Origin of the sequence: Nocardioides campestrisoli, from assembly GCF_013624435.2 — a bacterium.
Taxonomy (GTDB): Bacteria; Actinomycetota; Actinomycetes; order Propionibacteriales; family Nocardioidaceae; genus Nocardioides; species Nocardioides campestrisoli.
In genome coordinates this window covers 112369-222771 of sequence record NZ_CP061768.1, presented here as the reverse complement: position 1 = coordinate 222771, position 110403 = coordinate 112369, and the positions used below count along the sequence as shown (strand labels likewise).

The 110403-nt window shown below is 72.0% G+C and carries 117 protein-coding genes and 1 pseudogene (2 of these 118 cut by a window edge); 73 read left to right on the top strand and 45 right to left on the bottom strand.

Annotation, left to right across the window (positions count from 1 at the left end; all coding sequences use genetic code 11):
* A protein-coding gene (locus H8838_RS01120) for an NADPH-dependent 2,4-dienoyl-CoA reductase (RefSeq protein ID WP_185995413.1) crosses the window boundary here: on the top strand, positions 1–396 show its 3' portion. 1626 nt of this gene lie to the left of the window's left edge; only the last 396 of its 2022 coding nucleotides appear in the window; its start codon lies off the left edge, out of view; the stop codon is at positions 394–396.
* A 16-nt stretch (positions 397–412) separates the two neighbouring features.
* Here H8838_RS01120 and H8838_RS01115 read toward each other — a convergent pair whose 3' ends face one another.
* Together H8838_RS01115 and H8838_RS20155 are read right to left on the bottom strand one after the other, a co-directional pair.
* A complete protein-coding gene (locus H8838_RS01115) occupies positions 413–979 on the bottom strand; it encodes a hypothetical protein (protein WP_185995414.1) in 567 nt (188 codons plus the stop codon).
* The gene (locus tag H8838_RS20155) at positions 976–1101 is read right to left on the bottom strand and encodes a hypothetical protein (RefSeq protein ID WP_258236280.1); all 126 of its coding nucleotides are present in this window, start codon (positions 1099–1101) and stop codon (positions 976–978) included. Before H8838_RS20155 ends, H8838_RS01115 begins: the two co-directional genes overlap by 4 nt.
* Before the next feature lie 130 nt (positions 1102–1231).
* Here H8838_RS20155 and H8838_RS01110 point away from each other — a divergent pair, with 130 nt between their 5' ends.
* Positions 1232–2386, top strand: a complete 1155-nt coding sequence (locus H8838_RS01110) for a nucleotide sugar dehydrogenase (RefSeq protein WP_397182204.1) — start codon at positions 1232–1234, stop codon at positions 2384–2386.
* 5 nt (positions 2387–2391) lie between these two features.
* Here the strand turns inward: H8838_RS01110 and H8838_RS01105 are convergent, their stop codons facing one another.
* A complete protein-coding gene (locus tag H8838_RS01105) occupies positions 2392–3129 on the bottom strand; it encodes an N-acetyltransferase (protein ID WP_185995415.1) in 738 nt (245 codons plus the stop codon).
* Between the two features lie 151 nt (positions 3130–3280).
* Between H8838_RS01105 and H8838_RS01100 the strand changes: the two genes are divergently transcribed.
* The 7 genes from H8838_RS01100 to H8838_RS01070 all read left to right on the top strand — a co-directional run bounded on the left by H8838_RS01100 (position 3281) and on the right by H8838_RS01070 (position 8296).
* Complete coding sequence (locus H8838_RS01100; protein ID WP_185995416.1) at positions 3281–4786, top strand: hypothetical protein; 1506 nt, start codon at positions 3281–3283, stop codon at positions 4784–4786.
* A 36-nt stretch (positions 4787–4822) separates the two neighbouring features.
* Positions 4823–5086 (top strand): hypothetical protein, encoded by a 264-nt coding sequence (locus tag H8838_RS01095; protein ID WP_181309927.1) that lies wholly within the window; start codon positions 4823–4825, stop codon positions 5084–5086.
* Positions 5087–5095: 9 nt separating this feature from the next.
* Positions 5096–5956 (top strand): SCO6745 family protein, encoded by an 861-nt coding sequence (locus tag H8838_RS01090; protein WP_185995417.1) that lies wholly within the window; start codon positions 5096–5098, stop codon positions 5954–5956.
* 84 nt (positions 5957–6040) lie between these two features.
* The gene (locus H8838_RS01085; RefSeq protein ID WP_181309929.1) at positions 6041–6577 is read left to right on the top strand and encodes a DUF2231 domain-containing protein; all 537 of its coding nucleotides are present in this window, start codon (positions 6041–6043) and stop codon (positions 6575–6577) included.
* Between the two features lie 41 nt (positions 6578–6618).
* Entirely contained in the window at positions 6619–6756 is a 138-nt protein-coding gene (locus tag H8838_RS01080) for a hypothetical protein (RefSeq protein ID WP_181309930.1), read from the top strand.
* Between the two features lie 6 nt (positions 6757–6762).
* The gene (locus H8838_RS01075; RefSeq protein WP_185995418.1) at positions 6763–7482 is read left to right on the top strand and encodes a GAF and ANTAR domain-containing protein; all 720 of its coding nucleotides are present in this window, start codon (positions 6763–6765) and stop codon (positions 7480–7482) included.
* Positions 7483–7489: 7 nt separating this feature from the next.
* Entirely contained in the window at positions 7490–8296 is an 807-nt protein-coding gene (locus tag H8838_RS01070; protein ID WP_185995419.1) for an endonuclease/exonuclease/phosphatase family protein, read from the top strand.
* An 18-nt stretch (positions 8297–8314) separates the two neighbouring features.
* On the opposite strand, the gene H8838_RS01065 is transcribed toward H8838_RS01070, so the two are convergent.
* From H8838_RS01065 to H8838_RS01045, 5 genes are read right to left on the bottom strand one after another with little or no spacing between them, the layout of a single operon-like run.
* On the bottom strand, positions 8315–9928 hold the full coding sequence (locus H8838_RS01065) for a glycosyltransferase (protein WP_185995420.1): 1614 nt from the start codon (positions 9926–9928) through the stop codon (positions 8315–8317).
* Positions 9928–11754: a glycosyltransferase gene (locus tag H8838_RS01060; protein ID WP_185995421.1), complete on the bottom strand. Its 1827-nt coding sequence runs from the start codon at positions 11752–11754 to the stop codon at positions 9928–9930. The genes H8838_RS01065 and H8838_RS01060 overlap by 1 nt, the downstream gene beginning before the upstream one ends.
* The gene (locus H8838_RS01055; RefSeq protein ID WP_181309935.1) at positions 11751–12698 is read right to left on the bottom strand and encodes a glycosyltransferase family protein; all 948 of its coding nucleotides are present in this window, start codon (positions 12696–12698) and stop codon (positions 11751–11753) included. The genes H8838_RS01060 and H8838_RS01055 overlap by 4 nt, the downstream gene beginning before the upstream one ends.
* Before the next feature lie 13 nt (positions 12699–12711).
* The gene (locus H8838_RS01050; RefSeq protein WP_185995422.1) at positions 12712–13752 is read right to left on the bottom strand and encodes a sulfotransferase family protein; all 1041 of its coding nucleotides are present in this window, start codon (positions 13750–13752) and stop codon (positions 12712–12714) included.
* 43 nt (positions 13753–13795) lie between these two features.
* The gene (locus H8838_RS01045; RefSeq protein ID WP_224766308.1) at positions 13796–15163 is read right to left on the bottom strand and encodes a GH1 family beta-glucosidase; all 1368 of its coding nucleotides are present in this window, start codon (positions 15161–15163) and stop codon (positions 13796–13798) included.
* A gap of 17 nt (positions 15164–15180) precedes the next feature.
* Here H8838_RS01045 and H8838_RS01040 point away from each other — a divergent pair, with 17 nt between their 5' ends.
* Together H8838_RS01040 and H8838_RS01035 are read left to right on the top strand one after the other, a co-directional pair.
* Positions 15181–15894, top strand: a complete 714-nt coding sequence (locus H8838_RS01040) for a pirin family protein (RefSeq protein WP_181309937.1) — start codon at positions 15181–15183, stop codon at positions 15892–15894.
* A gap of 156 nt (positions 15895–16050) precedes the next feature.
* A complete protein-coding gene (locus H8838_RS01035; RefSeq protein WP_181309938.1) occupies positions 16051–16689 on the top strand; it encodes a TetR/AcrR family transcriptional regulator in 639 nt (212 codons plus the stop codon).
* On the opposite strand, the gene H8838_RS01030 is transcribed toward H8838_RS01035, so the two are convergent.
* The 3 genes from H8838_RS01030 to H8838_RS01020 form a co-directional block, all read right to left on the bottom strand.
* Entirely contained in the window at positions 16668–18134 is a 1467-nt protein-coding gene (locus tag H8838_RS01030; protein ID WP_185995423.1) for an NAD-dependent succinate-semialdehyde dehydrogenase, read from the bottom strand. The genes H8838_RS01035 and H8838_RS01030 overlap by 22 nt on opposite strands.
* Positions 18135–18402: 268 nt before the next feature.
* Positions 18403–20208: a glutamine--fructose-6-phosphate transaminase (isomerizing) gene (gene glmS, locus H8838_RS01025; protein WP_185995424.1), complete on the bottom strand. Its 1806-nt coding sequence runs from the start codon at positions 20206–20208 to the stop codon at positions 18403–18405.
* Between the two features lie 21 nt (positions 20209–20229).
* Positions 20230–20508: a hypothetical protein gene (locus H8838_RS01020; RefSeq protein WP_224766307.1), complete on the bottom strand. Its 279-nt coding sequence runs from the start codon at positions 20506–20508 to the stop codon at positions 20230–20232.
* Between the two features lie 166 nt (positions 20509–20674).
* Here H8838_RS01020 and H8838_RS01015 point away from each other — a divergent pair, with 166 nt between their 5' ends.
* Together H8838_RS01015 and H8838_RS01010 are read left to right on the top strand one after the other, a co-directional pair.
* The gene (locus H8838_RS01015; RefSeq protein WP_181309941.1) at positions 20675–21268 is read left to right on the top strand and encodes a YceI family protein; all 594 of its coding nucleotides are present in this window, start codon (positions 20675–20677) and stop codon (positions 21266–21268) included.
* 271 nt (positions 21269–21539) lie between these two features.
* On the top strand, positions 21540–24113 hold the full coding sequence (locus H8838_RS01010) for an amidase (RefSeq protein ID WP_224766306.1): 2574 nt from the start codon (positions 21540–21542) through the stop codon (positions 24111–24113).
* A 111-nt stretch (positions 24114–24224) separates the two neighbouring features.
* Here H8838_RS01010 and H8838_RS01005 read toward each other — a convergent pair whose 3' ends face one another.
* Both H8838_RS01005 and H8838_RS01000 read right to left on the bottom strand, forming a co-directional pair.
* A complete protein-coding gene (locus H8838_RS01005) occupies positions 24225–24929 on the bottom strand; it encodes a hypothetical protein (RefSeq protein WP_185995425.1) in 705 nt (234 codons plus the stop codon).
* 133 nt (positions 24930–25062) lie between these two features.
* On the bottom strand, positions 25063–26847 hold the full coding sequence (locus tag H8838_RS01000; protein WP_181309943.1) for a DEAD/DEAH box helicase: 1785 nt from the start codon (positions 26845–26847) through the stop codon (positions 25063–25065).
* A gap of 126 nt (positions 26848–26973) precedes the next feature.
* On the opposite strand from H8838_RS01000, the gene H8838_RS00995 reads away from it, so the two are divergent.
* Both H8838_RS00995 and H8838_RS00990 read left to right on the top strand, forming a co-directional pair.
* Complete coding sequence (locus tag H8838_RS00995) at positions 26974–27912, top strand: GNAT family N-acetyltransferase (RefSeq protein WP_185995426.1); 939 nt, start codon at positions 26974–26976, stop codon at positions 27910–27912.
* Between the two features lie 88 nt (positions 27913–28000).
* The gene (locus H8838_RS00990; protein ID WP_185995427.1) at positions 28001–29815 is read left to right on the top strand and encodes an FUSC family protein; all 1815 of its coding nucleotides are present in this window, start codon (positions 28001–28003) and stop codon (positions 29813–29815) included.
* 18 nt (positions 29816–29833) lie between these two features.
* Here the strand turns inward: H8838_RS00990 and H8838_RS00985 are convergent, their stop codons facing one another.
* Positions 29834–31060, bottom strand: coding sequence for a sulfite oxidase (locus tag H8838_RS00985; protein ID WP_185995428.1), 1227 nt, complete (start codon positions 31058–31060; stop codon positions 29834–29836).
* Between the two features lie 126 nt (positions 31061–31186).
* Here H8838_RS00985 and H8838_RS00980 point away from each other — a divergent pair, with 126 nt between their 5' ends.
* The 5 genes from H8838_RS00980 to H8838_RS00960 all read left to right on the top strand — a co-directional run bounded on the left by H8838_RS00980 (position 31187) and on the right by H8838_RS00960 (position 36196).
* Complete coding sequence (locus H8838_RS00980) at positions 31187–31732, top strand: DUF1697 domain-containing protein (RefSeq protein ID WP_185995429.1); 546 nt, start codon at positions 31187–31189, stop codon at positions 31730–31732.
* 71 nt (positions 31733–31803) lie between these two features.
* On the top strand, positions 31804–32010 hold the full coding sequence (locus H8838_RS00975; protein WP_181309948.1) for a hypothetical protein: 207 nt from the start codon (positions 31804–31806) through the stop codon (positions 32008–32010).
* 57 nt (positions 32011–32067) lie between these two features.
* A complete protein-coding gene (locus H8838_RS00970; RefSeq protein WP_185995430.1) occupies positions 32068–33084 on the top strand; it encodes an NAD-dependent epimerase/dehydratase family protein in 1017 nt (338 codons plus the stop codon).
* A 63-nt stretch (positions 33085–33147) separates the two neighbouring features.
* A complete protein-coding gene (locus tag H8838_RS00965; protein ID WP_185995431.1) occupies positions 33148–35604 on the top strand; it encodes an excinuclease ABC subunit UvrA in 2457 nt (818 codons plus the stop codon).
* Between the two features lie 40 nt (positions 35605–35644).
* Positions 35645–36196, top strand: a complete 552-nt coding sequence (locus H8838_RS00960) for a hypothetical protein (RefSeq protein WP_185995432.1) — start codon at positions 35645–35647, stop codon at positions 36194–36196.
* Positions 36197–36442: 246 nt separating this feature from the next.
* Here the strand turns inward: H8838_RS00960 and H8838_RS00955 are convergent, their stop codons facing one another.
* A complete protein-coding gene (locus tag H8838_RS00955; protein ID WP_185995433.1) occupies positions 36443–38743 on the bottom strand; it encodes an NACHT domain-containing protein in 2301 nt (766 codons plus the stop codon).
* Entirely contained in the window at positions 38658–39164 is a 507-nt protein-coding gene (locus tag H8838_RS00950) for a hypothetical protein (RefSeq protein WP_185995434.1), read from the bottom strand. Before H8838_RS00950 ends, H8838_RS00955 begins: the two co-directional genes overlap by 86 nt.
* 445 nt (positions 39165–39609) lie before the next feature.
* Here H8838_RS00950 and H8838_RS00945 point away from each other — a divergent pair, with 445 nt between their 5' ends.
* Both H8838_RS00945 and H8838_RS00940 read left to right on the top strand, forming a co-directional pair.
* A complete protein-coding gene (locus H8838_RS00945; RefSeq protein WP_185995435.1) occupies positions 39610–40386 on the top strand; it encodes a DnaB-like helicase C-terminal domain-containing protein in 777 nt (258 codons plus the stop codon).
* Positions 40387–40472: 86 nt separating this feature from the next.
* Positions 40473–41105 carry a DUF6308 family protein gene (locus tag H8838_RS00940; RefSeq protein WP_185995436.1) on the top strand — a complete coding sequence of 211 codons (633 nt, stop codon included), beginning with the start codon at positions 40473–40475 and terminating at the stop codon, positions 41103–41105.
* A gap of 24 nt (positions 41106–41129) precedes the next feature.
* On the opposite strand, the gene H8838_RS00935 is transcribed toward H8838_RS00940, so the two are convergent.
* Together H8838_RS00935 and H8838_RS00930 are read right to left on the bottom strand one after the other, a co-directional pair.
* Entirely contained in the window at positions 41130–41909 is a 780-nt protein-coding gene (locus tag H8838_RS00935) for a hypothetical protein (protein ID WP_185995437.1), read from the bottom strand.
* A gap of 37 nt (positions 41910–41946) precedes the next feature.
* Positions 41947–42774: a nuclease-related domain-containing protein gene (locus tag H8838_RS00930; protein WP_224766305.1), complete on the bottom strand. Its 828-nt coding sequence runs from the start codon at positions 42772–42774 to the stop codon at positions 41947–41949.
* A gap of 134 nt (positions 42775–42908) precedes the next feature.
* Here H8838_RS00930 and H8838_RS00925 point away from each other — a divergent pair, with 134 nt between their 5' ends.
* Positions 42909–43487: a DUF7255 family protein gene (locus tag H8838_RS00925; RefSeq protein ID WP_224766304.1), complete on the top strand. Its 579-nt coding sequence runs from the start codon at positions 42909–42911 to the stop codon at positions 43485–43487.
* 45 nt (positions 43488–43532) lie between these two features.
* Positions 43533–44021, top strand: a complete 489-nt coding sequence (locus tag H8838_RS00920; protein ID WP_185995606.1) for a GNAT family N-acetyltransferase — start codon at positions 43533–43535, stop codon at positions 44019–44021.
* Between the two features lie 38 nt (positions 44022–44059).
* Here the strand turns inward: H8838_RS00920 and H8838_RS00915 are convergent, their stop codons facing one another.
* Positions 44060–44605 carry a hypothetical protein gene (locus H8838_RS00915; protein ID WP_185995438.1) on the bottom strand — a complete coding sequence of 182 codons (546 nt, stop codon included), beginning with the start codon at positions 44603–44605 and terminating at the stop codon, positions 44060–44062.
* 122 nt (positions 44606–44727) lie between these two features.
* Positions 44728–45093, bottom strand: coding sequence for a DoxX family protein (locus tag H8838_RS00910; RefSeq protein WP_185995439.1), 366 nt, complete (start codon positions 45091–45093; stop codon positions 44728–44730).
* 101 nt (positions 45094–45194) lie between these two features.
* On the opposite strand from H8838_RS00910, the gene H8838_RS00905 reads away from it, so the two are divergent.
* Positions 45195–45572 carry a winged helix-turn-helix transcriptional regulator gene (locus tag H8838_RS00905; protein ID WP_181309956.1) on the top strand — a complete coding sequence of 126 codons (378 nt, stop codon included), beginning with the start codon at positions 45195–45197 and terminating at the stop codon, positions 45570–45572.
* Between the two features lie 43 nt (positions 45573–45615).
* Here H8838_RS00905 and H8838_RS00900 read toward each other — a convergent pair whose 3' ends face one another.
* Both H8838_RS00900 and H8838_RS00895 read right to left on the bottom strand, forming a co-directional pair.
* The gene (locus tag H8838_RS00900; protein ID WP_224766303.1) at positions 45616–46035 is read right to left on the bottom strand and encodes an SRPBCC family protein; all 420 of its coding nucleotides are present in this window, start codon (positions 46033–46035) and stop codon (positions 45616–45618) included.
* 125 nt (positions 46036–46160) lie between these two features.
* On the bottom strand, positions 46161–46598 hold the full coding sequence (locus tag H8838_RS00895; protein WP_185995440.1) for a hypothetical protein: 438 nt from the start codon (positions 46596–46598) through the stop codon (positions 46161–46163).
* 190 nt (positions 46599–46788) lie between these two features.
* Between H8838_RS00895 and H8838_RS00890 the strand changes: the two genes are divergently transcribed.
* Positions 46789–47796 (top strand): SGNH/GDSL hydrolase family protein, encoded by a 1008-nt coding sequence (locus H8838_RS00890; RefSeq protein WP_185995441.1) that lies wholly within the window; start codon positions 46789–46791, stop codon positions 47794–47796.
* A gap of 119 nt (positions 47797–47915) precedes the next feature.
* Here the strand turns inward: H8838_RS00890 and H8838_RS00885 are convergent, their stop codons facing one another.
* Positions 47916–48104: a hypothetical protein gene (locus tag H8838_RS00885; protein ID WP_185995442.1), complete on the bottom strand. Its 189-nt coding sequence runs from the start codon at positions 48102–48104 to the stop codon at positions 47916–47918.
* A 38-nt stretch (positions 48105–48142) separates the two neighbouring features.
* Here H8838_RS00885 and H8838_RS00880 point away from each other — a divergent pair, with 38 nt between their 5' ends.
* The gene (locus H8838_RS00880) at positions 48143–48811 is read left to right on the top strand and encodes a hypothetical protein (protein ID WP_224766302.1); all 669 of its coding nucleotides are present in this window, start codon (positions 48143–48145) and stop codon (positions 48809–48811) included.
* Positions 48812–48815: 4 nt separating this feature from the next.
* Positions 48816–49103 carry a DUF1330 domain-containing protein gene (locus H8838_RS00875; protein ID WP_185995444.1) on the top strand — a complete coding sequence of 96 codons (288 nt, stop codon included), beginning with the start codon at positions 48816–48818 and terminating at the stop codon, positions 49101–49103.
* Between the two features lie 19 nt (positions 49104–49122).
* Here the strand turns inward: H8838_RS00875 and H8838_RS00870 are convergent, their stop codons facing one another.
* The gene (locus H8838_RS00870) at positions 49123–50070 is read right to left on the bottom strand and encodes a class II glutamine amidotransferase (protein ID WP_185995445.1); all 948 of its coding nucleotides are present in this window, start codon (positions 50068–50070) and stop codon (positions 49123–49125) included.
* A gap of 199 nt (positions 50071–50269) precedes the next feature.
* Here H8838_RS00870 and H8838_RS00865 point away from each other — a divergent pair, with 199 nt between their 5' ends.
* Positions 50270–50545: a Fe-S cluster assembly protein HesB gene (locus tag H8838_RS00865; RefSeq protein ID WP_181309962.1), complete on the top strand. Its 276-nt coding sequence runs from the start codon at positions 50270–50272 to the stop codon at positions 50543–50545.
* A 113-nt stretch (positions 50546–50658) separates the two neighbouring features.
* Here the strand turns inward: H8838_RS00865 and H8838_RS00860 are convergent, their stop codons facing one another.
* From H8838_RS00860 to H8838_RS00845, 4 genes are all read right to left on the bottom strand, one after another.
* Positions 50659–51576: a GNAT family N-acetyltransferase gene (locus H8838_RS00860; protein ID WP_185995446.1), complete on the bottom strand. Its 918-nt coding sequence runs from the start codon at positions 51574–51576 to the stop codon at positions 50659–50661.
* Positions 51577–51606: 30 nt separating this feature from the next.
* Positions 51607–52179 (bottom strand): hypothetical protein, encoded by a 573-nt coding sequence (locus H8838_RS00855; RefSeq protein ID WP_181309964.1) that lies wholly within the window; start codon positions 52177–52179, stop codon positions 51607–51609.
* Positions 52180–52189: 10 nt separating this feature from the next.
* Positions 52190–52741 carry a hypothetical protein gene (locus H8838_RS00850; protein WP_185995447.1) on the bottom strand — a complete coding sequence of 184 codons (552 nt, stop codon included), beginning with the start codon at positions 52739–52741 and terminating at the stop codon, positions 52190–52192.
* Positions 52742–52866: 125 nt separating this feature from the next.
* Positions 52867–53028, bottom strand: coding sequence for a hypothetical protein (locus tag H8838_RS00845; RefSeq protein WP_185995448.1), 162 nt, complete (start codon positions 53026–53028; stop codon positions 52867–52869).
* Between the two features lie 144 nt (positions 53029–53172).
* On the opposite strand from H8838_RS00845, the gene H8838_RS00840 reads away from it, so the two are divergent.
* Genes H8838_RS00840 through H8838_RS00830 form a run of 3 tightly spaced genes read left to right on the top strand, consistent with a single transcriptional unit; the run spans position 53173 to position 55283 of the window.
* Positions 53173–54132: a coiled-coil domain-containing protein gene (locus H8838_RS00840; RefSeq protein ID WP_185995449.1), complete on the top strand. Its 960-nt coding sequence runs from the start codon at positions 53173–53175 to the stop codon at positions 54130–54132.
* Positions 54125–54745: a M23 family metallopeptidase gene (locus H8838_RS00835; RefSeq protein WP_185995450.1), complete on the top strand. Its 621-nt coding sequence runs from the start codon at positions 54125–54127 to the stop codon at positions 54743–54745. Before H8838_RS00840 ends, H8838_RS00835 begins: the two co-directional genes overlap by 8 nt.
* A gap of 31 nt (positions 54746–54776) precedes the next feature.
* Entirely contained in the window at positions 54777–55283 is a 507-nt protein-coding gene (locus H8838_RS00830; RefSeq protein ID WP_185995451.1) for an alpha/beta fold hydrolase, read from the top strand.
* Positions 55284–55305: 22 nt separating this feature from the next.
* On the opposite strand, the gene H8838_RS00825 is transcribed toward H8838_RS00830, so the two are convergent.
* Entirely contained in the window at positions 55306–56010 is a 705-nt protein-coding gene (locus H8838_RS00825) for a 4a-hydroxytetrahydrobiopterin dehydratase (RefSeq protein WP_185995452.1), read from the bottom strand.
* A gap of 137 nt (positions 56011–56147) precedes the next feature.
* Here H8838_RS00825 and H8838_RS00820 point away from each other — a divergent pair, with 137 nt between their 5' ends.
* On the top strand, positions 56148–56804 hold the full coding sequence (locus H8838_RS00820) for a dihydrofolate reductase family protein (RefSeq protein WP_181309971.1): 657 nt from the start codon (positions 56148–56150) through the stop codon (positions 56802–56804).
* A 10-nt stretch (positions 56805–56814) separates the two neighbouring features.
* Here the strand turns inward: H8838_RS00820 and H8838_RS20370 are convergent, their stop codons facing one another.
* The 3 genes and pseudogenes from H8838_RS20370 to H8838_RS00810 form a co-directional block, all read right to left on the bottom strand.
* Entirely contained in the window at positions 56815–56967 is a 153-nt protein-coding gene (locus H8838_RS20370) for an excalibur calcium-binding domain-containing protein (protein WP_224766550.1), read from the bottom strand.
* Between the two features lie 27 nt (positions 56968–56994).
* Positions 56995–57723: pseudogene (locus tag H8838_RS20255) on the bottom strand (HNH endonuclease family protein); the annotation flags it as partial.
* A 78-nt stretch (positions 57724–57801) separates the two neighbouring features.
* Positions 57802–58317, bottom strand: a complete 516-nt coding sequence (locus tag H8838_RS00810) for a hypothetical protein (RefSeq protein ID WP_185995454.1) — start codon at positions 58315–58317, stop codon at positions 57802–57804.
* A gap of 123 nt (positions 58318–58440) precedes the next feature.
* Here H8838_RS00810 and H8838_RS00805 point away from each other — a divergent pair, with 123 nt between their 5' ends.
* The 5 genes from H8838_RS00805 to H8838_RS00785 are packed head-to-tail and all read left to right on the top strand — an operon-like array spanning position 58441 to position 62146.
* Complete coding sequence (locus H8838_RS00805) at positions 58441–58917, top strand: carboxypeptidase-like regulatory domain-containing protein (RefSeq protein ID WP_185995455.1); 477 nt, start codon at positions 58441–58443, stop codon at positions 58915–58917.
* Positions 58918–58950: 33 nt separating this feature from the next.
* Complete coding sequence (locus tag H8838_RS00800) at positions 58951–59310, top strand: PadR family transcriptional regulator (RefSeq protein ID WP_185995456.1); 360 nt, start codon at positions 58951–58953, stop codon at positions 59308–59310.
* Positions 59307–60311 carry a hypothetical protein gene (locus H8838_RS00795; protein WP_185995457.1) on the top strand — a complete coding sequence of 335 codons (1005 nt, stop codon included), beginning with the start codon at positions 59307–59309 and terminating at the stop codon, positions 60309–60311. The genes H8838_RS00800 and H8838_RS00795 overlap by 4 nt, the downstream gene beginning before the upstream one ends.
* A 32-nt stretch (positions 60312–60343) precedes the next feature.
* A complete protein-coding gene (locus tag H8838_RS00790; protein ID WP_181309977.1) occupies positions 60344–60937 on the top strand; it encodes an MOSC domain-containing protein in 594 nt (197 codons plus the stop codon).
* 3 nt (positions 60938–60940) lie between these two features.
* A complete protein-coding gene (locus H8838_RS00785) occupies positions 60941–62146 on the top strand; it encodes a cysteine desulfurase family protein (protein ID WP_181309978.1) in 1206 nt (401 codons plus the stop codon).
* On the opposite strand, the gene H8838_RS00780 is transcribed toward H8838_RS00785, so the two are convergent.
* Positions 62124–62633 carry a DinB family protein gene (locus H8838_RS00780; protein WP_185995458.1) on the bottom strand — a complete coding sequence of 170 codons (510 nt, stop codon included), beginning with the start codon at positions 62631–62633 and terminating at the stop codon, positions 62124–62126. The two genes, H8838_RS00785 and H8838_RS00780, sit on opposite strands and share 23 nt — an antisense overlap.
* 85 nt (positions 62634–62718) lie before the next feature.
* Here H8838_RS00780 and H8838_RS00775 point away from each other — a divergent pair, with 85 nt between their 5' ends.
* From H8838_RS00775 to H8838_RS00755, 5 genes are all read left to right on the top strand, one after another.
* The gene (locus H8838_RS00775; protein WP_185995459.1) at positions 62719–63339 is read left to right on the top strand and encodes an ArsR/SmtB family transcription factor; all 621 of its coding nucleotides are present in this window, start codon (positions 62719–62721) and stop codon (positions 63337–63339) included.
* The gene (locus H8838_RS00770; protein ID WP_185995460.1) at positions 63336–64148 is read left to right on the top strand and encodes an SRPBCC family protein; all 813 of its coding nucleotides are present in this window, start codon (positions 63336–63338) and stop codon (positions 64146–64148) included. The genes H8838_RS00775 and H8838_RS00770 overlap by 4 nt, the downstream gene beginning before the upstream one ends.
* A 119-nt stretch (positions 64149–64267) precedes the next feature.
* Positions 64268–65602, top strand: coding sequence for an alpha/beta fold hydrolase (locus tag H8838_RS00765; protein ID WP_185995461.1), 1335 nt, complete (start codon positions 64268–64270; stop codon positions 65600–65602).
* A 96-nt stretch (positions 65603–65698) separates the two neighbouring features.
* Positions 65699–66010, top strand: a complete 312-nt coding sequence (locus tag H8838_RS00760; RefSeq protein ID WP_185995462.1) for a hypothetical protein — start codon at positions 65699–65701, stop codon at positions 66008–66010.
* A gap of 130 nt (positions 66011–66140) precedes the next feature.
* The gene (locus H8838_RS00755) at positions 66141–67883 is read left to right on the top strand and encodes a M28 family metallopeptidase (protein WP_185995463.1); all 1743 of its coding nucleotides are present in this window, start codon (positions 66141–66143) and stop codon (positions 67881–67883) included.
* Between the two features lie 58 nt (positions 67884–67941).
* Here the strand turns inward: H8838_RS00755 and H8838_RS00750 are convergent, their stop codons facing one another.
* Complete coding sequence (locus H8838_RS00750) at positions 67942–68388, bottom strand: VOC family protein (RefSeq protein ID WP_185995464.1); 447 nt, start codon at positions 68386–68388, stop codon at positions 67942–67944.
* A 102-nt stretch (positions 68389–68490) separates the two neighbouring features.
* Between H8838_RS00750 and H8838_RS00745 the strand changes: the two genes are divergently transcribed.
* Together H8838_RS00745 and H8838_RS00740 are read left to right on the top strand one after the other, a co-directional pair.
* A complete protein-coding gene (locus H8838_RS00745) occupies positions 68491–69465 on the top strand; it encodes a helix-turn-helix transcriptional regulator (protein WP_185995465.1) in 975 nt (324 codons plus the stop codon).
* Between the two features lie 81 nt (positions 69466–69546).
* Positions 69547–70341, top strand: a complete 795-nt coding sequence (locus H8838_RS00740; RefSeq protein ID WP_185995466.1) for a DUF2510 domain-containing protein — start codon at positions 69547–69549, stop codon at positions 70339–70341.
* A 9-nt stretch (positions 70342–70350) separates the two neighbouring features.
* Here the strand turns inward: H8838_RS00740 and H8838_RS00735 are convergent, their stop codons facing one another.
* A complete protein-coding gene (locus H8838_RS00735) occupies positions 70351–71205 on the bottom strand; it encodes a hypothetical protein (protein WP_185995467.1) in 855 nt (284 codons plus the stop codon).
* Positions 71206–71323: 118 nt separating this feature from the next.
* Between H8838_RS00735 and H8838_RS00730 the strand changes: the two genes are divergently transcribed.
* On the top strand, positions 71324–71662 hold the full coding sequence (locus tag H8838_RS00730) for a cupin domain-containing protein (RefSeq protein ID WP_185995468.1): 339 nt from the start codon (positions 71324–71326) through the stop codon (positions 71660–71662).
* 27 nt (positions 71663–71689) lie between these two features.
* Here H8838_RS00730 and H8838_RS00725 read toward each other — a convergent pair whose 3' ends face one another.
* Together H8838_RS00725 and H8838_RS00720 are read right to left on the bottom strand one after the other, a co-directional pair.
* On the bottom strand, positions 71690–72517 hold the full coding sequence (locus tag H8838_RS00725; protein ID WP_185995469.1) for a hypothetical protein: 828 nt from the start codon (positions 72515–72517) through the stop codon (positions 71690–71692).
* 212 nt (positions 72518–72729) lie between these two features.
* The gene (locus H8838_RS00720; RefSeq protein ID WP_181309991.1) at positions 72730–73041 is read right to left on the bottom strand and encodes a hypothetical protein; all 312 of its coding nucleotides are present in this window, start codon (positions 73039–73041) and stop codon (positions 72730–72732) included.
* A gap of 345 nt (positions 73042–73386) precedes the next feature.
* Between H8838_RS00720 and H8838_RS00715 the strand changes: the two genes are divergently transcribed.
* A complete protein-coding gene (locus H8838_RS00715; protein WP_185995470.1) occupies positions 73387–74919 on the top strand; it encodes a S8 family peptidase in 1533 nt (510 codons plus the stop codon).
* Positions 74920–75003: 84 nt separating this feature from the next.
* On the opposite strand, the gene H8838_RS00710 is transcribed toward H8838_RS00715, so the two are convergent.
* From H8838_RS00710 to H8838_RS00700, 3 genes are all read right to left on the bottom strand, one after another.
* Complete coding sequence (locus H8838_RS00710; RefSeq protein ID WP_185995471.1) at positions 75004–76308, bottom strand: FlgD immunoglobulin-like domain containing protein; 1305 nt, start codon at positions 76306–76308, stop codon at positions 75004–75006.
* 9 nt (positions 76309–76317) lie between these two features.
* The gene (locus H8838_RS00705; protein ID WP_185995472.1) at positions 76318–77235 is read right to left on the bottom strand and encodes an alpha/beta fold hydrolase; all 918 of its coding nucleotides are present in this window, start codon (positions 77233–77235) and stop codon (positions 76318–76320) included.
* 80 nt (positions 77236–77315) lie between these two features.
* On the bottom strand, positions 77316–77768 hold the full coding sequence (locus tag H8838_RS00700) for a hypothetical protein (protein ID WP_185995473.1): 453 nt from the start codon (positions 77766–77768) through the stop codon (positions 77316–77318).
* Between the two features lie 62 nt (positions 77769–77830).
* Here H8838_RS00700 and H8838_RS00695 point away from each other — a divergent pair, with 62 nt between their 5' ends.
* From H8838_RS00695 to H8838_RS00680, 4 genes are all read left to right on the top strand, one after another.
* Positions 77831–78289, top strand: a complete 459-nt coding sequence (locus H8838_RS00695) for a GNAT family N-acetyltransferase (RefSeq protein WP_224766301.1) — start codon at positions 77831–77833, stop codon at positions 78287–78289.
* 119 nt (positions 78290–78408) lie between these two features.
* Positions 78409–78771: a YciI family protein gene (locus tag H8838_RS00690; protein WP_258236340.1), complete on the top strand. Its 363-nt coding sequence runs from the start codon at positions 78409–78411 to the stop codon at positions 78769–78771.
* 33 nt (positions 78772–78804) lie between these two features.
* Complete coding sequence (locus H8838_RS00685) at positions 78805–80097, top strand: RNA polymerase sigma factor (protein WP_185995474.1); 1293 nt, start codon at positions 78805–78807, stop codon at positions 80095–80097.
* A gap of 127 nt (positions 80098–80224) precedes the next feature.
* The gene (locus H8838_RS00680; RefSeq protein ID WP_185995475.1) at positions 80225–81565 is read left to right on the top strand and encodes a dipeptidase; all 1341 of its coding nucleotides are present in this window, start codon (positions 80225–80227) and stop codon (positions 81563–81565) included.
* Positions 81566–81589: 24 nt separating this feature from the next.
* Here the strand turns inward: H8838_RS00680 and H8838_RS00675 are convergent, their stop codons facing one another.
* On the bottom strand, positions 81590–82579 hold the full coding sequence (locus tag H8838_RS00675) for an LLM class flavin-dependent oxidoreductase (protein ID WP_185995476.1): 990 nt from the start codon (positions 82577–82579) through the stop codon (positions 81590–81592).
* Positions 82580–82683: 104 nt separating this feature from the next.
* Between H8838_RS00675 and H8838_RS00670 the strand changes: the two genes are divergently transcribed.
* Both H8838_RS00670 and H8838_RS00665 read left to right on the top strand, forming a co-directional pair.
* Positions 82684–84399 carry a S8 family serine peptidase gene (locus H8838_RS00670; protein ID WP_224766300.1) on the top strand — a complete coding sequence of 572 codons (1716 nt, stop codon included), beginning with the start codon at positions 82684–82686 and terminating at the stop codon, positions 84397–84399.
* Positions 84400–84529: 130 nt separating this feature from the next.
* On the top strand, positions 84530–86509 hold the full coding sequence (locus tag H8838_RS00665; protein WP_185995477.1) for a GAF domain-containing sensor histidine kinase: 1980 nt from the start codon (positions 84530–84532) through the stop codon (positions 86507–86509).
* Between the two features lie 60 nt (positions 86510–86569).
* On the opposite strand, the gene H8838_RS00660 is transcribed toward H8838_RS00665, so the two are convergent.
* Positions 86570–87772 (bottom strand): zinc metalloprotease, encoded by a 1203-nt coding sequence (locus tag H8838_RS00660; protein WP_185995478.1) that lies wholly within the window; start codon positions 87770–87772, stop codon positions 86570–86572.
* Between the two features lie 115 nt (positions 87773–87887).
* Here H8838_RS00660 and H8838_RS00655 point away from each other — a divergent pair, with 115 nt between their 5' ends.
* From H8838_RS00655 to H8838_RS00610, 10 genes are all read left to right on the top strand, one after another.
* Positions 87888–88550 (top strand): Type 1 glutamine amidotransferase-like domain-containing protein, encoded by a 663-nt coding sequence (locus H8838_RS00655; protein ID WP_185995479.1) that lies wholly within the window; start codon positions 87888–87890, stop codon positions 88548–88550.
* Positions 88551–88755: 205 nt separating this feature from the next.
* On the top strand, positions 88756–90441 hold the full coding sequence (locus H8838_RS00650) for a rhodanese-like domain-containing protein (protein ID WP_185995480.1): 1686 nt from the start codon (positions 88756–88758) through the stop codon (positions 90439–90441).
* Positions 90438–91343, top strand: coding sequence for an ABC transporter permease (locus tag H8838_RS00645; RefSeq protein WP_185995481.1), 906 nt, complete (start codon positions 90438–90440; stop codon positions 91341–91343). Before H8838_RS00650 ends, H8838_RS00645 begins: the two co-directional genes overlap by 4 nt.
* Positions 91330–92160 carry an ABC transporter ATP-binding protein gene (locus H8838_RS00640; protein WP_185995482.1) on the top strand — a complete coding sequence of 277 codons (831 nt, stop codon included), beginning with the start codon at positions 91330–91332 and terminating at the stop codon, positions 92158–92160. The genes H8838_RS00645 and H8838_RS00640 overlap by 14 nt, the downstream gene beginning before the upstream one ends.
* On the top strand, positions 92157–93194 hold the full coding sequence (locus H8838_RS00635; protein ID WP_185995483.1) for an ABC transporter substrate-binding protein: 1038 nt from the start codon (positions 92157–92159) through the stop codon (positions 93192–93194). The genes H8838_RS00640 and H8838_RS00635 overlap by 4 nt, the downstream gene beginning before the upstream one ends.
* Entirely contained in the window at positions 93191–94480 is a 1290-nt protein-coding gene (locus H8838_RS00630) for an acyl-CoA dehydrogenase family protein (protein ID WP_224766299.1), read from the top strand. Before H8838_RS00635 ends, H8838_RS00630 begins: the two co-directional genes overlap by 4 nt.
* Entirely contained in the window at positions 94470–95657 is a 1188-nt protein-coding gene (locus H8838_RS00625; RefSeq protein ID WP_185995484.1) for an acyl-CoA dehydrogenase family protein, read from the top strand. Before H8838_RS00630 ends, H8838_RS00625 begins: the two co-directional genes overlap by 11 nt.
* Complete coding sequence (locus H8838_RS00620; protein ID WP_185995485.1) at positions 95657–97000, top strand: NtaA/DmoA family FMN-dependent monooxygenase; 1344 nt, start codon at positions 95657–95659, stop codon at positions 96998–97000. Before H8838_RS00625 ends, H8838_RS00620 begins: the two co-directional genes overlap by 1 nt.
* Complete coding sequence (locus H8838_RS00615; RefSeq protein WP_185995486.1) at positions 96997–98352, top strand: LLM class flavin-dependent oxidoreductase; 1356 nt, start codon at positions 96997–96999, stop codon at positions 98350–98352. The genes H8838_RS00620 and H8838_RS00615 overlap by 4 nt, the downstream gene beginning before the upstream one ends.
* A gap of 89 nt (positions 98353–98441) precedes the next feature.
* The gene (locus H8838_RS00610) at positions 98442–99932 is read left to right on the top strand and encodes a SulP family inorganic anion transporter (protein WP_185995487.1); all 1491 of its coding nucleotides are present in this window, start codon (positions 98442–98444) and stop codon (positions 99930–99932) included.
* Here the strand turns inward: H8838_RS00610 and H8838_RS00605 are convergent.
* Positions 99916–100173 carry a PspC domain-containing protein gene (locus H8838_RS00605; protein ID WP_185995488.1) on the bottom strand — a complete coding sequence of 86 codons (258 nt, stop codon included), beginning with the start codon at positions 100171–100173 and terminating at the stop codon, positions 99916–99918. The two genes, H8838_RS00610 and H8838_RS00605, sit on opposite strands and share 17 nt — an antisense overlap.
* A 164-nt stretch (positions 100174–100337) precedes the next feature.
* On the bottom strand, positions 100338–100793 hold the full coding sequence (locus tag H8838_RS00600; protein ID WP_224766298.1) for a hypothetical protein: 456 nt from the start codon (positions 100791–100793) through the stop codon (positions 100338–100340).
* A 103-nt stretch (positions 100794–100896) separates the two neighbouring features.
* Between H8838_RS00600 and H8838_RS00595 the strand changes: the two genes are divergently transcribed.
* The 5 genes from H8838_RS00595 to H8838_RS00575 are packed head-to-tail and all read left to right on the top strand — an operon-like array spanning position 100897 to position 105845.
* Positions 100897–102270: an APC family permease gene (locus H8838_RS00595; protein ID WP_185995489.1), complete on the top strand. Its 1374-nt coding sequence runs from the start codon at positions 100897–100899 to the stop codon at positions 102268–102270.
* A complete protein-coding gene (locus H8838_RS00590) occupies positions 102267–102659 on the top strand; it encodes a hypothetical protein (protein ID WP_224766297.1) in 393 nt (130 codons plus the stop codon). The genes H8838_RS00595 and H8838_RS00590 overlap by 4 nt, the downstream gene beginning before the upstream one ends.
* A 52-nt stretch (positions 102660–102711) precedes the next feature.
* Entirely contained in the window at positions 102712–103170 is a 459-nt protein-coding gene (locus H8838_RS00585) for a DUF350 domain-containing protein (protein WP_185995490.1), read from the top strand.
* Positions 103170–104444 carry a glutathionylspermidine synthase family protein gene (locus H8838_RS00580; RefSeq protein ID WP_181310007.1) on the top strand — a complete coding sequence of 425 codons (1275 nt, stop codon included), beginning with the start codon at positions 103170–103172 and terminating at the stop codon, positions 104442–104444. The genes H8838_RS00585 and H8838_RS00580 overlap by 1 nt, the downstream gene beginning before the upstream one ends.
* 54 nt (positions 104445–104498) lie before the next feature.
* On the top strand, positions 104499–105845 hold the full coding sequence (locus H8838_RS00575) for a hypothetical protein (protein WP_185995491.1): 1347 nt from the start codon (positions 104499–104501) through the stop codon (positions 105843–105845).
* 19 nt (positions 105846–105864) lie between these two features.
* On the opposite strand, the gene H8838_RS00570 is transcribed toward H8838_RS00575, so the two are convergent.
* Positions 105865–106269: a VOC family protein gene (locus H8838_RS00570; RefSeq protein WP_185995492.1), complete on the bottom strand. Its 405-nt coding sequence runs from the start codon at positions 106267–106269 to the stop codon at positions 105865–105867.
* A 110-nt stretch (positions 106270–106379) separates the two neighbouring features.
* On the opposite strand from H8838_RS00570, the gene H8838_RS00565 reads away from it, so the two are divergent.
* From H8838_RS00565 to H8838_RS00545, 5 genes are all read left to right on the top strand, one after another.
* Positions 106380–106964, top strand: coding sequence for a TIGR03086 family metal-binding protein (locus tag H8838_RS00565; RefSeq protein WP_185995493.1), 585 nt, complete (start codon positions 106380–106382; stop codon positions 106962–106964).
* A gap of 88 nt (positions 106965–107052) precedes the next feature.
* Positions 107053–108393, top strand: a complete 1341-nt coding sequence (locus tag H8838_RS00560; protein ID WP_185995494.1) for an HNH endonuclease signature motif containing protein — start codon at positions 107053–107055, stop codon at positions 108391–108393.
* Positions 108394–108402: 9 nt separating this feature from the next.
* On the top strand, positions 108403–108936 hold the full coding sequence (locus H8838_RS00555) for a metallophosphoesterase family protein (RefSeq protein ID WP_185995495.1): 534 nt from the start codon (positions 108403–108405) through the stop codon (positions 108934–108936).
* 239 nt (positions 108937–109175) lie between these two features.
* Entirely contained in the window at positions 109176–109652 is a 477-nt protein-coding gene (locus tag H8838_RS00550) for a DUF305 domain-containing protein (RefSeq protein ID WP_181310013.1), read from the top strand.
* A 142-nt stretch (positions 109653–109794) separates the two neighbouring features.
* On the top strand, positions 109795–110403 hold the 5' portion of the coding sequence (locus H8838_RS00545) for an S-(hydroxymethyl)mycothiol dehydrogenase (protein WP_185995496.1). 504 nt of this gene lie beyond the right edge of the window; the window shows 609 of its 1113 coding nt (coding positions 1–609); the start codon lies at positions 109795–109797; its stop codon lies beyond the right edge, outside the window.

Sequence of the window (110403 nt, the reverse complement as noted above, 5' to 3'; positions counted from 1 at the left end):
GAGCGGAAGCCCCGGTCGGTGGTGCGCGAGGTGACGCTGGTCCAGCGCAAGGAGACCCCGATCGGGATCGGCCTGGGCAAGACCTCGGGCTGGGCGCACCGCGCGGTGCTCAAGCAGTCCGGCGTGCGCCAGGTCAGCGGGGCGACGTACGACCGGATCGACGACGCCGGCCTGCACCTGACCGTCGGCGGCGAGCCGCAGCTGCTCGAGGTGGACCACGTGGTGGTCTGCGCCGGGCAGGAGTCGGTGCGCGACCTGTACGACGCACTGGAGGGCCCGGCCCACCTGGTCGGCGGAGCCACGGTGCACCTGGTCGGCGGAGCCGACGTGGCCGCCGAGCTCGACGCCAAGCGCGCGATCAAGCAGGGCACGGAGGTCGCCGCCGCCCTGGGTTGACCAGCGCCTGGGTTGATCAGCGGCGAGAGAGCTCGGCGGTGACGTAGTCGTCGTTGCAGGGCTGGACCTCGCCGCCGATGATCGGGCAGTGCGGCCCCTCCTGGGCGCCCTTGGTGACGGTGTAGACGTCGAGCCGCGCCCGGCGGTTGAACGGCTTCGGGTCGTCCGCGCCGGCCACGGTGATCGTCACCTTGTTCTTGGCCAGGTCCCACTGGGCGACGGCGGGCAGGGGGACGCCCTCCTCCTGACCCGCGCGGGTGAAGGTGCCACGGGTGACGAGCTTGCCCGAGCGGTACTGGGTGCGCACCTTCACCGAGCTGCCGTCGGGGTAGTAGACGCTGCCGAAGACCCGGGTCTTGGTGCGGTTGAGCCGCTCGACCCGCGCCACGAAGACGGTGCGGGAGGGCTCGTACGTCATCCGTCCCTTGACCAGCTCGTTGGGCCGGTCCTGGAGGCGCGAACCCTTCTCGTCGACGACCGTGACCGTCTCGGCGGAGGCCGCCGGTCCCACCGCGAGCAGGCCCGCCGCCAGCACGCCCGCGAGGGCGCCCCCGCGCAGCCGCCGGACGGTGCCCGCGTTCACCGTCGGCCCGATCGCCTGGCCTTGGCCTTCTCCACTGCTGACCTGATCTTGGCCTGGTTGTGGGGCTTGCGCGCCTCGTCGTAGACCTTCTTGGCCACGCCGGCCATAGCCAGCTTCCGCATGATCTTCATGGGAGTCCGGTACCCCGTCTCCTGCCCCGAGCATGCGCGCGTCCTTCTAGACTCACCCTCCGTGACCCCGGACTCGAGCAGCCTCGCCCCCCGTCCCGACGCCGACCAGCCCCGGATCGTGGTGGTCGGCCTGGGGTACGTCGGGCTCTCGATCGCGGTGCTGCTGGCCCAGCACTGCCGGGTCACCGGGGTCGAGGTGGACCCCGCCAAGGTCGCGCTGCTGGAGGACAAGAAGTCCCCCATCCACGACACCGAGATCGAGCACTACCTGGCCACCCGCGACCTCGACCTCGCCTTCACCCTCGACGGCACCTCGGCCTACGCCGACGCCGAGTACGTCGTGATCGCCACCCCCACCGACTACGACCCGGCCACCAACTACTTCGACACCTCCAGCGTCGAGGCGGTGATCACCCAGGTGCACGCGGCCAACCCCGACGCCGTGATGGTGATCAAGTCGACCATCCCGGTCGGCTACGTCGCCGAGACCCGCGCCCGGCTGGGCACCGACAACCTGATCTTCTCCCCCGAGTTCCTCCGCGAGGGCAAGGCACTGCTCGACAACCTGCACCCCTCGCGGATCATCGTCGGCGAGCGCTCGGAGCGGGCGCGGCGGTTCGCCGACCTGCTGCTCGCCGGGTCGCTGGAGACCGACGTCCCGGTGCTGCTCACCGACCCCACCGAGGCCGAGGCGATCAAGCTGTTCGCCAACACCTACCTGGCGATGCGGGTGGCCTACTTCAACGAGCTCGACTCCTTCGCCCTCAGCCACGGCCTCGACACCCGGGCGATCATCGACGGCGTGGGCCTCGACCCGCGGATCGGCACCCACTACAACAACCCGTCCTTCGGGTACGGCGGCTACTGCCTGCCCAAGGACACCAAGCAGCTCCTGGCCAACTACTCCGAGGTGCCGCAGACGCTGATCTCGGCGATCGTGGAGGCCAACCGCACCCGCAAGGACTTCATCGCCTTCGAGATCATCGACCGCAAGCCCGAGGTCGTCGGCATCCACCGGCTGATCATGAAGGCCGGCTCGGACAACTTCCGCTCCTCCTCGGTGCAGGGGATCATGAAGCGGATCAAGGCCAAGGGCATCGAGGTCGTCGTCTACGAGCCCGAGCTGCCCGAGGACACGTTCTTCGGCTCCCGCGTGGTCCGCGACCTCGAGGCGTTCAAGGCCGAGGCCGACCTGATCGTGGCCAACCGCCTCACCGACGACATCAAGGACGTCGCCGACCGCGTCTACACCCGGGACCTCTTCGGCTCCGACTGAGGCGCTCAGGCACCCGTGCGGTGCCGCACCCAGACGTTCGGCTCGACGTAGACAGCCGTCCCGTTCTCCACGTCGCAGTGGACGGGCGTGAGCGCGCCGGGCACCTTCACCTGGCCGGTCCGGTCGAAGGCCAGGCCCGTCCAGGCGCGCCACTCCTCGAGCGTCCCGGGGATCACCATCGAGCGTGACGCCACACCGTCGATCCGCCCGCCCGCACGCACGTGCACCCGCAGCCAGGGGTCGACGGGCAGCCCGTCGGCGCGGACGGCGAAGGCGTGCTCGGTCATCGGCTGGCGCGGGTCGGCCTTGCCGTTCGGGCGCACCGGCGCCACCAGCTCGGCGTACCCGAGGCGCGCGGCGTTGTCGCGCAAGGCCGCCAGGACCTGAGCGGACAGGCCGCGACCCTGCAGGTCGGGGCGGACGGCGATCTCCACCGCCGAGACCGCGTTCGCCGCCGGGCCGCCGGGGAGCCTGGTCGCCAGTCCCCGGCGGATCACCCCGTCCCAGCCGTCGGCAGGCAGCTCGTCGCCGTCGAGGTGGAAGGGCACCGAGAACGCCTTGGCGACGACGTCGCCGGCCTCGTCGAAGCAGACGAGCACGTACTCGGCGAACTCGTCGAGTGCAGCGTAGTAGCCGTTGCCGATGGGGTCGTGGAGCATGAACTCGGGCCACGAGCTGGGCATCGCCCACATGGCCCCCTCCAGCGAGGGGTCGTCGGCCAGGACCACGCAGCGCAGGTTCACCGGGCCATTCTGGGCCACGGCTCCGCGGAGAGGAGCGCCGCGTCGCCTGCGTGGAGCGCACTGGGTCATTACTGAATCACTCCCGGTCGCTCCCGGGCCACCCTGTGGACAAGCCCTGTCATGCGAACACCTGTTCGAGTAGAGTCATGGCATGACGACCACCGGACAGGGCACGAGCGCGACCGACGTCGCCGCGCTCGACGCGGCGGGAGTGCTGGAGCACGTCCAGGTCGCACTGCTCTCCCGGCGGGCGGCGGAGGTCGACGACCTCCGACTGGTCGCCCACTGGGCACTGCTGCATGGCAGCGACCCGCGCGACGACCCTACGGCGTCGGGGTGGGACCGGCTGGTCGAGCTCGGCGGGGAGGGCACGCCCCGGGTGCGCGACCTCTGCCTGGCCGAGCTCGCGGTGGTCCGGCGCACCCACGTGCTCGCGGTCCGCTCGGCGATGGCGGACGTGCTCGACCTGCGGCACCGGTTGCCCCGGACCTGGGCGGCGGTGGAGTCCCTGGAGGGCGAGGCGTGGGTGGCGCGCCGGGTCGCCGCGATGAGCCGCCGGCTCTCTCTGCTCGACGTCGGCGTGGTCGACGCCGCCGTCTCCGTCTGCCTGGCGGGCGAGGCGCCGTCGCGAGTGCTGGAGATCGCGGAGGCGAAGGTGATCGAGGCCGACCCGGCCGCGCACGCGGCGCGGGTGGAACAAGAACGGATGAGGCGCTACGTCTCCCTCTCGCGCACCGACGAGCACGGCCTGCGGCACGTGGTGGCGCGGGTCGAGGCCGGCGACGCGGTCTACGTCGACGCGATGGTCACCCGGGTCGCGGAGATCCTGGCGACCCAGGTGCCCGACGACGTGCCGGCGGACCAGCGGCCGACCCTGGACCAGCTCCGCGCCGACGCGCTGGGCTGGCTCGCGCGTCCCGCCGAGCTGCTCACGCTGCTCCTCGAGCACGCCGACGACGCACGCACCACAGAGGCGCCGGCCGACGAGGCACCGGCTCAGGACGCGCACACCGACCCCACCCGGCCCGCTCCCTCCCGTGCCCTCGCCTTCCCGGCCGACCTGCTGGCCGCCCTGCGCGCCGTCGACCCCGCCCGGCTCCGGCCGAGGGCGACCCTCGTCCTCCACCTCACCGACCAGGGCATGGCCGACCCCACCCGCTCGGTGGCCCGGGTCGAGGAGTGCGGTCCGGTGCTGGCCGCCCAGGCTGCCGAGTGGCTCCGGCACTCCCACGTCACCGTGCGGCCGGTCCTCGACTTGGCCGACCGGGTGGCCGCGGCGGGCTACGAGCACCCCGAGGGCCTGAAGGAGCGGGTCTGGCTGATCACCGGGGGCCGGGACATGTTCCCGTGGGCGCCCGGGCGGTCCCGCCGGGTGGACTACGACCATCCCGACCCCTACGTCCGGGGCGGGCCACGCGGCCAGACCGGCACCCACAACTCCCAGCCGCTCTCGCGCCGACACCACCGCTACAAGACCCACGCCGGGTTCGCGGTGCGCCAGGTCGCCCCGGGGTCGTACGTGTGGCGGAGCCGCCACGGGCACTGCTTCGCGGTCGGACCGCACGGCACCACGCCGGTGAGCCCGGAGGTCGTGGCGCCCTGGTTCGCCGACTGCACGCCCGGCGCGGTCCCGCCCCGGGCACCGCTCGCCGGCTGAGGGTTTCAAGCCGTGCCGAAGGGACAGGATCCGCGCATGTCGACACCCGACGAGCAGGACTCGAACAAGCAGTACTCCAACGGCCTGGTGGGCCCCTTCGCCCTGAGCACGGAGAAGGTGGGGATGGTCTTCTCCGCGGTCCTCCTGATCGTCCTGCTGGTCGTGCTCGCCGTCCTGGATCCCAAGGACCCGACCAGCCTCTACCTCACCCTGCCTCTTCCCGTCTTCATGTTCGCGATGAGCGCCTACCGGCTGCGCCGCATGCGGCGAGAGGACGAGCAGGAGCCGGGCGGTCGCTAGAGTCGCCGCATGACCGACCCCGGGGACGACCTCGAGCTGACCAAGACGTCCCGCAAGGCCTGGGGAGCGCTGGAGACGGTCCACGTGCTGGCCCACTTCGCGCCGCCGGTGACCCAGGCCTACGTCGACCTGGGCTTCCGGCCCCGCCTCTCCTACTTCGCCGCGCGCTCGGCCCCGTACGGCGCGGTCGGACCCGAGGTGCCTGCCGCGACCTTCTACGCCTTCGCCCCCTGGCTCTTCACCAAGACCCTGCCGTCGTCGTGGGAGATCGCCTCCCCCGAGCAGGTGGTCGAGGCCCAGCGCGACTCGATCGCCGGGGTGATGGCGCAGGTGCTGGCCGAGATCGACGACGCCCACGTCACCGAGCTGCTCGGGCTGCTGCGCACGGTCTGCGCAGGGCTCACCGCGCCCGGCCGCCCCCTGTACGCCGCGTACGCCGGCCTCCCCTGGCCCGAGGACCAGGGCGCGGCGCTGTGGCACGCGGCGACGCTGATCCGCGAGCACCGGGGAGACGGGCACCTCGCCCTGCTCGTCGCCGCCGAGCTCGACCCGGTCGAGGCGGTCGTCCTGAACGGTCTCTACGCCGGCACGATGGAGTTCATGCGGGCCACCCGAGGCTGGACCGACGAGGAGTACGCCGCGGGCGCCGAGCGGCTCGCCGCCCGCGGCCTGGTCGCCGACGGCGGGCTGACCGAGGACGGCCTCGCCTTCCGCAAGCAGCTCGAGCGGGAGACCGACCGGCTGGCGCTGGCGGGGTGGCGCCACCTGGGGCTGGACGGGACCCGGCGGGTGCTCGAGCTGGCCCTGCCGGTCCGGGACGGCGCGCTCGCCGGCGGGATGCTGCCGGAGTGGATGAGCGGCGGCCGCTGAGCCGGTCCGTGCGGGGTGGGCCGAGTAGGAGCTCTCCCGACGGGGTACGTCTCGGTCCCCTGCTGCGACCGTGAAGGAGAGCCCGTGAACCCGCTCGTCCGCCTGACCCGCACGCTCGAGGAGTCCACCGCGCTGGACCGACCCGTCCGCGCCATCCGCCCGCTCGCCTCCGGCCTGGCGACCGGCAAGCGCGGCCGACTGCTGCGCGGGGAGTGGCTCGGGCACGCGCTGCACCCGCTGCTGACCGACGCGGTGATCGGCACCTGGACGTCGGCCACCCTGCTCGACCTGATCGGTGGACGCGACGACCAGGACGCCGCGCGCCGCCTGGTCGGGATCGGGCTGCTTGCCGGCGTGCCCACCGCCCTCACGGGCTGGGCGGAGTGGACGGCCGCCGACGACCGCAACCAGCGGGTGGGCTTGGTGCACGCGCTGAGCAACGGGATCGCCGGCTCCGCCTACGGCGCCTCCTACCTGGCCCGCCGGCGCGGACAGCACGCCACGGGCGTCAAGCTCGCCCTGCTCGGCTTCTCGGTGGCCGGCCTCGGCGGCTACCTGGGCGGCCACCTGGCGTCCGCCCGCAAGGTCGGCACCCGGCACGAGGAGTTCGCCCGCAGCTGAGCCCGAGGCGTGCGCGCCCCGTCCGTGGGGTACGGACCTCCATGACCACCACACCCACCGAGCCCTCACCCGACCCCGACGTCGTCCCCAGCGGGGACCCCGCGCCGATCCCCACGCCCATGCCGGGCGAGGACCCGGGCGTCCCCGAGCAGCCGGAGCCGCTGCCCGGTGAAGCCTGAGACTTCGTGACCTCCGAGAGCGGTGGCAGCACGGAGAGCTCCCACTTCGCTGCGGCGCTGAGCGCCGTCAGCCGTTCCCTCCATGCCGCGCAGAGCGTCGAGGAGAGCCTGGACCTGATCGTGGAGACGGTGCTGCTGGCGCTGCCCGACTTCGAGCACGCCGGCGTCTCCATCCGGCACCGCGACGGCCGGATCGAGACCCGGTCCAGCAGCAGCGACCTGGTCCGCGAGCTCGACGCCCTGCAGTACGAGCTGGGCGAGGGCCCGTGCGTGGACGCGATCCTCAGCGACCCGGTGATGCTGGTCGAGGACGCCGCCACCGACCCCCGGTGGCCGCGCTACCTGCCGCAGGCCGTCGCGCGCGGGATCAGGTCCCAGCTCGGGCTGCAGCTCTACACCGACGAGGAGACGCTCGGCGCCCTCAACCTCTACTCCACCAGTCCCGGGGTCTCACCCGACTCCGTGCACCTGGCCGAGCTCTTCGCCACCCAGGCGGCGCTCGCCCTGGGCCGGGCCCGCCAGGAGGACAACTTCAACCGGGCGATGGCCACCCGCAAGGTGATCGGGCAGGCCATGGGCATCATCTCCGAGCGCTACCAGCTGCCCGAGGAGCGGGCCTTCCAGTTCCTGGTCCGGGTCTCCCAGGCCAGCAACGTCAAGCTGCACACGATCGCCGCGGAGCTGGTCGCGAGCACCAACGAGAAGTACGCCGGCACCGAGGAGTAGCCCGCCCGTGCTCCGGATCGCGACCGCCAACGCGGCCTCGGGCCGCTCTCCCTCACCCGCGTCCGGCCACGCCAAGGACCCGGGCGACTGGGCGCTGGACGACTGGGCCCACGACGCCGCCGCGCTCGACCTCGACCTGCTCGCCGTGCAGGAGGTGGACCACCTGCTCCCCCGGTCCGGCCACGCCGACCAGACGGCGACGGTCGCCCACGCCCTCGCGGCGGGAGGCGACCCCTGGCACGCCCGGTTCGCCGCCGCAGTGCACGGCACCCCCGGCAACGCGGCCACGATGCGGCCGGCCCCGGCGACCGTGGGGGAAGAGCCGTCGTACGGCGTGGCGCTGCTGAGCCGGCACCCCGTCGAGCAGTGGGACGAGCACCGGATGGCCCCCTCGGCCGTCCGGATCCCGGTGCGCAACCCCTCCTGGACCGACGAGGAGCGGGTGGTGGTCGCCGACGAGCAACGCGTCGCGCTGGCCGCCCGGGTGCTGGCGCCGGGCGGTCCGGTCACGGTGGTGACCACCCACCTGTCGTTCGTGCCGTGGCGGGCGGGCGCCCAGCTGCGCGGGCTGGTGGCGTGGGCGCGGGCGCTGCCGCGTCCGCTGGTGCTGCTCGGCGACCTCAACCTGCCGGCCTCGGTGGCCTCCCGACTGACCGGGTGGACGCGCGTGCCCACGGGTCCGACGTACCCGGCGCAGCGCCCGGTCGCCCGGCTCGACCACGTGCTCCTCGACGGCTGCACGGCCGAGGAGGCCGGCACCGTCCGGCTCGCCGGAGCCGATCATCTGGCGGTGCGGGCCACGGTGCGCTGGTGACGCCGCGCTCGGGGCGGTTCAGTGCCCTGGGCGGCGCCACCGGAACCGACGGCCGCTCTCCTCGCCGCTGACCGGCTCGGAGACGGGGGCGTCGGAGACAGGGGTCTCGGACGCGGGAGTGCCGAGCAGCAGGGCCCGCGACTCCTCCGGGCTCATCGCCGGCTTCGGCTTGAGCACGAACCGGGGCAGGTCGCGCTCCTCGGTGGGCACGAAGCCCACCTCCTTGGCGGCGTACGAGCCCGTCCCGAAGGCCTCCTCCATCAGCTCGTCGCGGTCGTCGCCGACCTGGGCGACCCGCTCGACCCGGGCGAGCGCGGCGATCCGCTCCAGCCTGGCCTCGGCGCCGTCGGGGTAGGTGATCGTCCGGCGGCCGTGGTGGGTGCGCTCGAGGTCGTCGAGCAGCCGCTGCAGGGCCTGCGGCAGCGGGGCGTGGGAGGTGTCGGGCAGGGTCAGCCGGAACTCGGCGTCCGTCGACTCAGGGCAGTGCCCGGGCGCGGACTCCACCAGGCTCACCCGCGGCTCGCCGCGGTAGGAGCGGTGCACGATCCGCAGCTCGAGCGCCGGGTCCTCGACCGGCTGGATCCGCTCCTCGTGCACCCGGCCCCACGGTCCCACCAGCAGCACCCGCAGGTCGGAGAAGTCGGCGTCCAGCAGCGCGTCGACGCAGGCCACGACCTCGTCGGCCCCCTGCGCGATCTCGGGGTCGGTGAGCCGGTCGGCGACCGGCACCACGACCTCGACGTACGGCACCTCGTAGCTGCGGCCGTGCTTGCGCCGCTTGGGCCGCATCGCCGGCACCAGGTTGGCCAGGTAGGGGTCGTTGTAGCGGTTGACCTGCTCGGCCCGGCGCAGCACCTGGGAGCGGCCCAGGTGCCAGGAGCGCGCCTCCCGCTCGACCACGAAGACGCCGCCGACCTGGGCCAGCTCGTGGCCCAGGGCCATGTCCTCACCGAGCCGGAGCTGGGGGTCGAAGCCGCGCGAGGCGCGGTAGAGGTCGCGGGTCACCGAGCCGGTCATGCCGATGTGCACCCGCTGGGCCCGCGGCCCGGCCAGGGTGAGGTCGTCGGTGCGGCGCCAGTAGCCCTCCACCCACTTGTGCTCCTCGTGCGGCACGCCGGGGAAGAAGTCCCCCGCCTCGCCGGCCGCGACCCGGTCCCGCACCTCGGCGGGGTCGAGGCCGAAGAGCCAGTCGGGGTCCACGAACCGCTTGTCGCCGCCGGGCACCGCGTAGTCGACGAGGTGGTGCCAGCGCATGTGCGCCTCCACCTCCTCGCGGTAGGGCAGCATGTCGGCGTCGTACCAGTGCAGGACGTCGCCGTCGCTGGCCTGGGCGCCCAGGTGGCAGGCGTTCGCCCGGCCCCACCCGGACTCGACCCGGAGGATGCGGGTGTTCTCCGGCCGCACCTCCGGCAGCTCCAGCGGCGGGGTGGACTGGTCGTCGACCACGACCACCTCGAGCAGGTGCGCGGGATAGCTCTGCCCGGCCAGCCCGGCGAGCACGTAGGGCAGCGTCCGGTGGTAGTTGTACGCCGGCACCACCATCGAGACCGACAGGCGCGGATCCCACTCACCCAGCGCCGGCGGCGTCAGCGAGCGGTAGTCGTTGTGCCGGACCACCGGCTGGCGTGGCATCAGCCGCTCGCCCCCTCCACGGTGGCGCCGAGCTCGCTGCTGGGGTGGAAGCCCGGCCACTCGGTGTCGACGATGTCGGGACGTCGGAACTCCTCGTCGTCCATCGCCCAGGTGTGGCCCTCGCCCGTGCGCCGCAGCACGTAGCCCAGGCCGTGGGTCCGGTAGATCCGGCCGCCGGCGGCCTCCACCCCGCTGAGCAGCTGGGTGTCGACGAACCGCCGGACCCGGCGGAACCCGCCGAGCGCGTCGAGCAGCTCGCGGCCCAGCAGCGTGGTGCCGCCCGCGACGAACCGGTTGAACAGCTCGGAGGGGTGGTTGCGGCGGACCGTGACGTCGGGCCCCTGCAGGTAGACGAACTCGCTGGGCATCCCGACCACGTCGGCGCCGGAGTAGCGCCGGGCCATCAGCAGGTCGTGCACGGCGTACGGCGAGTACCAGTCGTCGTCGTCGATCTTGAGCAGCAGGTCGCTCGTCGCGGCGTGGGCCGCGGCGTTGAGGACGTCGCCGAAGAACGTCTCCTGGCCGATCTCGAGCACCGTCGCCGGCACATCGCCGAGCGTCTTGGTCACCAGGTCGGGGTCGGGGGTGAAGCCGTGGGCGGCGAGCACCAGCTCGACCTCGACCCCGCGCTGCCGGGCCACCTGCTCCAGCGCGAACTCCAGCTGGTGGGGACGCCGGGTGGCGAGCAGGATGCTGACCGGGGGCAGGCCGGGCACCCGGCCGCGCTCACCGCCGGCCGGCAGCGGGCGCACCCCGGCGGCGTCGGCCAGGCCGGCCCGCCAGACCAGGGTGGAGTGGGCGTCGAAGGCGGCACGGCGCACCCGCAGCGAGTGCTCCTCGCGGGCCAGCGGGTCGCCGAGGTCGCCGGCGCCGTCCATCGTGGCCCGCAGCACCGGGTCCACCCGCGGCCCGTCGCCGGACTGCTGGCCGGTGACCACCAGCGGGACGCCGGCCATCGCCAGCCGCAGCACCTGCACCGGGTCGTGCCGGGTCAGGTCGACGCGGACCCCCTGGTGGGCGCGGGCCTTGCGGACCACCGCCTCGGTCACCCCGGACGGGCCGGGGGCCAGCTCGAGCAGGCCGATCAGCGGGAGCTCCCACTGCTTGCGCCAGCCCATCGGGTTGAAGACCAGCTCGTCGACCGGCTCCATCCCCCGACCGCGGACCACCGTGGGCGCCCGGTCGATCACGTGGTGGCTCGCCGGAGCGGCGCCGGCCGCGGTCCGCTCGCCGGTCAGCACCACGTCCGGCGGCACGTCCCGCTCGGGGTCGCCGGCCTCGGCCGGGTCGCCCAGGTGCAGCGCGCGGGCGTCGAGACCCTCGGCGGCCGGGCGACCGGCGTACGCCACGACCAGGCCCTGGTGGGCGGTGTCCGCGCCGGGGACGGCCTGGCGGGCCAGCTCGGCGAGCACCAGGTGCGCGCCGACGGGCTCGGCGAACCGGGCCACGGTGAGGAACCCGGCCGCCTCCTGCTCGCCCTTGGGGCCGTGCAGCGGGCGGGCGTGCAGGCTGGTCATCAGCGGCCACTCCCCGCGGGGAGTGAGGACCAGCGGCGCGGTGCCCTCGGTGAGCCAGACGCCGACCGTGCGGCACTGCCCCAGCCGCGGCACCATCGACGCGGCCCGGCGCAGCGCGGCCCGGTCGGAGGCGACCAGCAGCACCGTCTTCCAGCCGCGCTTGACCGGCTCGCCGGGGTCGACCTGGGAGAGCGCCAGCAGGGACCCCTGGAACCCGATCGGCAGCGCGGCCACCACGGGGTCGTCGCCGGCCACCACCAGCACGGGGGCCGGGGAGTTCGCGAAGAAGGAGTCGAGGGGGTGGGTCAACGCGGGGTCCTCTCACGCAGCGACGCGGGCAGGCTGTGCTTGACCAGCGGCCTGGGTGCCTGCCGCAACCAAGTGTCGGTCACGTGGTCGATGATGTGCACGCCGGGCGGGGCGTCGACCCGGGTCAGTCCGCCGAGCTCCTCGGCGCGGCCCTCGCGGATGGCCTGGTCGACCTCGAACTCGCGCAGCTTGCGGTAGAGCCGGGTGTTCGTGAAGTCGACGCCCTCGGTGCGCCAGTGGGCGAACTCGTCGGCGTCCAGCCACTTGACCTCGACCACCAGCCCCTGCGGCAGCACCACCCGTTCGACGCCCGGCGGGAACTCGCGCAGCTCCCAGTCGAAGGCCTTGACGAAGGTGAACTCCGGGCCCATCGGGTAGACCCAGGGCTCGAGGAACCGCAGGCTCAGGTCGAGCCAGCCGGTGGACTCGTCGACCACGGTCAGCGGGTGCCGCGGCATCGCCACGATCGCCTCGGTGGCCTGGAGCTGCCAGGAGAGGTCGCGCAGGATGCTGGACCCCTCGCCGGTGAGCACCATGTCGCCGTCCCACTTCATCGAGTAGGCCGTGCGGACGTGGCTGAAGGACCAGTTGTAGAAGTGGGTCAGCGAGTGCACCGAGGTGGCCGGGGTGGCCAGGTGCTCGCCGCCCGCGCGGCTCACCCGGTGGGGGTAGTCGAGCACGGTCAGCCGGTCGCCGGCGCCCGCCTCGTCGGCGACCCGCCGGGCCACGTCGGCGGTGCCGTCGTCGGAGCCGTTGTCGACGAGCAGCACGTGGTCGACCGCCGCGAGGACCGGCGGCAGCACCCACGGGAGGTTGCGCGCCTCGTTGCGCACCCGGAAGACACAGGTCAGCCCCGGGGCGAGCGGCTCCCCGGCCGTCCACGGCCAGGTCACGTCGAAGTCGGACAGCCCCTCGAGGCAGGCGATGTCCACGGGCGCTGGCATGGCGGCAGCCTACTCAGCGCTCGCGGCCCAGCGCCTTGCGGAGGGTGCGGCGCGCGGTGGGCGGAACCATGGCGCGGACCCGGTGCGGCACCCGGTCCAGCGCGCCGCCGGACGGCTGCTGGGCCTCGGCCCGGCCCTGGCGGACGCCCTCGCGCCGCGCGGCCAGCACGCTGGAGGCGGCGAACGCCTCGGCCTCGTCGTACATCTCGCCGTAGGCCTCGCGCAGCTGGTCGCAGACGGCGTGCGCCTCGGGAGTGTCGCCGCCCGGCTCGGCCAGCCCGTCGAGCGCCTGCCAGGTCTCCTCGGCCAGCTCGCGGAGCGCGGTCGGCACCTGCACGTCGTCCCAGGTCAGGGTGACCCGGCGCAGCGAGGGGTCGATGAACCGGTGCACCGCCGCGATGTCGACCGCCATCGCCGTCTTGACCGCGTGCAGGTCGAAGCTCTCGCCCAGCGCGAAGACCGGCACGGTCCAGTCGGCCAGCATGTCGGCGTACCGGACGAAGGCGCGCTGCTCCCCGCGGGTGGCGCGCTCGGTGCCGAGCATCATGTTGATCCAGGCCGCGGTGCGGGTGACCCCGCCCTGACGGGCGTCGTAGTACTTCTGCTTGGAGCCGACCACCTCGGTGACCGGGCGCAGCATCGTCACGTACGACGTGGTGGCGCCGTTGCGCTCGGCCGCGGCGCGCCACAGCCCGAGGAACCAGGCGGCCCGCGGGTCCTTGAGCACCAGCTCGTCGGCCTGCCCGAGCTGGTCGGCGAGCCAGTCGCTCACCCGCTCGCGCACCGCGTGGTCGGCGCTGACCTTGCCGGCGTCCAGCCAGGCGCGGGGCCGGGCGTCGGAGACCTGCACGCCGGAGCGCTTGAGCAGGTCGTCGTGGGTGTCGACCAGCCACTGCGGCTCGCCGAACCCCTTGGGGTTGGTGGCGTCGGCGGCGACCTCGGGCTGGGGGACGTGCAGCCCCAGGGTGCGCAGGGTGCCGGCCATCGTGCTGGTGCCGCTGCGGCCGGACCCGACGACGAGGACGACGCGGCGGGGCTCGGCGGGTTCGCTCATGCGCGCAGCCTAGTGGCTGGCCCCGAGGAGCCGGGCCGCCCGCTCAGCGGTCGACGGGCTGGGAGGCGACCATCGCGGCGAACCACTCGTAGGAGCGCTTCGGCGTACGCCGCTGGGTCTCGAAGTCGACGTGCACCAGCCCGAACCGGTGCTCCAGGCCCTTGGCCCACTCGAAGCAGTCGAGCAGCGACCAGGCGTAGAAGGCACGCACGTCGACCCCGCGGTTGACCGCCTCGGAGACCGCGCGCAGGTGCGCGTCGTAGAAGTCGATCCGCGGCTGGTCGTCGACGACGCCGTGCTCGTCGGGCCCGGTGTTGTACGCCGCACCGCACTCGGTGATGAAGATCGGCGGCAGGGCCGCCCGGTAGCGGGCGCGGAAGATGATGAGGAACTCCCGCAGCGCGTCCGGCACCACCGGCGAGCCCGCGTCGGTCTGCGGGTGGCCGAGCACCTCGACGAACTGGAACGGGTTCTCCTCCTCCTCGGGCGCCGCGGCGATCCGGGCCGGGTAGTAGTAGTTGATCCCGTAGAAGTCGAGCGGCTGGCGGATGGTGGCCATGTCGCCGGGGGCCACGACGTCCTCCATCAACGGGGCCAGGTCGACCGGGTAGCGGCCGAGCAGCATCGGCTCGAGGAAGAGACCGTTCCACATCTGGTCGAAGACCTTGCTGACCCCGGTGTCGGCCTCGTCCTCGCTGGCCGGCCAGATCGGCGCGTGGTTGTTGGCGCAGCCGACGCTGGCAGCCCCGGCGGCCCGGAGCGCCTGGGCGGCGCGCCCGTGCGCGAGCAGCAGGTGGTGCGCCACCGGCAGGCAGTCGAAGAGCAGCGCCTTGCCCGGCGCGTGCCGGCCCTCGCCGTAGCCGAACATCGTGACCACGCTGGGGTCGTTGACCGGCACCCAGTGGGCGACCCGGTCGGCGAGCCGCTCGCCGACGATGCCGGCGTACTCGGCGAACCGGTCGGCGGTGGCCCGGTTGAGCCAGCCGCCGTCGTCCTCAAGGCCCTGGGGCAGGTCGTAGTGGAACAGGGTGGCCATCGGCGCGAGGCCGTGCTCGAGCAGCGAGTCGACGAGCCGGTCGTAGAAGTCCAGCCCGGCCGCGTTGACCTGGCCCGAGCCCGTGGGGAGCACCCGGGGCCAGGAGATGGAGAAGCGGTAGCCGGGGGCGCCCAGGCCCGCCAGCAGGGCCACGTCCTCCTCGACCCGGTGGTAGTGGTCGCTGGCGACCTCGCCGGTGCTGCCGTCGGCCACGTGGCCGGGCACGGCGCTCCAGGTGTCCCAGACGCTCGGCCCGCGGCCGTCCTGGGCCGCCGCGCCCTCCACCTGGTAGGCGGCCGTCGCGGTGCCGAACTGGAAGCCGGCCGGGAGGAGGGGGAACTCTCCCACCCCCCGGTGCGTGCTGGGGAAGGTCACCCAGAGACGATATCCGGATGCAGATGAGCGTGTACGCCGGATCCGAAAGGTTTGCCTCCCGGCACCCGGACCGCGTCACGCACCACTCGTTCTCGTTCGGGGAGTTCTACGACCCGGAGAACGTCTCGTTCGGTCCGCTGATCGCCCACGACGACCACCACCTCGCGTGGGGCGCCGGCTTCTCCGACCACACCCACGCCGACGTCGAGCTGGTCACCTGGGTGCTGCGCGGCCAGCTGGTGCACACCGACTCCCTGGGGGCGCGCTCGCTGCTCCCGCCGGGCACCGTGCAGGTGCAGTCGGCCGGCTCGGGCATCACCCACGCCGAGATCGCCGACACCTCGGCCCAGCCGACCCGGTTCGTGCAGTCGTGGCTGCGCCCCGACGAGCTCGGCGAGCCGCCGGCCCGGTTCACCGCCTCCGGCCTGGCCGGCCCCGGCCTGGTCCCGGTCGCCGGCGAGGGCGCCGAGCTGCCGGTCGGCACCGCGGGCGCCACGCTGTGGATCGGCACCCTGGCCGCCGGCAGCACCGTCCCGCTGCCGGTCAGCCCGCGGCACCACCTGTTCGCCGCCTCCGGCACGGTGCGGCTGCGGCTGCCCGACGCGGGCGCGACCCCGGTGCTGGTCGAGCCCGGCGACGCCGTCCGGCTGTGGGAGGCCGAGGACGCCGGCGACCTGGCGCTCGAGGCGGTCACCGACACTGAGCTGCTGCTCTGGACCTTGCCTGTCTGAGCGCCCCGTTCGAGGGCCGGACGCCTGGGCGCGTCGCCCAACCTCTGCACGAGACTGCGCTCCGGACCGTCCAGAAAACTCTGGGCGGCAGGGCGCACGACGTGGTTGGCTGTGTGTGACACACCATCGCACTACGTCACTCTCGGGGGGGGAACGATGGAGCACGACGGAGCCCAGCGGCTGGAAGCCCGGCTCGCGCGAGCCGCGGGGCTGGACCCGCGCAAGGACCCGTACCTGGACGCGGCGCACGCCTGCATCCTCGACGTCGGGTGGCGGCGTACGACGCTGACCGAGGTGGCGCGCCGGGCGGGCGTGAGCCGGATGACGATCTACCGCGCCTGGCCCGACATGGGCGCGCTGATGGGCGACCTGATGGCCCGGGAGTGGGGCGCGGTCGTGGCCACCTCGACGCTCACCGGCTCCATCGCCGACGGCGCCGTCGCGGTGGTCGAGCACCTGCGGCGCAACCCGCTGTTCCGCCGGATCGTCGAGCTCGACCCCGAGCTCCTGCTGCCCTACCTGCTGGCCCGCCGCGGCCGCAGCCAGCAGGCCATCCTCGAGGCGCTCACCGACCGGATCGCCGAGCACCAGGCCCGCGGCGCGGTCCGCGACGGCGACCCGGCGGCCATCGCCCGCGCCATGCTGCTGCTCGGGCACGGCTTCGTGCTCAGCCTGCACACGATGGTCGACGAGCAGGTCGCCGAGGAGGCGCTGATGATCGAGCTGCACGAGCTGGTCGAGCGCCACCTGGCCCCGGTGGCGCTCGACCCGGCTCAGAGCGGGATCGCCACGTAGGTGGTGTCGAGGTACTCCTCGATCCCCTCGAAGCCGCCCTCCCGGCCGAACCCGCTGGCCTTGACCCCGCCGAACGGGGCCGCGGCGTTGGAGACGATGCCCGTGTTGAGCCCGACCATGCCGAAGGCCAGCGCCTCGCTGACCCGCAGCGACCGGGTCAGGTCGCGGGTGTAGGCGTAGGCGACCAGTCCGTACTCGCTGGAGTTGGCGGCGGCGACCGCCTCCTCCTCGGTGCTGAAGGTGGTGATCGGGGCGACCGGCCCGAAGATCTCGTGCCGGTTGATCGTCGCCTCGGCGGGGACGTCGACCAGCACGGTCGGCGGGAAGAACCACCCCGGCCCCTCGGCGGGCTTGCCGCCGACCAGCACCCGGGCGCCCTCCTCGACCGCCTCGGAGACCAGCGCGCCGACGGACTCGACGGCCTCGGCGTTGATCAGCGGACCGACGTCGACGCCGTCGTCCTGGCCCCGGCCCACGGTCAGCCCGGACATCCGCTCGGCGAGCCGGCGGCCGAACTCCTCGGCGACCGACTCGTGCACCAGGAACCGGTTGGCGGCGGTGCAGGCCTCGCCCATGTTGCGCATCTTCGCCACCATCGCGCCCTCGACGGCGGCGTCCAGGTCGGCGTCCTCGAAGACCAGGAACGGCGCGTTGCCGCCGAGCTCCATGGAGATCCGCTGCAGGTGCTCGGCCGACTGGCCGATCAGGCCGCGGCCGACCTCGGTGGAGCCGGTGAAGCTGACCTTGCGCAGCCGGGGGTCGGCCATCAGCGCGGCGCCCACCTCGCGGGAGGAGCTGGTGGTCACCACGTTGACCACACCGGCGGGCACGCCGACCTCCTCGAGCACCTGGGCGAGCAGCAGCATCGTCAGCGGGGTCTGGCTGGCCGGCTTGATCACCACCGTGCAGCCGGCGGCCAGCGCGGGCCCGATCTTGCGGGTGCCCATCGCCAGCGGGAAGTTCCACGGGGTGATGAACAGGCACGGCCCGACCGGCTTCTTCATGGTGAGCATCCGGCTGCCGCCGACCGGGTTCTCCATCCACCGGCCGTGCACCCGCACCGCCTCCTCGGAGAACCAGCGGAGGAACTCGTTGCCGTAGGTGACCTCGCCCTTGGCCTCGGCCAAGGGCTTGCCCATCTCCAGGCTGATCACCCGGGCGAACTGGTCGGCGCGCTGGGCCACCAGCTCGTACGCCGCGCGCAGCAGCTCGCCGCGCTCGCGCGGGGGCGTGGCGGACCAGGCCGCCTGCGCGTCCGCCGCCGCGTCCAGTGCCGCCATCGCGTCGGCGGTGCCGCCGTCGGCGACCGAGGCGAGCACCGAGCCGTCGGCCGGGTCGAGCACGTCGATCGTGCCGGCGTCGTCCGCGTCGCGCCACGTCCCGCCGATGAAGAGGCGGGTCTCCACGCCCTCCAAGCCGTCCCTGGTTCCGCTCGCCTGCGTCATCGACTCTCCCTCTCCACGACGTGGTCCATACACATGGGTAAAACCTTGCCTACCACCCGCGTGGGCACCGACCCGTTCGGTAGAATTTCGCCCAGACCCCTTGCTGACCCCATGCAGCAAGGGGTCTTCTACGTCCCGGCCACGTGCCCAGGCGGGTCGGGCGCGGGTCACCCCGCCCGGGCAGCCTAGGCGCAGATCCGCCGCCGGTCCTCGGGCGCGGCGCCCAACGTGCCTGGGCGCCGCGGCCGGGCCGAGGGCGTCCGGCGACTCACTCCACGGTGACGGACTTGGCCAGGTTGCGGGGCTTGTCGATGTCGTGGCCCAGCGCCAGCGCCGCCCGGTAGGCGAGCAGCTGCAACGGGATGGTGAGCAGGATCGGCGCCAGCTCGACCTCGCTGGCCGGGACGTCGATCCGGGTCACCTGCACCCCGCCCAGGTCGACCCCGGGCTGGGTGATCACCACCAGCGGACCGCCCCGGGCGGCGATCTCCTCCAGCGCGCCGACGTTGCGGCTGGCCAGGTCGTCGTCCGGCACGATCACCACCGTGGGCATCGTCGGGCTGATCAGCGCCAACGGGCCGTGCTTGAGCTCGGAGGCGGGGTAGGCCTCGGCGTGCCGGTAGCTGATCTCCTTGAACTTCTGCGCCCCCTCGCGCGCCACGGGGTAGCCGCGCACCCGGCCGATGAAGAAGAGCGACTCGGCCTTCGCCAGCTCGTCGGCCACCTCGGCGAGCTCGTCCTGGCGCTCCAGGATCTCGGCGATCTGGTCGGGCAGCGCCTCCAGCCCGGCCACCAGGCGCTTGCCGTCGGCGACCGAGAGGTCGCGGACCCGGCCGAGGTGCAGCGCGAGCAGCGCGAAGCCGAGGAACATGTTGGTCACCGCCTTGGTGCTGGCCACGGCGACCTCGGGTCCGGCGTGCAGGTAGATGCCGCCGTCGCAGGCGCGGGCGATCGCGCTGCCCACGACGTTGACCAGGCCGATCACCCGGCCGCCCTTGCGCTTGATCTCCTCGACCGCGAGCAGGGTGTCGAGGGTCTCCCCGGACTGGCTGACCGCGACGTAGAGGGTGTCGCGCTCGACGATGGGGTTGCGGTAGCGGAACTCGCTGGCGGGCTCGGCGTGCGCGGGGATCCGGGCCAGCTCCTCGATCAGCCCGGCACCCATCTCGCCCACGTAGTAGGCGGAGCCACAACCGAGCACCTTGACCCGCCGGAACGCCCGGGACTCGTGCGGGGTCATCTCCAGCCCGCCCAGGTGGGTGGTGCCGAACCGGTCGTCCAACCGGCCCTGCAGCACCCGCGCCGCGGTCTCGGGCTGCTCGAGGATCTCCTTGAGCATGAAGGACTCGTGCTCCCCGGTCTCGTACGCCGCCGGGTCGACGTCGATCTCGGCCGCCGCCTTCCCCCCGGTCGTGCTGAAGCCGCGCTCGGTGACCGAGGCCAGCTCCCCGTCGTCGAGCAGCACCACGGTCGTGGTGTGCCGCACGATCGCGGCCAGGTCGGAGGCGACGTACATCTCGCCGTTGCCGACGCCGAGGATCAGCGGGCTGCCGTTGCGTGCCGCGACGATCTCGCCGGGGTGGTCGGCGTGCAGCACCGCCAGCCCCCAGGTGCCGTGGACCTGGCCGAGGGCCTCGGCCACCTTCTCCTGCAGCGTGGCGGCCTGCGAGCGGCCCACCAGGTGGGCGATCACCTCGGTGTCGGTGTCGCTGACCAGCTCGACCCCGTCGGCGGCCAGCCGGGCGCGCAGCTCGTAGGCGTTGTCCAGGATCCCGTTGTGCACCACCGCCACCCGGCCGGTGGCGTCGGTGTGCGGGTGGGCGTTGACGTCGGTGGCGGGTCCGTGGGTGGCCCAGCGGGTGTGCCCGATGCCGGTGTGCCCGCCGAACCCCGGGGGCAGGTGCTCGACCAGGTCGCGGACGCGGCCCGCCCGCTTGACCACGCGCAGCTTGTCCCGGTCGGTGAGCACGGCCAGGCCGGCCGAGTCGTAGCCGCGGTACTCGAGCCGGGCGAGCCCCTCGATCAGCAGCGGGGGCGCGTCCTGAGGTCCGACGTAGCCGACGATTCCACACATGCGGGGTGCCTCCTGGGGCGGTCAGCCGTAGATGATCCGGCGCAGCTGACGTGTCGTCAGCCGCGGTGCGGCGACCACCCGGGTGGTCAGCTCTGCGGCGAGGGTCGGGAAGATCTCGGCGTTCTTGGCGCCGTAGGTCTGCAGATGGAGGTGCCGGCGACGCACGTAGGCCTCGACCGGCTCCGCGTGGAAGGCGAGGACGTCGCCGATCACCCGGCGCACCTCGGCCTCGGCGAGTCCGGTGGTGTCCATCAGGTGCCGCACCAGGGCGTCGTCGTCCGGGCTCTGTCGCGTGGGCACTCCTCCAGCATGAGCCTGGCTTCGAGGTGCGGCAAGAATCTGCCCGAACTCGGGCAGATCAATGCGTGACGTAGGTCACGTGGGATCGGGGCATGGATCCGGACGGGTCCTGGTTCACTTAGTTGAACTCTTAATCACTTCGAGTCGCAGCCACCAGGAGACCACCATGGGCATCTTCAGCCGCAAGAGCAGCACCGACACCTTCGACGCCCCGACCGCCGTCCTCGACGACGTCACCGGCGACTACACCATCGACGCCAGCCACTCGCGCCTCGGCTTCTCCGCCCGGCACGCGATGGTCACCACGGTCCGCGGCCAGTTCAAGGAGTACGAGGGCACCGCCCGGGTCGACGCGGAGAACCCGGCCGCCTCCTCGGTGCGGATCGCGATCAAGACCGCCAGCATCGACACCGGCTCCGAGGACCGCGACGGCCACCTGCGCTCGGCCGACTTCTTCGACGCCGAGACCTACCCCGAGATCACCTTCGTCTCCACCGACGTGGCCCGCGACGGCTCCGACTGGACCATCACCGGCGACCTGACCATCAAGGGCGTCACCAAGTCCGTCGCCATCGACTTCGAGCAGGTCGGCTCCGCCCAGGACCCGTTCGGCAACACCCGCCTCGGCTTCGAGGGCGGCACCTCGATCAGCCGCAAGGACTGGGGCCTGAGCTGGAACGCCGCGCTGGAGACCGGCGGCGTGCTGGTCTCGGAGAAGATCAAGCTCGAGTTCGACATCTCGGCGATCAAGAACGCCTGACCCCGGCGGCTTCCGCCACCCCGCACGACCCTGCAGAAGTGGTGGGTCGGTGCACCGGACAACCTGCCCGGTGACACCGACCCACCACTTCTCTGCATTTCCCCGCGCAGACAGCCGTTGGCCAGGTGTTTACGCGGCGGGGTGGCGCGTTCACTGCGCCGAAACAAGTGCGACACCGATCACGCTGGCGCGTCCCGAAGTTTAGGTACGCCGTCTTCGGCAGCCCGGCGACTCGTCGGGTCCGAGCTGTACCTACCACCTAGGAGAGCCAGTGACGCCAGCACCAAGCGCCCCCCGCGGACGCCCAGGATCCCCGAACCGACGGCGAGGTCGGGTCCACCGCCGGCTGCTGGCGGGAGGCGCAGCCGCGAGCCTGGGCGTCGCCCTGCTGGCAGGCGCCCCGCCCACCCAGGCCGCCGAGCCCCCCGTCGCGTCCGCGGCGACCGACGTCTTCGACCTCAACGAGGCGACGATCGCCGAGATCACCGCCGCGCTGGAGTCGGGCACGCTGACCAGCGTCGAGCTCACCGCGATGTACCTCAACCGGATCGCCGCCTACGACCACGGCGGGATCACCCTCAACTCCGTGGTGGTGCGCAACGAGGACGTGCTGGCCGAGGCGGCCCGGATGGACAAGCTCCGCGCCGAGGGCACGGTCCTCGGCCCGCTGCACGGCATCCCGTTCACCGTGAAGGACAGCTACAAGGTCAAGGGCCTGACCGTGGCCTCCGGCTCCCCGGCGTTCAAGAACCTGGTGGCCGACGAGGACGCGTTCTCCGTCGAGGCGATCCGGAACTCCGGCGGCCTGCTGATCGGCAAGACGAACATGCCGCCCATCGCCAACGGCGGCATGCAGCGGGGGGTCTACGGCCGGGCGGAGAGCCCGTACAACGCGCGCTTCCTCACCGCCGCGTGGGGCTCGGGCTCCTCCAACGGCTCCGGGACGTCGACCGCCGCCAACTTCGCGACGTTCGGGATGGGCGAGGAGACGGTCTCCTCGGGTCGCTCGCCGGCCTCCAACAACGCCCTGATCGCCTACACCCCCTCGCGCGGCCTCATCTCCATCCGCGGCAACGCCCCCTTGTGGCCCACCCGCGACGTCGTCGTCCCGCACACCCGCACGGTCGAGGACACCCTGACGGTCCTGGACGTGCTGGCCCAGGAGGACACCGCGCCGGACGGCGACTTCTGGCTCACTCAGCCCTTCGTCGACCTGCCCGACATCGAGGACGTGCGCCCCGAGTCCTACCTGGACCTCAAGGACACGAGCGCGCTGGCGGGCAAGCGGATCGGCGTACCGCGGATCTACCTCAACAAGGACACCGAGACCACGACCCCGATCAAGACCCGCCAGTCGGTGATCGACCTGTGGGAGCGCACCGCCGCCGACCTGCGCGCCCAGGGCGCCGAGGTCGTCGAGGTCGACTTCCCGCTCGTGGAGAACTACTTCGAGGACCGTCCCGGGGCGCAGAGCATGTACACCCGCGGCTACGTGCCGTCGGCGTGGCGCAGCCTGGAGACCGGCGACTACGCGTCGTTCTGGATGGAGAAGTTCCTCAAGTCCAACAAGGACAGCAACTACCCGTCGTGGGCGAACCTCGACCCCGCCACCGTCTTCCCCTACCCCAGCCGCCTCCCGGCCGACCCGGACGCCACCACCCGGTCGTACGCCAACCGGATCGAGGCGATCAAGACCCGGATGCCCGAGGACCTCTTCTCGGTGCCCGGCCTGCGTGAGGCCGTCGAGGGCTGGGACCGGACCCGTGAGGAGGACTTCGACGACTGGCTCGAGGAGAACGACCTCGACCTCCTGGCGTTCCCGTCCGTGGCCGACATCGGCAAGGCCAACGCCGACGTCAACGTCGCCTCCAACACCGCCGCGCACGCCTACGGCGTCGGGCGCTCGGCCACCGACCACGTGATGCGCATCTTCGGCCTGCCCAGCGTCTCCGTGCCCATGGGACTGCTCCCCGACATCTCCATGCCGATGAGCGTCACCTTCGCGGGCGTGCCCTACACCGACAACGAGCTGCTCTCGATCGCCTACGACTACGAGCAGGCCACGCAGCACCGGGTGCCGGCTCCGCGCACGCCCGCGCTGACCCAGGACGTCGTCACCCTGGCCTCCGACGCCTCGCAGCGTCCGGAGAACCGGACCGACGTGACCGCACCCGGTCTCGACGTGGACGTGCAGAAGGTGGGCTGGACGAGCCCCTCCCCGCGCCTGGTCGTGACCGTGAAGACCGACAGCGACGTCGCGGCCGGCGACGTCTGGCTCACCGTGAACGGCGACGAGCTCACGCTCGCCGCGGGCGACGAGCCCGGGACCTACCGGGCCACCGTGGTGATGGACCGCTACCAGTACGCCGGCGACACCGGCCCGGTGAAGAGCGTCACCGTGCTGGCCCTGGCCAAGGACGCCGCCCGCAACGCGGCGGTGTTCACCGACTCCGTGGAGCTGGCGGCCGACCCGTCGGCGCCGACGCCGACCCCCGCCCCGACGCCCATCCCGACGCCGGCACCGACCCCGCCGGTCGCGACCCCGCCGGTCGCGAAGAAGGCAGCGACCTCGGTCTCCGTGGTGAAGCTCGGCGGCAAGGTCAAGGTGGGACGCAAGGGCCGGCTCGCGGTCATCGTGCACGCGCCGTCCGGACGGCCCAAGGGCACCGTCACCGTGACCACGGCCGGCAAGCGCAAGCTCAGCGGGAGGCTGGCCAAGGGGCGGCTCACCGTCACGCTCCCCGCGTTCGGAAAGCCCGGGGTGAAGAAGGTGACGGTCACCTACGCCGGCAACAAGTGGAACCGCTCGTCGAGCAGGACGGTCAAGGTCCGCGTCGTCCGATGAGGGCACGGGGCTGACGCCTCCGCGGAACTGATGGGCGAAGTGGTGGGTTGGTGTTCCCGGAGGCTTCTCCGGCGACATCAACCCACCACTTCGTCTCCCCCTCGGCCGGGCTCACTCGACCTTCTGCTCCCACGAGCGCCAGCCGGCCCCGTAGGGCTCGTCGCGCGGCTGTTCCCCGTGCTCGAAGCCCCCAGACTCGGGCCCCTGCCAGTCGGCGACCAGCCAGACGTCGTCCACCCGCACCACGTCCACCCGCACCCGGTAGGCGCTGGGCGTGGACGGGACCCCGAAGAGCATGGGGTCGCGCTCGAGGTCCACGACCATGATCAGCTCGAGCTCGATCCGGCTCGGCTCGTCCGGGTCACCTTCGGCTCGGCTCCGGAGCCAGGTCGCGAAGTCCGGCACCACGAACACGTCCCAGCCGATTCGGCGCATGGAGGGCAGACGGGTCAGCACGTGCTCGCACGCTGCTCCTGGGACTTCGTCGGCCATCAGCGCGTCGACCAGCCGCTGCTCGTCCACCTGCTCCCGGGAGTCCATCACCGCCTGGGCGAAGCGCAGGGCGAACTGCTCGCCCTGCTCCCGCGAGGGGCCGGACCGGGCCAGCTCCACGAGCTCGTCGAGGTCGACCCTCTCCGCGATCGTCCCGGGACCGGCGCCGTGCCCGTCGGCCTGCACGCCCACGACCGACGGCTCGGGGAAGAACTGCTCGGCCTTCCTCGCCGGGCCGCAGGCATGCTCGCCGGCGCCGCGTCCCGAAGGCCCCACGCCGGTGCTGCACGCACCGAGCAGCGACAGCACCGCGACTGCGCTCAAGCCCGCCGCTCCACGCCACGTCCGGCCCATTGTCCCCCCTGACCCGTCGCCGCGGGTGCGGCCAGGTCATGGAACCACGTACGGGCCGATCGGGGGCGAGCACGAGGACTCGGTCACGCCCCCGGGGCGTCGCTCAGTCCTTGTGCCGCGGCTTCCGCTTGTCGAAGTCCCGCTTCTCGTGGCCGCCCTCGCGCGGGCCCGAGGAGCGCCGGGGGCCGGTGTCCTTGGACAGCTCGATCAGCTTGCCGGAGATCCGGGTGTCCTTCAGCGCCTCCCAGGTGCCCGGGGGCAGGTCGGCGGGCAGGTCGACCAGGGAGAACTCGGGCCGGATGTCGATCTTGCCGAAGTCGTTGCGACCCAGGCCGCCCTCGTTGGCCAGGGCGCCGACGATCTGGCGCGGCTCGACCTTGTGCCGCTTGCCGACCGCGATCCGGTACGTCGCCAGGTTGGCGTCCGTGCCGGCGCGGCGAGGACCCTTGCCCTCGCGGCTCTGACGCGGCCCGCGGTCGCGGTCGTTGCCGCCCCGGTCGTCGCGCTCGCGCGGGGTGTGCAGCACCTGCGCCTCGGCCTTGGGGTCGAGCAGCAGCGGCTGCTCGCCGTACATCACCGCGGCCAGCGCGGCGGCGACGTCGACCTCGGGCACGTCGTACTCGGTGACGTAGTGGCTCACCACGTCGCGGAAGAATTCGATCCGCTCGGTGTCGGCCAGCGCCGCGGTGATCTGGTCGTCGAACCGGCTCAGCCGGGTGGAGTTGACGTCCTCGACCGAGGGCAGCTGCATCTGGGTCAGCGGCTGACGGGTGGCCTTCTCGATCGCCCGCAGCAGGTGCCGCTCGCGCGGGGTGACGAAGGCGATCGAGTCGCCCTTGCGGCCGGCGCGGCCGGTGCGGCCGATCCGGTGCACGTAGGACTCGGTGTCGGTCGGGATGTCGAAGTTGACGACGTGGCTGATCCGCTCGACGTCGAGACCGCGGGCGGCGACGTCGGTGGCGACCAGGATGTCGAGCTTGGCGTCGCGCAGCTGGTTGATCGTGCGCTCACGCTGTGCCTGGGCCACGTCGCCGTTGATCGCCTGGGCGGAGAAGCCGCGGGCGCGCAGCTTCTCGGCGAGCACCTCGGTGACCTGCTTGGTGCGGACGAAGACGATCATCCCCTCGAAGTTCTCCACCTCGAGGATGCGGGTCAGCGCGTCGACCTTCTGCGGGTAGCTGACCATCAGGTAGCGCTGGGTGATGTTGGCCGAGGTGGTGGTCTTGTTCTTGACCGTCACCTCCACCGGGTTGTCGAGGTGCTTCTTGGAGATCCGGCGGATCTGCGCGGGCATGGTCGCGGAGAAGAGCGCGACCTGCTTCGTCGCCGGGGTGTCGGCGAGGATCGTCTCGACGTCCTCGGCGAAGCCCATCTTGAGCATCTCGTCGGCCTCGTCGAGCACCAGGAAGCGGAGCTCGCTCAGGTCGAGCGTGCCCTTCTCCAGGTGGTCCATGATCCGGCCCGGGGTGCCGACCACCACGTGCACGCCGCGACGCAGCGCGGAGAGCTGGACGCCGTACCCCTGGCCGCCGTAGACCGGGAGGACGCGGATGTTCTTCTGGTGCGCGGCGTAGCGCTCGAACGCCTCGGAGACCTGGAGCGCGAGCTCACGGGTGGGCGCGAGCACCAGCGCCTGCGGCGTCTTCTGGTGCGGGTCGATGTTGGAGAGGATCGGCAGCGCGAACGCCGCCGTCTTGCCGGTGCCGGTCTGGGCCAGTCCGACGACGTCGCGGCCCTCCAGCAGCGGCGGGATGGTCGCTGCCTGGATCGGCGAAGGTCGCTCGTAGCCGACCTCGGCGAGGGTCTTCAGGACTGACGGGTCAAGCCCCAGCTCCGCAAACGTGGGTACTTCCGGGGCCGCCTGATCTGCGGGCGCATCGTCACTCATGCTTCCCACGTTAGTCGCAGGCAGGGGCAGGGAGAGATTCCGGGCCGCGCGAGATCGGTCACCGCTCGCCCGAGCGCGACCGAAAACCCCGCGACAGCCGCGACGGCGGGTGCCAGGCTGCCACACATGGAGCCTCCCGCGCTCGCGCACCTGCCCCCCGGGCTCACCGGCCACGCTCTGACCACGCGGCCGCTGCGCCACGACGACGCGCACGCCGTCTACGAGCTGATGGCGACCCAGGAGCAGGCGGACCTGGGCTGGGTCGAGATCGAGGAGGCGGACATCGTCTCGGACTGGGCCAGGTCGTCCGCCGACCTGGCGCACCGCACCACCGGCGTCTTCGACGGCGAGCAGCTGGTCGGCTACGTCGAGGTCTCGCCCGGCGGCCGGGGCGACGCGGCCGTGCTGCCCGAGCTGCGCGGCCGCGGGCTCGGTACGGCGCTGGCCGCGCGGATGGTCGAGATCGCCCGGGAGCACGGGCACCGGGTGGTCGGGATGCCGGTGCCGCAGGGCTCGGCGGGCGACCGGCTGCTGGCCTCACTGGGCTGGCAGGTGCGGTGGACCTCGTGGGTGCTGGAGCTGCCGGAGGGCGCGGAGATCCCAGCCCGGGAGCTGCCTGCCGGGTACTCGCTGGCGGTGGCCACCCCTGCGCAGCTGCGGGAGGTGTGGACGGTCGCCGAGGACGCGTTCCTGGAGTGGTCGGAGCGGGATCGGGAGCCGTACGACGACTTCGAGGCCTCGGTGCTCGGCCGCCCCGGCTTCGAGCCGTGGCACCTGCGGGTGGTGCTCGGCCCGGACGGCGCGGTGGTCGGCACCTCGCTGCTCACCCTCGGCGACGAGGCGGTCTACGTGAGCCGGCTGGCCGTGGCCCGCGCGCACCGGCACCAGGGGCTCGCCCAGGTGCTGCTGGTCGACTCCTTCGCCGCGGGGCGCGCGCACGGCGCCACCCGGTGCGAGCTCTCCACCGACTCCCGCACCGGGGCGCTCGGGCTCTACGAGAAGGTCGGGATGCAGGTGCGCGACACCTGGGTCAACCGGGCGATCGAGGTCCCGACGGCGTCCTGACCGAGGTCCCTGGTGCGAGCCGCGCGTCGCGCCTAGCGTCGAGCGACGGGCACGTTCCGGGACGGGCCCGGGGCGGCAGGAGGTCCAGATGACGCCGGACGACTCGGATCGGGAGCAGGACCGGAAGCGCCCGGGAGGCAGCCCGGTCGTGCTGGTGCTGATGCTGGTGGTCGTCGTGCCGGCGGTGGTGCTGGCCGACAGCTGGGGCGCGGGCGCCGCGGGCATCGTCGGCGGCCTGACCGGGCTCTTCTCCCTGATCGCGTTTATCGGCGGCCCGCTGCGCAGCGACCTGCGCCTGGCCGCCGTGCTGGCGCCGCTGCTGGTCTTCGCCGCGGTCGTCCCCCGGTCGGTGGCCGAGGTCTCCCGGCCCGCGGCGATCGCGCTGGTGGTGCTGCTCGGGTTCGTCGCCGCGTTGCTCCCGCTCGGCGGCGGTCGGCTGACCAACGCCGGGCTGGGGCTGGGGATGACCACGATGTTCGGCTACGGCTACGCCATCAACGGCACCGCCGACCACGTGCAGCTGGTCGTCGCGGCCGTGGCGGGCGTCCTGGTCGCCCTCGCCCTGCGGCTGCTGCTCGGCGCCACGGACCCCTCGGGCCCGACCCGGCAGCAGGTGGCCGCCGTGCTGGTCGCCGACTCCCCGGCGAGCGCGACCACGCAGGCCTTCGACACCTGGCTCGGTGACGGACGACCGCGCTGGCTCGCCGACGTGCTCGAGGGAGCCTCGCGCTACCGGCTCGCGATGCGCGCGGCCGAGCTCTCCGAGTCCGCCGACGCCACCGAGCTGGCCGCGCTGCGGGCGCGGGCCGAGTGGCTGGCCACGCGGGTCCGGGCGCGCCCGGGCACCGAGCCACCGCCGGCGCCCGCCGGGCTCGTCGACGACCCGGTGCCGCAGGCCACCAACGCCCTGGACGCCGTCGAGCAGGCGGTCGAGACCCGTGACACCACACCGGTCAGGCTCGACCACGACGCCCGGCGGAAGATCGCCGACGCCGTCCTGCACCCCTCGGCCCGGCTGCGCTCGGTGCAGGTGCGGCACGCGCTGCGCACCGCGCTGGGGCTGCTGGTGATGCTGCTGATCACCGCCCCGCTCTCCTCGGGCGACCCGCTGGTCTCCACCGTCCTGCTCGCCACCTTCAGCATCCTCCAGTCGAGCTGGCGCGACACCCTGACCAAGGCGCGCAACAAGGTGGTCGGGGTCAGCGTCGGCTCGCTGGCGGTCGCGGTCATCCTGCTGGTGGCGCCGTCGGGTCTGCTGGCCCCGATCGCCGGCGTCTGCCTGTGCCTGGGCCTGTGGTTCATCAGCACCCGCCCGGCGGTGGGCTCGGGCTTCATGGTGATGGTCAGCGTCGGCTTCAACGCGGTGAGCCGCGACCTCGACCCGGTCGAGCTGCTGGCGCAGTACGTCGGGCTCACCGCGGCCGCGGTGGTGGTCAGCGTGGTGCTGGGCTTCGCCGTCGTCCCCGCGTTCCGCGCTCCCCCGCTGCGCCGCCGGATCGAGTCGGCGACCGGCGCGACCGCCGCGGTGCTGCGCGCCTCCTCGCTCGGGTCGGGCACCTCGTTGCCCGACCAGCTGGCGCTGCGCCGCGAGGCCGCCCAGCAGCAGGACGAGCTGGTGCCCGACCACGACCAGCTCGACGACCGGCAGCTCGACGAGCTCGACCGGCTGCGCACCAGCCTGCGCGACCTGACCACCCTGGTCGACGCCCGGCAGCTGGCGCCGGACGCGATGGAGCCGGCGATCCGGTCGCTGGTGCCGACGGCGGCGGAGATCCCGTCGTACGACGGACAGGGCAGGCGGCCGCCCGGCGGGGTCTCCTCGATCCTGTGGGACGTCGCCCAGCAGGCCGGCGCGGCCGAGACCTACCTGTTGCGCACGCTGCCGCCCGACGGGGCCCGGTGACTCACAAGGCAGCGTCACTCACAAGACGGTCACCGGGTGCTGGGCGACCGCGCCGAACAGGTAGCCCTGCTCGTTGAACGGCACCGCGTCGGGCTGCACGTTGCCCCGGTCGTCGCGGGCGCGGACCCGGATCCGGTGCTCGCCCGGCTTGGCGTGCCACAGGAACGACCACTGCCGCCACGCCTTCTCGTCGTTGCGCCACGACAGGTGCGCGGGGCGCCAGGGCCCGTCGTCGACCGAGACGTCGACCCGGGCGATCCGCCCCAGGCCCGACCAGGAGCGCCCGGTGAGCAGCTGGACGCCGCGGCCCAGGGTGGCGGGGAACGGCAGCTCGAGCGCGCTCTTGACCACCTGCGTGGTGACCAGCGGGGTGTCGGGGTAGTCGGGGCCGAAGAGGCGATAGCTGGTGGTGTTCCACTGGGAGAGCAGCGGCGTGGTGGAGACCTCGATCTCGCCGACCCACTTGACGTGCGAGACGCCGACCCAGCCGGGCACCAGCAGCCGCACCGGGTAGCCGTGGTCGGGCGGCAGGGTGCGGCCGTTCATCCCGATCACCAGCAGGGTGTCGGCGGCCAGCGCCTTCTCCACCGGGATCGGGCGGCGGACCGCCATCGAGTCCAGGCCGACCGGCATCACGTCGAGGGCTGCGCGGGTCACCCCGGCCCGGTCGAGCACGTCGGAGAGCCGGACGCCCGTCCAGGTCGCCACCCCGATCGCGCCCAGGCCCCAGGTGGTGCCGGCGGCGGGCGTGCCCTGCTGGCTGCCGAAGAGGTTGCGGGCGTTGCCGGCGCACTCGACCGCCCGGGTCGCGGTGACCCGGGGCAGCCGGAGCAGGTCGTCGTAGGAGAGCGAGACCTCGCGGCGTACGCCGGTGCCGTGGATCCGCAGCCGCCAGGTGGCCACGTCGATGGCCGGGGTGGTGGTGTGGTTGCGGACGAAGAACCGGTCGGCCGGCGTCAGGTAGCCCTGGCCGCGCATCGACTCCCAGCGCATCTCGGCGTTGGTGCCGCGCGGGGTGAGCAGCGTCGCCGGCAGCGGCTTGACGATGCCGGGCACGGGCGAGGGTGTCGGCGCCAGGGACGCCGTGGGGGTCGCCGGGTGCGCCCAGCCCGGCGACGGGCCGAACACCCCGGCGACCTGGGCGGCGGCCGCTCCCCCCGAAGCCACCGCCGCCCAGCTCAGGAGACGGCGGCGGCTCAGTCCCGTGCGCTCCGCGCGCTCGGCGTCGTACTCACCCTCACGCATCAAGCCACGTTCCATGTGCCTGCTCCCGTCCTGAAGTACTGTAACTCAGTACAGAATAGAGACAATCGATGTCTTGGCAAGGGCGTCCGCCTTCCCAGTCCCGTCGCCGAGCGGCAGACTCGCCCCATGCAGTACGTCGTCCTCCTGCGCGGGATCAACGTCGGCGGTCGCAACAAGGTGGCGATGCCGGCGTTGCGCGACCACCTGGGCGAGCACTTCGGTGCCGTGCGCAGCTACATCCAGTCCGGCAACGTGCTGCTGGAGTCCGACCGGTCCGCGGCCCAGGTGGCCGCGCACATCGAGCAGAGCCTGCCGACGGCGTTCGCCCTCGACTCCGCACTGGTCCGGGTGCTGGTGCTCGACGAGGACGCCTACCGCCGGGTGGTCGCGCAGGCGCCGCCCGGCTTCGGCGACGACCCGGAGACCTACCGGTACGACGTGGGGTTCTACCTGGGCGCCACCCGCGACGAGGTGGAGCCGCACCTGGTGGCCAACCCCGAGGTCGACGAGGTGGTCTGCGGCGACCTGGCGTTCTACCACCGCCGGGTGATCGCGCTCGCCTCGCGCAGCTGGCTGACCCGGATCATCGGCAAGCCGGTCTACGGCTCGCTCACGCTGCGCAACTGGCGGACGACCACGACGCTGCACGGCATGCTCGACGCCCCGGCGTAGCCGCGCCTGCCCTGCTGCGCATCCCGACCAGAACCTTGCCTGCGGAAGTGACCCGTGCCACCGTCGCGGCCATGAGTGACGAGCAGAGCCAGCCGCCCGACAGCCCGCAGGACGACGCCCGGAGCAAACGGATGGCGATGGGGATGGTGTTCGGCCTGATGGCCGGGGTCGTGCTCTCCCTGCTGATCGACAGCTGGGCGTACCTCGGCGTCGGCGTGGCCCTGGGCGTGGCGTTCGGCGCGATCCCGATGGGCACCAAGGACGCCACCGAGGAGTAGGACGACCGCGGGCGAATCCCTCTGGCGCCCGGCCCCGGCCTGCTCCAAGATCGGAACATGAGGGTCCTGGTGCTGGGTGGGACGAGGTTCGTCGGACGCGCTCTCGTCGAGGAGGCGCTTCGTCGCGGCGACGAGGTGACCGTGGTCAACCGCGGGACCGCTGCGCCACCCGAGGGGGCCCGGACGCTCCAGGCCGACCGCCGGGTCCCCGGCTCGCTCGGCGCCGCCTTCGACGAGGCCGACGCCGAGTGGGACGCCGTCGTGGACACCTGGTCCGCGGAGCCCGCGGTAGTCCGCGACGCCGTCCGGGTGCTGAGGGGTCGGGTGGACCACTACGGCTACGTCTCCAGCCGCTCGGTCTACCGGTGGCCGCTCCCGGTCGGCCTCGACGAGAGCGCCCCGGTGGTCGACAGCGACCCGGCGAGCACCGACCAGTCCGACTACGCGGCCGCCAAGCGGGGCGGTGAGCTCGCGGTGCTCGACGGCTTCGGCGACCGGTGCCTGCTGGCCCGCGCCGGCCTCATCCTCGGCCCGTACGAGGACGTGGGCCGGCTGCCCTGGTGGCTGGACCGGATCGCGCGCGGCGGGCGGGTGCCCGCGCCGGGTCCGGCCGAGCGCCCCCTCCAGTACGTCGACGCGCGCGACCTGGGGCGGTGGATGCTCGACGCCGCCGACCGCGGGGTGACCGGGGCGTTCAACACGGTGAGCCGGCCCGGTCACGCCACCATGGGCAGCCTGCTCGAGGCCTGCCGCACGGCGATCGGCGCGGACGGACCGGACCGGACGGTCGCCGACCTGGCGTGGCTCTCCCCCGAGGCCGTCGCGAAGGCGGGGGCGACCGGGTGGGCCGACCTGCCGATCTGGGTGCCGCCCACCGGGGAGCTGGCCGGGCTGCACGACGGCGACGTCGCCGCGGCGTACGCCGCCGGGCTCACCTGCCGGCCGGTCGAGGAGACCGTCGCCGACACCTGGCGCTGGCTGCGGACCGAGGGCGGGCTCCCGTCGCGGGCCGACCGGCCGCCGCTGGGGCTGACCCCGGAGGTGGAGGCGGCGCTGGCCGCTGCCGCGCGCTGATCGGGCGCCGCTGGGAGGAGGCTCACCGTGTGCGGGCCGCCGCGCTCGGGTAGGGAGTGCGCGATGGCTACTCCTGAACCTGACGGCTGCGTGCGCGTCCGCGGCGCCCGTGAGCACAACCTCCGCGACGTCGACGTCGACCTGCCCCGCGACGCGATCGTCGCCTTCACCGGCGTCTCCGGGTCCGGCAAGTCGTCGCTCGCCTTCGGCACCTTGTACGCCGAGGCGCAGCGCCGCTACTTCGAGTCGGTCGCGCCGTATGCCAGACGCCTGCTCCAGCAGGTCGGCGTCCCGCACGTGGAGGAGATCACCGGGCTGCCGCCGGCGGTGGCGCTCCAGCAGCGGCGCGGCGCGGCGAGCTCGCGGTCCACGGTCGGCACCATCACCACGCTGTCCAACCTGCTGCGCATCCTCTACTCCCGCGCCGGCGACTACCCCGACGACGCGGAGCACCTGGCCGCCGAGGCGTTCTCCCCCAACACCGCGGCCGGGGCGTGCCCGACCTGCTCCGGCCTCGGGGTGGTGCACGACGTCGCCGAGGAGCTGCTCGTCCCGGATGACTCGCTGAGCATCCGCGAGGGCGCGATCGCCGCGTGGCCCGGCGCCTGGCAGGCGCACAACCTGCGGCGGATCGTGAAGAACCTCGGCATCGACGTCGACAAGCCGTGGCGCGAGCTGAGTCGTCGTGACCAGGAGTGGCTGCTCTTCACCGACGAGCAGCCGCGGGTGCTGATCCGCCCGCAGGACAAGGACGGCGGCGGGGGCCGCGACTACATGGGCACCTTCCGCAGCGCCCGGCGGCACGTGCGCCAGGTGCTCACCGGGTCGGGCAGCGAGAAGATGCGCGCCGACATGCAGCGGTTCGTCCGCAGCACGCCGTGCCACGACTGCGCGGGCAGCGGGATCCGGCCCGACGCGCTGCGGGTGACGTTCGCCGGGATGTCGATCGCGGAGGCGAACGCGCTGCCGCTCACCGAGCTGGTGGAGCGGCTGCGCCCTGCGGCCGCCGGGCACGAGGACGACGCCGCCACCCGGCTGGGCGGCGACCTGGTCGCCCGGATCGAGGTGCTGCTCGGGCTGGGGCTGGGCTACCTGGCGCTGGGCCGCAGCTCGACCACGCTGTCGCCGGGCGAGGGGCAGCGGCTGCGGATCGCCACCCAGCTGCGCTCGGGGCTCTTCGGGGTCGTCTACGTGCTCGATGAGCCGTCCGCGGGGCTGCACCCAGCCGACGCCGAGCCGCTGCTCGCGCTGCTCGATGACCTCAAGGCCGCGGGCAACACGCTGTTCGTGGTGGAGCACGACATGGACGTCGTACGCCGTGCCGACTGGGTCGTCGACATCGGCCCGGGCGCCGGGGAGAAGGGCGGTCAGGTGCTCTACTCCGGACCGGTCGCCGGGCTCGAGTCGGTGGCGGAGTCGGCCACCTCGGAGCACCTCTTCGGGCGGGCGCCTCGGCTGGAGAGGGAGCCGCGGGAGCCCTCGGGCTGGCTGCACCTGGTCGGCGTCTCCCGGCACAACCTGCGCGACGTCTCCCTCGACCTGCCGCTCGGCGCGATGACCGCGGTCACCGGGGTGTCGGGCTCGGGCAAGTCGACGCTGGCCGTGCAGGTGCTCGGCGAGGTCGTACGCCGCCACCTCGGGATGGCGCCGCTGGCGCTGGCCTCGGACGGGGACGACGAGGAGGAGGTCTTCACCGGGGAGGTCGACGTACGGGAGGCCCGTGGGGTCGACGCCTTCGACCGGCTGGTGGTGGTCGACCAGAAGCCGATCGGCCGGACGCCGCGGTCGAACCTGGCGACGTACACCGGGCTCTTCGACGCGGTGCGCAAGGTCTTCGCGGCGACGCCGCTGGCCAAGGAGCGGGGGTACGGCGCCGGCCGGTTCTCCTTCAACGTCGCCGAGGGGCGGTGCGAGAAGTGCCAGGGCGAGGGGTTCGTCTCCGTCGAGCTGGTCTTCCTGCCCAGCACCTATGCGCCCTGCCCGGAGTGCGGCGGGGCGCGCTACAACCCCGAGACGCTCGAGGTGACCTACCGGGACCGGAGCATCGCCGACGTGCTCGGGATGCCCGTGGATGAGGCTGCTGTGTTCTTGGCCGACGTCCCCGCCGCCGCACGCGGGCTCGCCGCGCTGCAGTCGGTGGGGCTCGGCTACCTGCGGCTCGGGCAGCCGGCCACCGAGCTCAGCGGCGGGGAGGCGCAGCGGATCAAGCTCGCCACCGAGCTGCAGCGGGCGAACCGCGGCCACACCCTCTACCTGCTCGACGAGCCGACGTCAGGCCTGCACCCGTCCGACACCGCGCTGCTGGTCCGGCAGCTGCACCGGCTGGTGGACGCGGGTAACACCGTGGTGCTGGTCGAGCACGACCTGGACACGATCGCGTCGGCGGACTGGGTGGTGGATATGGGGCCGGGTGGTGGGGACGCCGGGGGGCAGGTGGTGGCGACGGGGACGCCGTACGCCGTGGCGGAAGCCGGGGCGGGGGTCACGGCGAAGTACCTGGCGCCGCGGTTCGCGAGGTGATCTCATCTGAGCTCTTCCCCCTACCCTGAGGCGGCCCACCGTGGATCTTCCCGACCTTGGTTCACTCATCGGACCGATGCTCAGCGCCTCGGACGACGTCGTGCACGCGTCCGGCGCCGGCGTGGAGGCGGGCGTCCACTGGCCAGAGGAGTACTGGCGGTGGCGCGGAGCGTCGCGCTTGGCGGCTGACGGCCGCGTGGTCACCTCTGGCCCTGAAGGCACACGGGTCCGGATGCCCAACGGGTACGCCGACAGCACGCCGCGGCCCTCAGATTGGCTCGGCTGGACCGACCGCCTCCTGCATCCGCGTCACCTGTACCTGTGGGGCCGCACCGGCGAGGACTGGCGACTCGGCGACGTCATCGGTTGGTCGCGCGAGGTGGAGGATACCGTCGAGGTAAGCGTGCATCACCTCACTGACGGGCGCGTGGGAGCTGCCCACGTCCACCCCGCTTCCGGCAGGGTCATGTCTCTCTCGCTCCCCGGCTGGGTCACCTGGGAACTGACGTCGGTGGACGACGCCCCCGACGTTGGGGCTTGGCCGTTGCGTCGGTGGTTCGAGGGCGTGCTGCCGAACAACTGTTTTAGCTGACCAGCCCGGCACGGAAGAGTCGGGCGAGTAGCCCATTCCACCCAGAATGCCGGCGCGAACCCCATCACTATGAGGCGGCCGAGACCTGCAAATGAGGTGGCTCACCCTTGCCCGAAGCCCTCGTCCCTCAGGAAGCCGGCCAAAGTCACGCTTTCGACACTGAACTCGGCGCACACGTTCGGGATCTTCGGGCGCTTCCTGCCGTGCGGTCCCCACAGATATAACGTCTACCCTCAAGGCAAGTGGTCATTTACGGCTGGCGAACTGGTCTCCGAGCAAGCTGACCCCCCCGGACATCCAGTTCTTCCCCCAGCGTGGGAAGAGGCTGTTCACGGAACGCTTCGTCGCGGCCCTCTCGGCTGCCGAAGCGCGCGGCAATTTAAGCCGCTCCCACTCTAGCTCGGCCTCTAGCAGGTCTAGTTCGGCGTCGGCTATTCGGTTCTCCTCACGGTGGGATACCAGCGACGCAATCTTGAATCCGAGCAGGGGCTCAAGTTCCTCCAGGACCCATCCCAGGCGCCCGGTGAGTTCCCAGGTGACCATTGCGCAGATGAGCGCGAACCTGCGCGACTCCGGGCAGTCGTCCGGGGGCACCCGATTCGCCTCAGCCAGCACCGCTGTCAGCATCTCATAGAGCTTCTTAGATTCACCGTAAGAAAAGTGCGGCTTTTCGCTACCATCCATCTCCAGGTGCACTTCATTCAGGCTTGGCGGGATAGCCCCCTCAAGAACTCCAGCAGCAAGAATAGCCTTCCCGGCAGGCCGCGGAGCGCCCCCTACTGCAGAAGCAAACCACTTTTTGTCAAGAGCCGAGTCAAGTTCAGTGATACCCAAGTAGTGCTTCCCGTAGAAGCGAGTCCATTCGTCTTGAATACCGCCATTCGCTAACGCCTGACTCCAGCAGGAACTCAGCAGTTCTTCCCACTCATGGCCGCGCTGGACCACGCCTGTTTCAAGCGAGAACTCGGCCCACGATCTCAGCAGGGTGTTCGTTCTTCGGGGAGACAGCCCTGCATCCTCAGGTCTGCCGATCTCAGATGGATTAAGGGCATACGCCCCAACTCGCTCCCTAGGGTTGCGCGGCAGCGCAAACAGGTGACTCGAGATTGTTGTTGCGTTTGCGTTCCAATCGCCTGAAAGGGTCGAGAACGCCTCTTCGATCATTTCGTCAAGATGTCGTGGGCGCAAGTTCAGAACTCCGGCAATTCGCAAACGAAGCGGCAGCAAGGTGCCAACGGTTCGTTCCTTGTCCTTCAGCGCGTTGATAATGTCACGAACTCGATCACGCTGGCCTGCTTCGGCCGCACTGACGATAAGTTCCGGAAGGACGGATCCTGGGTTCTTCCGGTACGTCCCGTAGATGATGTCCGCAACTCGCGCAGTATCCGAGATCGTTCGCACAGTTCCTTCGGCTGCGAAGTACTCCATGAAGGTGCGGTGCGTGAAAACGAAGACCCGCTCTCCGTGACGGGTTCCATCCACCCCGAGTAACCACGCGCGATCCGCGCAGAACTCAAGGAATGCGCTCGCCCGCTGGCGTGAATATCCTTGGAGAACCCCGGCGCTGTCCCGTAGGTACCCGGCAATCACGTCCCGCAGTTGACGCTCCTCTATACCCACTTGAACGCTTTCGCTCCGGAAGAAGAACATTGCGATCTCTTCCATAATATCTTGGCCGTGATTAATGTGATCCGCCGGCTGGTCGATGTCACGCATTGAGTCCCAGCGGCGAAACAGGAGGTCGGCGCAATCGGAATATACGGACCGGCGATTTCGTGGAATATGGCCACGATTCTTATAGAGCGCACACAGGAGCGAGAGCATCAGTGGGTTTTCTGCGAGCTCAGGGGATGCCGCAACTTCCTTCATAAACGGCTCAACGCGCTCTAATCCCCCCTCCTCGCCGGAGAACCACTTTTCGGCATATTCTCGCGTTTGGGCAAGCGTGAAGGGGCGAAGCCTGAACCGGCTAAATGTTCGATCAAGGGGCGCATCTTCGTATCCCACTTCACGGCAAGTGACCAGAATTGCGCTAAGTGGATACTGTCTCGAGAAACTTTGAATTTGTGCTACCACTTTGATTCTCTTAGACTTTTCGAGCGCTTCGTCAAGTCCGTCGAAAATCACATATGCCCTACCCAGCAGCAGCAGTGTTTCAACATCGCTGCGGTCGACCAAAGTATCTTGATACAGTCGCTGCACGGCGGTGACCAGTTCATCTAAGATTAGGTTCTCAGCACTGAGTTCACGGACGCGAATCAAGAGCGGGGCTTGCGATTCGCTTTCGTCAGCGATCATAGTCATGATGTGTTGGGTCAATGTGCTTTTGCCGTCGCCTGGGTGCCCTGTGACCACTGCGCGTACTCTGCGACCAAAACCAATCGCGCTGCGTGTTGGGACATTTTCGCCTTCAAGGGTTTGCAGGTCCCGCTGGATATAGAGATCTCCGAGTGTTTTGTCGTCATGAGACTCCAGGGAGTGATGAGAGATCCATATTTCCGAAGCGCCCGACAGCTTGGCTTCGTATCTCCTGAGATCGTTCGGCAACCCGGGAGAGAAGCGCGATGTCGGTGGCAACTTCTAAATACCGACGTAGCCATCTGGGATGGCTTGCAGGGCCCCCGGAAATCGGGAAGGCGACTTTTCGCTCAAGAAGTTGGTTGCGTTCCTCTGAGGAAAGAACGCCTGAAGATTCTTCAGGCAGGAGTTCATCAATACGTTTAATTAGGGCGGTCCACAAGGGTTCGATTTGATATGCGAAGATTGACTCGTTGTCGATCGCCGAGGAGAAGACGTCAACAAAGGATTTGTTGAGGTCCGCAAATTGTCCCGTTTGGTCCTCAGGTGGATAGAGTGCGCGTATATAGCAAGCAGCCTCCACCAGCATGAGAATGTTTGGGTGATTCAGAACCTGTGTGATCTTTCGGAATTGCGCCTCGGTCAGGATTACTTCATCAAGAAAGTCCACGGCGAAAGCAGAGTTGGGCATAGGCAGTGCGACTAGTTGAGGGTCCTCGGTTAAGACGTGCCAAGTTCGCGAAATCGCACGCGCGACTAGATCGCCCAGTGACGATGTCAGCATCCCGAGTGTGAAGGGGTCCACGAATACTCCATCCAGAAGAGCCGCGCTGCTGGCAGTCGCGGCGAGCCTTGTAGCCCGCGTTTGCGCTGACCCGTTATCAGGCTCATCGCAATGAGAGTGTAGGAGTCGGGGTCGCAACCCGCCGGCCCCAAGCAGGCTACTGGCGATTCAGCTGGTCCGGTTGCGGAACCCGAGTGCTGATCCACGCAAATGCTCCAGCCCGTCGTCCGTGGCTTCGGTGGGTCCGTGGGACGTGCATCGCTCCGCCGCGAATGCTGCTCTCGTCAGAACCACAAGAACCTGGCAGCCAGCGGTGTCGGTAGCTACGAGCATGCTGCTGGTTGTGCTGACCGCCGAACGTCTACTCCGTGTCTACGACACCAACGATGCAACCGTGCCCCTGGCCCCCTCGGGGGTTCCCGCCTTGGATGGGCTTACCGGAGGGATGGCGCCTGGCCGTGTCTGGATCGTGGTCGGGACGCCCGGCCAGGGGCGGACGACCCTCATGGCCCAATGGGCCGCGGCCATCGCTCTCGAAGAACGGCAGCACGTCCATCTGGTCACCCCCAGCGAGGCGCCGGCCGCGATCGCGGCCCGGCTGCTCTCCCTCACTGGTCACCTCCCACTCGGACAGCTCGCTGCGCACAGCACGAACAGCTCGCACGCGGAGTCGCTCGCTTGGGCAAAGGAGAGGGTTGCCGCTATGGCACTGAGCCTGTTCGCCGAGGGCGAGGACACCTACGTGCCTGAGGTACACCCGTTTCGGGCTCCGACGACCCCGACTGCGCTTGTCATAGACGACGCGGACTTGGTGGGTGGAGTGACGCCCACCGCAGCCAAGCGGTGGTCGGACGCGGGTTTGTTCGTCCTCCTCTCCCTACCTCGGCATCTTGTACTGACTGATTCATCGTCTGAGGCCGACATCGACCCCGCCTGGGGGCGCGTGTCGGACGTGGTGCTCGAGGTCCGTCATCGCGGATTGTCGAATAGCCGGGCAGCGCCCGGGGACGCCGAACTTCAGGTGCACTACAACCGCCGGGGTCACACGCGCACCGTTCCGGTCGTGCACCAAGCTCACTTTTCGCGCTTCGTGGACCCGCAACCCTGAGGATCCCTTGCGTACTCGCGAGGGGCAACCGCGGCGAATCGCCAGTTCTTGGGACGGCGCCCACCGCACGGTGCCAAAGTCGATTCATGCGACTTCCTCACCTCCTCCAGAGTCTTGACAATGGGCCAGCCCTTGCGGCTCTTGGGCGCTACTACGGTCCGGACCCGAGCACCCCGACCAGTCCGTTCACCGGCGCGCGCTTCGACACCTGGGACAGCACCGGCACCCGGTGGGAGGACCGAAACCGCTTTACCGCCGACGATCTCGTCGCGGTCACGTTCTTGTCGGTGAACGTGCCGGCAGAAGCAGCGATCAAGCTGCTCGACACCGACGCGCAGCGGTTCACCGATCTACTGGAAGCTCTCGGCGACGACCGCGACCTGGTCGACGAAGGCGAAGCGTGGAGTGATGACTGGGCGGGATGGCTCCTCTGGAGTGAGTTGATGGACCTGCCTGGCGTAGGGGCCACGACGGCCAGCAAGTTGCTGGCACGCAAGCGCCCGCGTCTCCGGCCCATCTACGACACCGTCGTCGCCAGAGTCGTCGGCTCGGAGACGCTCTGGGAACCGCTCCGAGCGCTTCTCAACGCACACCCTGAGTTGCATGAGCGTCTGCTGCACCTCCGCAAAGAGGCGGGCCTCCACGAATCCATTTCAGCGCTGCGCGTCTTCGACGTCGTCACCTGGATGGAAGGGAAGTACGGCGCAGACTCAGCCTGACTTCTCGCTGGGAGGACTTCCTCGTCAGCGGGGGGACACGTTAAAGATGGCCGAGTCCGACGGGGCATACCCCTTGGCCCCTCTGAACCTCAGCCGAAAGTTGATACCTCCCAGGGCACCGTTGGGGTTCGACACCCAATGAGCGATCCCCTTGTGGTTCGTCCGCTTGGGGACGTCGTAGTCGGCCCATCCGGGGAGGTCCCACCACAACTCGATCCGCTGACCTGACACCGGCTTGCCACCGCTGGTCAGGCGACCGGTCCATTGCCAGCCTCGTGGGCCATAGGGCGACTTCTGCACCACCAGCGCTGTCGTGGCCGGGAAAGTCACCTTCAATCGAACGGACGTCGCGCCCGAGCGCGTCTCCACAGGCGACAGGTAATAGTCGTTGACGACCACCTTGACCGAGATTGTGTAGGTGCCGGACGCGAGCTTCCGGCCGCACCGCGGGGCGATGCTCCCCCGGTAGGAGGCGCCCTCCTCCAGCCATGACCGGTCCGTTCCGAACCTTCTGCCCTGCTTGTTCCGCAGCGTCGCTCTCACGTCGTACGAACCGCCGTCCGGGAGGAGACCGGGGGCCACGGAGTACCTGATCGGCCTACATGCGCTTCCGTCGATCTTGACGGTGCCATTAGCCACGGTGACGGCGATCGAGCTCGTGGTTCGACCAGTCGCGGTCGAGCTCGACGCCGGGGGGAGCGGGGCGAGGAGTAGCCCCATAAGGAACAAACACAGGACACGGACAGTGGACAAGAGGTCCTCTTTCAGGATGCTCACTGCATTCGCGGGTGCCACTGCGCTCACGCTATCCGGGTGGGACTCCGCGCGACCCAAGATCGAGTCAGGCAGGTGGAAGTTTCGACGCCAACAACCGGTACGTCCCGTCGATCGCCTCCACATCGAGCGGACCCTCCGCCTGGAGCAGCGGGACGAGCTTCTTCGGCCACAGCACGTGCATCTCGCGGATGGTGAAGGAGCCTCCGATCAGCGGCCAGTCGGCTGCCACGAAGCAGAGTGCCCCTCGCACCGGGGCGTCGCCTCCGAGCGCGTCCCTCACGACGTCCATCTGCTTGAGCACGCCGTCGACCACCTTCGTGCAGTCGCGCCGGCCGACGAGGAGCTTCCCCACTCGAGGCCGCAGCAGTCCACCCTCGACCTTGAGCTGCGGACGTCCGGCGTACTTCTTGGCGTCGATGACGAACACGCCCGTCGGGGTGACGGCGAGGTGGTCGATGTTGGCGCGGCTTCCCGGGATCCGACGATCGTGCAGGACACGCAGCCGGTCGGTGGCCAGCGCGTTCAGCCGCTGGCCACACCGCTCCTCACCGGACGCCCCGGTGCTCCAAGCAGTCGTCGACTGGGGCTCGTCGGACAGGGCGTGCAACAAGCCGCCGATGCGTGGGTGCTTCTCACGGATGCGCTGCTCACGCCGTTGCGCACGGCGCTCGAACTCCCGGCGGGCCGAGGCCCCCGGAGTGCCCGGATCGATCGGTGAGTCCAGCACGGGTTCGGGTACCGGGGCCTCGTCGTGGGTGAGGCACCGCACCCTCTTGGTGGAACGGTCGTACACAGCCGTCGCCTTGGCAGGGAGCGCGACGGCACAAACGCTGCACACCCCTTCGTACCGCAGGCGCATCGTCTTCTCGTCCGGCACCGCCTGCTCGCTCACCCCGCGACGGTAGCTGCGAAAGACAGCCCGCGACCTGGGTTCACGTGAGAAGGACGATCCGAACGGCAAGGCGGGTGAGGGAGCACTTTGCGGATCCTCTGGCTGAGCACCGATTCGCCGCTACGGTGCCAGGCATGGCCAGGGGGGATTGCGAGCTCGCGTTCTGCGCGGCCGCCGCGGAGGACGGCATCGAGCTCACCCGCGCCAAGGTGCCGTGGCTCAACCAACGAGGCCATCTCGGTCTGCCTGTCGGGGCGTCCGCCGCGGTCCCCGTAATGGAGGAGATCTTCTCGGCACTCGGCGGGATCGATGTCGAGCAAGCAGGTAAGCGTCTGACCGCGCTGCCGGGCGACTTCGTCCATCTCCCGACCGGAGTCTTCATCGAGGTGGACGAGAGCCAGCACTTCACCTCGTACCGACTGACGACCCTGGCGCTCTACCCTCCTGCCACGGTGCTCGGCTACGACCTGGACGAGTACCGGGAGCTCTGCGAGCGGTGGGTCCCGCGCTCGGACCGGTACCGCCAGGCGAAGGCGGCCATCGGATTCGGTTCTGGAGGTCGTCAGAGACAGCGCGCCTATCACGACGCTCTCCGCGATCTGGTCAACCCAGCGATGGGTCACACCCTCATCCGCGCGGCCGCACCAGACCGCGACGGAAGCGCTGCCTACGAAGCGGTGCGCTCAAGGCTGCGGGTTGCGTGCGGTGTCTGAGCCGCCGTCCATGCCCCCAGAGTCTTCGAGACCCGCCGCCTCGTCCTGCGCGCCTGCACCTCGGACGACGCCGCGTTCCTGGCAGACCTGTACGCGGACCGAGAGGTTGCGCGCTTCATCGGAGGAGATCGGCTCACCGCCGAGAGCGCAGCGAGGCATGCGCAGAAGTTCGCGGCCGTGTGGCGTTCTCATGGCTATGGACAGTCGATCCTGGTCGACAAGTCATCCGGCGAGCAGATCGGACGAGTAGGGCTGCATCCGTGGCCGGAGTGGGACGAGCTCGAGCTCGGCTGGGTCCTGGCCCGGCGCAGCCAAGGTCGTGGACTGGCCCAGGAGGCTGCCCAAGCCTGGCTCGCGTGGGCATCAGACGTACACCCGGCGCCGTACCTCACGGCGGTCATCCACCCGGACAACCACGCGAGCATCCGGCTGGCCGAGCGGCTCTCCTTCACCTTCTTGCGCCCCGACGTGACGCCGTGGAGCGACGCCGTGATCTATCGCCACGACCTTTCCGCGAGGCCGGGCGCCAGCTGATCAGCGGCGGCTACGCCGTCGGATCGATGCAGGCCGCCTCAGCGTCCCGGCCGCGTCAAGCCTTCCTCCACCTCGTCGCGCTCCGCCGAGCCGAACGCGTCCGCCGTGATGACCGCGATCATCACGATCCCGGCGACCACCGCCGCCGACGCCGACGCCGCAGCGTCGGCGTACACCCAGCCGGCACCGAGGCCGACCGCGCCGATCCCCGCCATGACAGCCCCCAGCCTCGTGAACATGGGCGTGGCGAAGGCCGTCGCGAAGGGCAGGAAGTGCAACCCCACCGCCACCACGATGAGGGCGGGCCGCAGCTCGTCGCGACCAGCCTGGTCCAGGAGCGCACTGCCGAGGCGGATCAGGAGCAGCATCCCGACGACACTGCCCACGTAGACCAGCCCGGCGTACCTCCCGATCGGAGCAGGCGCCTCGAACCATCGCGGGGCGACGAGCACGAACCACAGGTAGGCGGCGAAGACCACCAGCCAGACGAGGGCCGCGACGGTCGTCCACGGGTCGCCCAGCTCGCCGCGGTTGACCATCACGAAGACGGTGCCGCCGGCAGCTCCGATGGTCGTGCCCCACACCCGCGGGTCCCACAGCCGCTGCGCTCCGCGTTGCCGCCTGGGACGAGGGGTCTCCTGTGGGGTGGCTCGGCGCATCCGCAGACACTGGCACGCCGACCCCGAACCCGCCAGCCTGAACGATGTCAGAGCGAGGTTGCCAGCCAAGTCGCGGCTGCGGCGAGGACGATCAGCGCCACGTTCATCCCCGACTCTCGCTGCTCTCCGCGGCGCAGGTGCACGCCCATCGCCATCACCTGGAGGACGGTCAACCCGAGAGCGGCCGCCACGGCAAGCTCCACCGCCACACCAGTCAGTGGAGGCAGCACGAGACCGAGGGCGCCGAGCACCTCAACGATGCCGATGAACCTCACCACCGGCATCGGCACGTCGGTCCCGGCCCAAGCCATCATGGGCTGCAGCTGCTCCTGACTACGAAGGATCTTGAGTGCCCCGGCGTAGGCATAGAACGCAGCGAGCAGGGCGGCGATGATCCAGTAGGCGATCTGCATGACGGGGCTCCTTGGTTATCGTCAGTAACGGACCCCATCATGGGTAACCTGATCGAGGCTTACAAAAGGCACATCGGTGTCAGTGACGAACAGGGAAGTCCGTGTCGAAGTACGAGAAGTCATGCCTGATCCGCGGCGACGGTGGTCGCGCGATCCGCGGGATCCTCGACCGGATCGGCGACAAGTGGACCCTGCTGGTCGTGGCGACCTTGGACGGACCACCGCTGCGGTTCTCCGAGCTGCAGACTCGGATCCCCGGCATCTCGCAGCGGATGCTGACCCGGACGGTGCGCAACCTGGAGCGCGACGGCCTGGTGTCCCGGACGGTCTATGCCGAGGTCCCGCCGCGCGTCGAGTACGAACTGACCGCGACCGGCCGGACCCTGATCGAGCCCGCAGTGGCACTCGCCGAGTGGGCGGTTGACCACAATCCGGAGATCGAGCAGAACCAATCTGCCTACGACGCGCGCAGCGAATAGGTCGCCGGCCCACGCAACCTGAGGTCAGGCCACAAGGACGGCGTCAGTTCTCGGCGAAGTACCGCCGCAACCGACGCTGCCGGTGCCTGAAGAACGCGTCGACCACCCACGCGAGCAGAGCAGCGAGACCGGGAAGCGGCAGCCGAGGCTGCAGGGTCACGCGGTCATGCACCCGCGTCCCGCCTGCGACGGGGGTCAGGGTGCGTTCGTGCTCCCAGCGCCGCATGCTCAGCATGCTTGACCGCTCCCGGAACCGCACGCCGGGCTCGACCTCGACCAGGGTGAGGTGGTCGAAGTCGAACGGGAGGAGGCCGAAGAGCCGCAGCCAGGCGCGGCCTACCGGTCGTCCCAGCGGGATCGTCTCGATGGTCAACCCGGCCACTCGGCGCGGCATCGTCATCGTCATCCAGGGGCGCATCTCGTGGTTGATGCCGTCGGGGGTGGACGACTCGTTCCCAGACACGTGCGGGCTCAGCCGGCACGTCGACCTGGTGCTCGATGACCCTGTGCTGCACGCCGCCCCCTTGGCTCATGAAGTGATCGCGCAGTTTCGTCCAGACCTGTGCAGCCGAAGTGTGCCTGTGTGCCCTAGCTGTCGGTCCAGACCCGCGGCTCACCCGGCGTGACGCTCATGTCCCTGAAGGTCGGCACCCTGTTGCGCGTCGCGGGCTTGTAGGGCACCCACACGACGATGGCGATGCCGTCACGATGCTCGAGCTCGACCTGGACTGCGTCGCCTCCGTCGATGAGGACGTCGGAGACGAACGCGAATGCCCGGTTCTCCCGCGCCCTCGCACGTGCTCCGTCGTACACGCCGGCCAGGACCTGTTCCGGCTGCGGGTGTTCTCCCAATCCCTCGTCGGACGCGGTGAGCGACGCCTCCCCGTCGGTCGAGACCGAGGCGCCGAAGGGGTAGAACCGCCCGTTCTTGCCGAGGAGCTCCTGGGCCTGCGGCAGCACGAGGTTGAGGAGACCGTCGAGGTCTTTCTGAGCTGCCGCGGATGCTGTGTCGCGCCAAGAGGTCATGATGCGACTCTGGCACACCGCCCGCCGCACCGACCCCGCCGGCATGGGCCTCGGTGGTGACGTCGGCCTAGTTCTGCCGACGGCCCCGCCGGATCCTGGGTCCTGCGCGCCGAGATCCCTTGCTGTGACACCTCACGCCGTCTTAGTGTGATCCACGTCACAGTACGGGGGCTATCTCGAAGGAACCCACATGGCCCTGAATCGCGCACTCGCCCACCTCGCTGGCATCGCCGCCACCGTGCTGACGGCTGGCCTGCTCACCGCGCCAGTCGCGCAGGCAGCGCCACCGTCGTACGTCGCCCTGGGGGACTCCTACTCCTCGGGCACCGGCACCCGCAGCTACATCGACGACGGCACCTCGTGCAAGCGCTCGACGGCGGCGTTCCCGTCGCTGATCGCCACCGCCCGCGGCTACGCGCTGAACTTCCGGGCCTGCGGGGGCGCGAAGATCCCCGACGTCACCAACACCCAGCTCAGCGCCCTGAGCGCCGCCACCAACTACGTCTCCATCTCGGTCGGCGGCAACGACGCAGGCTTCGCCGACGTGATCACCGAGTGCGCGCTCCCGGGCTGGGCGAGCAACTGCGACGGCAAGATCAACACCGCCCAGGCCTACATCGCCAACACGCTGCCCGGCGCGCTGGGCACCCTCTACGCCAGCATCCGGAGCAAGGCACCCAATGCCAAGGTGGTGGTCGTCGGCTATCCGCGGATCTTCATGGGCGAGGACTGCAGCGCCCTCACCTGGTTCTCGCCGGCCGAGCAGACCCGGCTCAACCAGACCGCCGACCAGCTCAACGCACGGCTCGCCGCCGCTGCAGCGGCGCGTGGCTTCTCGTTCGCCAACCCGACCAGCCGGTTCATCGGGCACGCCGTCTGCGACAGCCCGGCGTGGCTCACCAACCTCTCCGTCCCGGTCGGCGAGAGCTTTCACCCCAACGTCGCCGGCCACTCCAGCGGCTACACGCCGGCGGTCAGCGGGCTGCTCACCGGAGCGACGGTGACCGCCGACGCCACCCTGCTCGCCACCGCCGCCACCCAGGCCGAGTCGCTGGCCCAGACCCAGCGGCAGTACGCCGAGGCTGACCGCAGCATCGAGCCCAAGGAGTTCGTCGTCCCCGACCTGACCACACCGGCGATGCGCAAGGCGGCCCGCAAGGCAGGGGTCGACCTGGACGAGTTCCTGGCCAGGCGCTGACGGCGGCTCGGGAGGCCGACGAGGCTCAGGAGGGAGCACAGCTCCCACACCTGCTCGTCGTCCTCCCACCGGCCGGTCCGCGGTGACCTCGCGCAGGGTGAGCTCCCTGGGCGGCGAGTCTAGGTGCGGCCGCCGGCGGCGGGCTTCTCCTGCTCGATCTCGGCGTACCGCTCGTGCAGGCGGTCGCGGACCTGCTCGGGCGTGTACGCCTGCCGCTTCCGCTCTCCGCGGGTGACCACGACGCCCGTCGCGACCACGCCGGCCATGCCGGCCAGCCCGAGAACCTTCCACCACGTCGCCGCGCGCATACGGGCGACCCTAGCCGCCATGCGGCACGATGCCTCAGGTGAGTGACACGCGCGCCGAGGGCATCTCCCTCGAGGAGGCCGCCGGCCTGGCCCGCACCGGCGACCTGTGGCTCTTCCGCGGCCACACCCCTGCCGACCGCGCCATCCGGACCCTCACCAACGCCCCCGTCAACCACGTCGGCATGGCCGTGGTCATCGACGACCTGCCACCGCTGCTGTGGCACGCCGAGATGGGCAAGGCGCTCGTCGACCACTGGTCGGGCGACGCGCACCGGGGCGTCCAGCTCCACGACCTCGGCGACGCGGTGACCCGGTGGCGCGAGACCTACGGGCAGGCGGCGTGGATGCGCCAGCTCATCCCGGAGGCGGGCAGGGAGCAGGAGGACGGCGCCCTGCGCGCGATCGCCCGCCTGGACGGGGTCTCGTTCCCCAGCACCGCGCGCCTCGCGGCCCGGTGGCTGGCAGGGCGCGACCCCCACCAGTCGCGCCGCAAGCGCGGGCAGCGCGCTCGCCCTGAGGCGGCGTTCTGCGCGGAGGCCGTGGCGCTGACCCTCCAGGAGATGGGGATCGTCGAGGACGGCTGGAAGCCGACGTGGTTCGACCCGGGCACCTTCTGGAGCGGGGAGTTCCTGCCGGTCCTCCCGGGGTGGTCCTACGGCGCGGAGATCCAGGTCGGTCCGCTCCCGCCCAGGCGTCCGACAGGATGAGCCCATGACTGCCTACTGGATCAGCACCTATCAGGAGATCACCGACGAGGCGAAGGTGAAGGCGTACTCCAAGATCGCGCGCCCGGCGCTGCTGGCCGCCGGCGGCACCTTCGTCGCCGCGGCCGAGCCCGCCCAGGTCTACGAGGCCGGCGAGCAGACCCGGGTGGTGCTCATCCAGTTCGACTCGGTCGAGGCAGCCGTCGCCGCCCATGACAGCGACGGCTACCAGGAGGCGCTGGCCGCCCTCGACGGCGGTGCGGTGCGCGACATGCGGGTCGTCCCCGGCCTGTAGCTGCGCGTCCCTCGCCCGGCTACACCTTCAAGCGGTCGACGGTCCGGGTGATGCTCTCGCCGTCCTTCTCCAGGAACACGATCTCGCCGAACTCCAGCGTCGACCAGTCCTCGACGTCCTCGCTGAGCGGCTCGGAGGCGAAGATGACGGACGTCGCGTCCTCGACGTGGCAGTCCTCGAAGCCGTACGTCGAGTCGTTGTGGAAGTTCTTCCCCATCAGCATGTACATCGGCTCCAGGAGCATGGCGAGCGCGAAGTCGTCGGTGCCCGGCTCGGCCTTGCGCAGCTCGCGCCAGTCACCCTCCGGCTCGGTCTCGCCCTGGTGCCCGGTGCCGACGTTGACGCCGATGATCCGGTTCGGGGCGACCAGTGCCATCTTCAGCTTGGTCAGGGCGGGCAGATCGAGGTCCTTCATCGCCTGCACGAGGAGCCTCATCAGCTCCTCGACCGCGCGCTTCACGTCCTCGTCGCTGTCGCTCTCGAGCAGGGACAGGAAGAGCACGTAGAGGAACTCCGTGTCCGTGTTGCCCTTCATCTGCTTCAGGTACTCGTCCTTGCAGTGCTTGAGCAGCTCCCGTTGCAACAGCTGCCAGTTCGGCACGTCACCGTTCTGCGCGACGATCCACGGCGTCCCCGGGTAGGAGAACGGGTGGCAGTTCTCGTCCGCCAGCACGGTCTTCGCGTTGTAGTCCGCGGCGCGCACGTGGGCGAGCATCGTGCTGACCTGGAGGCTCGGGACGATCCCGGCGACGTTGTCGTCGTAGAACGCAGCCATCGGGCGGTGGTAGAGGAATGGCTCGTCGGGCTTGAGCAGGTTCTCGCCCCAGGCTCCGAACCCCCAGCCGGCCAGCTGGAGCTGCGGGTGCCGCTCCGGGTCGAGCGACTGGTTGATCAGGCTGTTCTCAGGCTTGAGCAGCAGGTTCTCCAGCGGTACTTCCGACCCGATGTAGGCGAGGACTCGGCACATAGGTTTCCTTCACTGAGGTGAGGCGGCCCGCTCAGGGCGGGCGAGGTCGACCTACGAGTACCCGTCGACGGCCGGAGTAGCCCTCTGGGACAGCCACCGCCAGGCTGCCCCAGGCGCGCATATCGACCACGCGGTTTGTCCGGGCCACACATCAGAGCAATGGTGAAGGGGACACAACCTCCATTTCGGAAGGAGAGCCATGCTTGCTCTCACCGACAACGTGACCGACATCGTCAACAAGCTCGTAGAGGACGTGCCGGAGTTCTCTGCTCTTCGGATCGCGGTCGAGCCGGACGGGCAGTCCCTGTCCGTCAGCCCCGCGGACCACGCCGAGCAGTCCGACCAGACCATCGTGCAGAACGGCGCCACCGTCTACGTGGACGCGCCGGCGGCCGAGATCCTGGACGACAAGGTCCTGGACGGAGGCGTGGACGAGGAGGGCAACATCCAGTTCGCGCTCGGCCAGCAGGTCTGACACCAGCACCGAAGGAGTCCTGGGTCCCGTGTGGGCCCAGGACTCCTGTCATGTCTGGCCGGTCCGCGAGGAAGTCAGCGGGGTGCCTCCAGCACCAGCCGCACCTCAGACCCTCATCCCCGACCCTGGCATGCACGCCGAAGGTCGACCACCGGCTCGCGCGCGGTGAAACCGGCTGCGACGTACGTAGCCACAGCCGCTGCGTTGGAGCTCTCGGCGCACACGGCGACGCTGGAGGAGCCCATCTCGCGGAGGGCGGCCGCGGCGGCGACCGAGATGGCCGCGCCGTAGCCGCGGCCCCGGTGGTCTCGGTGCACCCCCATCGGCTCCACGAGCCCGGGGCGCCCCGGACCGGCCAACCACACCGTCGTGACCGCCACCGCGTGGTCGTCGGAGTCGAACGCGGCCAGGCTCCGCGCCCGGTGGTAGAACGGCCCGCCGGCCATGGTCAGCCACCTCTCGCGGAGCGCGCGCCGTTCCTCGTCGCCGAACGGCGTGCCCTTGAACGCCGACCAGTGGACGCTCACCCAGGGATCGACGCGGCTCGCGTCGATGATCTCGATGCGTACCCCGGCGCCACGCACGCGCTCGTCGTCGACTCCGCCGGACACGTCGCGGTGCAGCGGCGTCCACGGCTCGTCGGGCTGCCACCCCTCCTCGGACAGCAGCTGTGAGAACCGCTCGGCGCCTCGTGCCTCGACGACTGCGTCACCCTCCTCCAGGACTCCACGCACAGGGTCGGTGACGTCGGCGGCGAGCTGTCGGCAGAGCGCGTCCTCGTCCCGCAGGTGCGGGTCGAGCGCCATGCGCAGCAACCCGTCCGGGCCGTCCAGGAGTCCGATCGCGAGGATCCTCCCGGCACGCGACCAGACCCTCAGCGACGCGGCCGTCTGGACAGCGCCTCGCGAGGAGTGCCAGCCGAGATCACCGGGGTGCAGATGCAGCGGGCCTGCGTCGACCTGCCAGCTGCTCAGGACCCCGGCGAGGCGATCCAGGTCGCGCACGCTCGGCGTGGTCATCACCACGGTCATAGCCTGATCCAACCTCAGTCATGGGCGGGCTCACAGCCGCCAGGTGAAGGGCTTCGTGGCCGAGCCGAGCGGGTCGACGGCCCCCGAGGTGAAGGCGAACGCGGACGCCTTCCACTTCAGCACCTTGGCACCCTTCTTGACGTGCTTGCGCTTGAGCTCCACGCGGAAGGTCTTCCCGTCGACCTGGGTGAACGGCAGCGTGCGGCACTTCGTCGGCGGCGGGAACTGCTCCTTGCGGGTGTCGTAGGTGCAGATGTTGCTCTCGAGCACGCCGTCTCGGGAGAAGAGGTGCACGGCTCGCACGGACTTCTTCGCGATCTGGAAGTCGACGCCCAGTCCGCCGGGGAAGACGAGCTCGTCGGCGGTGACGTCGTTGTGCAGCCCGAACGTGATCTGGATCTTCTGCTTGCCCTTGGTCTTCATCGAGACCTTGGCGAGGTCGAGGTTGGCGCTCGAGCTCATCTCGTGGTCCCCGGCCGGGTCGCTCTTGCTCGTGGAGGACGCCTGAGCCGGGCCGGCAGTGAGCGCCACCGCCATCCCCAGGCTCGTCGCGAGGGCCAGCGGCGCCCCGAGCAACCTCATGGCACGTCGGTTCCGGGTCATCGCGGCCACCTCAGAGCTTCCAGCTGTAGGGCTTCTTGGCCGACCCGAGCGGGTCGAAGGCCGAGGCGGCCAGCGCGGAGGCCCGCCACTTCAGCACCTTCACGCCCTTCTTGAGCTGCTTGCGCTTCACCTCGACCCGGAAGGTCTTCCCGTCGACCTGCGTGAGCGACAGCGTGCTGCACTTCTTCGGCGTCGGCAGGTCCTCGCGGGAGTCGTAGGTGCAGACGTCGCTCTGGAGCACGCCGTCGCGGGAGTACACCTTGACGGACCGCGTGGTCTTCTTCCCGGTCGTGAAGTCGACGCCCACGCCGCTGGGGAAGACCAGGTCGTCGGCGGTCACGTCGTTGTGCAGCCCGAACGTGATCTCGAGCTTCTGCTTGCCCTTGGTCCGCATCGAGACCTTGGCGAGGTCGAGGTTGGCGGAGCCGTAGACGTGGTCTCCCGCCGGGTCCTTCTTGCTCGTCGAGGACGCCTGGGCCGGGGCGGCGACGAGCGCCACCGCCATCCCCAGGGCCAACGGTGCGGTCGTCAACGCCAGCGCGCGACTCCTGGTCCGACTCATGAATCTCCCCCTCGTCCGTGTGGTGTCCGGGCGCCTCCTACCCGTCCCGGGCGCTACCCAACCACGCGAGCGGCCCCTTCTGTGCCGGTGTTCCACGGGGCGTACGCCGAGGTGACGTGAGGTGACTAGGCGATGCGCACGGGGCTGACCCCGCCGTCTCCCGCCAGGGTCGTCGCCGCCGCGGACGCCTGCCGGTCGCGACGCCTGCCGGTGAGGAGCCGTCCGGTCGAGGTCGTGGCCAGGACGAGGAAGTCGGTCAACGACCGGGGGTAGATACGCACAGGCATGGGCTGACTCCCTGAGAATGGGGATCGGATCGTGCCCGCTGCTTGAGAACGTGCCGCGTGTGTACCCCGCGCCGGGACGCGCATGCGGGATGTGATCCATGTCACCACCTGCGCCGCAGGTCGGCGCCCGCTAGCCTCGGCGCCATGACGGGGGCATGGGAGGGACTGGCCGAGCTGGCGCGGCTCGAGGCCGAGCGGGACGGGCTGCAGGAGCGGCTGGCGGCGGCGAACCGCCACCTGGCCGACGCCGTACGCCGGCACGACGAGGCACTGGCCGCGCTGGTCGACGAGACCGTCGACGTCGCCAGGCTGGAGTCGCTGTCCCTGACCCGGATCCTCGCGGGCCTGCGTGGCACCCGCGACGTCGACCTGTCACGGGAGCAGGCCGAGGTACAGGCGGCGCAGTACGCGACCGCCGACGCCGACGCGCGCCGGGAGTCCGCCCAGGCCGAGGTCGACGACCTGGTGCGACGCCTCGGCGCCTTCGCCGACCTGGAGGAACGGCGCACCGAGCTGCTGGCGCAGCGGGAGCGGGAGATCGCCGCGGACCCCGCCTCGGCGACCACCCACGCCCGGCTGACCGAGATGGCGTCCCGGGCCGGGGCGCTGGACGCCGAGCTCGTCCAGCTGGACGAGGCGCTGGCGGCCGCCGGTGCCGCGCGAGAGGCCCTGGGCGAGGCGGCCCGACACCTCGGCAGCGCCAGCGACTGGGCGACCTACGACACGTTCCTGGGCGGCGGGTTCTTCGCCGACATGGCCAAGCACGACCGCCTGAACCGCGCGGGCCACCTCATGCGGCACGCGGACGCGGCGCTGCGCCACCTGGCCACCGAGCTCGCCGACGTTCAGGTCGCCTCCGTGGGAGACGTCGGCGTCACCGAGCTGGCCCGGGCCTTCGACGTCTGGTTCGACAACATCTTCAGCGACTGGGCGGTGCTGGAGCGGATCAGGGCGGCGTCCGCGCGGGTGAACCACCTCCGCGCCGCCGTGGACACCGTCGGCCGCGACCTCGCGGTGCGTCGCGTCGGGGTGCTGAGCAGCCTGGAGGGGCTCGCCGACGACAGGGACGCGCTGCTCTCCTCCGGACGGGCTTCGGATGCCTGAGCCGGTCGACCTGGCGTACCCCTTCCAGGGCCGGTGGCTGACCCAGAACAGCCCCGCCAACCGGGTGCCGAGCCACGGCACCACGCTGTTCGCGACGTCGTACGCGATCGACTTCGTACCGGTCGACGCGACGGGCAGGACGGCGCCCGTCCGTGTGGGGACGCTGCTGCGCCCGGAGCCCGCGGACCGGTTCCCGGGGTTCGGCCGCCCCCTCCTCGCGCCCGCGTCGGGGACCGTCGTCGCCGTGCACGACCAGGCGCCGGACCACGACGCCTTCCGCGGTCTGCCCTCGGTCCGCTACGCGCTCACCCAGCGCCGCCGTGTCGCCGCAGGCTGGGAGGGCCTGGCCGGCAACCACGTGCTGATCGAGCTGCCCGAGGGCCCCGTGGTCGCGATCTGTCACCTGCAGCGGGGCAGCGTCCTCGTGACTCCCGGTCAGCAGGTGGCGGTCGGCGAGGCGCTCGGGCGGTGCGGCAACTCGGGCAACAGCACCGAGCCGCACGTCCACCTCCAGGCGATCGACCACCCCGACGTACGACGTGCCGCAGCGGTGCCGCTGACCTTCGCGGGCGGGCTACCGCGCAACGGGGAGATCGTCGATCCGGAGGGCTGACACCGAGGGCCTCGGCTCCTACGGTGGAACGATGCGGCTGCTCTTCATCCACGGCGCGGGTGGGTTCCTCGACGACCAACCCATGGCCGAGGGTCTGCACACCAGTCTGGGCGTGCCGGTGGAGATGCCGCGCCTGCCCGAGGAGGACATGAGCGTCGAGGGGTGGGCGGCCCCGATCCGGCGGCATCTCCGGACACTGGGCCCGGATGACGTCGCCGTGGGCCACTCCTTCGGGGCCACCATCCTGCAGTGGGTCCTCTCCGAGGCGGACTGGGCTCCGCCCCGGGCGGTGCTGCTGGCCATGCCCGACTGGTCCCCGGACGGGTGGGACGTCCCCGACTACGCGCACCGGGGTCCGGAGCCGGCGACGGCCCTGTCGATCCACCACTGTCGCGACGACGAGGAGGTGCCGTTCGACCACCTGCGGCTCCACGCCGCCCGGCTCCCCTCGGCCCGCATCGTCCCCCACGACGAGGGCGGGCACCAGTTCGAGGGCCGGCTCGCCCACCTCGCCGACGACCTGCGACGTCCCGGCTGACCCGGCTGCCCGGTCAGCCCGGTCAGCCCTCGGCCTTCGCAGGGGCGGCCACGCAGAGCACTCCCCGGTTGCCGTCCTGGTCGGCGATCACCGTGAGCGAGGGCGCGTCGCTGTCGTCGACCACGGTCCCGCCCGCCGCGACGGCCGCGGCGATCCGCCGTTCCGCCTCCTCCGGCGCCACGTACACCTCGAGGTGGAACCGCTGCGCCGTCCCCTCGGGTTCGTCCTCCCCGAACCACAGGTTCGGCACCCGGCCCGTGGCGTCGCGGACCTCGTCGCTCGGCGTGCCGCGGCCCTGGGAGTCGGCACGCCCGGTCAGCAGCGCGGCCCACACCGGGGCGATGGTCGCCGACCGTCCCGTGTCGAGGCCGAGCTCGATGACGCAGACCGAGTCCGGGTCGGCGTCCAGCCGGTGGTCGGCGGCGACCTCGGCGATCCGGCGCGCGAGGTCCACGTCGCGCTGGGTCACCCACTCCACGACGTGCTCGTTGCCGTCGTCGTCGCGGTAGATCGCGTCGTCGCTGACCAGCGTGAGGTCGACGTACCCGGGACCCATCGACACCCGCGGGTGGTGGCCGACGGCGTCGCCCGCCTCGCCCACCGCGGCGACGAACCGCGCGCCGGAGGCGAAGTCGTCCACGAGGTAGCGCGCATGCAGCCCCTGGGCCAGCTTGCACCACTCGGTCAGGTCGGCCTCGGCGATCTGCTCGCCCCGCAGCATGTCCATGCCCAGCGACCATAGACCCGTTCCGCCGCGACACGCCCGCGTCGCGACGCCGGGATCTGCCCCGGCAATCGCTGTGCAGCAGGGCCCGGGAAGGGCATGATCGAGAGGAGAAGCACGGACGGCGAAGGAGACCTGACATGACCCGCGTGCGCCTCGACCTCTTCGCCTCTCTCGACGGCTACGCGCCGGCGCCCTCGGCGGACCACCCCAGCGACCACCCGATGGGTGAGGACTGGGGCGCGGTCACCGCGGCGTACACCGCGACCCGCACGTTCCGTGAGCGCGTCCTCGGCGACACCAGCGGCGAGGACGCGGGCGACCTTGACGACCAGTACGCCGCCGCGGCCGTCGAAGGCGTCGGCGCCGAGATCATGGGCGCGGCCATGTTCGGGCTGCACACCTTCCCCGACGACCCGGACTGGAAGGGCTGGTGGGGAGACCAGCCCCCGTTCGGCACCCCCGTCTACGTGCTCACCCACACCGCACCCCGCCCGTCGATCGAGATGACCGGCGGGACGACGTTCCACTTCCGCGACGACACCCTCGACGCCGTGCTCGCCGAGGCGAGCGAGGCCGCCGACGGCCAGGACGTGCGCGTCGGTGGGGGCATCGGCACCGCGCGCGACTTCCTCCGCGCCGGCCTGGTCGACGACCTGCACGTCATGGTCGCCCCTGTCCTGCTCGACCGCGGCGTCCGGGTCTGGGACGAGCTGCGCGGTCTCGAGCGCACCCACCGGGTGACCTCCGAGGTCGCCGAGAGCGGCACGATCCACCTCAGCTTCAGGAGGGACTAGTCCGCGCCGGCTACTCGCAGGCGATCCCGTCGCCGTCGCGGTCCAGGTGCGGGCCGTAGCCGGGGTCGCCGCGACGGACGGGCGCGAGCCCGGCGGCGCGCGCTGCGTCGCAGTTCGGCAGCGCCCGCTCGCTCGGGTCGGTGACGGCCTGGTCGACCCGCACCGGCGCCCCGGAGTCCGGCGTGGCGGGCTGGTCCGGGCAGTCGGCCAGGACCCGCTCGATCGCGGCACGCTCGGCGGGCGTGACCCACAGCTCGTACTTGGCCTTCACGCTCACCTGACGCGCGACGTAGTCGCACCGGAAGGGCCGGTACGGCGGCAGCCAGGTGGCCGCGTCACCGTCGCCCTTCTGCCGGTTCGCCCCGGCGTCGACGGGCAGCAGGTTGAGCGGGTCGTTGGCCAGCGCCGCCCGCTGGGCGACCTCCCAGCCGAAGGCGCCGGTGGCCCAGGCGTTGCCGAGCGCCACCACGTGGTCGACGTCGACCAGGGCGCCGTGGCCGTAGACGAACTCGATCACGTCACCGGTGTAGGGATCCGCGAGCGTCCCCGAGGTGACGACACAGTCGCGGGTGCCGGGCTTGAGGACGAGGTCGGTCAGGTGGGCGGCGAGCACGTCGTTGCGGGTGTCGCACCCGTTGCGGTCGGCGTCCAACCAGGCCGGGCCGAACCGGTCCCGGTCGTAGCCGGTCATCGGCGCCCGGCCCTTGACCTCGAGGGTCGCCAGGAGCGCTGCCGCCGAGTCGGCGGCCGGCGGTGCAGGGGGCGCAGGGGGCGCGGGGGGCGCGGGGGTGGTCTGCTCCGCGCGCGGCTCGGCGGTCGAGGGCCCGGGCTCCACCAGGGTGCAGCCGGCCAGCGCGACCAGCGCGACCAGGCACGCCGCCACTGCCCTCGGCGTACGTGAGGACAGCCGGCTTTCCATGGGGCGACGATAAGCCGGGGGCTTGGGCCGGGCGAGCTTCTTCGTCGCAACGCGCGGTCCCGGACGGGGACCTCGGGGTCAGTCGACGGATCCGGGAGAGGTGCTCGCGACCTCGTCCCGAGAAGCCAGGGGCTGGATGACCCGCCCCGGGACCAGGTAGGCCCCGCCGGCCGCCCCGACCGCGACCACGAGCAACCAGGCCGCGTAGCCCGCGAAGTGCCCCAGCAGGGGGCGGTAGTCGAGCACCGGGTCGGCGGCCACCCTCAGGGTGAAGAGCAGCGCGACGAGAGCGACGACGGTCGTCGTCCACGCGGGGAGGTTCCCGGTGACGACGAGCCCGACGTACGGCACCAGGAGTGCCGACCCCACGCAGAACGGCAGGTAGGCGAAGACGTTGACGCCGAACCATCCGCCCGGCTCGATCTCGGCGGTGAGCGACGTGTCGACCGGCCCGACGAAGAGGGCGTAGCCCAGCAGCGCCCAGCCGGCGAGCAACGGGAGCAGGGCCCACCGGACCGTCCCTCGGACGTACGCCTCACGCAGGACGGCAGGGGGCAGCGGGGCGTCGAGCTCGCTCTTCTCGGGAATCCTCACGGCAGTCATCCTGTCGGGTACGACGCGGGTGGAGTGGTCGCTGATGTGCAGGGATCGTGCAGGTTTCGTGCACGACGCCGGACGAACCTGGCAGCGGAGCCCACCACCTGCGACAGTCCCGGCATGCAGACGACACCGCCGCCAGGTCGGGTGCTCCGCCGTGGTTACGCAGGCGTGGTCCTGCTGCTGGTCGGGTGGCTGGTGACGCAGGCGTGGCTGAGCGCGCCGGAGTGGTCACCGGCGGCCGCGCCGGACCCTGCGGCCGAGCGAGCCGAAGGCCGGCGCCTGGCCGACCTGCACCGGGAGGCCTCCCTGGGCGCCGTCACCGGTCTCGTCCGCACGCCCGACGGGGCCGGCGTCCCGGGCGTCGAGGTCCGGATCGACCGGTTCGGGGTCTCCTCGTCGGAGGGGCTGCAGGCCACCCGGACCGACTCCGCCGGCCGCTTCACGTTCCGGCGACTACCGGTCCGCTGGTACCAGGTCGACGTGTACGACGACGGACGGGTGGCGCCGAGCGACACCGCCGAGCGGGCGACCAAGGTGGTGGGCGGCTCGACGGTGGAGGCCGCCGACCTGGTCGTTGGTCGCCCGTCGCCCTAGACCGCTATCTAGATACTGTGCATACTTAGATACATGACCGACGCTCCGCACTGGCCTGCGCCCTGGATCCGGGCGGGCCTCGACCTGGCCGTCCTGGGCAGCCTCACCCGAGGGCCGCGGCACGGGTACGCCATCGCCCAGGAGCTGGCCGCCCACGGCTTCGGCCTGCTCAAGGGCGGGTCGCTCTACCCGGTCCTGAACCGGCTCGAGGAAGCCGGCAGCGTGGAGGCCGCCTGGGTCGAGGGCACGGGCGGCCCCGGAAAGCGGGAGTACCACCTAACGGCCGCGGGTCGTACGCGGTTGCAGGCGGAGCTGACGCAGTGGCGCGAGCTCGCGGACACGTTGAGCGAGATGGCGCGGACCGACGACCCCAGCACGGGAGGAACCCGATGAGCGAGACCGACGAGCGATCCGCGGACGTGAAGCGCTGGCTCGACGAGGCCCGCGTCGGCCTCGTGCTGGCGCACGTGGCGACCCCGGTGCGCGACGAGATCCTCGAGCAGGCCCGCGACCTGGTCGCCCAGACCGGGGAGACCCCGGCGGAGCTCTTCGGTCCGCCCCGCGCGTGGGTGGAGGAGCAGCTCGCCGAGCGCCGGAGCCAGGGGCAGCCCTCGGTGGCGCCCGAACCGAGCGCGAGCTGGCGCGACGTACCCGTCATGGGGATGTATCTCGCCGCCGCCCTCGCCGCGGTCTTCCTCCTCGTCGCTCTGGTCGAGGAGGGCTGGGACCTCGACTACGACCTGGGGATCCTCGTCTTCCCGGTCGTCGGCGGACTGCTGATGACGACCGCTCTCACGGTGTGGGAGAAGACGCTCTCCCACCGCCCTCTCGGCGTCGCTGTCGCGGCGGGCGGGACGGTGATGGTGGGCGGGAGCCTGCTCCTGGCCCTGCTGATCGGATGGATCCGGGAGCACCCCGTCGCCGAGGGCGGCGCGTGGCAGCTCGTGCTGATGGTCCTGGCGTGCACCGTGGCGGGCCAGGTCCTCGACCGGCTGCTCCCGGCCGAGAAGCCCGTCCCCTGGCGCGCGCCGCGGGACGACGACGAGTGGCTCGGGGTGCTGGCCGGCGTGCTGCGCCTGCGCGCCGACATGCCCGAGCCGCGAGTGAGCACCATCGTGGCCGAGGCGCGTGCCCACGCCCTCGAGGCGGGCTCCACCCTGCAGGAGGAGTTCGGGCGCCCCGAGGACTACGCGGCACAGTTCCCGAGGGACGCGAAGAACCGCACCCGGCGCAAGGTCTGGTTCTTCTCGGCACTGGCCGCGATCGCGGCGTTCACGGCCCTGCCCCCCGACGGCAGCTGGTCGGCCGCGCTCCTCGCCCTCGGGTGGGCCGCCCTGGCCGCCTGGGAGTGGCGTCAGGTGCGGCGCTCCTCGGCGCCGTCCGCGGAGGGGTGAGCCTGAGGGCCGGCGATGCCAGGATGGACGGCATGCCCACGCCCCGCGTCGTCGCCGTCAGTCGCGACGAGACCCACCGGTTCAGCAAGGTGCCGACGGAGTCGATCACCCTGGTGGCCGGGCTCGGCGTGCTCGGCGACGCCCACGCCGGCACCCTGGTCCAGCACCGCTCGAGGGTGCGTCGCGACCCCAACCAGCCCAACCTGCGACAGGTCCACCTGATCCACGCCGAGCTGTTCGACGACGCCCGCGCGCTGGGCTACGAGCTGGGTCCGGGCGACCTCGGCGAGAACGTGCTCACCGCGGACCTCGACCTGCTCGCCCTCCCGACCGGGACGCTGCTCGACCTCGGCGGGCCCGTCGTACGACTGACGGGGCTGCGCAACCCGTGCGTGCAGATCAACAAGTTCCAGCCGGGGCTGCTCAAGGTGGTGCTCGCCAGCGCGGACGGTACGCCGGCCGAGGTGCCCGCACCCCCGACCGGCTCGCCCGAGGCGGGGAGAGCCTCGGTGGTCCGCAAGGCCGGCGTGATGGCCGTGGTGGAGCGCGGCGGTGACGTGGCCCCGGGCCGACCGATCACGGTGACGCTGCCCGACGGGCCCCGCACGCCACTGGCTCCGGTCTAGGTCATGTCCGAGCACGACGGAACGCCTCGTCGCCCGGTCTACCTGGACCACAACGCCACGACGCCGGTCGACCCGGCGGTGACCGAGGCCGCGCTGCCCTACCTGCGGGAGCACTTCGGCAACCCCTCGAGCTCGCACGCCTTCGGGGCCGAGCCGCACCGGGCCGTGGCGCGGGCCCGCTCGGAGGTGGCCGCGTTCCTCGGCGCCCAGGAGCAGAGAGGACAGGTGGTGTTCACCGGGTCCGGCTCCGAGGCGAACCTGCTGGCCATCCGCGGCAGCGTGCTCTCCGCGACCTCGCCCAGGTCGCACGTCATCACCCAGGCCACCGAGCACCCGTCGGTCCTCGGCACCTGTGAGGCGCTCGCGCGGCACCACGGCACCCGCGTCTCGGTGCTGCCGGTCTCCGACGACGGCGTGGTGGACCCGGACCTGCTGGCCCGGCTGCTGCAGCAGCCCTCCTCCGGGGCGACCGCAGGCGAACGGACGGTCGTCTCGGTGATGGCCGCCAACAACGAGACCGGCGCGCTGCAGCCGGTCCGGGAGCTGGCCGCCGTCGCGCACCAGCACGGCGCGCTCCTGCACTGCGACGCGGCTCAGGCGGCAGGGAAGATCCCGCTCGACGTGGAGTCGCTGGGCGTCGACCTGCTCACCGTGGTCGGGCACAAGATGTATGCCCCGAAGGGGATCGCGGCCCTCTACGTGCGCGCCGGGGTCGACCTCGAGCCGGTGGTCTACGGCGGCGGGCAGGAGGCCGGTCTCCGCGCGGGGACCGAGAACGTGGCGCTCGTCGTCGCCCTGGGGACGGCGGCCCGCCTCGCCGCCGAGGACCTGGCCGCCGGTGCGGAACAGCGGGTCTCGGGGTTGCGCGACCGGCTGCACCACGCGCTCGACAGCGGGCTGCCCGGCCGGGTCCGGCTCAACGGACCCGTGCGCGAGCGGCTTCCCAACACGCTCAACGTCAGCGTGGACGGCGTTCTGGGACACGAGCTGCTCGACTCGGTGCCGACGGTGGCGGCCTCGACCGGGTCGGCGTGCCACAGCGGCGAGCACACGCCGTCGCCGGTGCTGACCGCGATGGGAGCCGACCGCGACCGCGCCCTGGGCGCCCTCCGGCTCTCGCTGGGGCGCTGGACCACGGCCGAGGACGTCGACCTCGCCGCGGCGGGGCTGGTGCGCGCGGCCTCCGTCAGGACTCCGGCTCGTCCATGATCAGGCGCTGGCCGCCGTCGGCCAGCTCGCGGGCCAGGTCGAGGTGCCCGGCATGGGTCGCGGTCTCGACGAGGACGTGCACCAGGACCTCCCGCAACGAGGAGTACGGCGCATCGCCAGCCCCCTCGAACCACCAGAGCGGCTTCGCGTCCAGGTCCAGGTCGGCCACGGCCTCCGTGGCGAGGCGGCACTCCTGCGCATACTGCTCGAGCAGCTCCTCGTCGCTGAGCTCCTCCGGCGCCCGCCACCCGTCGTACCCCTCGGCGAGCTGCACCTCCTCGCCCGCCATCACCGCGCGGAACCAGAGCCGCTCGACGTCCAGGGTCAGGTGCCGGACGAGACCTCGCGGCGTCCAGCCGGAGGGGACCTGGGTGCTGCGACGCGCCTCGACCGTCATGGCGCGCACCTGCTCCGCGACGTGCGCCCGCTTGTAGTCGAGCCAGAGCAGCAGCTCGGCCCTGGTCCGCTGCTCCGAGGTCGATCCCATGTGAGCAATCAACCGGAGGGGCTCGCCACGCGTCAATGGCCCGAGACCTCTTGACAAGAATTCTTGTCAGAGCCACGGTGGACGGATGCAGGACGTCGAAGTCATCGAGCTCCCCGAGGCGGCCGCGGTCGCCCTCGACCCGGTCCGCGCCCGGCTGCTCGCCGAGCTGACCGTCCCGGCGTCGGCCGCCGGACTGGCCGCCCGGGTCGGCATCGGGCGGCAGAAGGTCAACTACCACCTCAAGGCGCTGGAGGCCCACGGGCTGGTCGAGCTGGCCGAGGAGCGGCGGCACGGCGGGATCACCGAGCGGGTGCTGCGGGCCTCCGCGGCGTCGTACGTCGTCTCGCCCGCCGCGGTCAGCGCGTCGGCCGCCGACCCCGACGCCAACGCCGACCACCTCTCGGCCGGCTACCTGGTCGCCCTCGCGGGTCGTCTGGTGCGCGAGGTCGGCGCCCTGGCCCGCCGTGCCGGCGCCTCCGGCAAGCGGCTGCCGACGCTCACCATCGACACCCGGATCGGCTTCCGGTCCGCGGAGGACCGGGCCGCCTTCGCCGACGACCTGACCGCGGCGGTGCTCGACCTGGCCGCCCGCTACCACCACGACGACGGGCGCCCGCACCGGCTCGTGGTCGCCGCCCACCCCCTGCCCGAGAGCACGCCCGAGAGCCAGACCAGCACCGAGACCAGCACCGAGGAGCAGCCATGACCGCCACCCCGCACGTCCCCTACCGCCTCGAGTTCAGCGTCGAGGTGCCCGGCACCGCCGAGCAGGTCTGGCAGGCCGTCGCCACCGCCCGCGGCATGAGCGCCTGGTTCCTGCCGACCGAGCTGGAGGAGCGCGAGGGCGGCGCCGTGCACTTCGCCATGGGCCCCGAGATGGGCTCCGACGGGCACGTCACCGCCTGGGAGCCGCCGCACCGGTTGGCCTACGAGGAGGACTGGGCGGCGCTGATGGGCAAGGAGCCCGACGAGCTCAGCCCGATGACCTCGGAGTTCCTGGTCGAGGCGCGCTCCGGCGGCACCTGCGTGGTCCGGGTGACCACCAGCGGGTTCGGCACCGGCGCCGACTGGGAGTCGGAGTTCTGGGACGACATGGGGCTCAACTGGAAGCCCTACTTCGACAACCTGCGGCTCTACCTGACCCACTTCCCCGGCCAGGAGGCGACACAGCTGGAGGTCAGCGTCGAGCTGCCCGGCGACGCCGACGCCCTCTGGACCCGGCTGCACGACGAGCTGGGGCTGGGCGAGGTGGGCGCGGTCGTCGACGTACGCGGCACCCCCGGCGTCGTCGAACGGCTCGGGGTGCGGATGGCCCTGGTTCGGCTTACCGGTCCGGTGCCGGGGCTGCTCAGCGTCTACGTCCACGACTACGCCGAGGCCGCCGCCTCCGCGACCGCCGGCGTGCGCGCCTACCTGTTCTCCGAGGAGGCGGCCAACTTCGTGAAGCGCGAAGAGCCGGCCTGGAAGGCGTGGCTGGAGGGGCTGGCGGGGCTGGCGGGGCTGGCGACTGTGTAGTCCGCACATCCCCAGCAGGGCGCCCAGCACCCTTCGATCCGACGCCCGAGACGTCCGTTGACCCCGCTTCGCGCCCACGGATAGCGTCCGGCACCCCACGCCAGGACCAGGGAGCCCCCATGCTGCGACCGCTCGCCACCGCCCTTGCCACCGCCGCCCTGATGCTCACCGGCCTGACGGCACCCACCTCGGCCGCCTCCCACCCCCGCCCGTCCCCCCAGGAGGAGCGCCGACCCATCGTGTTCGTGCACGGGTCGTCGGGCTCCGGGTCGCAGTTCGAGAGCCAGGCCCAGCGGTACGCGTCGAACGGCTACCCGGTGTCGTGGATCGAGGCGCACGAGTACGACTCGACGTTCGCGACCAACTCGCTGGCCGACGTCCACGCCGCACTCGACGCCCGGATCGACGCCCTGCGCGAGCGCACCGGCGCCGAGCAGGTCGACGTCCTGGCCCACTCGTTGGGCACCTACGTGCTTCAGCGGTACCTGACCAGCTCGCCCGAGCGGGCGGCCGAGGTCGCGCACTACGTGAACCTCGACGGCGCCCCGGCGACCGAGCCTCCCGGCGGCGTCGAGACCCTCGCCGTCTGGGGGGAGAACAACGCCGCGGCGGAGATCACCGGCGCCCGCAACGTGCACCTCGACGACCAGGGCCACACCGAGACGGTCACCTCGCCCGAGTCGTTCACCGAGGCGTACACGTTCTTCACCGACAAGGCACCGAGGACGACCGAGGTGGTCCGGGCCTCCGGGCGCATCGACGTCTCCGGCCGCGCCGTGCTGTTTCCCAGCAACGTCGGCGTCGACGGCGCGACCCTCGAGGTGCACCGGGTCAGCACGCACAGCGGCCGACGGATCGGTCGCCGCCCGGTCGCCACCTACCAGCTCTCCGGCGACGGGTCGTTCGGTCCGTTCAAGGCCTCCCCGACGGCGTCCTACGAGTTCGCGCTGATCTGGCCGGGCGGGCCGACCCACCACTTCTACCGCCAGCCGTTCCGGCGCTCCGACTCGCTCGTCCGGCTGCTCGCCAGCACCCCCGGCACCGGACTGGACGCCGCCACCGAGAAGAGCGACGCCCACGTGAACCTCACCGTGAACCGCAACAAGGAGTGGTGGGGCGACCAGGGTGAGGCAGGTGACACCCTGACCATCAGCGGGCAGAACGTGCTGACCCCCGCGGTCGCGCCCCGGAAGCGCCGGATCATCGGGATGTTCGCCTTCGACGCCGGCACCGACAAGGTGAGCGCCACCAACGCGGTGCTGCCCGCCTTCGCCTCGCTCCCGTTCATCACGGGCACGGACGTCTACCTCCCGGCGTCCGAGCGCGGGACCGTGCGGCTGGTGGCGAAGGCCCGCGGGGAGCGCCGCCCCCAGGTGATCAACGTCCCGGCGCTCCCGTCGAGCGAGCACCGCATCAGCGTGCAGTTCGACGACTTCGTGCCGCGTCTTCGCTGACCGGGACAGATGACGTCTCTCCTCCTCGCTCTCGCCAGGGTCCCGGGACCACTCGTCGCCGGCTTCTTCGCCACGATCGGGTCCTGGGGCTTGGCCATGGCTGTCATGACCGACTGCACCAACCGGTACAGCTGTTCCACCGGCACCTGTGAGCCCTGTGTAGCCACGAACGCCGTCCTGATCGGAGCCTGGGCGGTGCAGGGGGCCCTCTTCGTGCTCGCCGTCGGGCTGTGGCTGTCGGCGGTCGTACGACGGCTGCCTCGGCGCACCCTCGTGCTGCTGGCACTGTTGGTGCCCCTGGTCTCGGTCCTCATGTTCGCGGGCACGGAGTGGCTGTCCGACCGGACGTACTGCCGGCCAGGACAGGACCCCGGGGGCTACGAGGATCTGTGCGACGTACATCCCTAGCGTTGACCGCTGGTCAAGATCATCAATTTGAGGGACACCCTGAGCAGCCCTCGCGCTCGTACAGTCGGAAGGCGGCCGACCGCTCGGCACGGCGCCGAACCCGCTCGTCGGCTGCTCCCAGGAGAAGCCCATGAACACAGCGTCCAAGCTGGTGGCGGCAGGCGCGACCAGCGTCCTGCTCGCCGGGGTGGCCGTGTCGTCCGGAACTGCCACCGCAGGTCCCGACCGGTCCCAGGTCAGTGCCTCCAAGGCGTCGAAGCACGGCGTCACCCCCCGCGACCCGTTGGCGAAGAAGTTCGTGCGCGGGGTCTCCCTCGACGAGATCACCGAGCACCAGGTTGCGCTCCAGCGGATCGCGACCCTCAACGACGACACCCGCGAGGTGTTCTCCCCCGGCTACCGGGAGTCGGTCGACTACGTCGTGGACACGCTGCGTGACGCCGGCCTGCGGGTGCGCATCGACCAGTTCAACTACCCGATCTGGGAGGAGACACAGCCGCCGGTGCTCAACCAGGTCTCCCCGACCCCGACGACGTACACCCCCGGCGACGCCGAGGACGACAACCAGCCGTCGGTGGACTTCATCACGATGGCGAACTCCCCCACCGTGGAGCTGACCGACGCGCCCGTCTTCCCGGTCGGCGGCATCGTCGACCCGCCCACGGGTGGCTCGACCAGCGGCTGTGCGGCCGCCGACTACGCCGGCGTCGAGGGCAAGGTCGCCCTGGTGCAGCGCGGGACGTGCGCCTTCGTCGACAAGTGGCAGCTGGCCCAGGCGGCCGGCGCCACCGGCGTGATCATCTACAACGAGGGCAACACCCCCGAGCGGCAGAACCCGATCTTCGTCGACAACCAGCCCGAACCGGAGGCCACGATCGCCGCGGTGATCTCCAGCTACCGGGTGGGCAACCAGCTGCTCCAGGCGTACAAGGCGGGCCAGAACCCGACGGTCGACCTCAAGGTCTACGGCCAGTTCACCGACCGCTTCCTGCCGCAGGTGATCGCCGAGACCCGCGGCGGCGACCCGGACCACGTCGTCGTGGTCGGCGCGCACCTCGACTCCGTGCCTGCGGGGCCGGGGATCAACGACGACGGCTCGGGGGTGGCGACGCTGCTCGCCCAGGCCGAGGAGATCGGCGAGGGCCGGCACAAGCTGCGCAACAAGATCCGGTTCGCGTTCTGGGGGGCGGAGGAGAACGGCCTGGTCGGGTCGATCTACTACGCACTCGAGCTGAGCCAGCGCGAGGTCGACAAGATCGACGTGATGCTCGACTACGACATGCTCGCCTCGTCGAACTACGTCCGGTTCATCTACGACGGTGACGGCGACGACGCGCCGGACAACCCGGCCGGACCGGAGGGCTCGGGCAAGGTCGAGCAGGTGCACGACGACTGGTTCCGCTCCCAGGGGCTGACCAGCGACCGCGTGCCGTTCGACGGCCGCTCGGACTACGTCGGCTTCACGCTGCGCGGGATCCCCGCGGGCGGCGTCTTCGCCGGGGCCGAGGGCATCAAGACGCCCGAGCAGGCCCGGGAGTACGGCGGCGCGGCCGGCTCCTGGTACGACCCCTGCTACCACCAGCTCTGCGACAACCTGAACACGTTGTTCACCGGGGTGCCGCCGCTGGACGCCGAGGGTCTGGCGCCCGAGGGTGACGACGCCGCGAAGCGGGCCGCCCAGCGGCAGCTGGCCGGTGGGGCGTTGCAGGGCCTGGACGAGATGTCGGACGCGGCGAGCTATGCCGTGTACTACTTCGGCGCCTCGAAGAACCCGTTCGGTACCCGCGGTGGTCACCACGCCGGCAAGTCGAAGAGCAAGGCCCGGGCCGGGGACAGCTACCCCTGGCGGGGACACCAGCGCATGCGTCGCTGAACGGGGATCCAGACGGCCCCTGCACCCGACGGGCAACCGGGTGCAGGGGCGTCCTCTGTCAGGGGGTCTGCTGCGACCACGTGCCCGGCGCGGTCACGTCGAGCACCCAGGTCACCCCGAACCGGTCGGTGACCATGCCGTAGAGCGGAGCCCAGCCGGCCGGCGCGAGCGGCACGACCACGGTCGCGCCCGCGTCGGGCGCGGTCAGCCCATCCCAGTAGCCCGCGATCTCCTCGGCGTCGTCGCCCCGCACGGAGACGAAGTACGGCGCGACGCCGGGCTCGAGCGGCCGGCCCCCGGGGACGTCGTAGGCCATCACCTGGAAGCCGGAGGCGGAGGCGACCTGCCCCCACATCACCTGGTCGGCCTCGGCCGGGTCGGTGACGGCACCCGCGTCGCGGTAGGTGACGGCCGTGAGGTCGCCGCCGAAGACTGCGCGGTAGTGCTCCAAGGCCTCGCGGGCGGTGCCGCGGAGGTTGACGTGGGTGACGGTGGCGATGCTCATGGGTGCTCCTGTGGTCCGGGCGGCCCAGGGTGGCCGCCTCGGACCGAGCCTCTCGGAGGAAGTGGTCAGATCCCGTCCTCTTCTTGCGCCAGACTGACGAGCATGTCCAACCCGTCCGCGCGACTGCTCGCGCTGCTCTCCCTGCTCCAGACCCGTAGGGACTGGTCCGGCGAGCTGCTCGCGGAGCGGATGGCCGTCAGCCCCCGGACGATCCGTCGCGACGTCGACCGGCTCCGGGACCTCGGCTACCGGGTGGCCACCCTCAAGGGTCCCGGCGGTGGCTACCGACTGGAGGCCGGCTCCGACCTGCCACCACTGCTCCTCGACGACGACCAGGCCGTCGCGGTGGCCGTCGCGCTGCAGGTCGCAGCCGTCGACGGCGCGGGGTTGGGCGAGGCCGTCGGGGAGGCGGCGCTGCGGGCGCTGACCACCGTGCGTCAGGTGATGCCGGCGCGGGTGCGGCACCGCGTCGACTCGCTGCCGGTCGAGGTCGTCGCTCCGCCCGGTCGGGCGACCGCCGCCGACCCCGCGGTCCTGCTCGCGCTCGGCGCCGCGATCCGGGCCCGGGAGGTGCTCCGGTTCGACCACCCGGCGGCGGGCGAGGGACCGGCGCGGCGGGTCGAGCCGCACCACCTGGTGACCTGGCGGGGGCACTGGTACCTGCTCGCCTGGGACCTCGACCGCGACGACTGGCGAACCTTTCGCGCCGACCGGATCACCCCGCGGGTCCCGACCGGCCCGCGATTCACCCCGCGCGAGCTGCCCGGCGGCGACGTCACGGCGTACGTCGTGAGCCAGTTCCGCGGCGGCGACGCGAGCGAGTCCGGGACGGGGTGGCCCTGCCGCGGGGAGGTGCTGCTCGACCTTCCGCTCTCTCGGGTGGCGCCCTTCGTCGGGGACGGCGTCGCTGAGCCGGCGGACGACGGGCGGACCCGGCTGGTGCAGGGCTCCTGGTCGTGGGCCGCCCTGGCCGCGTCGCTGTGCCGCTTCGACGCCGACCTCGAGGTGGTCGGACCGCCGGAGCTCGTCGCGGCGTTCGGGGTCCTCGCCGCGCGGGCGGGCCGCGCCGCCGGCTGACGCGGGTCGGCCCTGCCTGTTGGATCTCGCACGGGCCCTCCGGCTAACCTCCCGGCAGGTTGACACTCTGGGGGGAGCAGGATGAGCACGCACGCTGCTGGGTGGTACCCGGATCCGGTTGACGGGGCCAAGCAACGCTACTGGGACGGGTCCGCCTGGACGGCGCAGCGCGACATCGTCGCTCCTCCTCCGCCGGCGACGCGTGGGAAGCGTCCGACCGGACTGTGGTACTTCGTCATCACGATCGCCTCCGCCGGCTTGTTCTCGGCAGTGCCGTTCTTCCACGCGGCCTCCCGTCTGGACAGGCCCCACCTGCGCAAGGTCGGCGCGGCCTTCGCCGCCGCGGGTCTCGTGTCCTTCATCCTGCTCGGCTCGTCGCCCGAGGACGCCGGAGGCACACCGACGGGCTGGGCCGCCGACGCGGGCGGGCTGATGGCGCTCACCGTGATGCTCGTTGCGACGCTCCTGCTCATCGGCCTCCGGCGCGAGGTCTACCGCCCGCGGGTCGTCATGGCTCCGCCGGTCGGCAATGCCGGGGCGATGGCGACCGTCGAGGCGGCCCGCCGGCGGCGGGCCGAGGCACGCCAGCTCGCTGCCCGGGATCCGTTGATGGCTCGCGAGCTCGGGATCGGCCGTCTGGAGTCGCAGCACGGCTACGACGACGGTGGCCTGGTCGACCTCAACGCGGTCAGCGCTCAACAGCTGAGCGCCGTGTGCGGACTACCCCCGGAGACCGCCGCTCAGGTGATCGAGTCGAGGGAGGCGTTGGGCCGTTTCACGCAGGTCGAGGACGCGATCGTGTTCGGGCAGGTCAGCGAGGTGCACGCCCCGGTGCTTCGGGAGCGGGCCATCGTGATCACCGACCCGGTCGGCTGACGAAGCCCCTCAGCCGGAAGTCACCGGCACCTCGAGCGACTCGGCCGCGCAGGTCACCACCTCGAGCACCCAGCGCCAGGTCTCCGGGTCCGTCCCGACCGTCTCGGCGGCGTGGATGATCAAGCAGTCGTCGACGATCTCCAGGTCGACCCGCCGGGTGGTGAGCACCTCGAGCACCTCGGGCCGGAAGAGCGTGCGGTCCAGCAGCGCCTGCACCTCGTCGCGCCGGCCCATCGGGCCGTCCACCGTGAACGCGTCCGCGCCGGGACCGGTGACGGCGATCTTGACCGGAGTGGCGGGGCCGACCGGCAGCGGGAAGTGCCCGCGCGAATCGGCACGGGAGAGCAGCATCAGGTGCGGCAGCGGAGCAGGTGTGCTGAGTCTGGTGGTGGCGAAACCCCACCTCATCGGGACGCCGTTGCGGTAGCCGGCGGTGCACGTGTGCCTGCCCACGGTGAACGACCTCGGCTCGGAAAACGTGAACTGGTCCTCGCTCTGCCGGTTGATCCCCATGCTGAAGACCGCCCCGGGCCTCGACGGAGACGGCACGACGGGCGTGTAGTGCAGGCGGTTGGCCCGGGCGAACCGCGCGAGCCGCCACCGCCGCTCGACCTGCCGCTCCCGGTCCCGGTGAACGAAACGCGCCGCCAGCAGCACGACGACGATCCCCACGGCGACCGCGACCCAGACCAGGCGTGGGTCCCAGATCGCCAGGAACAGCCCGACCACCGTCAGTGGGACTCCGGCCAGCACCGCCGAGCAGCCGACGGCGACGGCGACGCTGGCCCCGCCGGCCTTGGTGGTGGCGTGAGCCGCCTTCCGGTCGTACGGGTCGGTCAGCGCGGTGTAGTCGAGGTCCGGCACATGAGCCTTTCGGTGGGCGCCCGGGCGGGGGATGGCGTGTGCGCACCGCAGCCTAGGTGCCAGGACATCGCGGGGCGCGCGCCTTCCTCGCACTGACCCGCGGTGCCATGCTCGATTGATGAGCCTCGATCCGACCGCAACCAACCCCGACCAGTACAAGGTCATCTTCGAGAACGAACGCGTCCGAGTGCTCGAGTACGTCGACCAGCCGGGCACCGTCACCACTCCGCACGCCCACCCGGACAGCGTGATGTACACGCTGTCCTCGTTCCGCCGGCGACTCGTCCGGGGAGATTTGCAGCGCGACGTGGAGCTTCACGAAGGCGCGGTCTCCTGGCTTCCCGCCCAGCAGCACCACGGCGAGAACATCGGAGATACCCCCACGCACGCGATCTTCGTCGAGCTCAAGGACTCCGCCGAGCCGAGCGCGGAGGGGGAGGTCGGACCCAGCCTGTGACCCGTCGCCCCTCCGGTAGCCGAACCGCTACCCGGCCGGCTCGTCTGCCTCCGCGGCTGCGAAGTACGTCTTCATCTCGTGGAACGCCTCAGGGTCGAGCACGGCCCGAGGGTCAGCGAGCAGATCTTGCTGCACACGCTCCCGCGCGGCGGCGTACATCGCAGGACCGAGGGCGTCCGGCAGGTTGCGCACGTACCAACGCCGGAACAGACGCGCTCCCAGCCGCTGGAGTGCGCGGGCGATCAGCCCGGGGCGCCCTCGTCGGACCCAGAAGCCGACAGCATGGCCAAGAACCAGGGCAATCCCGAACGCGATCGCCATCACGCTGACGGTGGCCACGATCTCGTCACGTGCGAAGTTGTCCGTCAAGGCAAGCAGGCCCCCGTAGTAGACGGGGACCAGCACCTCCATCTGGTCGAGGTACGGGCCGGCCTCATCAGCCACGCCGGCCAACTGCCGGATGGACTCCAGCTCGGGCTTCGCCTCCCACGCGTCTCGCAGGTGACCCCACGCATCTCCGGGCGTCGGTGGGAACGAGAAGGCCGAGTCCTTCGCCTGCTCGACTTCGCTGTAGGTCGTCTCGATGCCCCGCAGCGTGGCCTCCACCCGGTCGGCGGACTCCTGGAGCTCCGCCTGGGGTGGAGTGTGCTGACTCGCGTAGTCGACCGCGTCCCGGATCTCCTCCTGGTGGTCGACCACGTACTGGGCGTGGCGGTACTCCTCGGCCAGGTTGGGCACGGCGGCCAGCGCATCGCGGCCCTTGCCGCCGACCGTCTCCGCGTCGCTGAGCGCCACGCTCGCCGCTGCGCCCGCCCCGTAGGCCTTGATCCCCATCTCCAGGATCGCGCCCAGCACGAGTCGCCCGAGCTCCCCCCTGCGCTTCCAGGCGGGGTGCTTCCAGAAAGGGAGCTCAGTGTCGGCCGCTGAAGCCTCCGCGACGGACTCCGGCCCGAGAACCGCTTGAGTCCGATCAGGCATGGCAGCTCGTTCCCCGAGAGATCCGCCGGCGTCCATGCGAACCTCCCCATCACCGGCGCCTCGCGGCACCCCGAAGCTGCGTCAACCCCTCACCTGTGTCCCGCTACCCATTCGGGCGAGACCGGCAAACCTGGCCATCGCCGCATCCTGGGACCGATGCTGTGTGCGCGGGCAGGCCGTCGGGCGTGAGCACGACGGATGCGGACCACGCTGATCACGAACAGTCCCGCTGCGCTTGCCATCGTGGCGTAGATGGGCAGCCGCTGCTCCGGTCGCACGATCAGGAGGAATCCCAGCAGGAAGACGAACGCTGCGGCGAGGAACACCGCTGCCACCTTGTCCACCTTCCGCGCGAACGGTCCGATCAGCGCCTGGTGTGGTCGATCGTCACTCGGGGTCATACCGCTCCTTGTTCCGTCCTCCTTGCTGCGCGAGGCGCTGCGCTTCCGGGTTGCCGCCGCGGGCGCGCGGGCCAAGGGGGACCAGCTGCGCCTCGCCCTCCCCATGTAACGCGCTGTCTAACAGTCTTCGTACCCCCACCAGTGGGTGTGCCGAGGCAGTTGAACAGCGCGTTACATGCAGCGGGAGGGCAGCGGGGGGCAGCGGGGGGCAGCGGGGGTGCAGCCCTAGCCACCTCCGCCCACCGCGGACGCACCACCCCACCAGTGACACCGGTCACCCCCACGTTGCAAGATGACGCCCTGCGTCCGCTCGGGGCGCTCGCTCTCCTCTCGGAAGGATCACCCATGGCCCTTCGGCCCATGCGGCGACGCATGCCTGCGCTCGCCCTCGCCACCTCCGGCGTCCTCGCCGCCGCGCTCGTCTCGATGACCGGCGCGACCGCCGCCCCCACCGCCGCGAACGAGCCCGGCTCGACGCCGGTGCCGATCAGCACTCCCGACGGCGTGGTCTCCAGCTATCTGCTCAACGCCCGCAACGCCAACCCCGGTCACACCAAGCAGCTCGAGCGCGCGGTGGAGAAGGCCGGCGGGGTCGTCGTCCAGAGCTGGCCGCAGATCGGGGTCGTCGTCGCGCACGCCGACGTCTCCTCGTTCCGCGCCGACGTGGCCAAGGCCGCGGGCAACAAGCTGGAGTCCGTGGGCGCGACCCGCACCGTCCCGGTCGCCGAGGGCACCCCGTCCGAGCTCAGCGTGAGCTGGGGCCCGGGCGCGTCCGGCTACAAGAAGGAGGCGAAGAAGCCCGCCAACGGCGACATCGGCTCCGAGGCGACCGTGGCCACGGTCGCCGACCCGCGTGAGAACGAGCAGTGGGACCTGCAGATGATCAAGGCCGACCAGGCCCACCGGATCACCGAGGGCAACCGCAACGTGCTCGTCGGCGTGCTCGACTCCGGCATCGACCCCGACCACCCCGACCTCGTCGCCAACACCGACGCGAGCGAGTCGGTCAACTGCACCGACGCGGGCCGCCCCGACACCTCCGCCACCGGCTGGCACCCGACCACCAGCGACCACGGCACCCACGTCGCCGGCACCATCGCCGCCGCCCGCAACGGCGTCGGCATCGTCGGCGTCGCGCCAGGAGTGCGGATGGCCTCGGTCAAGGTCGTCAGCGACGCCGGCTACATCTACCCCGAGTACGCCGTCTGCGGCTTCGTCTGGGCCGGCCAGCGGAAGATGGACGTCACCAACAACAGCTACTACGTCGACCCGTTCCAGTTCTGGTGCGGCGACCAGCCCGACCAGTACGCCGCGATGGAGGCCGTCCGGCGCGCCGTCGAGTGGTCGACCGACCGGGGCGTCGTGCACGCCGCGGCCGCCGGCAACTCGTCGTACGACCTGTCGAACAAGACCATCGACACCAGCGCGCCCAACGACAGCACCCCGATCACCCGGACGCTCAACGACACCTGCAAGAAGGTGCCGGGCGAGTTCGACGGCGTCGTCACCGTCTCGTCGGTGCAGCGGTTCCCGGCCGGCACGATGGACAGCCGCCTGTCCAGCTTCTCCAACCGCGGCCTCGGCTCGATCGACGTGGCCGCTCCCGGCTCGGCCATCCTCTCCACGATCGTGCGCGACAACGGCTACGGCACCAAGAGCGGCACCTCGATGGCCTCCCCGCACGTCGCCGGGGTGCTGGCCCTGATGAAGTCCGCCCACCCCGGGCTGACGCCGGCGCAGATGATCGACCGGCTGCGCGCGCAGGCCGACGACAAGCCGTGCGGCACCACCACCGCCGGTGCGCCGTGCGTCGGCACCGATGCGGACAACAGCTACTTCGGTGAGGGCATGGTCGACGCCCTCGACGCGGTGAGCTGACGCTCCGTCACCCGTACGCCGGCCGGCGTCGATCCTCCGTCTTTCCTGGCGGGGGTCGACGCCGGTCGTGCGTCCGGGGTCCGGCTACTTCTTCTTCTCGACGGCCAGGTAGCGCAGGTCCAGGGTGAAGGTGGCGACGTCGAAGGCGTCGTCCCCCTCGGTCCAGAACACCCACCAGGCGGTGGGCGGCAGCCGTCGGTCGCGGGGGTCCCACGCCTGGCCGTCACCGTAGACCGGGTCCTCGTCCCACGTGGTCTGCGCCGTGCTGCTGGAGGAGACCACGGTGGCGTCCGTCCGGGGGTAGTGGACGGCGAGATGCCCGCGGTCGGTCTCGCCGGGGTTGGTCGGCTCCCCGGCGAAGGCGACCCGGACGGCGTCCAGCCCGCGCACCGCCTCCGGCACCGCGACGAAGTAGCTGGACTCCGCCGCTCCGACGATGTCGGGGTCGGGGTCGGCCCGGTGGGTCAGCCCGCCGGGGAACCGGACGCTGGGCGTCACCTCTCCCTGCGGGAGGAACAGCCCACACTCCGGCCATGAGCTGCCGAAGCAGGCCGGCGACCACGCCTCCTGCGCGGGCATCGTCCGGCTCTCCTCCCGCCACACCAGCGAGTCCTGGGAGACCCAGAGCTTCAGCGGCTTGGTGGCACCCCGGTTGCCGAGGCCGTCTGTGCCCGACAGGGTGGCGAAGTAGCGCCCGGGCCGCAGCGGGACCCCGCGGGCGTCGCGCCCCTCCCACACCAACTCGGTGAACCACTTCGGTCGGAACCGGATCGTGCGTCGCAGCGCGACCTTGCCGTCGGCGTCGCGGAAGGTCAGGACCGCGCGTTTCATGCCGTCGCTCCACCCGCCGGCATCCAGCACCAGCCGGTCGCGGACCTCGACCGAACGCGGGTAGACCTTGGCCACCGCGTCCTTCTTCGCGCCGTACCGGTCCCGGACGCCGAGGTAGGCGTCGAACTCGAGATCGACCGAGGCGAAGGCGTCGTCGCGACCCTGCGGCGTGACCACGCCGATCCGGTAGGACCCGTGCGGCACCAGCCGGCCCTGCGGAGTCCGCCCGTTCCACGTCCAGGTGTGGCGGCCCGCCGGCCGCCGCCCGAGCGCGACGGTGAAGGGCGTGATCTCGTCGTCGCCCGCCTCCACCCGGATCTGCACCGTGGTGGCGACGGGCAGCCGGAACCGGACGGCGAGCCGGTCGCGGACCCCGTCGCCGTTGGGCGAGAACGTCAGGCGCTCCGCGAGCATCCGTGGCTCCTGACCCTGCGGAGCCGGGGCCCCGGACGAGGTCGCCGCGGCGACCGGTCCCCCCAGCGCCGTCGTCACCAGCACCGTCGTCACCAGCGCCGCGGCCAGCGCCGCCGCCTTCCGTCCCAACCCCCGTGCGTTCATGTCGGAAGACTAGGGATCCGACGCGAACTCCGCACCGGTGTCCATGGGTCCGTGTGGCACGGTGGGTCGCAGGTGCTCCACCAGCAAGGTCGCGAGCTGCTCGGGTGCCTCCTCGGCCATGTGGTGCCCGGAGTCGATCACCGCCGACTCGACCGGCAGCCGGCACCAGGGCTCCCAGACGGCCGCCGGGTCCCCGTAGAGCTGGCCCATGTCGTCGTGCCGCGACCAGCCGACGAGGGTGCGGCACTCGACCCGCCGTCCCTGCGCCCGCGCCTGCTCGTCGTGGCCGCGGTCGACGTGCAGCCCGGCCCGGTAGTCCTCGATCATCGCCATCACGGTGGCCGGATCCTGCAGGGCGTCCACCAGGTCGGCGTGGTTCTCGGCGCCCATCGCGGTGGCGTCGGGGCGGTACCAGGCGAGCGGATCGGCGGTCACCACCCGCTCGGCGTGCGGGGAGGCGGCGAAGAAGAACCAGTGCCACCACGCCTCGGCGAACCCGGCGTCGGTCCGCTCCAGGGCCTCCACGATCGGGACGCCGTCCAGCACGGCCAGGGAGGCGACGCGCTCCGGGTGGTCGAGCGCAGCCCGGAACGCGACGTAGCTGCCGCGGTCGTGGCCGACCACGGCGAACCGGTCGTGCCCCAGCTGCGTCATCAGCGAGACGACGTCGCCGGCCATCGCCCGGTCGCAGTAGACCTGGTGCTCCGGGTCGGGCTCGGGCTTGGCGGAGTGGCCGTAGCCGCGCAGGTCGGGACAGACCACCGTGAAGCCGGCGTCCCTGAGCCGGGGCGCGACCGCGTACCAGGTGGTGTGGGTGCGCGGGTGCCCGTGCAGCAGCACGACCGCCGGGCCGCGACCGCCGGCACGGACACGCAGGTCGATGCCGGGCGCGACGGTGACGTCGCGGAGCTCGAAGCCGTCGAACATGCCCGCACCCTGCCACCCCGTCAGCGTGGCCGTCGAGGTACGCGCGACCGAGGGCGGCCCCACGACCCGATCGGCTCGGCTCAGCGCCGTCGCGCCACCGCGGCCGTGACCGCCAGCAGCGCGGTCAGCCCGAGCCCACCGCCGACGAGGAGCATCAGCAGGCCGACGACCCACAGGCCGGAGTCGTCGGAGGAGGCGGCCTCGGCCGCCCAGGGCACCGCGAAGCCGAAGACGGCGGCAGGCGAGAGCGCCACGGCCGCCGCGGCTCCTCCGCCCCGCCGGTCCGGTCCGGCCGCCCGCACCCACAGCAGGGCCAGCACCGAGGCGACCGCGATCGAGGCACCGCACCCGATCACCTGCCACGGACGGTAGGGGCCCTGCCGCTCGCCGTCGACCAGGTCGTACTCCTGGTCCCAGCCGAGCCAGGCGAACCACATCCCCGCCGCGACCAGGGCGAGCACCAGCGCCGCCACGCCCAGGCGGGCGGCGTACGAGGAGGTCCTGGTGGGGGTGCTCGTCTGCGGGGAGGTCATGGCCCGCAGTCTCCCCGACCGGGCGAAATCCGGGCGAAACACGCGTCAGGCACGATCGCGCCGTGCAGATCCGGCCAGCAGACTTCGACGACCCCGCGCTCGGGATGTTCCTCCAGCAGCACCTGGACGAGATGGCGCCCACCGCCCCGGCCGAGAGCCGGCACGCGCTCCCCCTCGACGGGCTTCGAGCGCCTGGGGTCCGGCTCCGGGTGGCGTACGACGACTCCGGCTCGATCGTGGCGACCGGCGCCCTCGCGGCGCTGGCACCGGACCACGAGGAGCTCAAGAGCATGCGCACCGATCCTCGGCGCCGGGGTCAGGGGGTCGCCGGGCAGGTGCTGGCTCACCTGCTCGCCGACGCTCGAGCGCGCGACGTCGCGCGGGTCTCCCTGGAGACGGGCAGCATGGACTTCTTCGCCCCCGCGCGGGCGCTGTACCGCAAGGCCGGGTTCGTGCCGTGCGGTCCCTTCGGGAGCTACCGGGAGGATCCGCACAGCGTCTTTCTGACGCTGCTCCTGTGAGCGGGCGAAAAAGGTCCGGAGCCGATGTCGGATCCTTCCGTGCCCGTTCGACGTCCTGCTGAGAGGTGCGTGAGCACAACCAGCCGAGAGAGACGAGAGAAGGACACGACATGCGCTACATGGGATTCGTACAGATGGACCCGACCAAGGACGTCGACCCGCCCGAGGCCCTGATGAAGGCCATGGAGGAGCACATCGCCAAGGCGGTCGCCGCCGGGGTCTTCCTCGACGGCGGCGGGCTCGACGGCGGCCAGGAGTGCACCGAGGTACGCCTGGCCGGCGGCAAGGTCACCACCACCGACGGCCCGTACGCCGAGGCGAAGGAGATCGTCGGCGGCTACTCCGTCCTGGAGTTCCGCGACCACGCCGAGGCCGTCGAGGAGGCGCGACGTCTCGTCGAGCTGCACCAGCAGCACTGGCCCGGGTGGGAGGGCTCGGTCGTCGTACGCCGGATCTGGGACGCGCCGCCCCCGCAGGCCTGAGCGCCGGCGGCGTCGCTCCCCTACGCTGCCCGGATGGGGAGCGACGCCGACCCGGTCGTCCACGCACGCGTCACCGCCGTCTGGCGGCGGGAGTCGACGCAGCTGGTCGCCGCGCTCGTGCGGGTCACCCGCGACGTCGACCTGGCCGAGGACCTCGCCCAGGACGCCCTGGTCGCCGCGCTCGAGCAGTGGCCGGACGCGGGGATCCCGGCCAACCCCGGCGCCTGGCTGATGACGGTGGCCAAGCGCCGCGCGGTCGACACCTTCCGCCGCAACGCCGCCCTGCGCGAGAAGACCGCCGAGCTGGGCCACCAGATGCCCGACGGGCAGGAGGCCGAGATGCCCGACCTGGACGCCACGGTCGACCACGTCGAGGACGACGTGCTCCGGCTCATCCTGCTCACGTGCCACCCGGCGCTGACCCCGGAGAGCCGGACCGCGCTGACCCTGCGGCTGGTCGCCGGCCTGACCACCGCCGAGATCGCTCGCGCCCTCATGGTCAAGGAGTCGGCCGTCGGGCAGCGGATCACCCGCGCGAAGCGGACGCTCGCCGAGGCGGGCTTCGCCCTCGACCTGCCGGTCGGCCGCGAGCGGACCGAGCGGCTCGACGACGTGATGTCGGTGGTCTACCTCATCTTCAACGAGGGCTACACCGCCACCGCGGGCGACGCGTGGGTGCGGCCCGACCTGTGCCACGAGGGGATCCGGCTGGCCCGGATGCTCGCCGCCCTGGAGCCCCGGCACCCGGACGTGCACGGCCTCCAGGCGCTGCTGGAGCTGCAGGCCTCACGGCTCCCCGCGCGCACCGACGCCGCCGGGCACCCGGTGCTGCTCGAGGCTCAGGACCGGGCCCGGTGGGACCAGCTGCTGCGGCGCCGCGGCCTCGCCGCCCTCGACCGGGCGCTGGCGGTGGCCCGCGAGCGCGACCTGCCGATCGGGTCGGTCACGGTGCAGGCCCAGATCGCCGCCTGTCACGCCCGGGCACGGACCGCCGAGGAGACCGACTGGCCGCGGATCGCCGGCTGGTACGACGCCCTCGCGGCGTCGGCTCCGGGGCCCGTCGTCGAGGTCAACCGGGCGGTCGCGCACGGGCGGGCCTTCGGCCCGCAGGCAGGGATGGCGGTGCTCGACGCCGTCGACCCGGCCGCCCTGCCGGGCTCCCACCTGCTCCCCAGCGTCCGCGGCGACCTGCTGGCCCGCGCGGGCCGGCACCGCGAGGCGGCGGACTCCTTCGCCGAGGCACTGGCGCTCACCGGGAACGAGGCGGAGCGGACGCTGCTCACCGGGCGGCGCGAGGAGTGCCTGCGTGCCGCCGGTGACAGGTGATGACCGATGTCCCTGGACGACACCGCGCAGCGCGAGGCACGCTGGAAGACGCCGCCGCGCTCCTGGCGCCGTCCACCAGCGACGGCCACATGACAAGGGGACGACCACCTGAAAGGTGAGTGGCCAGATGGACCTCAGGACCCGGATCAGCGAGCTGATGCCCCAGGCTCGTGCCGAGCTGGCCGAGCTCGTGTCCATCCCGTCCGTGTTCGATCCACGGCAGTTCCCGGTCGAGGAGTGCACGCGGGCTGCGGACTGGGTCCGCGCCGCGTTCGCCGCGGTCGGGTTCGAGGACGCGCGGCTCGAGGAGACGCCGGACGGAAGCATGGCGGTGGTGGGCTCGCGGCCAGGTCCTGACCCAGCCGCGCCGACGGTGCTGCTCTACAGCCACTACGACGTGCAGCCACCGCTCGACGACGCCGCGTGGCGGACGCCTCCGTTCGAGCTGACCGAGGTGGACGGGCGCTGGTACGGACGCGGCGCCGCAGACTGCAAGGGCAACATCGTCAGTCACCTGGCGGCGCTGCGGGCCCTCGGCGACGACGTGCCCGTCAACCTCAAGCTGGTCGTGGAGGGATCCGAGGAGCTGGGCGACGGCGGGCTGGAGCGGTACGTGCCCGAGCACGCGGACCTGCTCCGCGCCGACGCCATCCTGGTCTGCGACACCGGCAACGCGGCGGTCGGGCAGCCGGCGATCACCGCCAGCCTGCGTGGCCTGGTCGAGATGGTGGTGCGGGTGGACGCGCTGCCGTCCGAGCTGCACTCGGGGGTGTTCGGCGGCGCCGCCCCCGACGCCCTGGCCGCGTTGATCGCCATGCTGGCCTCACTGCGCGACGCGGCCGGGGACACCACGGTCGCCGGCCTGCCCCACGACGAGGTCTGGGACGGGGCGCCGTACGACGAGGCGGCGTTCCGCAGCGACGCCGGGATCGGGGACGAGGAGTCCCTGCTGGGGTCCGGGAGCGTGTCGGACATGCTGTGGGCCCGACCGGCGCTCACCGTCGTGGGGATCGACTGCCCGCCCGTGGTGGGGTCCAGCGCCTCCATCACCCCCACGGCGAGCGCCCGCCTCAACCTCCGCATCCCGCCGGGCACCGACCCCGCGCAGGCCGAGCGTGCCCTGGCCGACCACCTGCGCGCGGCCGCTCCGTGGGGCGTCTCGGTCGAGTGCACCACCGAGTTCACCGGGGCGCCGTTCCGGGCCCGCACCGACGGGCCCGCCTACCGGACGATGCGTGCCGCGATGAGCCAGACCTACGGGCGGGACCCCGTCCTCCTCGGGCAAGGTGGATCGATCCCGCTGTGCAACGTGTTCGAGGAGACCTACCCCGACGCCGAACAGGTGCTGATGGGTGTCGAGGAGCCGCAGACGCTGATCCACGCCCCCAACGAGAGCGTCGATCCCACCGAGATCGAGCGGATGGCGCTGGTCCTGGCGCTCTTCCTGCAGGACTACGCCGGTTCCTAGCCGTCGCCGAGGGCGGTCAGCGGGTCACCCCGCCAGCTCCATCACCTGCGCGACCATCTCGAAGGAGCGCAGCGTCGCCTCGGTGCTGCGCGCCATCGAGGCGACGATCAGCTCGTCGGCGTCGGCGTGCACGGTGAACTTGTCGAGGTAGTCGCGCACCTCGGCCGGGTCGCCCACCGCGGTGTAGTGGCTCATCTGCTTGATCTGCTGACCGGACGGCGAGTCCAGGACGGCGTCCGCCTCGGCGTCGCTGAAGGTGCGGCCCCGGCCGACGAGCTGGGACACCCGCAGCCGCTGGGACTCGCGCAGCAGCGCGTGCGCCTCCTCGCTGGAGTCGGAGGCGACGACGTTGACCCCGGCGATCACGTACGGCTCGGCCAGCTGCTCCGAGGGCTGGAAGCTGCGCCGGTAGGTCGCCACCGCCTGGGTCAGCGCCTGCGGGGCGAAGTGCGAGGCGAACGCGTACGGCAGGCCCAGCGCCGCCGCCAGCTGCGCCCCGAACAGGGACGAGCCGAGGATGAAGAGGGGCACGTTCGTCCCCTTGCCCGGAATGGCGTCCACGCCCGGGATCTTGGAGTGGCCGGTCAGGTAGCCCTGCAGCTCCTGCACGTCGGTGGGGAACGAGTCGGCGGAGTGCGGGTCGCGGCGGAGTGCCCGCATCGTGTTCTGGTCGCTGCCCGGCGCGCGGCCCAGGCCGAGGTCGATCCGGTCGGGGTGCAGCGTGGCGAGGGTGCCGAACTGCTCGGCGATCACCAGCGGGGAGTGGTTGGGCAGCATCACCCCGCCGGCGCCGAGCCGGATGGAGGAGGTGTGGGCGGCCACGTGCGCGATCAGGACGGCGGTCGCCGACGAGGCGATGGTCGGCATGTTGTGGTGCTCGGCGTACCAGACCCGGCGATAGCCGGTGCGCTCCGCGAGCCGAGCGATCTCGACGCTGGCGCGGAAGCTGTCCGCCGCGGTGTCTCCGGCTCCTACTTGGGCAAGGTCGAGGATCGAGATCGGGGTGGCGGTCATGTGGGACCAACGGCCTAGCACAGGGTGACTATTCCGTCCCGGGGAAAGGCAAAATCTTGGCGAACTCGTACGCCGGCGCCCGGGATCGCCCCTATGGTTCGCTCGTGAACGAACTGGTGAGTGTGGAGACCAAGCGAAGCAAGCGCCAGACGAGGCGACGGATCTGGCAGCTGCCCGCGGCGCTGACCCTGGTGCCGCTGGCGATCGCGGCCGTCTCCCCCGGTGCGGGGCACGGTCCGCTGCTGCCCGCCGCCGCGGCGTCCTCGGCCGTCGTCGCCGCCTCCGGGACCAGCGGGTTCCAGGACCAGGCGTGGGGTGACGACACCACCCGCGAGGACGAGAAGGCCTCGCGCAAGACCGGCGACTGGCGGGCCGAGGCCGACCTCGGGTCGCTGTTCAACGCGGCGAAGAACACCGGCGCCCACGACGTGTGGGCCTCCGGCGTCACCGGTCGCGGCGTCGACGTCGCGGTGATCGACACCGGCATCTCGCCCGTCCAGGGACTCGACGACCCGACCAAGGTGGTCAACGGCCCCGACCTCTCCTTCGAGAGCCAGAACGACCAGACCAGGCACCTCGACGGCTACGGGCACGGCACCCACATGGCGGGCATCATCGCCGGGCGGGACGCCGACGTGGTCGCCGGCCAGGAGAACGACCCCGACCGGTTCGTGGGCATCGCGCCGGACGCGCGGATCGTGAACCTCAAGGTCGCCTCCGCCGACGGCGGGGCTGACGTCACCCAGATCATCGCGGCCATCGACTGGGCCGTGCAGCACCGCAACGACGCCGGCCTCAACATCCGGGTCATCAACCTGTCCTACGGCACGAGCTCCACGCAGCCCTACCTCGTCGACCCGCTGGCGTACGCGGTGGAGAACGCGTGGCGCAAGGGCATCGTCGTCGTCGTCGCGGCCGGCAACGACGGTGCCGGCGTCCCGGTCACCATGCCGGCGGCCAACCCGCACGTGCTCTCGGTCGGCGCGGTCGACCACCTCGGCACCAAGCCGCTGGAGGACGACGTCACGGCCGACTTCACCAACTCCGGCAACGCCGAACGGCGGCCCGACCTGCTCGCGCCGGGCAAGTCCGTGGTCTCCCTGCGCACGCCCGGTTCGTACTCCGACCGCGCCCACCCCGAGGGCCTGGTCAGCGGTGACGACGACCAGCGGTTCTTCCGCGGCAGCGGCACCTCGCAGGCCACCGCGGTGGTCAGCGGCGCGGTCGCGCTGATGCTCCAGCAGCGTCCCGACCTCACGCCCGACCAGGTCAAGCACCTGCTGCTCTCGACCGCGGACCCGCTGGCCGAGCCCGACCCGGTCCAGGGCGCTGGCGTCCTGGACATCGACGAGGCGGTCGTGGCCGCCGCGCCGTCGCCCGCTGAGGCGGCCCAGTCCTGGCCGGCGGCCGAGGGCACCGGGACGCTCGAGGGCTCCCGGGGCGAGAGCCACGTGGTGGACCCCACCGACGGCGCCGTCCTCGACGGCGAGATCGACGCGATGGGCAGCCCGTGGGACGCCCGCTCCTGGCGCACCGCCACCGCCGCCGGTGCGGCGTGGTCGGGCGGCGAGTGGAACGGTCGCACCTGGGCGGGCTCCGACTGGTCCGGCAGCTCCTGGACCGCCCGGTCCTGGCGCTCGGCCGCGTGGTCCGGCGACTCGTGGGCCGGCGGCGACTGGCTGGCCCGCAGCTGGCGGGGCGACGTCTGGTCGTCGGCCGGCTGGGAGTCCCTGAGCACCGCGTCGCGGAGCTGGACCGCGCGGTCCTGGCGTGCCCGCTCGTGGCGCACCGTGCTCACCGGCCCCGGAGCGACCTGGTAGGTCCCACGCGCTGAGTGACCCGCCTCTCACGGGTCTCTCTCGCATTCTGCTTCGCTGAGCGGCCATCCGACCTAGGCTCGCGACACGACGGTCCCTTGCGCCCGGAATGTCTCGAAGGGACGGCAAACTCGTGAAGCTCATCTGGCTCCTGACGGTGGCGATGGCCGGCGTAGCGGCGCTGATCGCCCTGCCGGGCGTGCTCGCCGAGCCGGGTGCGGCGGTGCCGGACCTCACGTGGCTCGCCCTGGTGCCGCTGTTCGCCCTCGCCGAGGTCGTGGTGGTGCACCTGCCCACCCAGCGCAACGCCCACGGGCACACGCTGCGCGAGATCCCGGCGGTGCTGGGACTGACCTTCCTGATGCCGCAGCAGTACGTCACCGCCTACGTGCTGGGCGCGGTCGTGGGGCTGGTCGTCGCCGCGCGGATGCGGGGCGCGAAGCTGGCCTTCAACACCGCCCTGTTCGCCCTCGAGGCGGCGCTGGGCGCCCTCGCCTACCACGCGATCCTGCAGGGGGCCGACCCGCTCTCGCTGACCGGGTGGATGGCCGTCCTGGTCGCCGTCCTCCTCACCGACCTGATCTCCGCCGCTGCCGTGACCACCGCCATCAGCCTGACCGAGCGGGCCTTCGACGGGGAGGTCCTGCACGAGGCGTTGCGGTGGGGATCGGCCGCGGCGTTCATCAACACCTGCGTCGCCCTGCTGGTCGCGACGTTGGTCCTGGTCCAGCCGTCGGCCCTGCCCCTCCTCGGCGTCGTCGTCGTGCTGCTGGTCATCGGCTACCGCCACTACATCTCGCTGTTCCGGGGGCACGCGCGCACCCAGCTGCTGTATCGGTTCGTCGACCGCACCTCCTCGGCGGGATCGCCGGAGGAGATCGTCGAGATCGTCGTCCGGGAGGCGGCTGCCCTGATGCACGCCGAGCGCGCCTACCTGGTGGAGTTCCTCGACGACCACCGCGTGCGCTGCTCCTCCCTCGTCCACGACACCCTGCGCACCGAGTCGCTCGACCTCGGCGGACAGTCGGCGTGGTGGTTGCGCTCGCTCGACGGCGACGTCGTACGGCACGAGTCCCCGGGCCGCCCTGGGCACCGCGAGGCTCCCGCCCCGGCGCAGGAGCCCACGCTGATGTCCGTCCCGCGCGAAGGACTCGCAGCCTCCCTGCGCGGCGGCGGGTCGACCCGGTACGTGCTCGTGGTGTGCGACCGCACGTTCGAGAAGGAGTCCTTCGGGTCGGAGGACGTGCAGGTCTTCGAGGCGCTGGCGGCGCACGCCGGCGTGGCCGTCGAGCGAGCCCGCAGCGTCGGCGACCTCGAGGCGCTCGCCGAGCAGCTGGAGAGCGCCCGCGACGCGGCCCTGGCGGCCTCGAACGCGAAGTCGATGTTCCTGGCCAACATGAGCCACGAGATCCGCACCCCGCTCACCACCGTGCTCGCCGCCAGCGAGCTGCTGGAGGACACCGAGCTCGACGAGCTGCAGGGCAAGCTGCTGGAGCGGCTCCAGCTCTCCGGCGGGCTGCTGCTGTCCCTGGTGGAGAGCCTCCTCGACTTCTCCCGGATCGAGTCCGGCCACACCACCCTCCACGAGGCGGAGTTCGACCTGCCCGCCATGGTGCGCGACATCGTCGACGCCAGCCTGCCGCGAGCCCGCCGGCAGGGGCTCGTCCTCGAGTGGGCGATGGAGCCCGGGACGCCGCGGCTGGTCACGGGCGACCGGACCCGGGTCGTCCAGGTGCTCAACAACCTCGTCGACAACGCGCTCAAGTTCACCCCGCACGGAGGGGTGCGCGTCGACGTCCGCCCCTACTGCGACGACGGGGACCGGGGCGTGCAGCTCGTCGTCGCCGACACGGGGATCGGCATCGACCAGGACGACCAGGCCACGATCTTCGAGGCCTTCCGCCAGGTCGACGGCTCCTCGACCCGGCAGTACGCCGGCACCGGCCTGGGGCTCGCCATCTGCAAGCAGCTGGCCGAGCTCATGGGCGGGACCATCTCCGTCAGCGGCGCGCCCGGCGAGGGCAGCACCTTCACGCTCCGGCTGCCGCTGACGGCGGATCCGGCACCTGCGGCGGCCGACTCGGATCCCTCGCGCCAGGTCGCCGCCCACTGAGGATCTGCCCACTGAGGATCTGCTCGGTGGGGCCTCGGCTCCGTGGGCGGGATCCGGCGCCTACCTGCGCGGCTGGGTGAAGCAGCCGGCGCCGGTCCCGAGCGCCTTCAGGCCCGAGATGTCGCCCAGGTTGTAGCCGCGGTGCTCGGCGGCCGTCCACGGGAACGCCCCACTCACCATCACCTGCACCTTCTCCGTGACGTGGGCCAGGTTGACCGCGTGGCCGAGCTCGTGCAGGACCAGCCGGCCGTACCTGCTGCCGACGCCGAACCCGTTGAGGGCCGTCGAGTAGCCGTCGGTGCGCAGCAGCACGTCGCCCTGGGTGATCTCCTGCGGGTCGCCCGGGTGGTTGGAGGGGTAGATCATCCGCGGCCCCCCGCGGCCGGCGATGTTCGAGCCGGGCTCGAACTGGTCCGGACGCGTGACGTCGTTCCCGAAGCTGATCAGGAGCTGCGGCTCGGTCCGGAGCTCGTCGCTCAGGGCGTGCGCGTCGGTCTCCCCGGTGAACGTGAAGGTGTAGCCGGTCTGCGCCGCCAACCGGGCGACGCCCTCGGTGACGTCCGTCAGGGCCGCAGCGCTCGCTCCTGTGGGGTTGTAGCCCCAGGTGATCGGCACGCACCCGTTCCACCGGGCGGGGACGCCACGGCTCTCCACCATGAAGGCGTACTGGTTCGGGTCCCCCTGCGGGCCGGGCATCGGCGGCGGCGGCGGCACGGGAGGGATCGGCGGCGGAGTGCCGAAGACGCTGGTACGGAAGGGCTTGGACGCCGCCTTGGGCCGCTTCTTGTGCCGGGGCAGCAGGACCCGGTAGCGCAACGTCCCGGCCACGCTCGTGTCGAGACGGAAGGAGGCGGCCGACGCCCGCAACCGGGCCCGGCGCAGGTCCTCCCAGCCGCGGACGGGAGCCCGGCGCTGGAGCATGACCCGGCCGCCGGTGGCCTTCGGCCTCACCTTCACGACGACCTCGACCGGCTCACCGATCTGGAGGTAGCTCAGGTTCGGGGAGTCGACGAACGCGATCTTCACCTTCGGGCGTGCCGGCGGACGAGGCTTGGAGCGCCGGTCCGGACCCGCCGGCATGATCGTGCCGACCACGCCGTCGGAGGCCGCGTGCCCGGGGTGGTAGGCGTCGGCCGAGCGGGCTGCCGTGTCGACCACCCGGGGCGCCGGCTGCTCGGGCCCGGCCAGGGCGGGCACCCCGACCGAGGCGGCGACGAGGCTGAGCCCCGCGAGCGGGGCGAGCAGGCCGAGGCGGAGGTTCATGCGCCGCAGCGTGGCAGCGGCAACGCTCCGGTGGCGACAAAAGTGCCGGTCGCGCACGACGCCGCCCGGGTCTAGGCTCCGACCACCCCGACACTCAGCCCCTCGGAGGCATGACGTGAAGCTCTTGCTCACCTCAGGTGGCGTCACGAACCGCAGCATCCGCGCGGCGCTGGTGGAGATGCTCGGCAAGCCGGTCGAGGAGAGCCGCGCGCTCATCATCCCGACGGCCCAGTGGGGGCACCCGATGTGCGGCCCGTCCTCGGTGCACGGCCTGGTCGCCGCGCTGCCCAGCTGGCAGACCTTCACCGGGCTGGGCTGGGCCTCGCTCGGCGTCCTCGAGCTCACCGCGCTGCCCACCGTGGGCGCGGAGCGCTGGGCGCCCTGGGTCCGCGAGGCCGACGTGCTCCTGGTCGACGGCGGGGACGCGACGTACCTGTGCCACTGGATGCGGGAGTCCGGGCTTGCCGACCTGCTGCCCTCGCTGACCGACACGGTCTGGGTCGGGGTGAGCGCCGGGAGCATGGTGCTGACGCCCCGGATCGGGGACTACTTCGTCGAGTGGCCCTCGGCGCCGGACGACCGCACCCTGGGCCTCGTCGACTTCTCGATCTTCCCGCACCTGGACCTCTTCCCGACCAACACCATGGCCCACGCCGAGCGGTGGGCCGCCGACCTCGGTGGGCCGGCGTACGCCATCGACGAGCAGACCGCGATCGCGGTGGTCGACGGCGTCACCGAGGTGGTCTCCGAGGGGACCTGGACCCGGTTCGACGGGTAGCGAGTCGCCGGGCGACGGCTGTACCGCCGCCGCCCCGGCGCGTGGCGCTGAGCCCTAGGCCGGCGCTGAGTCCTCGGCGTGGTCTGGACACGGGGGACGCCTTTCTTGCTATTGTCCACTTACTTACTGTTCTTACTGTTCTTACTGTCCATTGAGCGGTTCTCCGGCCGCTCGTCCGGACCCCGCGCACCCGATGGAAGGCACCATGCCCACGGCATCCTCCGCACCGCCCAGCACACCGCCCGCAGCCACCGACCCGGTCTCCGACGACACGCTCGTCGCCGCCTCCCGGGTGCGCGAGCTGCTCGACGACCCCACCCTGGAGGTCGCGGTCCTCGACCTGCGAACCCCGCAGCACCGGTCGGAGGGGCACCTCGCCGCCAGCACCGGCCTCCCCTTCCACGACCTGGAGCAGCGGATCACCCTGCTGGTCCCGCGCCGCGAGACCCCGGTGGTGCTGGTCGCGGACGACGCCGCGCTGGCCGAGACCGCGCGGACCGTCGTGCACGGGCTCGGCTACCGCGCGGTCTCCGTCCTGGACGGTGGCACCGCGGGCTGGACCGCCGCGGGCGGCCGGCTGCACACCGGCACCAACGTGCGCTCCAAGACCCTCGGGGAGTGGATCGAGGAGCGGTTCGGCACGCCCACCGTCGACCCGGAGACCGTCGCGGGGTGGCGCGCGGCCGGCGAGGAGGTGGTGGTCCTGGACAGCCGCCCGCACGGGGAGTACCTGCACCACCACATCCCGGGCGGCCTCGACACCGGCGGCGGGCCCGAGCTCGCCTACCGGGGCCTGCAGGCGGTGGCCCGGCCCGGGACCCGGATCGTGGTCAACTGCGCCGGCCGCACCCGGGGCATCGTCGGCGCCCAGTCGCTGATCAACACCGGGATCCCGTACGAGGTCTACTCGCTGCGCAACGGCACCCCCGCCTGGGGCTGGGCCGGACTGCCGCTCGAGCACGGCCCGGGCTCCCCCCTGCCCGCTCCCGCGGAGACCACGCCCGAGCTGCGAGCCTGGGCCCGGCGCACGCTGGAGGAGGCGGGGGCGACCCTGCTCGACGCGCCCGGGCTGGCGGAGCTCCGCACCCGGCCCTCGACCATCTACGTCGTCGACATCCGCAGCCCGCAGGAGGTGGCGGCCGGCACGGTCGCCGGGGCGCGCGCCGTCCAGGGCGGGCAGCTGGTGCAAGCCACCGACGAGCACGTCGCCGTGCACCGCGCGGCACTGGTGCTGGTCGACACCGCGGACCTGGTCCGGGCCGCCGGCACCGTGCAGTGGCTGCGCTTCCTGCACGACGGACCGCTGCACGTCGTGGTGCACGAGGCCGGGCTGGCCGGTGAGCCCGCTCGCTCCGAGGTGCCGCTGCCCGACGTCCCCCGGGTCACCCCAGCCGAGCTGGGCGCCGAGCTGGGCGCCGACCCGGAGGCAGGCCCGCTGGTGGTCGACCTGCGCAGCTCCGCGGCGTACCGCGCCGCGCACCTGCCGGGGTCGGTGCACGCCCGGCGCGAGCAGCTCGCCGACCTCGTCACCCCGGCCACGGCAACGGTGCGCCGGGTGGTGCTGGTCGGCGACGGCTCCCCCGCCCCGGCGGACGCGGCCCGCGACCTGCAGGCCACCACCCTCGACGTCTACCGCCCGCACTTCGCTGCCGGCGACCTGCTGGTTGCGGGCGTCGACGTCCGGGTCCTCGACGGCGACCCGCACGACGTGCCGCTCGCGCTCACCGACGAGGACCCCGTGCACGCCGGCGAGATCGCCGACCAGACCGGTCCGCCGCCGTTCGGCCCCGAGCGCGACGCCTGGTACCGGGCGTACTTCGACTGGGAGTACTCGCTGGTCCCGGGCGCCCAGGGCGACCCGGACCTCGACTTCGAAAGGACGCTGCGATGACCACCACGCTGCAAGGCCTCCAGGGGCTGCACGAGCATCCGGTCGGGCTGCGAACAGGTCCCGTCCGCACGGTGACCAGGAACTACACCGAACGCGGACGGGCCGGTCGCACGGGCCGGACCTCGACCTCCGGCGGGCGCCGCCTTCCCCAGCTGGCCCTGCGCGGACTCGTGCCGCTGCTCCTGCTGGTCGTGTGGCAGCTCAGCGACACGCTGGAGTGGGTGGACGCCCGGACGCTGCCGAGCCCGCTGGCCATCCTCGAGGCGTACCGCGAGCTGTGGGCCGCCGGCGACCTCCAGGCCGCCCTGCCCATCTCACTCCAGCGCGCCGGGATCGGCCTGGCCGTCGGCGGCGGCACCGGGTTGCTGCTCGGCGTGCTCGCCGGCCTCTTCGTGACTGCCGAGAGGGCCTACGACGCGCCGCTGCAGATGCTGCGCACGATCCCGTTCATCGCGCTCGTCCCGCTCTTCGTCGTCTGGTTCGGGATCGGCGAGACCTCCAAGATCGCGCTGATCATCGGAGCCTCGATCTTCCCGGTCTACCTCAACACCTACCACGCGATCCGGGGCATCGACCCCAAGCTGCTCGAGGTGGGTCGGACCTTCGGGATGGGCCGGGCCCAGACGATCCGCCGGGTGGTGATCCCGATGGCGATGCCCGGGATCCTCGTCGGCTGGCGCTACGCCGCCGGCGTGGCCCTGCTCGGCCTGGTGGCCGCGGAGCAGATCAACTCCCAGGCCGGTCTCGGCTACATCCTCAACACCGCCAACCAGTTCCAGCGCACCGACATCATCCTCGCCGGGATCCTCGTCTACGCCGTCCTCGGACTGGTGGTCGACCTGGTGATGCGTGCCCTGGAGCTCGCCCTGCTCCCCTGGAGGCCCCAGCATGACTCTGAGTGACGACCGGGTCGACCCGACCCGCAGCCATCCCACGCCCGGCCCCGGCCTCGCCGGCGGTACGGCGGTCCGCGAGGAGGTCGTCCGGCTCACCGGGCTCTCCAAGAGCTACGGCGAGCAGGTGATCCTCGAGGAGATCGACCTCGCGGTCGCCAAGGGCGAGTTCGTCGCCCTGCTCGGTCCCTCCGGCACCGGCAAGACCACGCTGCTGCGCATCCTGGGCCGGCTCGAGGACGCCACCTCCGGCCAGGCCACCATCGCCGAGACCACCTCGGTGGTCTTCCAGGAGCCGCGGCTCGTGCTCGCCCAGCGGGTGTGGCGCAACGTCGTACTCGCCGAGGGCCGCAGCCGCGACCACCGCGCCCGGGCGCAGGCCGCGCTCGAGGAGGTCGGCCTGGGGGCCAAGGCCGACGTCTGGCCCAAGACGCTCTCGGGCGGCGAGGCGCAACGCGTCGGCCTGGCCCGTGCCCTCTACCGGGAGCCGGACCTGCTGCTGCTCGACGAGCCCTTCGGCGCCCTGGACGCCTTCACCCGGCGCAAGGCCCAGGACCTGGTCCTGCGGCTGTGGCAGGAGCACCAGCCCGGCGTCCTGCTGGTCACCCACGACGTCGAGGAGTCCCTGTTGCTGGCCGACCGGGTGATCGTCCTCGGCGGCGGCCACATCCAGGCCGACATCGCCGTCGACGTCCCGCGACCCCGCGACACCACCTCCCCGGAGTTCAACGAGATCAAGCGCAGGGTGCTGGCCGAGCTCGGACAGGTCTCCCCGCACGTCAGCCCCGACCACCCCGCCCACCGCGACTACGGAAAGACACCATGAACAAGAAGATCCTCGCCTCCCTGACCGCTCTCCTGGTCGGCGTCGGCCTCAACGCGTGCGGCGGCGACGCCGACGCAGGCAGCGACACCACCGTCCTGCGGATCGCCTACCAGGACATCGCGTTCCCGGCCCTGATCGAGGAGAGCGGGGTCCTCGAGGGCGCCGACTTCGACGTCGAGTGGTCCAACCTGACCGGCCCGGCGGCCAACCTCCAGGCGGTCTACTCCGACGCGGTCGACCTCGGGCACGTGGGTGACACCTCGCTGACCATCGAGCAGGGCAACGCCAAGGAGGAGTGGACCGAGGAGACCGTCCCGCTCCAGATTGTCGCCGGCTGGCGCAACTTCGAGAACCCGAAGTACCCGCCGCTGATCACCGCCGTCCGCAGCGACTCCGGCGTCGACGAGATCACCGACGGCAAGGGCAAGAAGTGGGGCTTCAACTTCGGTGGCTACAACCACGCCCAGTTCCTCGTCGGCCTGGTCCAGGCCGGGCTGACCGAGGACGACATCGAGGCCTCGCAGTTCGCCGACGGGGCCACCTCAGCCGCCGCCTTCAACTCCGGGCAGGTCGACATCTACTCCGGGCAGCACGCCGCGGTTCTGGAGTCGCTGAGCGCCGGCGAGGGCAAGATCATCCTCACCGACGCCGACACCGGGATCCCCGCGCTCAACGTGTGGACCGCCCGCACCTCCACCCTCGAGGACGAGGAGAAGGTCGCCGCGCTCGAGGAGTTCTTCGAGCGGATGTCGGGCTACTGGGAGTGGCACGACGAGAACCGCGACCAGGTCGAGGCCGTGCTCAAGACCGCGCTGAAGATCGACGAGGAGCGGGTCGACCTGGAGTACGAGCTGCGCCGCGGCGCCTTCCGGGTCTTCGACGACGAGCTGATCGCCCAGGAGCAGCAGGTCGCCCAGACCCTCTACGACGGCAAGGCGATCCCGAACCTGCCCGAGGTGGAGATCGAGTACAACCCGCTCTTCCACGAGCAGCAGCAGGCGATCTCCACCGACGAGTTCAAGGCGCGCAAGTGACGGCGCCGTGGGGTGTGGAGCAGAGCTCCGAGCTCGACGAGCAGAGCTCCGAGTTCCTCGCGCGCCTCGACGAGGTGCTCGAGGAGGTCCGCACCGGGGCGGACCGGCGCGACCGGCAGCGCGAGTACGCACACAAGGAGGTCGACCTGCTCAAGGAGATCGGCTTCTGGCGGGTCAACGTGCCTGTCGCGCATGGCGGGCTCGGGCTCGACGTCGAAGTCCTGGTTCAGGCGATCATGCGCCTCGCCGGGGCCGACGGCAGCCTGGGGCAGATCCCGCAGAATCACTTCCTGACCCTGGAGCGGATCCGGCTCAGCGCGACCCCGGAGCAGCGCGAGCACTGGCTGGGGCGGCTGGGCCGCGGGGCGGCGTTCTCCAACGGCACCGCGGAGCCCGGCGAGCTTCCCCCGGGCCAGAGCGCCACCACGCTGGTGCGTGACGGGGACGGCTGGCTGGTGCGGGGCCGGAAGGTCTACTGCACCGGCTCGCTGCTGGCCGACGTGATCGCGGTGCAGCTGCGCCGCGAGGACGGCAGCCAGTGCACCGTGATGGTCGAGCTGGACGCCGCGGGCGTCGTGGTCCACGACGACTGGCAGAGCCTCGGGCAGCGGACCACCGCGTCGGGCTCCGTGGAGTTCCACGACGTCCGGGTCGAGGACCTCGCCGTGGTCGAGCACACCGCCGACCCCGTCGCGGTCTACCGGATCTCGTCCCTGGGCCAGCTCCTGCACGCGGCGATCGACGCGGGCATCGCCCTGCGTGCCGTCGCCGAGGCCCAGGACCTGGCCGGGCGGGTGCACGGCGCCCGCGGCGCGGGTCCCGGAGTGGCGTACGCCGACGACGTGCTCGGCGTCGCGCTGCTCGGTGAGCTGCACGTGGCCGCGCTGACCGCCCAGCGGCTCGTCGAGGCGGCCGCCCGGCGGCTCGCCGGGCTCTCCGCCGGCTCCCCGGTCGCCGAGGTGGCCGACGTCTTCTACGAGGTGGCGGCCGCCAAGCTGGTCTCCACCCGGGCGTCGCTCCAGGTGACCGCGGGGGTCTTCGAGGTCGGGGGCTCCAGCTCCACCCACCCCCGGCACGACTACGACCGCTACTGGCGCGACGTGCGCACCCACACCCTGCACGACGCGGCGCGCTGGAAGCCGCACGCCATCGGGCGCTGGCTCCTGGCCCAGGACGTGGCCGACCCGTGGAGCATCGGCTACCCGATGCGCAGCCTGGAGGAGCTCCGCGCCGCGGCCGGGGAGGCCAGCGTCGCCGGACGTACAGGTGGCACCGATGTCGACTGACTTCCCGCACGCCACCCGCCTCGGCGTCGGCGAGAACTTCGCCGACCTCGCCGCCGGCGAGCTCCAGCGCGAGCGGGAGGGGTTCCCGCCCACCGCGCAGGTCCGCGCGCTCGCCGCGACCGGGTACGCCGCGCTCCGGCTGCCCCCGCGGCTCGGCGGCCGAGGGATCTCGATCCGCGAGCTCGTCGAGCTCACCGTCGAGCTCGGCTCCGCGGACTCCCACGCCGCGCACGCGCTGCGCAACGCCTTCCTCTTCGCCGAGTCCGCCATGCTCGACGAGGAGCTGCACGCCCGCTGGCTGCCGGGGCTGGCCGCCGGGCAGCTGGTCGGCCTCGGCTTCGGGGAGGCTGAGATGCCCCGCGCCGGGGCCGCGGAGTTCCTCACCTCGGTGCGTCCCGAGGGATCCGGGTTCGTCCTCGACGGGGTGAAGCTCTACTCCACCGGGAACGCCTACTGCGACCTGGTGCTGGTCCAGGCACGCGAGCCGGACGGCGAGGTCGCCCACGTGGTGGTCCCGGTTGACCGCGAGGGCGTGGAGATCCTGGACGACTGGGACGGCATCGGCCAGCGCTTCACCGCCTCCGGCACCACCCGCTTCCACCAGGTGCGGGTGGAGGCCGAGGAGGTGCTGACCAGCGCCCAGCTGGCGGCCCGGCCCTCGCGCCGCAGCACCGAGCGGGCCAGCCCGCTGGCCCAGGTCTACCTCACCGCGGTGGTCGCCGGGATCGTGGCCGGCGCCGCCCGCGAGGCGGTCGGCCTGGTGGTCGGACGAGGGCGCAACTACTACCACGGGACCGCCGAGAAGCCCCGCGACGACGCCATGGTCCAGGCAGTCGTCGGCAAGCTCAGCGCCGACGCCTTCGCCACCCGCGCCACCGTGCTGGCCGCCGCGGAGTCCCTGGACGCCGCCCTCGAGGTCGGGACCACCGCGGCCCTGGAGGCGGCCTCCTTCGACGCGGCCCGGGCCAAGGTGGTGGTCGACGAGATCGCCACCCGGGCCACCGCCGCCCTGCTCGACGCCGGCAGCGCCTCCGCGATCCGCAGCGGCCTGGCGCTCGACCGGTTCTGGCGCAACGCCCGGACGCTCGTGGCGCACAACCCGACGTCGTACAAGCAGCGGGTCATCGGCGACCACCTGCTCAACTCCACCCCACCTCCGAACGGATCGTTCTTCTGATGGACAGCGCACCGTTGCACCTGCTCGCCAACATGCAGCCCTCGGGCGTGCACCAGGCCGCCTGGCGGACCCCCGGCGCCAACCGGCGCTCCTTCGTCGACCTCGACTACTACCTGGAGCTGGCCCGGCTCGCCGAGCGCGGCGGCCTGGACGCGCTCTTCTTCGCCGACTTCGCGGCCCTGCAGCCGGAGTCCGGACGCCAGCCGCGCTGGACCATGGACCCCACCCTGCTGCTCTCCGCGATCGCCGCGACGACCGAGCACATCGGCCTGGTGGCCAGCATCAGCACCACGCTCGCCGAGCCGTACCACGTGGCCCGGGTCGTGGCCACGCTCGACCACCTCAGCCGCGGCCGCGCCGGGTGGAACGTGGTGACCAGCTTCGACCCGCGCTCGGCGCACAACTTCGGCCTGGACCAGCTGCCGGAGAAGGAGGCCCGCTACCGCCGCGCGGGGGAGTTCGTCGAGGTGGTGGACGCGCTCTGGTCCAGCTGGGAGGAGGGCGCGCTGGCCCTGGACGCCGAGGCCGGGACCTACCTGGACCTCGACCGGGTCAAGGCCGTCGACCACGTCGGGGAGTTCTTCCGCGTCGCCGGCCCGCTCCAGGTGCCGACCCCGCCGCAGGGACGCCCGGTCGTCTTCCAGGCCGGCGCCTCCGGCCCCGGCCGCGACCTGGCCGCGCGCACCGCGGACGGCGTCTTCGCCGCCCAGCTGGCCCCGGAGTCGGCGCGCCGCTACCGCGACGACCTGCGGGCCCGCGCCAGCGAGCTGGGCCGCGCGCCCGAGGAGATCCGCTTCTTCCCGGGCGTGGTGGTGGTCGCGGGCGAGACCCGCGCCGAGGCGCTGGCCAAGCGCGCCGCCCTGGACGACCTGGTCGGGTCGGCCGACGCACGGCTGATCAACCTGGCGCACTTCCTCGACCTCGACCCGCGCAGCCTGCGCCTGGACGCCTCGCTGCCGCCCGAGGCCTGGGAGTCCAGCAGCCACGGGGCCGAGGGCTTCCGGCACTCGGTGCTCTCCTTCTTCGAGGACGCCGGGCGCACCGTCGGCGACTTCCTCCGCGAGGGGTCGCTGGGCCACCGCACCCTGCTGGGCGACCCGCGCAGCATCGCCGACGACTTCGAGGAGTGGCACGTCACCGGGGCGGCCGACGGCTTCGTGCTGATGTTCGACGCCCAGCCCGCCGGGCTGCGCGACTTCGTCGACCTGGTGGTGCCCGAGCTGCGCCGCCGCGGGCTGGTCCGCACCGGGTACGCCGAGGAGACGTTGGCGCAGCGCCTGCGGCTGCCCCGGGCCGGCGCCTCCGCCGCCCGGGAGACGGTCGGAGCGGGGGTCGCCCGATGATCCGCTTCAACGCGTTCGCGATGAACGCCGTGGGCCACCAGTCGCCGGGCATGTGGCGGCACCCCGACGACCAGACGTCGCGCTACTCCGAGCTGGAGTTCTGGACCGACCTGGCGAAGCTGCTGGAGCGCGGGCTCTTCGACGGCATCTTCCTGGCCGACGTGCTGGGCGTCTACGACACCTACGGGGGCTCGGCCGACGCCCCGCTGAGGGCCGGGGCGCAGGTGCCGATCAACGACCCGCTGCTGCTGGTCCCGGCGATGGCGGCGGTCACCGAGCACCTCGGCTTCGGGGTCACCGTCAACACCTCGTCGGAGCACCCGTACGTGTTCGCCCGGCGGATGTCGACCCTGGACCACCTCACCCGCGGCCGCGTCGGCTGGAACCTGGTCACCGGCTACCTGCCCTCGGCCTCGCGCAACCTGGGCGCCGAGCTCCGCGAGCACGACGAGCGCTACGACCACGCCGAGGAGTACCTCGCGGTCACCCGCAAGCTGTGGGAGCAGTCCTGGGAGGACGACGCCGCGGTGCGCGACGTGGCCCGCGGCGTCTTCACCGACCCGAGCAAGGTGCACCCGATCGAGCACCGGGGGCGCTGGTTCGACGTCCCCGGCATCCACCTGGCCGAGCCGTCGCCGCAGCGCACGCCGGTGATCTACCAGGCGGGGGCGTCTGCGCGCGGCACCGTCTTCGCCGGCCGGCACGCCGAGGTGGTCTACGCCGGCGGCGGGACGGTCAGCCAGGTCGCCGAGACCGTACGCCGCTTCCGCGCCGCCCTGGTCGAGGCCGGCCGGCAGCCGGAGGACGCGCTGGTCTACACGAAGGTCACGGTCGTGACCGCGCCGTCGGCCGCCGAGGCCCGCGACAAGCACCGGGCGATGCTCGAGCACGCGGACGTCGAGGGTGCGCTGGCGCTGGTCTCGGGGTGGATCGGGACGGACCTGTCCCGCTACGATCTCGACGACCCGGTCGAGGTGCTCGAGGGCAACGCCATGCAGACCTACGCCCGGTCCTTCACCGGAACCCGCGAGGACGGGCGGCCCTGGACCGTGCGCGACCTGGCCAAGCACGCGGCGATCGGCGGCCTGGGTGGGGTGCTGGTCGGCTCCGCGGAGGAGGTGGCCGACTACTGCGTGGACGTGACCGAGGCGACCGGGGTCGACGGGTTCAACCTCTCCACCGGGGTGACGCCGGGGACGTTCGCCGACGTGATCGACCTGGTGGTGCCGATCCTCCAGGAGCGCGGGGTCTACCGGACGTCGTACGAGCCGGGAACTCTGCGGCACAAGCTGCTGGGCCGGGGCGACCGGAGTCGGGTGCCGGTCGCCCCGTCCCAGCCCGTGTCGGTGTAGCCCGGGCTCGTTCTGGCGGATTCTGAGCCTGCCGAGACGGAGGAGTACGCTCCCGGCCGGGCGTCCGCCCTGCCGTGAACGGAGTACTCGTGAGCACCACCTTGTCCCCCACGGCCGAGGTCACCGTCCGGTCCGCCTTGGCCTCCCCGCGGCTGCTGCGTACCGAGGCGCTCGGCGGGCTGGTGGTGGCGCTGGCGCTGATCCCCGAGGCGATCTCGTTCTCGATCATCGCCGGCGTCGACCCGCGGGTGGGGCTCTTCGCCTCGGTCACGATGGCGATCTCGATCGCCTTCCTCGGCGGACGGCCGGCGATGATCTCGGCGGCCACCGGGGCGGTCGCCCTGGTGATCGCGCCGGTGATGCGCGACCACGGCCTGGACTACCTGATCGCCACCGTCCTGCTCGGCGGCCTGCTCCAGATCGGGTTCGCGGTGGCCGGGGTGGCGAGGCTGATGCGGTTCATCCCCCGCCAGGTGATGGTGGGCTTCGTCAACGCCCTGGCGATCCTCATCCTCGTCGCGCAGCTGCCGCACCTGGTCGACGTGCCGTGGCCGGTCTACCCGATGGTCGCGGTCGGCATCGCCGTGATCGTGGGTCTCCCCCGGCTCACCACGGCGGTCCCGGCGCCGCTGGTCGCCATCGCGCTCCTCACCGCGTTCACCGTGCTGGCGGGGGTCCGCGTCCCGGACGTGGGCGACGAGGGCGAGCTGCCCGACAGCCTGCCGTCGCTCTTCGTCCCCGACGTCCCGCTCACGCTGGAGACCCTGGAGATCATCGCGCCGTACGCCCTGGCGATGGCGCTGGTGGGCCTGCTGGAGTCGCTGCTCACCGCCAAGCTCGTCGACGACGTGACCGACACCGGGTCGAACAAGACCCGGGAGGCCTGGGGCCAGGGCGGCGCCAACCTGATCACCGGCCTCTTCGGCGGGATGGGGGGCTGCGCGATGATCGGCCAGACGATGATCAACGTGAAGGCGTCCGGCGCCCGGACCCGGATCTCGACCTTCCTCGCCGGCTTCTTCCTGCTCGTCCTGGTCGTCGGCCTCGGCGACGTCGTGGCGATGATCCCGATGGCGGCCCTGGTCGCGGTGATGATCATGGTCGCGGTGGGATCGTTCGACTGGCACAGCGTCCGCCCCGCCACCCTGCGCCGGATGCCGCTCTCGGAGACCCTGGTGATGGTCTCCACGGTCGTGGTCACGGTGTGGAGCCACAACCTCGCGATCGGCGTCGGGGTCGGGGTGCTGGTGGCGATGACCCTCTTCGCCCGGCGAGTGGCGCACCTGACCGAGACCCACCGCACCGTGGTCGAGGACGAGCACGGGCCGGTCGCGGTCTACCGGGTCACCGGCGAGCTCTTCTTCGCCTCCAGCAACGACCTCTACACCCAGTTCGACTACGCCGAGGACCCCGAGCGGGTGGTCGTCGACCTCTCCGCCGCGCACGTCTGGGACGCCTCCACCGTGGCCGCGCTGGACGCCATCACCACGAAGTACGAGCGGCGGGGCAAGCAGGTGCAGATCACCGGGCTGGCCGGGGCCAGCGCCGCCCGGCACGGTCGGCTCACAGGCCGACTGTAGGCCTGGCGGACGGGTAGAGCCGCGCGGCGGTCTCCTCGGTCGGCATCACGACCCACAGCACCGGGTAGATGAGGAACTGGCTGCCGGGCAGGACCATCAGCAGCAGCACGAAGAGCAGCCGGGCGACCCAGGGAGTGAGCCCGAGTCGACGGCCGACGCCGGCACAGACCCCGCCCAGGATCCCCTGGTCGCTCGACCGGATCAGGCCCCAGCGGGCAAAGGCGGTGCGGATCTCGTCCATGTCGGTTCCTCCGTCGGTTCGGTTGGTGCTTCCAGCCTGCCGTGGTGGCGACTGCCCGACCATCGGGATGATCCCTGGTCCGACCCCGGTCCGGGGGATGGCGCCCCCGACCTCCGACGACGCCGCACGTCACCCACCTGGTGTACCGACGCGCGTGAGGCGGGTCAGCCGAACGTGACCTGCGGCCAGGTCTGCCGCAAGGCGTCGAGCTGGGCGCCGGAGAGGTACGACGGGTTGCTGCCGGCGGGCATCCGGATCACCTCCGCCCGGGAGAGCTCGGGATGCTCGAGCAGCTCGTCGCGCAGGACCGGCTCGGGCAGTGCCTCGAGGGCCAGGGGCATGACGAGCTGCCCCTCGTCGTCGGTCGTGGCCGGCCCCGTCGTCCGGCCCTGGGCGTAGAGGCCGGCGGGATGACGCCGGTCGCCGCCGCTGACCCAGAGCAGCACCGGCTGCCCGGGGGCGATCAGGTCGGTGCGGTAGCTGCGGCGTACGCACCGGGTGGCGACTCGGGCAAGCCCGCCGGCCAGCAGGTCGGCGACGGACGTTCCCCGCGGGTCGGTCTTGAGCAGCCAGGCGCCCAGCGACTCCTCGGTGAGCACGAGCGGCGGACGGGCGGGCACCGTCCGAGGGTAGGCGACGTCACCTACCCACTCTCTGGCTTCCCGTCCGGCCGTGCGGCTCGTCCTGGAGGGGGCACGGCCGCGCTCCAGCTAGCCTGACGCCGTGGCCGCACCGACGCTCCCCGGGCTCGCCCCGCGCTCGGTGAGCCTGGGGGTCTCCACCGTCTTCTCGCTCGCCTCCACCGCTCCGGCGTACTCGCTGGCGGTCACGGTCGGCCTGCTCGCCGCGATGGTCGGCGACCGCGCGCCGCTGCTGCTGGCGGTCTCGGCGATCCCGGTGGTGCTGGTCGTCCTCGCCTTCGGCGAGCTCAACGCCGCCGAGCCCGACTGCGGCACCTGCTACGCCTGGACCTCCAAGCCGTTCGGCCGGCACGTCGGCTTCCTCGCCGGGTGGGTGGTGATCGCGGCGTGCGTGCTGGTGATGGCCAACCTGATGCAGGCCGCGGCGATCTACGCCTACACCGTGCTGGGGCTCGACGGCCTGGCCGACTCCCGGCCGGCGCAGGCGGCGGCCGGGATCGCGGCGCTGCTGCTGATGGCCGCGCTCGCCGCCAAGGGCATCACCCTCGCCGCCCGCACCCAGGTGGTGCTGTTCACCGTCGAGGCGCTGCTGCTGGTCGCCTTCGCGGTCCGGGCCGCGCTCGTCGAGCCGTTGCCCCGAGTGGTCGAGGGCGCGGCCGGCGGGCCGTCCCTGACCACCGAGGCGGTGGTCGCCGCGTTCCTGGTCGCGGTCTTCCTCTACTGGGGCTGGGACTCCTCGTTCGCGGTCAACGAGGAGTCCGACGACCCCACCGGCACCCCGGTCCGCGCGGCGCTCGCCGCGATGGCGGTGCTCGTCGTCCTGTACGCCGGGTTCGCCTGGGCGATCACCTCGTACGCCGGGGTCGACCGGCTGGTCGCGGTCGGTGAGGACGACGTGCTGGCCGTCTTCGCCACCAGCCTGATGGGCTCCGGGGGCGGCACGGTGCTCGCGGGGGCGGTGCTGGTCTCGGCGCTGGCCAGCGCCCAGACCACGATCCTCCCGTCGGCGCGGGCGATGTTCTCGATGGCCCGGCGCGGCGACCTGCCGGCGGTGCTCGCCCGGGTCAGCGCCACCGGCTCCCCCGCGACCGCGACCTGGGTCTTCACCGCCCTCGCGGCGGGCGTGTACGCCGTCCTGGTCGGCACCAGCGACGCCGTGCTGGCCGACTCGGTCGCCGCCACCGCCGTGCTCGTCTCCGGCTACTACGCGCTGACCTGCGCGGCCGTCCCCGGCTACTTCGGCCGCGCCGGGATCGCCGTCCGGCCGGTGCGACGGGTGGTGTTGCCCGTGGTCGCGGCGGGTACCTTCGGAGCAGCCCTCGTCCTGAGCGTGCGCGACAGCTCCGCCACCTCGCTGGCCGCCGTCGCCGTCGTCCTGGGCGCCGGCCTGGCCTCCCTGGCCGTCGTACGCCGCACCACCCGCGCCACCCGCGCCACCCGAAAGCAGGACCGATGACCTCCACGCCCCGCCGGCGCATGCGCTCGGCCTCCGTCGCGCTCGGTGTCACCGCGCTCGCCGCGTCCGGGCTGACCGGGTGCGCCACCACCTCCGCCGACTACGCCGCGGTCTGCGTCGACCCCGACACCCAGGAGCGGGTCGAGGACGACAACTGCGACACCAGCCGCGACTACAGCGGGGTCGGCACCGGCTTCTTCTGGTACTACCTGGGCGCCAGCTCGCGGGTGCCACCCGTCGGCGGGCTCGCCACCGGAGGCACCTGGCGCGGCTCCGGCCTCAACGGCACCGTCCAGCGCGGTGGCCTGCCCACCACCGGGGGCTCCAGCGTGAAGTCCACGACCACCAAGGGCGGGTTCGGCACCTCGTCCCGCGGCTTCTCGTCCTGACCCTCGCCGCCCCTGCGCCTGTGCCCGTCCAGATCCCCGACCAGGAGAACCCGTGACCGACCTGCTCAACGCCCTCTTCCACGCCGTCGTCTACGCGGTGGTCTCCGGGGCGATCCTGATCGTCGCCTACTACGTGCTCGACCGGGTCACCCCCGGCCACCTGGGCAGCCACCTGCACGGCAGCGACGAGGACGGCAAGGCGTCGGTGCACCTGCAGTCCCGCTCCGCCGCGCTGGTCGCGTCGGCCTGGATGATCTCCAACGCGCTGGTCCTCTTCACCGCGATCTGGAGCAACGGCGCCACCAGCTTCGGCTGGCCGCTGGTGTGGACGGTCTCCTTCGGCCTGCTCGGCGTCGCCCTCAACGCCGCCATGCTCTTCGCGATCGACGCCGTCACCCCGGGCAACCTGCGCCAGATCGTCACCGAGCCCGGCCCGGTCCGCCCGCTGGCCTACCTGGCCGGCGCGACCACCCTGTCCGTGGCCGCCATCGTCTGCGCCAGCATCGCCTGATGTGGCGCCACTCGATCAAGCCGCGTCCTGACTGGGAGCGGATCGTCACCGAGCAGGGGCTTGTCTTCCCGGTCACCGAGCTGCCCGACGGCACCAAGCGGCCGTACTGGAACGAGTCCGCCTGGTACGAGGTGACCGGCGACGAGGTCGACATGCTCGAGGCCGCCACCGAGGAGCTGTGGGCGATGTGCGTCGACGCCGCCGGCCACATGGCCGCGACGATGAGCGACCAGCGCCTCGGCCTGCCGCCGGGCTCGCTCGACGTCGTACGCCGCTCGATCGCCCGCCAGGACCCCTCGCTCTACTCGCGCTTCGACCTCGTCTACGGCGCCGACGGCACCGTGAAGATGCTGGAGATCAACGGCGACACCCCCACCGGCCTGGTGGAGACCGGCGTCGCGCAGTGGCGCTGGCTCGAGGACCGGATGCCCGAGCTCGACCAGTGGAACAGCGTGCACGAGCGGCTCGTCGCCGGGTGGGAGCGGCTGCGCACCTCGGGCGCCACCGACGGCAACGAGCTGCACTTCTTCTACGACCTCGGCGAGGGCGACGCCTACGACGACGGCGAGATGGAGATGACCGCCCACTACCTGATGGACACCGCCGTCCAGGCCGGGTTCGCCACCCTGGCCCACCCGATGGCGGAGGTCGGATGGAATCCCGACGCGCGCGAGTTCCGCGACGTCAACGACTACCGGGTGCGCAACGCGTTCAAGCTCTACGCCTGGGAGCAGATGCTCGCCGAGCCGTTCGGCCGGCACGTCGTCGAGCAGCGGGAGACCCGGCCGGTGCGCTGGTTCGAGCCGGCGTGGAAGGCCCTGCTCTCCACCAAGGCGCTGCTGCCGGTGCTGTGGGAGCGCAACCCCGGCCACCGGCTGCTGCTGCCGGCGTACTTCGACGAGCCCGGCGACCTGGTCGACTGGGTCGCCAAGCCGCTGCACGGCCGCGAGGGGGAGAACATCCGCATCCACCTCGACGACGCCCTGGAGGACGTGGTGATGCCCGGGTCGTACGGCGTCGAGGGGTGGGTCTACCAGGCCTACAACGAGCTGCCGGTCTTCGACGGCAACCACGTGGTGATCGGCTCGTGGGTGATCGACAACGAGGCCGCCGGGATGCTGGTGCGCGAGTCCGACGGCCCGGTCACCGACTACTTCAGCCGGGTCTGCCCGCACGTCATCTCCGACGCCCTGTCCCCCGACGACGCCCAGCGGCAGGCGTGGCTGGCCGAGCGGGTGGGCCCCGACGCCCCCCGCGTCGCGTCGGGTGGTTGAGGCCGAGCACCGCTAGGCTCCTCGCCTCGCTGCCGACCAGTCCACGGGGGACCCATGCGCCGCACGCCCGCCTTCACGACCGCCCTCCTGCTGGGCGTCGCCCTGCTGGCGCCGACCGCGAGCTCCGCGGCCGGTCCAGCGTCGGACGCCGCTGCCGGCTCAGCGGCGGGCAAGACCTGTCGCGGCCTCCCGGTCACGATCCACGCGGTCGACCGCAACGTCCAGGGCACGGAGGGGCCCGACGTGGTGCTGCTCGAGTACACGCGCGTCCGGTGGGGGAACGTCGAGACCTTCGGCGGTGACGACGTGCTCTGCATCCGGGCCGACGCTCCCCGCGACGACGTGAGCATCACGAAGAGCCTCCAGATCGACATGGGACCTGGGGACGACGTCGTGGACAGCACGCAGGCCCCGGGGCGGGACCTGCTCGTCACGCTGGGTGCCGGCTCCGACCGCTTCGAGGGCGGGTCCGCCCGCAACGCGGTCAGCGCCGGCGACTGGGACGGCGGAGAGTCGGGACACATCGACGCCGAGTCGGACGTGCTGATCGGAGGTGCCGGCGAGGACCTCTTCCACAGCGGCGCCGCCGGACAGCCGAACGGCGACCGGGTCGACCTCGGCGCCGGCCAGGACCGCCTCGAGTTCGAGGGGTTCCGGACGGCGGGCGGCTCGGTGAGCGGCGGCCGGGGCAGGGACACGCTGCTCCTGGAGGCGACGGGCGTGCAGGCGACCCTCGACAACCGCACCGGGAGGTTCACCGAGGACGGTCGGACCACGGCGGCCTACGACGGCTTCGACGACTTCGTCGTCCACCCGGCGACCGGGTCCCGCGACCTGACCTTCCTCGGCACCGCCGCCGACGAGCACCTCTACACGTACGACGTCCGCGTCACCGCCCGCCTCGGCGGGGGCGACGACAGCGTCGAGATCTACGAGATGACGCCCGGGACCGTCCTGGACGGCGGGCCTGGTCGTGACCTGATCACCACCACCGGGGTCTCCTACGGCAAGGTCGACCTCGACCTGCGGTCCGGGAGGTTCCGCGGCGAGACGGCGGAGGAGACGACGTACCGGGCCCGCGCGGCCCGCTTCGAGGACGCCTCCGTCACCTCGTACCGCGTCCGGCTCACCGGGACCGACCGGCCGAACCTCCTGACCGTCTCTGCCTGCCACGGCTCGGCGCGGGGCCTCGGGGGCAACGACAAGCTGGTCGTCAAGGACTTCGGACGGTTGGGGCCCAGCCACGAGTGCAAGGGTTCCGCCCTGTTCGGGGGACCCGGGAACGACGTGCTGCAGGGCGGCCTGCGCGCCGACCGGCTCATCGGTGGCCCCGGGCACGACCGCGTCCTGGGGCGCAGGGGGAAGGACACGTGCTCGGCCGAGGTGCGCAAGCGCTGCTGACCGCGCCCGGTGGCCCTCCTCAACCGGCGGTACCAGCGGCGACCTCGGCCTCGCTGCGCAGGATGCAGAACTCGTTGCCCTCCGGGTCGGCCAGGATCACCCAGCCGGATCCGGGACCGTAGATCCCGCGGTGGTCGGCCACCTGGGTGGCGCCCATCCCCAGCGCCCAGGCGATCTCCTCGTCCCGGGTGCGCTCCTGCGGCCGCAGGTCGAGGTGCAGCCGGTTCTTGCCCGCCTTCGCCTCCGGGACCTCGAGGAAGAGCAGCCGGTGACCGCCGTCGGGGCGCTGGATCATGCACTCCTCGTGGCCCGGCTCGTTGGGGTCGTCCGGGATGTCGACGTAGCCGAGCAGCCCCTTCCACCACTCCGAGAGGGCGTAGGCGTCGGTGCAGTCCACGGTCGTGTGCGAGACGAAGCAGGTCATGCCCGGCAGTCTGGACGACGGTGCCGGGGCGGGCAACGAAGATCGACCGGGGCGATGCACAGGGTCCTTCGACCCTTCCTCGGTCCCGGGTTCGCCGGGACGATGCTCCGATGGACACGATGGTCGACCTCGAGCCCGCCGGACGCGCCCTGCTGACCACGGTGGAGGGCGTCCTGGAGTCCCGTCTCTGCGGGCACAGTCCGTGCGACGGCGTCTCCGCGGGCGAGCTGGTCCAGCATCTCTGCGGCCTCACCCTGGCCTTCCGTGCGGCCGCCGACAAGGAGCTGGGCCCGCTCACCGACGCCGCCCCGACGGTGCCCGGGCCGCTCGTCGAACCCGGTTGGCGGGACACGCTCGAGGCGCAGGTGCCGGCACTGGTGGAGGCCTGGCGCTCCCCGTCGGCCTGGGAGGGCACGACGCGCGCCGGTGGCACCGATCTCCCCGCACAGGTGGCGGGACGGGTCGCGCTCAGCGAGCTGGTGCTGCACGGCTGGGACCTGGCCCGCGCCACCGAGCAGGAGTACGTCGTCGACGACGCGACGCTCGGCGCCGTCCTCGAGCACGTCGGCCAGTTCGACCCCAAGGGCACTCCGGGGCTCTTCGGTCCGGCGGTCCCGGTCGCCGCCGAGGCGACCCTGCTGGACCAGGTGGTCGCCCGGTCCGGCCGGGCGCCGTGGTGGGTCCCTCCGCACTGATCTGCCTTTTTTCGAACGGGTGTCCACACCCTGGGACGAGGGGCGATTCCAGGGCAGGACTGTCGGTGGGGGCCGGTTGACTCGACCTATGACCACCGCAGTGCCGCCGACCGCGACCCGGGGCCCGAGCCAGTCGCCGGACTCCTGCCTGGTCGCTGCCCTGGTCGCCGCCGCTCAGGATGCGGTCCGCGCGGCCGGCGGAGTAGCACCCGGCACGCTCGGTCCGGCCGACCTCGCCGAGGTGCTGCAGCGCACCGCCGAGCTCGAGTCCGCTGCCACCGCCCTGCGGCTGGCCCTCTGCACCGAGGCTGACGTCCGCCGGATCGCCGAGGACCCCGACGTGGGCGGCGCCGCGACCGGCACGGACGCCTGGCTCGCCCGGCTCCTCGGCACGACCCGGGAGTCCCAGGCATCCGGGCTGCGCCTGGGGCGCCTCCTGTCGACGACCTACCACGCCACCCGGGAGGCGTTCGCCGCCGGCAGGCTGCGACCCGACCAGGTGCGCGTCATCGTCCACGCCGCCGAGCTTGCTCCCGAACGCGCGACCCCCGAGCAGGTCCGCGCCGCCGAGGAGCTCCTGGTCGCCAAGGCCACCGGCGAGGCCACCCGCACCGGCAGGCCGATGAACGCCAAGCGGCTACGCCAGGCCGCTCGCCGCATGTTCGACCCCCTCGACCGTGGCCTGGCCGACGAGCACGAGCACGCCCTGCTCACCCGCGAGAAGCACGGCGCGGACCGGGAGACATTCCTGTCCCTGCACGACAACGGCGACGGCACCTGGAGCGGGAAGTTCCGCATCCCCGAGCTCCACGGCAACCTGCTCGCCACCGTCCTGGGCCACCTCACCTCACCGCGCCGGCTCTCGATCAAGCGGGCCGCCGACGGCACCACGACCACGACGGTCGACCCCACCGCACCCGAGTCCCAGTCCTACCTGGAGACCCAGGGGCAAGGCCTGTGCGAGCTCATCGAGCACCTCCCCACCACCGGGCTCGCCCCCTCCCAGGCCACCGTCCTGGTCACCCTCGACCTCCAGAGCCTCCTCGACGGCCTCGGCGCCGCCAAGCTCGACACCGGCATCCACATCACCGCCGGCGACGCGCGCCGCATGGCCTGCGAAGCGGGCCTCGTCCCTGCCGTCCTCGGCGGGAAGTCCGAGCCCCTCGACCTGGGCCGGGAACGGCGCCTCCACAGCGTCACCCAACGGCGCGGCCTGTCCCTGACCCACGACACCTGCGCCGCGGCCGGCTGCGAACGCCCCTTCGCCTGGTGCGAGATCCATCACCACCGGCTCTCCTGGGGGAGCCTCGGACCCACCGACCTCGACAACGGCCTGCCCCTCTGCGGCCACCACCGCAAGGCCCACGACCCCGGCTGGGACCTGCGCCACCACCCCTCCGGCGAGTGGCGCTTCCACCGGAGACGGTAGGAAGAAGGCATGCCCACCCGTCTGCTGCTGATCGCCGACACGCACCTGCCCAAGCGCGCCCGCGACCTCCCGGCCCAGGTGTGGGACGAGGTGGAGACCGCCGACGTGGTCATCCACGCGGGCGACTGGGTCGACGTCCGCCTCCTCGACGAGCTCGAGGACCGCGCCGCCCGGCTGGTGGGTGTCTTCGGCAACAACGACCACGGGGAGCTCCGCGAACGGCTTCCCGAGGTCGCCCGGGTCGAGATCGAGCGGATCAGGTTCGGTGTGGTCCACGAGACCGGCCAGGCGAAGGGCCGCGAGGAGCGGTGCTCGGCGGCGTACGACGACCTCGACGTGCTGGTCTTCGGCCACAGCCACATCCCCTGGGACACCACCAGCGCCACCGGACTGCGGCTGCTCAACCCCGGCTCCCCCACCGACCGGCGCCGTCAGCCGCACTGCACCTACATGACCGCCGTCGCCGAGGACGGGGTGCTGCGCGACGTCACCCTGCACCGGCTCCCGCCCCGCGAGACCGGCCCGTCCCGAGAGCCGGCCTGAGCGTCTGCTCCGTCCCTGCCCCCTCCGTCAGCCGTGCAGGATCGAGGACAACTTCTTCCCGCGTGCCACATCGTCGGAGCCGGTCAGCCACTCGATCCGACTCATGCGCGATAAGCGCAGACCTGTGGCGCGGATGAGGCTTCCGGCCCGGGGACCGCTACTTTGGTGGAAACTGTGTGACAGATCTGCTCCTGCCGTCTCGGGCAACGCACTCCGCACCACCAAGCAAAGGGATCAACATGCCCGTTCTGGATTCAGGAGTCACCGCGCGAGCCGACGTCCGGCCCGCCGACACCAACGACATCGACATCCACTACGTGGAGATGACCCGCGCCACCCTGCACGTGGCGATGGCGATCAGCCGCGCTGTCTCGACCCGGGGGTCGCGGCCGGAGATCCGCACCTTGGCCCGCGAGGTGCTGGCAGCGCAGACCACCCAGCTGAACGAGATCACCTCCTGCCTGCGCGAGTGGGAGCTGGCGGCGCCGCTGGGCCCCTACCCCGACGCGATCGAGCTGCGCGACCTCGAGGGCGACAAGCTCGACGCGACGTTCATCGAGCACCTCACCACCTACGCGGAGACCTCCAAGGAGAACGCCCGCCTCGAGGTCGAGCGGGGCGAGAACCGGCGTGCGCGCCGGATCGCCGAGACCTCGATCCCGGCGCACTGCCTGCAGCTGGCCGCCGTACGCCGGCTTGCCCGCGCGCTGCGCTGACCGTCCCCGGATGCCCCTGCGACGGGGCTCACACTCCGTTCAGGAGCTGCTCCACCCCTGCTGGATACGGCGCCCGGTCGCGCCGTAACGTCGGACCAGTCCCCGGGTGACCCCCGGGCTCCCCCCAGCGAAGGAGCACCACATGCAGCAGGTCAAGGCCGTCGTCGCCCGTGCCAAGGGCGCACCCGTCGAGGTGACCACCATCAACGTGCCCGACCCCGGTCCGGGCGAGGCCGTGGTGCAGATCCAGGCCTGCGGGGTGTGCCACACCGACCTGCACTACCGCGAGGGCGGGATCAACGACGAGTTCCCGTTCCTGCTGGGCCACGAGGCCTCCGGGATCGTCGAGGCCGTCGGCTCGGACGTCACCGGCGTCGCTCCCGGCGACTTCGTGGTGCTCAACTGGCGTGCGGTCTGCGGCGAGTGCCGGGCCTGCAAGCGCGGGCAGCTGGAGTACTGCTTCAACACCCACAACGCCAAGCAGAAGATGACCCTGGCCGAGGGGCCCGACGCCGGCACCGAGCTCTCCCCCGCCCTGGGGATCGGCGCGTTCGCGGAGAAGACGCTGGTCGCCGCCGGGCAGTGCACCAAGGTCGACCCCGACGCCCGTCCCGCCGCCGTCGGCCTGCTCGGCTGCGGCGTGATGGCCGGCGTGGGCGCCGCGATCAACACCGGTGCGGTCACCCGCGGCAAGTCGGTGGCCGTGATCGGCTGCGGCGGCGTGGGGGTCGCCGCGATCGCCGGCTCCGCG

Bases quoted from the DNA above. Each gene is read 5' to 3' on its own strand.
- H8838_RS20155 (WP_258236280.1), bottom strand. From the start codon at position 1,101: ATGCGGAAGCTGGCTATGGCCGGCGTGGCCAAGAAGGTCTACGACGAG.
- H8838_RS01100 (WP_185995416.1), top strand. From the start codon at position 3,281: ATGACGACCACCGGACAGGGCACGAGCGCGACCGACGTCGCCGCGCTC.
- H8838_RS01095 (WP_181309927.1), top strand. From the start codon at position 4,823: ATGTCGACACCCGACGAGCAGGACTCGAACAAGCAGTACTCCAACGGC.
- H8838_RS01090 (WP_185995417.1), top strand. From the start codon at position 5,096: ATGACCGACCCCGGGGACGACCTCGAGCTGACCAAGACGTCCCGCAAG.
- H8838_RS01080 (WP_181309930.1), top strand. From the start codon at position 6,619: ATGACCACCACACCCACCGAGCCCTCACCCGACCCCGACGTCGTCCCC.
- H8838_RS01065 (WP_185995420.1), bottom strand. From the start codon at position 9,928: ATGCCACGCCAGCCGGTGGTCCGGCACAACGACTACCGCTCGCTGACG.
- H8838_RS01055 (WP_181309935.1), bottom strand. From the start codon at position 12,698: ATGCCAGCGCCCGTGGACATCGCCTGCCTCGAGGGGCTGTCCGACTTC.
- H8838_RS01050 (WP_185995422.1), bottom strand. From the start codon at position 13,752: ATGAGCGAACCCGCCGAGCCCCGCCGCGTCGTCCTCGTCGTCGGGTCC.
- H8838_RS01040 (WP_181309937.1), top strand. From the start codon at position 15,181: ATGCAGATGAGCGTGTACGCCGGATCCGAAAGGTTTGCCTCCCGGCAC.
- H8838_RS01035 (WP_181309938.1), top strand. From the start codon at position 16,051: ATGGAGCACGACGGAGCCCAGCGGCTGGAAGCCCGGCTCGCGCGAGCC.
- H8838_RS01030 (WP_185995423.1), bottom strand. From the start codon at position 18,134: ATGACGCAGGCGAGCGGAACCAGGGACGGCTTGGAGGGCGTGGAGACC.
- glmS (WP_185995424.1), bottom strand. From the start codon at position 20,208: ATGTGTGGAATCGTCGGCTACGTCGGACCTCAGGACGCGCCCCCGCTG.
- H8838_RS01015 (WP_181309941.1), top strand. From the start codon at position 20,675: ATGGGCATCTTCAGCCGCAAGAGCAGCACCGACACCTTCGACGCCCCG.
- H8838_RS01000 (WP_181309943.1), bottom strand. From the start codon at position 26,847: ATGAGTGACGATGCGCCCGCAGATCAGGCGGCCCCGGAAGTACCCACG.
- H8838_RS00995 (WP_185995426.1), top strand. From the start codon at position 26,974: ATGGAGCCTCCCGCGCTCGCGCACCTGCCCCCCGGGCTCACCGGCCAC.
- H8838_RS00990 (WP_185995427.1), top strand. From the start codon at position 28,001: ATGACGCCGGACGACTCGGATCGGGAGCAGGACCGGAAGCGCCCGGGA.
- H8838_RS00985 (WP_185995428.1), bottom strand. From the start codon at position 31,060: ATGCGTGAGGGTGAGTACGACGCCGAGCGCGCGGAGCGCACGGGACTG.
- H8838_RS00980 (WP_185995429.1), top strand. From the start codon at position 31,187: ATGCAGTACGTCGTCCTCCTGCGCGGGATCAACGTCGGCGGTCGCAAC.
- H8838_RS00975 (WP_181309948.1), top strand. From the start codon at position 31,804: ATGAGTGACGAGCAGAGCCAGCCGCCCGACAGCCCGCAGGACGACGCC.
- H8838_RS00970 (WP_185995430.1), top strand. From the start codon at position 32,068: ATGAGGGTCCTGGTGCTGGGTGGGACGAGGTTCGTCGGACGCGCTCTC.
- H8838_RS00965 (WP_185995431.1), top strand. From the start codon at position 33,148: ATGGCTACTCCTGAACCTGACGGCTGCGTGCGCGTCCGCGGCGCCCGT.
- H8838_RS00945 (WP_185995435.1), top strand. From the start codon at position 39,610: ATGCTGCTGGTTGTGCTGACCGCCGAACGTCTACTCCGTGTCTACGAC.
- H8838_RS00940 (WP_185995436.1), top strand. From the start codon at position 40,473: ATGCGACTTCCTCACCTCCTCCAGAGTCTTGACAATGGGCCAGCCCTT.
- H8838_RS00925 (WP_224766304.1), top strand. From the start codon at position 42,909: ATGGCCAGGGGGGATTGCGAGCTCGCGTTCTGCGCGGCCGCCGCGGAG.
- H8838_RS00910 (WP_185995439.1), bottom strand. From the start codon at position 45,093: ATGCAGATCGCCTACTGGATCATCGCCGCCCTGCTCGCTGCGTTCTAT.
- H8838_RS00895 (WP_185995440.1), bottom strand. From the start codon at position 46,598: ATGACCTCTTGGCGCGACACAGCATCCGCGGCAGCTCAGAAAGACCTC.
- H8838_RS00890 (WP_185995441.1), top strand. From the start codon at position 46,789: ATGGCCCTGAATCGCGCACTCGCCCACCTCGCTGGCATCGCCGCCACC.
- H8838_RS00885 (WP_185995442.1), bottom strand. From the start codon at position 48,104: ATGCGCGCGGCGACGTGGTGGAAGGTTCTCGGGCTGGCCGGCATGGCC.
- H8838_RS00875 (WP_185995444.1), top strand. From the start codon at position 48,816: ATGACTGCCTACTGGATCAGCACCTATCAGGAGATCACCGACGAGGCG.
- H8838_RS00870 (WP_185995445.1), bottom strand. From the start codon at position 50,070: ATGTGCCGAGTCCTCGCCTACATCGGGTCGGAAGTACCGCTGGAGAAC.
- H8838_RS00865 (WP_181309962.1), top strand. From the start codon at position 50,270: ATGCTTGCTCTCACCGACAACGTGACCGACATCGTCAACAAGCTCGTA.
- H8838_RS00860 (WP_185995446.1), bottom strand. From the start codon at position 51,576: ATGACCGTGGTGATGACCACGCCGAGCGTGCGCGACCTGGATCGCCTC.
- H8838_RS00855 (WP_181309964.1), bottom strand. From the start codon at position 52,179: ATGACCCGGAACCGACGTGCCATGAGGTTGCTCGGGGCGCCGCTGGCC.
- H8838_RS00850 (WP_185995447.1), bottom strand. From the start codon at position 52,741: ATGAGTCGGACCAGGAGTCGCGCGCTGGCGTTGACGACCGCACCGTTG.
- H8838_RS00845 (WP_185995448.1), bottom strand. From the start codon at position 53,028: ATGCCTGTGCGTATCTACCCCCGGTCGTTGACCGACTTCCTCGTCCTG.
- H8838_RS00840 (WP_185995449.1), top strand. From the start codon at position 53,173: ATGACGGGGGCATGGGAGGGACTGGCCGAGCTGGCGCGGCTCGAGGCC.
- H8838_RS00835 (WP_185995450.1), top strand. From the start codon at position 54,125: ATGCCTGAGCCGGTCGACCTGGCGTACCCCTTCCAGGGCCGGTGGCTG.
- H8838_RS00830 (WP_185995451.1), top strand. From the start codon at position 54,777: ATGCGGCTGCTCTTCATCCACGGCGCGGGTGGGTTCCTCGACGACCAA.
- H8838_RS00825 (WP_185995452.1), bottom strand. From the start codon at position 56,010: ATGGACATGCTGCGGGGCGAGCAGATCGCCGAGGCCGACCTGACCGAG.
- H8838_RS00820 (WP_181309971.1), top strand. From the start codon at position 56,148: ATGACCCGCGTGCGCCTCGACCTCTTCGCCTCTCTCGACGGCTACGCG.
- H8838_RS00805 (WP_185995455.1), top strand. From the start codon at position 58,441: ATGCAGACGACACCGCCGCCAGGTCGGGTGCTCCGCCGTGGTTACGCA.
- H8838_RS00800 (WP_185995456.1), top strand. From the start codon at position 58,951: ATGACCGACGCTCCGCACTGGCCTGCGCCCTGGATCCGGGCGGGCCTC.
- H8838_RS00795 (WP_185995457.1), top strand. From the start codon at position 59,307: ATGAGCGAGACCGACGAGCGATCCGCGGACGTGAAGCGCTGGCTCGAC.
- H8838_RS00790 (WP_181309977.1), top strand. From the start codon at position 60,344: ATGCCCACGCCCCGCGTCGTCGCCGTCAGTCGCGACGAGACCCACCGG.
- H8838_RS00785 (WP_181309978.1), top strand. From the start codon at position 60,941: ATGTCCGAGCACGACGGAACGCCTCGTCGCCCGGTCTACCTGGACCAC.
- H8838_RS00780 (WP_185995458.1), bottom strand. From the start codon at position 62,633: ATGGGATCGACCTCGGAGCAGCGGACCAGGGCCGAGCTGCTGCTCTGG.
- H8838_RS00775 (WP_185995459.1), top strand. From the start codon at position 62,719: ATGCAGGACGTCGAAGTCATCGAGCTCCCCGAGGCGGCCGCGGTCGCC.
- H8838_RS00770 (WP_185995460.1), top strand. From the start codon at position 63,336: ATGACCGCCACCCCGCACGTCCCCTACCGCCTCGAGTTCAGCGTCGAG.
- H8838_RS00765 (WP_185995461.1), top strand. From the start codon at position 64,268: ATGCTGCGACCGCTCGCCACCGCCCTTGCCACCGCCGCCCTGATGCTC.
- H8838_RS00760 (WP_185995462.1), top strand. From the start codon at position 65,699: ATGGCTGTCATGACCGACTGCACCAACCGGTACAGCTGTTCCACCGGC.
- H8838_RS00755 (WP_185995463.1), top strand. From the start codon at position 66,141: ATGAACACAGCGTCCAAGCTGGTGGCGGCAGGCGCGACCAGCGTCCTG.
- H8838_RS00750 (WP_185995464.1), bottom strand. From the start codon at position 68,388: ATGAGCATCGCCACCGTCACCCACGTCAACCTCCGCGGCACCGCCCGC.
- H8838_RS00745 (WP_185995465.1), top strand. From the start codon at position 68,491: ATGTCCAACCCGTCCGCGCGACTGCTCGCGCTGCTCTCCCTGCTCCAG.
- H8838_RS00740 (WP_185995466.1), top strand. From the start codon at position 69,547: ATGAGCACGCACGCTGCTGGGTGGTACCCGGATCCGGTTGACGGGGCC.
- H8838_RS00730 (WP_185995468.1), top strand. From the start codon at position 71,324: ATGAGCCTCGATCCGACCGCAACCAACCCCGACCAGTACAAGGTCATC.
- H8838_RS00720 (WP_181309991.1), bottom strand. From the start codon at position 73,041: ATGACCCCGAGTGACGATCGACCACACCAGGCGCTGATCGGACCGTTC.
- H8838_RS00715 (WP_185995470.1), top strand. From the start codon at position 73,387: ATGGCCCTTCGGCCCATGCGGCGACGCATGCCTGCGCTCGCCCTCGCC.
- H8838_RS00710 (WP_185995471.1), bottom strand. From the start codon at position 76,308: ATGAACGCACGGGGGTTGGGACGGAAGGCGGCGGCGCTGGCCGCGGCG.
- H8838_RS00705 (WP_185995472.1), bottom strand. From the start codon at position 77,235: ATGTTCGACGGCTTCGAGCTCCGCGACGTCACCGTCGCGCCCGGCATC.
- H8838_RS00700 (WP_185995473.1), bottom strand. From the start codon at position 77,768: ATGACCTCCCCGCAGACGAGCACCCCCACCAGGACCTCCTCGTACGCC.
- H8838_RS00690 (WP_258236340.1), top strand. From the start codon at position 78,409: ATGGGATTCGTACAGATGGACCCGACCAAGGACGTCGACCCGCCCGAG.
- H8838_RS00685 (WP_185995474.1), top strand. From the start codon at position 78,805: ATGGGGAGCGACGCCGACCCGGTCGTCCACGCACGCGTCACCGCCGTC.
- H8838_RS00680 (WP_185995475.1), top strand. From the start codon at position 80,225: ATGGACCTCAGGACCCGGATCAGCGAGCTGATGCCCCAGGCTCGTGCC.
- H8838_RS00675 (WP_185995476.1), bottom strand. From the start codon at position 82,579: ATGACCGCCACCCCGATCTCGATCCTCGACCTTGCCCAAGTAGGAGCC.
- H8838_RS00660 (WP_185995478.1), bottom strand. From the start codon at position 87,772: ATGAACCTCCGCCTCGGCCTGCTCGCCCCGCTCGCGGGGCTCAGCCTC.
- H8838_RS00650 (WP_185995480.1), top strand. From the start codon at position 88,756: ATGCCCACGGCATCCTCCGCACCGCCCAGCACACCGCCCGCAGCCACC.
- H8838_RS00645 (WP_185995481.1), top strand. From the start codon at position 90,438: ATGACCACCACGCTGCAAGGCCTCCAGGGGCTGCACGAGCATCCGGTC.
- H8838_RS00640 (WP_185995482.1), top strand. From the start codon at position 91,330: ATGACTCTGAGTGACGACCGGGTCGACCCGACCCGCAGCCATCCCACG.
- H8838_RS00635 (WP_185995483.1), top strand. From the start codon at position 92,157: ATGAACAAGAAGATCCTCGCCTCCCTGACCGCTCTCCTGGTCGGCGTC.
- H8838_RS00625 (WP_185995484.1), top strand. From the start codon at position 94,470: ATGTCGACTGACTTCCCGCACGCCACCCGCCTCGGCGTCGGCGAGAAC.
- H8838_RS00620 (WP_185995485.1), top strand. From the start codon at position 95,657: ATGGACAGCGCACCGTTGCACCTGCTCGCCAACATGCAGCCCTCGGGC.
- H8838_RS00615 (WP_185995486.1), top strand. From the start codon at position 96,997: ATGATCCGCTTCAACGCGTTCGCGATGAACGCCGTGGGCCACCAGTCG.
- H8838_RS00605 (WP_185995488.1), bottom strand. From the start codon at position 100,173: ATGGACGAGATCCGCACCGCCTTTGCCCGCTGGGGCCTGATCCGGTCG.
- H8838_RS00590 (WP_224766297.1), top strand. From the start codon at position 102,267: ATGACCTCCACGCCCCGCCGGCGCATGCGCTCGGCCTCCGTCGCGCTC.
- H8838_RS00580 (WP_181310007.1), top strand. From the start codon at position 103,170: ATGTGGCGCCACTCGATCAAGCCGCGTCCTGACTGGGAGCGGATCGTC.
- H8838_RS00575 (WP_185995491.1), top strand. From the start codon at position 104,499: ATGCGCCGCACGCCCGCCTTCACGACCGCCCTCCTGCTGGGCGTCGCC.
- H8838_RS00570 (WP_185995492.1), bottom strand. From the start codon at position 106,269: ATGACCTGCTTCGTCTCGCACACGACCGTGGACTGCACCGACGCCTAC.
- H8838_RS00565 (WP_185995493.1), top strand. From the start codon at position 106,380: ATGGACACGATGGTCGACCTCGAGCCCGCCGGACGCGCCCTGCTGACC.
- H8838_RS00560 (WP_185995494.1), top strand. From the start codon at position 107,053: ATGACCACCGCAGTGCCGCCGACCGCGACCCGGGGCCCGAGCCAGTCG.
- H8838_RS00555 (WP_185995495.1), top strand. From the start codon at position 108,403: ATGCCCACCCGTCTGCTGCTGATCGCCGACACGCACCTGCCCAAGCGC.
- H8838_RS00550 (WP_181310013.1), top strand. From the start codon at position 109,176: ATGCCCGTTCTGGATTCAGGAGTCACCGCGCGAGCCGACGTCCGGCCC.